General features: G+C 62.2%; 111 protein-coding genes, 9 pseudogenes and 1 riboswitch (2 of these 121 only partly in view). Of the genes and pseudogenes, 75 read left to right on the forward strand and 45 right to left on the reverse strand.

Annotated elements, in window-relative coordinates:
• The 4 genes from QQK63_RS03085 to QQK63_RS03100 form a co-directional block, all read left to right on the forward strand.
• Positions 1-965, forward strand: partial view of a glycosyltransferase gene (locus tag QQK63_RS03085; RefSeq protein ID WP_277827652.1) — the 3' portion only. The gene continues 175 nt to the left of window position 1, outside the view; only the last 965 of its 1,140 coding nucleotides appear in the window; the start codon falls outside the window, past its left edge; it ends in the stop codon at positions 963-965.
• A complete protein-coding gene (locus QQK63_RS03090) occupies positions 962-2,089 on the forward strand; it encodes an N-acetyl sugar amidotransferase (protein ID WP_277827650.1) in 1,128 nt (375 codons plus the stop codon). Before QQK63_RS03085 ends, QQK63_RS03090 begins: the two co-directional genes overlap by 4 nt.
• A 113-nt stretch (positions 2,090-2,202) precedes the next feature.
• On the forward strand, positions 2,203-2,829 hold the full coding sequence (hisH, locus tag QQK63_RS03095) for an imidazole glycerol phosphate synthase subunit HisH (RefSeq protein ID WP_277827648.1): 627 nt from the start codon (positions 2,203-2,205) through the stop codon (positions 2,827-2,829).
• Positions 2,826-3,590 (forward strand): AglZ/HisF2 family acetamidino modification protein, encoded by a 765-nt coding sequence (locus tag QQK63_RS03100; RefSeq protein WP_277827645.1) that lies wholly within the window; start codon positions 2,826-2,828, stop codon positions 3,588-3,590. Before hisH ends, QQK63_RS03100 begins: the two co-directional genes overlap by 4 nt.
• A 58-nt stretch (positions 3,591-3,648) precedes the next feature.
• On the opposite strand, the gene QQK63_RS03105 is transcribed toward QQK63_RS03100, so the two are convergent.
• The 4 genes from QQK63_RS03105 to QQK63_RS03120 all read right to left on the reverse strand — a co-directional run bounded on the left by QQK63_RS03105 (position 3,649) and on the right by QQK63_RS03120 (position 9,979).
• A complete protein-coding gene (locus QQK63_RS03105) occupies positions 3,649-5,016 on the reverse strand; it encodes an N-acetyl sugar amidotransferase (RefSeq protein WP_277827643.1) in 1,368 nt (455 codons plus the stop codon).
• Between the two features lie 123 nt (positions 5,017-5,139).
• Entirely contained in the window at positions 5,140-6,663 is a 1,524-nt protein-coding gene (locus QQK63_RS03110; RefSeq protein WP_277827641.1) for a glycosyltransferase, read from the reverse strand.
• A 61-nt stretch (positions 6,664-6,724) separates the two neighbouring features.
• Entirely contained in the window at positions 6,725-8,620 is a 1,896-nt protein-coding gene (gene asnB / locus QQK63_RS03115; protein ID WP_277827639.1) for an asparagine synthase (glutamine-hydrolyzing), read from the reverse strand.
• A 15-nt stretch (positions 8,621-8,635) separates the two neighbouring features.
• Positions 8,636-9,979 carry an ABC transporter ATP-binding protein gene (locus tag QQK63_RS03120; protein WP_277827637.1) on the reverse strand — a complete coding sequence of 448 codons (1,344 nt, stop codon included), beginning with the start codon at positions 9,977-9,979 and terminating at the stop codon, positions 8,636-8,638.
• Positions 9,980-10,099: 120 nt separating this feature from the next.
• On the opposite strand from QQK63_RS03120, the pseudogene QQK63_RS03125 reads away from it, so the two are divergent.
• Together QQK63_RS03125 and QQK63_RS03130 are read left to right on the forward strand one after the other, a co-directional pair.
• A pseudogene (locus QQK63_RS03125) lies at positions 10,100-10,304 on the forward strand (ATP-binding protein); the annotation flags it as partial.
• Between the two features lie 64 nt (positions 10,305-10,368).
• Positions 10,369-10,959, forward strand: a pseudogene (locus QQK63_RS03130) (IS5 family transposase); the annotation flags it as partial.
• A gap of 36 nt (positions 10,960-10,995) precedes the next feature.
• Here QQK63_RS03130 and QQK63_RS03135 read toward each other — a convergent pair.
• Positions 10,996-11,289 (reverse strand): annotated as a pseudogene (locus QQK63_RS03135) (integrase core domain-containing protein); the annotation flags it as partial.
• A 136-nt stretch (positions 11,290-11,425) separates the two neighbouring features.
• On the opposite strand from QQK63_RS03135, the gene QQK63_RS03140 reads away from it, so the two are divergent.
• Positions 11,426-12,682 (forward strand): IS110 family RNA-guided transposase, encoded by a 1,257-nt coding sequence (locus QQK63_RS03140; RefSeq protein ID WP_277827635.1) that lies wholly within the window; start codon positions 11,426-11,428, stop codon positions 12,680-12,682.
• A 234-nt stretch (positions 12,683-12,916) separates the two neighbouring features.
• Here the strand turns inward: QQK63_RS03140 and QQK63_RS03145 are convergent.
• Positions 12,917-13,769 (reverse strand): annotated as a pseudogene (locus QQK63_RS03145) (IS3 family transposase); the annotation flags it as partial.
• A gap of 70 nt (positions 13,770-13,839) precedes the next feature.
• Between QQK63_RS03145 and QQK63_RS03150 the strand changes: the two are divergent.
• From QQK63_RS03150 to QQK63_RS03170, 5 genes and pseudogenes are all read left to right on the forward strand, one after another.
• Positions 13,840-14,201: pseudogene (locus tag QQK63_RS03150) on the forward strand (transposase); the annotation flags it as partial.
• Positions 14,202-14,383: 182 nt separating this feature from the next.
• Positions 14,384-15,193, forward strand: a complete 810-nt coding sequence (locus QQK63_RS03155; RefSeq protein WP_277827633.1) for an ABC transporter permease — start codon at positions 14,384-14,386, stop codon at positions 15,191-15,193.
• A gap of 14 nt (positions 15,194-15,207) precedes the next feature.
• Positions 15,208-16,548: an ABC transporter ATP-binding protein gene (locus tag QQK63_RS03160; RefSeq protein ID WP_277827631.1), complete on the forward strand. Its 1,341-nt coding sequence runs from the start codon at positions 15,208-15,210 to the stop codon at positions 16,546-16,548.
• 30 nt (positions 16,549-16,578) lie between these two features.
• Entirely contained in the window at positions 16,579-16,764 is a 186-nt protein-coding gene (locus QQK63_RS03165; RefSeq protein WP_277827629.1) for a hypothetical protein, read from the forward strand.
• A 27-nt stretch (positions 16,765-16,791) separates the two neighbouring features.
• Complete coding sequence (locus QQK63_RS03170) at positions 16,792-17,025, forward strand: hypothetical protein (protein ID WP_277827627.1); 234 nt, start codon at positions 16,792-16,794, stop codon at positions 17,023-17,025.
• A gap of 145 nt (positions 17,026-17,170) precedes the next feature.
• Here QQK63_RS03170 and istB read toward each other — a convergent pair whose 3' ends face one another.
• Both istB and istA read right to left on the reverse strand, forming a co-directional pair.
• Complete coding sequence (gene istB / locus QQK63_RS03175; protein WP_277827625.1) at positions 17,171-17,941, reverse strand: IS21-like element helper ATPase IstB; 771 nt, start codon at positions 17,939-17,941, stop codon at positions 17,171-17,173.
• Positions 17,931-19,466: an IS21 family transposase gene (gene istA, locus QQK63_RS03180; protein WP_277827623.1), complete on the reverse strand. Its 1,536-nt coding sequence runs from the start codon at positions 19,464-19,466 to the stop codon at positions 17,931-17,933. Before istA ends, istB begins: the two co-directional genes overlap by 11 nt.
• A gap of 202 nt (positions 19,467-19,668) precedes the next feature.
• Here istA and QQK63_RS03185 point away from each other — a divergent pair.
• Positions 19,669-19,812: pseudogene (locus QQK63_RS03185) on the forward strand (integrase core domain-containing protein); the annotation flags it as partial.
• A gap of 188 nt (positions 19,813-20,000) precedes the next feature.
• Here the strand turns inward: QQK63_RS03185 and QQK63_RS03190 are convergent.
• A complete protein-coding gene (locus QQK63_RS03190; RefSeq protein ID WP_277827621.1) occupies positions 20,001-20,810 on the reverse strand; it encodes a sulfotransferase domain-containing protein in 810 nt (269 codons plus the stop codon).
• A gap of 66 nt (positions 20,811-20,876) precedes the next feature.
• Positions 20,877-21,794 (reverse strand): methyltransferase domain-containing protein, encoded by a 918-nt coding sequence (locus QQK63_RS03195; protein ID WP_277827619.1) that lies wholly within the window; start codon positions 21,792-21,794, stop codon positions 20,877-20,879.
• Between the two features lie 463 nt (positions 21,795-22,257).
• Here QQK63_RS03195 and QQK63_RS03200 point away from each other — a divergent pair, with 463 nt between their 5' ends.
• Positions 22,258-22,416, forward strand: coding sequence for a hypothetical protein (locus tag QQK63_RS03200; protein ID WP_284283172.1), 159 nt, complete (start codon positions 22,258-22,260; stop codon positions 22,414-22,416).
• Between the two features lie 153 nt (positions 22,417-22,569).
• On the opposite strand, the pseudogene QQK63_RS03205 reads toward QQK63_RS03200, so the two are convergent.
• Positions 22,570-22,779 (reverse strand): annotated as a pseudogene (locus QQK63_RS03205) (IS256 family transposase); the annotation flags it as partial.
• Positions 22,780-22,801: 22 nt separating this feature from the next.
• A protein-coding gene (locus QQK63_RS03210; protein ID WP_277827615.1) for an IS3 family transposase occupies positions 22,802-23,949 on the reverse strand; the annotation gives its coding sequence in 2 pieces (ribosomal slippage) (positions 22,802-23,695 and positions 23,698-23,949; 1,146 coding nt in all).
• A gap of 54 nt (positions 23,950-24,003) precedes the next feature.
• Here QQK63_RS03210 and QQK63_RS03215 point away from each other — a divergent pair.
• The 12 genes and pseudogenes from QQK63_RS03215 to QQK63_RS03270 all read left to right on the forward strand — a co-directional run.
• Positions 24,004-24,892: pseudogene (locus QQK63_RS03215) on the forward strand (IS5 family transposase); the annotation flags it as partial.
• Positions 24,893-25,204: 312 nt separating this feature from the next.
• Complete coding sequence (locus tag QQK63_RS03220; RefSeq protein WP_277827613.1) at positions 25,205-26,500, forward strand: nucleotide sugar dehydrogenase; 1,296 nt, start codon at positions 25,205-25,207, stop codon at positions 26,498-26,500.
• A 15-nt stretch (positions 26,501-26,515) separates the two neighbouring features.
• Complete coding sequence (locus QQK63_RS03225) at positions 26,516-27,463, forward strand: Gfo/Idh/MocA family protein (protein WP_277827611.1); 948 nt, start codon at positions 26,516-26,518, stop codon at positions 27,461-27,463.
• Positions 27,460-28,050: an acyltransferase gene (locus QQK63_RS03230; RefSeq protein WP_277827609.1), complete on the forward strand. Its 591-nt coding sequence runs from the start codon at positions 27,460-27,462 to the stop codon at positions 28,048-28,050. Before QQK63_RS03225 ends, QQK63_RS03230 begins: the two co-directional genes overlap by 4 nt.
• Positions 28,051-28,054: 4 nt before the next feature.
• Positions 28,055-29,176, forward strand: coding sequence for a DegT/DnrJ/EryC1/StrS family aminotransferase (locus QQK63_RS03235; protein ID WP_277827607.1), 1,122 nt, complete (start codon positions 28,055-28,057; stop codon positions 29,174-29,176).
• Between the two features lie 87 nt (positions 29,177-29,263).
• Positions 29,264-30,442, forward strand: a complete 1,179-nt coding sequence (locus QQK63_RS03240) for a glycosyltransferase (protein WP_277827605.1) — start codon at positions 29,264-29,266, stop codon at positions 30,440-30,442.
• Complete coding sequence (locus QQK63_RS03245; RefSeq protein ID WP_277827602.1) at positions 30,439-31,029, forward strand: sugar transferase; 591 nt, start codon at positions 30,439-30,441, stop codon at positions 31,027-31,029. The genes QQK63_RS03240 and QQK63_RS03245 overlap by 4 nt, the downstream gene beginning before the upstream one ends.
• Positions 31,026-31,619, forward strand: coding sequence for an acetyltransferase (locus tag QQK63_RS03250; protein WP_277827600.1), 594 nt, complete (start codon positions 31,026-31,028; stop codon positions 31,617-31,619). The genes QQK63_RS03245 and QQK63_RS03250 overlap by 4 nt, the downstream gene beginning before the upstream one ends.
• Before the next feature lie 80 nt (positions 31,620-31,699).
• A complete protein-coding gene (locus QQK63_RS03255) occupies positions 31,700-32,854 on the forward strand; it encodes a DegT/DnrJ/EryC1/StrS family aminotransferase (RefSeq protein WP_277827598.1) in 1,155 nt (384 codons plus the stop codon).
• Between the two features lie 199 nt (positions 32,855-33,053).
• A complete protein-coding gene (locus tag QQK63_RS03260) occupies positions 33,054-34,715 on the forward strand; it encodes a hypothetical protein (protein ID WP_277827596.1) in 1,662 nt (553 codons plus the stop codon).
• 333 nt (positions 34,716-35,048) lie between these two features.
• A complete protein-coding gene (locus QQK63_RS03265) occupies positions 35,049-36,410 on the forward strand; it encodes an IS5 family transposase (RefSeq protein WP_277827594.1) in 1,362 nt (453 codons plus the stop codon).
• Positions 36,411-36,424: 14 nt separating this feature from the next.
• A pseudogene (locus QQK63_RS03270) lies at positions 36,425-36,906 on the forward strand (transposase); the annotation flags it as partial.
• 188 nt (positions 36,907-37,094) lie between these two features.
• Here QQK63_RS03270 and QQK63_RS17725 read toward each other — a convergent pair.
• A complete protein-coding gene (locus QQK63_RS17725) occupies positions 37,095-38,027 on the reverse strand; it encodes a tyrosine-type recombinase/integrase (protein WP_377134212.1) in 933 nt (310 codons plus the stop codon).
• Positions 38,028-38,047: 20 nt separating this feature from the next.
• On the opposite strand from QQK63_RS17725, the gene QQK63_RS17730 reads away from it, so the two are divergent.
• From QQK63_RS17730 to QQK63_RS03280, 3 genes are all read left to right on the forward strand, one after another.
• Complete coding sequence (locus tag QQK63_RS17730; RefSeq protein ID WP_377134215.1) at positions 38,048-38,308, forward strand: helix-turn-helix domain-containing protein; 261 nt, start codon at positions 38,048-38,050, stop codon at positions 38,306-38,308.
• 303 nt (positions 38,309-38,611) lie between these two features.
• On the forward strand, positions 38,612-39,112 hold the full coding sequence (locus tag QQK63_RS03275; RefSeq protein ID WP_277827592.1) for a hypothetical protein: 501 nt from the start codon (positions 38,612-38,614) through the stop codon (positions 39,110-39,112).
• A gap of 840 nt (positions 39,113-39,952) precedes the next feature.
• The gene (locus QQK63_RS03280; protein ID WP_277827590.1) at positions 39,953-40,690 is read left to right on the forward strand and encodes a YdcF family protein; all 738 of its coding nucleotides are present in this window, start codon (positions 39,953-39,955) and stop codon (positions 40,688-40,690) included.
• Between the two features lie 9 nt (positions 40,691-40,699).
• Here QQK63_RS03280 and nusG read toward each other — a convergent pair whose 3' ends face one another.
• The 5 genes from nusG to QQK63_RS03305 are packed head-to-tail and all read right to left on the reverse strand — an operon-like array spanning position 40,700 to position 44,936.
• Complete coding sequence (nusG, locus tag QQK63_RS03285; RefSeq protein ID WP_277827588.1) at positions 40,700-41,212, reverse strand: transcription termination/antitermination protein NusG; 513 nt, start codon at positions 41,210-41,212, stop codon at positions 40,700-40,702.
• 55 nt (positions 41,213-41,267) lie between these two features.
• On the reverse strand, positions 41,268-42,101 hold the full coding sequence (locus QQK63_RS03290) for a glycosyltransferase family 25 protein (RefSeq protein WP_277827586.1): 834 nt from the start codon (positions 42,099-42,101) through the stop codon (positions 41,268-41,270).
• A complete protein-coding gene (locus QQK63_RS03295; RefSeq protein WP_277827584.1) occupies positions 42,088-43,119 on the reverse strand; it encodes a glycosyltransferase in 1,032 nt (343 codons plus the stop codon). Before QQK63_RS03295 ends, QQK63_RS03290 begins: the two co-directional genes overlap by 14 nt.
• Positions 43,116-44,171: a glycosyltransferase gene (locus QQK63_RS03300; RefSeq protein ID WP_277827582.1), complete on the reverse strand. Its 1,056-nt coding sequence runs from the start codon at positions 44,169-44,171 to the stop codon at positions 43,116-43,118. Before QQK63_RS03300 ends, QQK63_RS03295 begins: the two co-directional genes overlap by 4 nt.
• A gap of 6 nt (positions 44,172-44,177) precedes the next feature.
• Positions 44,178-44,936 carry a glycosyltransferase family 25 protein gene (locus tag QQK63_RS03305; RefSeq protein ID WP_277827580.1) on the reverse strand — a complete coding sequence of 253 codons (759 nt, stop codon included), beginning with the start codon at positions 44,934-44,936 and terminating at the stop codon, positions 44,178-44,180.
• Between the two features lie 108 nt (positions 44,937-45,044).
• Here QQK63_RS03305 and QQK63_RS03310 point away from each other — a divergent pair, with 108 nt between their 5' ends.
• Positions 45,045-45,860, forward strand: a complete 816-nt coding sequence (locus QQK63_RS03310; protein ID WP_277827578.1) for a glycosyltransferase family 25 protein — start codon at positions 45,045-45,047, stop codon at positions 45,858-45,860.
• A gap of 4 nt (positions 45,861-45,864) precedes the next feature.
• Here QQK63_RS03310 and QQK63_RS03315 read toward each other — a convergent pair whose 3' ends face one another.
• Together QQK63_RS03315 and acnA are read right to left on the reverse strand one after the other, a co-directional pair.
• Entirely contained in the window at positions 45,865-46,800 is a 936-nt protein-coding gene (locus tag QQK63_RS03315) for a Hint domain-containing protein (protein ID WP_277827576.1), read from the reverse strand.
• Positions 46,801-46,986: 186 nt separating this feature from the next.
• Positions 46,987-49,686, reverse strand: coding sequence for an aconitate hydratase AcnA (gene acnA / locus QQK63_RS03320; protein ID WP_277827574.1), 2,700 nt, complete (start codon positions 49,684-49,686; stop codon positions 46,987-46,989).
• A gap of 301 nt (positions 49,687-49,987) precedes the next feature.
• Between acnA and QQK63_RS03325 the strand changes: the two genes are divergently transcribed.
• Both QQK63_RS03325 and QQK63_RS03330 read left to right on the forward strand, forming a co-directional pair.
• Positions 49,988-50,242 (forward strand): ribbon-helix-helix domain-containing protein, encoded by a 255-nt coding sequence (locus QQK63_RS03325; RefSeq protein ID WP_277827572.1) that lies wholly within the window; start codon positions 49,988-49,990, stop codon positions 50,240-50,242.
• A 4-nt stretch (positions 50,243-50,246) separates the two neighbouring features.
• On the forward strand, positions 50,247-50,558 hold the full coding sequence (locus tag QQK63_RS03330; RefSeq protein ID WP_277827570.1) for a type II toxin-antitoxin system RelE/ParE family toxin: 312 nt from the start codon (positions 50,247-50,249) through the stop codon (positions 50,556-50,558).
• A 173-nt stretch (positions 50,559-50,731) separates the two neighbouring features.
• On the opposite strand, the gene QQK63_RS03335 is transcribed toward QQK63_RS03330, so the two are convergent.
• Complete coding sequence (locus QQK63_RS03335) at positions 50,732-51,493, reverse strand: YebC/PmpR family DNA-binding transcriptional regulator (RefSeq protein WP_277827568.1); 762 nt, start codon at positions 51,491-51,493, stop codon at positions 50,732-50,734.
• 153 nt (positions 51,494-51,646) lie between these two features.
• On the opposite strand from QQK63_RS03335, the gene ccmA reads away from it, so the two are divergent.
• The 6 genes from ccmA to QQK63_RS03365 all read left to right on the forward strand — a co-directional run bounded on the left by ccmA (position 51,647) and on the right by QQK63_RS03365 (position 57,015).
• Entirely contained in the window at positions 51,647-52,267 is a 621-nt protein-coding gene (gene ccmA / locus QQK63_RS03340; RefSeq protein WP_277827839.1) for a heme ABC exporter ATP-binding protein CcmA, read from the forward strand.
• A complete protein-coding gene (gene ccmB, locus QQK63_RS03345) occupies positions 52,264-52,920 on the forward strand; it encodes a heme exporter protein CcmB (protein ID WP_277827566.1) in 657 nt (218 codons plus the stop codon). The genes ccmA and ccmB overlap by 4 nt, the downstream gene beginning before the upstream one ends.
• A gap of 56 nt (positions 52,921-52,976) precedes the next feature.
• Positions 52,977-53,708, forward strand: coding sequence for a heme ABC transporter permease (locus QQK63_RS03350; protein ID WP_277827564.1), 732 nt, complete (start codon positions 52,977-52,979; stop codon positions 53,706-53,708).
• A gap of 2 nt (positions 53,709-53,710) precedes the next feature.
• Entirely contained in the window at positions 53,711-53,866 is a 156-nt protein-coding gene (gene ccmD / locus QQK63_RS03355) for a heme exporter protein CcmD (RefSeq protein ID WP_277827562.1), read from the forward strand.
• Complete coding sequence (locus QQK63_RS03360; protein WP_277827560.1) at positions 53,863-54,459, forward strand: DsbE family thiol:disulfide interchange protein; 597 nt, start codon at positions 53,863-53,865, stop codon at positions 54,457-54,459. The genes ccmD and QQK63_RS03360 overlap by 4 nt, the downstream gene beginning before the upstream one ends.
• Positions 54,460-54,648: 189 nt before the next feature.
• A complete protein-coding gene (locus tag QQK63_RS03365) occupies positions 54,649-57,015 on the forward strand; it encodes an LPS-assembly protein LptD (RefSeq protein ID WP_284283173.1) in 2,367 nt (788 codons plus the stop codon).
• Positions 57,016-57,102: 87 nt separating this feature from the next.
• Here the strand turns inward: QQK63_RS03365 and QQK63_RS03370 are convergent, their stop codons facing one another.
• The 3 genes from QQK63_RS03370 to QQK63_RS03380 form a co-directional block, all read right to left on the reverse strand.
• Complete coding sequence (locus QQK63_RS03370) at positions 57,103-57,597, reverse strand: winged helix DNA-binding protein (protein ID WP_277827837.1); 495 nt, start codon at positions 57,595-57,597, stop codon at positions 57,103-57,105.
• Between the two features lie 74 nt (positions 57,598-57,671).
• The gene (locus QQK63_RS03375; protein ID WP_277827556.1) at positions 57,672-57,935 is read right to left on the reverse strand and encodes an FAD assembly factor SdhE; all 264 of its coding nucleotides are present in this window, start codon (positions 57,933-57,935) and stop codon (positions 57,672-57,674) included.
• Between the two features lie 3 nt (positions 57,936-57,938).
• On the reverse strand, positions 57,939-58,343 hold the full coding sequence (locus QQK63_RS03380; RefSeq protein WP_277827554.1) for a helix-turn-helix domain-containing protein: 405 nt from the start codon (positions 58,341-58,343) through the stop codon (positions 57,939-57,941).
• A gap of 127 nt (positions 58,344-58,470) precedes the next feature.
• Between QQK63_RS03380 and QQK63_RS03385 the strand changes: the two genes are divergently transcribed.
• Positions 58,471-59,673 carry a pyridoxal phosphate-dependent aminotransferase gene (locus tag QQK63_RS03385; RefSeq protein WP_277827552.1) on the forward strand — a complete coding sequence of 401 codons (1,203 nt, stop codon included), beginning with the start codon at positions 58,471-58,473 and terminating at the stop codon, positions 59,671-59,673.
• Between the two features lie 28 nt (positions 59,674-59,701).
• Here the strand turns inward: QQK63_RS03385 and QQK63_RS03390 are convergent, their stop codons facing one another.
• On the reverse strand, positions 59,702-60,214 hold the full coding sequence (locus QQK63_RS03390; RefSeq protein WP_277827550.1) for a hypothetical protein: 513 nt from the start codon (positions 60,212-60,214) through the stop codon (positions 59,702-59,704).
• Between the two features lie 804 nt (positions 60,215-61,018).
• Between QQK63_RS03390 and QQK63_RS03395 the strand changes: the two genes are divergently transcribed.
• The 10 genes from QQK63_RS03395 to QQK63_RS03440 all read left to right on the forward strand — a co-directional run bounded on the left by QQK63_RS03395 (position 61,019) and on the right by QQK63_RS03440 (position 69,134).
• Positions 61,019-62,194 carry an AAA family ATPase gene (locus QQK63_RS03395; RefSeq protein ID WP_277827548.1) on the forward strand — a complete coding sequence of 392 codons (1,176 nt, stop codon included), beginning with the start codon at positions 61,019-61,021 and terminating at the stop codon, positions 62,192-62,194.
• A gap of 10 nt (positions 62,195-62,204) precedes the next feature.
• On the forward strand, positions 62,205-62,618 hold the full coding sequence (locus tag QQK63_RS03400; RefSeq protein WP_277827546.1) for a hypothetical protein: 414 nt from the start codon (positions 62,205-62,207) through the stop codon (positions 62,616-62,618).
• Positions 62,615-62,998, forward strand: coding sequence for a DUF6634 family protein (locus QQK63_RS03405; protein ID WP_277827544.1), 384 nt, complete (start codon positions 62,615-62,617; stop codon positions 62,996-62,998). The genes QQK63_RS03400 and QQK63_RS03405 overlap by 4 nt, the downstream gene beginning before the upstream one ends.
• Positions 62,998-63,555: a metallophosphoesterase gene (locus QQK63_RS03410; protein ID WP_277827542.1), complete on the forward strand. Its 558-nt coding sequence runs from the start codon at positions 62,998-63,000 to the stop codon at positions 63,553-63,555. The genes QQK63_RS03405 and QQK63_RS03410 overlap by 1 nt, the downstream gene beginning before the upstream one ends.
• The gene (locus QQK63_RS03415) at positions 63,552-64,094 is read left to right on the forward strand and encodes a metallophosphoesterase (RefSeq protein ID WP_277827540.1); all 543 of its coding nucleotides are present in this window, start codon (positions 63,552-63,554) and stop codon (positions 64,092-64,094) included. The genes QQK63_RS03410 and QQK63_RS03415 overlap by 4 nt, the downstream gene beginning before the upstream one ends.
• A gap of 717 nt (positions 64,095-64,811) precedes the next feature.
• A complete protein-coding gene (locus QQK63_RS03420; RefSeq protein WP_277827538.1) occupies positions 64,812-65,825 on the forward strand; it encodes a ligase-associated DNA damage response exonuclease in 1,014 nt (337 codons plus the stop codon).
• Positions 65,822-66,709, forward strand: a complete 888-nt coding sequence (locus QQK63_RS03425) for an alpha/beta hydrolase (protein WP_277827536.1) — start codon at positions 65,822-65,824, stop codon at positions 66,707-66,709. The genes QQK63_RS03420 and QQK63_RS03425 overlap by 4 nt, the downstream gene beginning before the upstream one ends.
• Positions 66,706-68,304: an ATP-dependent DNA ligase gene (locus tag QQK63_RS03430; protein ID WP_277827534.1), complete on the forward strand. Its 1,599-nt coding sequence runs from the start codon at positions 66,706-66,708 to the stop codon at positions 68,302-68,304. Before QQK63_RS03425 ends, QQK63_RS03430 begins: the two co-directional genes overlap by 4 nt.
• A 152-nt stretch (positions 68,305-68,456) precedes the next feature.
• Entirely contained in the window at positions 68,457-68,639 is a 183-nt protein-coding gene (locus tag QQK63_RS03435; RefSeq protein ID WP_277827532.1) for a hypothetical protein, read from the forward strand.
• A 105-nt stretch (positions 68,640-68,744) separates the two neighbouring features.
• Positions 68,745-69,134 (forward strand): DUF4149 domain-containing protein, encoded by a 390-nt coding sequence (locus QQK63_RS03440; protein ID WP_277827530.1) that lies wholly within the window; start codon positions 68,745-68,747, stop codon positions 69,132-69,134.
• A gap of 7 nt (positions 69,135-69,141) precedes the next feature.
• Here the strand turns inward: QQK63_RS03440 and QQK63_RS03445 are convergent, their stop codons facing one another.
• From QQK63_RS03445 to QQK63_RS03490, 10 genes are all read right to left on the reverse strand, one after another.
• Complete coding sequence (locus QQK63_RS03445; RefSeq protein ID WP_277827528.1) at positions 69,142-69,921, reverse strand: gamma-glutamyl-gamma-aminobutyrate hydrolase family protein; 780 nt, start codon at positions 69,919-69,921, stop codon at positions 69,142-69,144.
• A gap of 133 nt (positions 69,922-70,054) precedes the next feature.
• Positions 70,055-70,468, reverse strand: coding sequence for a RidA family protein (locus QQK63_RS03450; protein ID WP_277827526.1), 414 nt, complete (start codon positions 70,466-70,468; stop codon positions 70,055-70,057).
• Positions 70,465-70,884: a GlcG/HbpS family heme-binding protein gene (locus QQK63_RS03455; protein WP_277827524.1), complete on the reverse strand. Its 420-nt coding sequence runs from the start codon at positions 70,882-70,884 to the stop codon at positions 70,465-70,467. The genes QQK63_RS03450 and QQK63_RS03455 overlap by 4 nt, the downstream gene beginning before the upstream one ends.
• Positions 70,885-71,026: 142 nt before the next feature.
• The gene (locus QQK63_RS03460) at positions 71,027-73,171 is read right to left on the reverse strand and encodes a malate synthase G (protein ID WP_277827522.1); all 2,145 of its coding nucleotides are present in this window, start codon (positions 73,169-73,171) and stop codon (positions 71,027-71,029) included.
• A gap of 111 nt (positions 73,172-73,282) precedes the next feature.
• A complete protein-coding gene (locus tag QQK63_RS03465) occupies positions 73,283-74,140 on the reverse strand; it encodes a Hint domain-containing protein (RefSeq protein WP_277827520.1) in 858 nt (285 codons plus the stop codon).
• Positions 74,141-74,184: 44 nt separating this feature from the next.
• Positions 74,185-74,370, reverse strand: a complete 186-nt coding sequence (locus tag QQK63_RS03470) for a DUF2256 domain-containing protein (protein ID WP_277827518.1) — start codon at positions 74,368-74,370, stop codon at positions 74,185-74,187.
• A 42-nt stretch (positions 74,371-74,412) separates the two neighbouring features.
• Entirely contained in the window at positions 74,413-75,948 is a 1,536-nt protein-coding gene (locus QQK63_RS03475) for an FAD-binding domain-containing protein (protein ID WP_277827516.1), read from the reverse strand.
• Positions 75,949-76,003: 55 nt separating this feature from the next.
• On the reverse strand, positions 76,004-76,183 hold the full coding sequence (locus QQK63_RS03480; protein WP_277827514.1) for a hypothetical protein: 180 nt from the start codon (positions 76,181-76,183) through the stop codon (positions 76,004-76,006).
• 200 nt (positions 76,184-76,383) lie between these two features.
• A complete protein-coding gene (locus QQK63_RS03485; protein WP_277827512.1) occupies positions 76,384-77,103 on the reverse strand; it encodes a helix-turn-helix transcriptional regulator in 720 nt (239 codons plus the stop codon).
• Positions 77,103-77,486 (reverse strand): VOC family protein, encoded by a 384-nt coding sequence (locus tag QQK63_RS03490; RefSeq protein ID WP_277827510.1) that lies wholly within the window; start codon positions 77,484-77,486, stop codon positions 77,103-77,105. Before QQK63_RS03490 ends, QQK63_RS03485 begins: the two co-directional genes overlap by 1 nt.
• 148 nt (positions 77,487-77,634) lie before the next feature.
• On the opposite strand from QQK63_RS03490, the gene pepN reads away from it, so the two are divergent.
• Positions 77,635-80,235: an aminopeptidase N gene (gene pepN, locus QQK63_RS03495; protein ID WP_277827508.1), complete on the forward strand. Its 2,601-nt coding sequence runs from the start codon at positions 77,635-77,637 to the stop codon at positions 80,233-80,235.
• A 61-nt stretch (positions 80,236-80,296) separates the two neighbouring features.
• On the opposite strand, the gene QQK63_RS03500 is transcribed toward pepN, so the two are convergent.
• A complete protein-coding gene (locus QQK63_RS03500; protein ID WP_277827506.1) occupies positions 80,297-81,064 on the reverse strand; it encodes an acetyltransferase domain-containing protein in 768 nt (255 codons plus the stop codon).
• A gap of 85 nt (positions 81,065-81,149) precedes the next feature.
• Positions 81,150-81,228, forward strand: a riboswitch (SAM riboswitch).
• Positions 81,229-81,297: 69 nt separating this feature from the next.
• Here QQK63_RS03500 and metZ point away from each other — a divergent pair.
• The 3 genes from metZ to folE2 all read left to right on the forward strand — a co-directional run bounded on the left by metZ (position 81,298) and on the right by folE2 (position 84,233).
• On the forward strand, positions 81,298-82,503 hold the full coding sequence (gene metZ, locus QQK63_RS03505; RefSeq protein WP_277827504.1) for an O-succinylhomoserine sulfhydrylase: 1,206 nt from the start codon (positions 81,298-81,300) through the stop codon (positions 82,501-82,503).
• Positions 82,500-82,997 (forward strand): GNAT family N-acetyltransferase, encoded by a 498-nt coding sequence (locus tag QQK63_RS03510; RefSeq protein WP_277827502.1) that lies wholly within the window; start codon positions 82,500-82,502, stop codon positions 82,995-82,997. The genes metZ and QQK63_RS03510 overlap by 4 nt, the downstream gene beginning before the upstream one ends.
• Before the next feature lie 144 nt (positions 82,998-83,141).
• Entirely contained in the window at positions 83,142-84,233 is a 1,092-nt protein-coding gene (gene folE2, locus QQK63_RS03515; RefSeq protein WP_277827500.1) for a GTP cyclohydrolase FolE2, read from the forward strand.
• A 62-nt stretch (positions 84,234-84,295) separates the two neighbouring features.
• Here folE2 and QQK63_RS03520 read toward each other — a convergent pair whose 3' ends face one another.
• Positions 84,296-84,646 carry a hypothetical protein gene (locus QQK63_RS03520; RefSeq protein ID WP_277827498.1) on the reverse strand — a complete coding sequence of 117 codons (351 nt, stop codon included), beginning with the start codon at positions 84,644-84,646 and terminating at the stop codon, positions 84,296-84,298.
• A 42-nt stretch (positions 84,647-84,688) separates the two neighbouring features.
• Positions 84,689-84,874 carry a hypothetical protein gene (locus QQK63_RS03525; protein ID WP_277827496.1) on the reverse strand — a complete coding sequence of 62 codons (186 nt, stop codon included), beginning with the start codon at positions 84,872-84,874 and terminating at the stop codon, positions 84,689-84,691.
• Positions 84,875-85,077: 203 nt separating this feature from the next.
• On the opposite strand from QQK63_RS03525, the gene QQK63_RS03530 reads away from it, so the two are divergent.
• A complete protein-coding gene (locus QQK63_RS03530) occupies positions 85,078-86,526 on the forward strand; it encodes a TrkH family potassium uptake protein (RefSeq protein WP_277827494.1) in 1,449 nt (482 codons plus the stop codon).
• 7 nt (positions 86,527-86,533) lie between these two features.
• On the opposite strand, the gene QQK63_RS03535 is transcribed toward QQK63_RS03530, so the two are convergent.
• Positions 86,534-87,730, reverse strand: a complete 1,197-nt coding sequence (locus QQK63_RS03535) for a BaiN/RdsA family NAD(P)/FAD-dependent oxidoreductase (RefSeq protein ID WP_277827492.1) — start codon at positions 87,728-87,730, stop codon at positions 86,534-86,536.
• A gap of 157 nt (positions 87,731-87,887) precedes the next feature.
• The gene (locus QQK63_RS03540; protein ID WP_277827490.1) at positions 87,888-88,517 is read right to left on the reverse strand and encodes a DnaJ domain-containing protein; all 630 of its coding nucleotides are present in this window, start codon (positions 88,515-88,517) and stop codon (positions 87,888-87,890) included.
• 85 nt (positions 88,518-88,602) lie between these two features.
• On the opposite strand from QQK63_RS03540, the gene QQK63_RS03545 reads away from it, so the two are divergent.
• Positions 88,603-88,860 (forward strand): BolA family protein, encoded by a 258-nt coding sequence (locus QQK63_RS03545; RefSeq protein ID WP_277827488.1) that lies wholly within the window; start codon positions 88,603-88,605, stop codon positions 88,858-88,860.
• Here QQK63_RS03545 and QQK63_RS03550 read toward each other — a convergent pair.
• The 3 genes from QQK63_RS03550 to QQK63_RS03560 form a co-directional block, all read right to left on the reverse strand.
• Complete coding sequence (locus QQK63_RS03550; protein WP_277827486.1) at positions 88,850-89,245, reverse strand: DUF4177 domain-containing protein; 396 nt, start codon at positions 89,243-89,245, stop codon at positions 88,850-88,852. The two genes, QQK63_RS03545 and QQK63_RS03550, sit on opposite strands and share 11 nt — an antisense overlap.
• A 127-nt stretch (positions 89,246-89,372) precedes the next feature.
• Positions 89,373-90,107: a transglycosylase SLT domain-containing protein gene (locus QQK63_RS03555; RefSeq protein WP_284283174.1), complete on the reverse strand. Its 735-nt coding sequence runs from the start codon at positions 90,105-90,107 to the stop codon at positions 89,373-89,375.
• Between the two features lie 216 nt (positions 90,108-90,323).
• Positions 90,324-90,914 carry a transglycosylase SLT domain-containing protein gene (locus QQK63_RS03560; RefSeq protein ID WP_277827482.1) on the reverse strand — a complete coding sequence of 197 codons (591 nt, stop codon included), beginning with the start codon at positions 90,912-90,914 and terminating at the stop codon, positions 90,324-90,326.
• Here QQK63_RS03560 and QQK63_RS03565 point away from each other — a divergent pair.
• From QQK63_RS03565 to QQK63_RS03630, 14 genes are all read left to right on the forward strand, one after another.
• The gene (locus QQK63_RS03565) at positions 90,913-91,065 is read left to right on the forward strand and encodes a hypothetical protein (RefSeq protein WP_277827480.1); all 153 of its coding nucleotides are present in this window, start codon (positions 90,913-90,915) and stop codon (positions 91,063-91,065) included. The genes QQK63_RS03560 and QQK63_RS03565 overlap by 2 nt on opposite strands.
• A 30-nt stretch (positions 91,066-91,095) precedes the next feature.
• Positions 91,096-92,610, forward strand: coding sequence for an Asp-tRNA(Asn)/Glu-tRNA(Gln) amidotransferase subunit GatB (gene gatB, locus QQK63_RS03570; protein WP_277827477.1), 1,515 nt, complete (start codon positions 91,096-91,098; stop codon positions 92,608-92,610).
• 136 nt (positions 92,611-92,746) lie between these two features.
• A complete protein-coding gene (locus QQK63_RS03575) occupies positions 92,747-93,652 on the forward strand; it encodes a hypothetical protein (RefSeq protein WP_277827475.1) in 906 nt (301 codons plus the stop codon).
• A 220-nt stretch (positions 93,653-93,872) separates the two neighbouring features.
• On the forward strand, positions 93,873-94,787 hold the full coding sequence (locus tag QQK63_RS03580; protein ID WP_277827473.1) for a 5-bromo-4-chloroindolyl phosphate hydrolysis family protein: 915 nt from the start codon (positions 93,873-93,875) through the stop codon (positions 94,785-94,787).
• An 11-nt stretch (positions 94,788-94,798) separates the two neighbouring features.
• The gene (locus QQK63_RS03585) at positions 94,799-96,007 is read left to right on the forward strand and encodes a toxic anion resistance protein (protein WP_277827471.1); all 1,209 of its coding nucleotides are present in this window, start codon (positions 94,799-94,801) and stop codon (positions 96,005-96,007) included.
• An 8-nt stretch (positions 96,008-96,015) separates the two neighbouring features.
• Complete coding sequence (locus tag QQK63_RS03590) at positions 96,016-96,951, forward strand: DUF2927 domain-containing protein (RefSeq protein WP_277827469.1); 936 nt, start codon at positions 96,016-96,018, stop codon at positions 96,949-96,951.
• A gap of 124 nt (positions 96,952-97,075) precedes the next feature.
• Complete coding sequence (locus tag QQK63_RS03595) at positions 97,076-98,182, forward strand: SPFH domain-containing protein (protein WP_277827467.1); 1,107 nt, start codon at positions 97,076-97,078, stop codon at positions 98,180-98,182.
• 92 nt (positions 98,183-98,274) lie between these two features.
• Positions 98,275-99,429 carry a TFIIB-type zinc finger domain-containing protein gene (locus tag QQK63_RS03600; RefSeq protein ID WP_277827465.1) on the forward strand — a complete coding sequence of 385 codons (1,155 nt, stop codon included), beginning with the start codon at positions 98,275-98,277 and terminating at the stop codon, positions 99,427-99,429.
• A 79-nt stretch (positions 99,430-99,508) separates the two neighbouring features.
• A complete protein-coding gene (locus QQK63_RS03605) occupies positions 99,509-100,435 on the forward strand; it encodes a carbohydrate kinase family protein (RefSeq protein WP_277827463.1) in 927 nt (308 codons plus the stop codon).
• Positions 100,432-100,869, forward strand: coding sequence for a D-aminoacyl-tRNA deacylase (gene dtd, locus QQK63_RS03610; protein WP_277827460.1), 438 nt, complete (start codon positions 100,432-100,434; stop codon positions 100,867-100,869). Before QQK63_RS03605 ends, dtd begins: the two co-directional genes overlap by 4 nt.
• A 115-nt stretch (positions 100,870-100,984) precedes the next feature.
• A complete protein-coding gene (locus QQK63_RS03615) occupies positions 100,985-102,412 on the forward strand; it encodes a circularly permuted type 2 ATP-grasp protein (RefSeq protein WP_277827458.1) in 1,428 nt (475 codons plus the stop codon).
• Between the two features lie 4 nt (positions 102,413-102,416).
• Entirely contained in the window at positions 102,417-103,358 is a 942-nt protein-coding gene (locus QQK63_RS03620; RefSeq protein ID WP_277827456.1) for an alpha-E domain-containing protein, read from the forward strand.
• Positions 103,359-103,362: 4 nt separating this feature from the next.
• Positions 103,363-104,166, forward strand: coding sequence for a transglutaminase family protein (locus tag QQK63_RS03625; RefSeq protein WP_277827453.1), 804 nt, complete (start codon positions 103,363-103,365; stop codon positions 104,164-104,166).
• A gap of 46 nt (positions 104,167-104,212) precedes the next feature.
• The gene (locus QQK63_RS03630) at positions 104,213-104,953 is read left to right on the forward strand and encodes a proteasome-type protease (RefSeq protein ID WP_277827451.1); all 741 of its coding nucleotides are present in this window, start codon (positions 104,213-104,215) and stop codon (positions 104,951-104,953) included.
• Positions 104,954-105,060: 107 nt separating this feature from the next.
• Here the strand turns inward: QQK63_RS03630 and QQK63_RS03635 are convergent, their stop codons facing one another.
• Both QQK63_RS03635 and dksA read right to left on the reverse strand, forming a co-directional pair.
• Positions 105,061-106,224, reverse strand: a complete 1,164-nt coding sequence (locus QQK63_RS03635) for an FAD-dependent monooxygenase (RefSeq protein ID WP_277827449.1) — start codon at positions 106,222-106,224, stop codon at positions 105,061-105,063.
• A 78-nt stretch (positions 106,225-106,302) separates the two neighbouring features.
• The gene (gene dksA, locus QQK63_RS03640) at positions 106,303-106,725 is read right to left on the reverse strand and encodes an RNA polymerase-binding protein DksA (protein ID WP_277827835.1); all 423 of its coding nucleotides are present in this window, start codon (positions 106,723-106,725) and stop codon (positions 106,303-106,305) included.
• A 273-nt stretch (positions 106,726-106,998) separates the two neighbouring features.
• Between dksA and QQK63_RS03645 the strand changes: the two genes are divergently transcribed.
• From QQK63_RS03645 to QQK63_RS03670, 6 genes are all read left to right on the forward strand, one after another.
• Positions 106,999-107,844, forward strand: a complete 846-nt coding sequence (locus tag QQK63_RS03645; protein WP_277827447.1) for an AAA family ATPase — start codon at positions 106,999-107,001, stop codon at positions 107,842-107,844.
• A 234-nt stretch (positions 107,845-108,078) separates the two neighbouring features.
• Positions 108,079-109,449 carry a DUF2927 domain-containing protein gene (locus QQK63_RS03650; RefSeq protein ID WP_336618805.1) on the forward strand — a complete coding sequence of 457 codons (1,371 nt, stop codon included), beginning with the start codon at positions 108,079-108,081 and terminating at the stop codon, positions 109,447-109,449.
• A 24-nt stretch (positions 109,450-109,473) separates the two neighbouring features.
• Positions 109,474-109,638 carry a hypothetical protein gene (locus QQK63_RS03655; protein WP_277827445.1) on the forward strand — a complete coding sequence of 55 codons (165 nt, stop codon included), beginning with the start codon at positions 109,474-109,476 and terminating at the stop codon, positions 109,636-109,638.
• A 16-nt stretch (positions 109,639-109,654) separates the two neighbouring features.
• Positions 109,655-110,839: a vWA domain-containing protein gene (locus QQK63_RS03660; RefSeq protein ID WP_277827443.1), complete on the forward strand. Its 1,185-nt coding sequence runs from the start codon at positions 109,655-109,657 to the stop codon at positions 110,837-110,839.
• Positions 110,836-111,186 (forward strand): hypothetical protein, encoded by a 351-nt coding sequence (locus tag QQK63_RS03665; protein ID WP_277827441.1) that lies wholly within the window; start codon positions 110,836-110,838, stop codon positions 111,184-111,186. The genes QQK63_RS03660 and QQK63_RS03665 overlap by 4 nt, the downstream gene beginning before the upstream one ends.
• Positions 111,183-111,337, forward strand: partial view of a DedA family protein gene (locus QQK63_RS03670; protein ID WP_277827439.1) — the 5' portion only. The gene runs 472 nt beyond the window's last position; the window shows 155 of its 627 coding nt (coding positions 1-155); its start codon is at positions 111,183-111,185; the stop codon falls past the right edge of the window. The genes QQK63_RS03665 and QQK63_RS03670 overlap by 4 nt, the downstream gene beginning before the upstream one ends.

A 111,337-nucleotide genomic window follows, 5' to 3' on the forward strand; every position in this document is an offset into this window, starting at 1 on the left:
TCGGGCCGCGAAAGGAGCGTTTCCGTTCAGCGCCTGCGCGGATGATCTGGCTGGTATGCTGGATGGGTGCAGTTCTATGGTTTTGCCTGCGTCATCCACTGGCTTGTGTGAACGCGCATAGCCTGCCGGTGCTGCCACTTGCGGCGCTAATCAAGGGACTCAAATCTTGCTATTTGGTTTATGATACCCATGAGCTGGAAACCGAGACCGGGTATTCGCGCGGGCTGCGCAAACGTCTGGCCAGCTTCATCGAACGCCGCTTCATTCGTGTATGTGACCGGCATGTTTTTGTCGGTCAGGCGATCGCTGACTGGTATCAGGAACGCTACGGGCTGACCGACCCCATGGTGGTCTATAACGTACCATGCCTGAGCGGACAGATCCCCTCCGATCCGCAGGGCGGCCTACGCAACAGGCTCGGTATTGCGCAAAATCAACCGATTGCGCTGTATCAGGGACTTCTGGGGCAGGGGCGCGGCGTCAATGTCTTGCTTGAGGTTGCGGCTTTGGTGCCTGAGATGGCGATTGTTTTTCTTGGTTTCGGCCCGCTAGAAGAACAGGTGCGCAACGCGGCTGCGGAGCAGGCCAATATTTACTTTCATCCACGCGTGCCCCCCGAAGAGCTGTTGCCGATCACCAAGAGTGCCGATTTCGGCCTGTCATTCATCGAGCCGGTCAGTTTGAGTTATGAGCTGTGCATGCCCAATAAGATGTTCGAATATATGCACGCAGATATCCCGGTATTGGTTTCGCCAACCACCGAGCAGAAACGGTTGATCGAAAGATTTGGTGCCGGTTTGGTGGCGTGCTCGGTTTCCGTTTCTGATATTGCCGATTGCCTGCGACTGGCGCTGCGCGCGGATCGGACCGCCTTGCAGCAAGGTTGCAGGGCCGCAACAGTGCATTACGCATGGGAAAATCAGGTAGACATCTTGCGCCGCGTACACCAAGTGCTGAAGAGATGACCGAACGAGCAAGCTGTCGCCGTTGTATTATGAACCGCGTGGTTGATCCGCTCATCACCTTCGATAGAAGCGGGCTGTGCAACCATTGTTCGCGTTATGATGCTTTGATCAGTTCCCGTGTGTTCACCGGACAAGAGGGTAAAGATAAGATTGCTGCCTTGGTTGCGACAATCAAGGCGGCGGGGAAGGGGCGCGACTATGATTGCCTCATCGGGGTGAGCGGCGGGGTCGACAGCACCTATGTTGCCTATTTGGCCAAAAAACTTGGGCTGCGCCCGCTGGCTGTGCATTTAGACAATGGCTGGAATTCAGAATTGGCGGTGATGAATATCGAACGCGTTCTGAAGAAGCTCGATATCGATCTGATGACCTATGTGATCGACTGGGAAGAATTCCGCGATCTGCAAATGGCCTTCCTGAAAGCCTCCACCCCAGATGGGGAGATCCCCACAGATCATGCAATCAATGCGCTGCTTTGGCAGCAGGCGCTCAAGCACCGGATCAAATACATCATCTCGGGAATGAACTTCGCCACCGAAGCGCTCAGCGTGCCGCATTGGGCCTACGGTCATTCCGACTGGCGCTATATCCGCGATGTGCATCGCCGCTTTGGCACACGAAAGCTGAAGACCTATCCGCATTTCGGCCTGCCGTATCTGGGTTATCTGAATTTCCTGCGCGGGGTCCGCACGGTCTCAATCCTGAATTATGTAGACTATAACAAGCAGGAGGTGATGCAAACAATCCAGGATGATCTTGGATGGGTCTATTATGGCGGCAAGCATTACGAGTCAATCTACACCCGCTTTTTCCAAGGCTATATCCTGCCGCGTAAATTCAGCATCGATAAACGTTACGGCCATCTATCGGATCTGATCAATTCCGGTCAGCTTAGCCGTGAGGCCGCGCTGCGCGAGATCCAGCAGCCCCCCTATCCTGAAGCGCTGCTGGCCCAAGACATGGATTTCGTGCTGAAGAAATTCCAGATCAGCCAGGCCGAGTTTGACGCACTCATGGCGCTGCCGACGCGCAGTTTTCGTGATTTCAAAAATCAGTATAACCGGATCGAGTTGCTCAAGAAGCTGGTTACAAAGCTGCGCGCGCGAGGGCTCTATCCAAAATAACATTTTGCCGCTGAGAGCAAACGAGTGGCTTGAAGCATGGTACGAAAGCAGCCTAAGTCTGAGCCTAGAACTGGCCGTTGCCAGCGTACAGCCTGAATCCGGAGTTCGAAGAGATGATCGTGATTGTGGATTACGGGGTCGGCAACCTGATGTCGGTGCGCAATATGGCGCGCAAGGTCGGGGCTCAGGCGACCATTTCAGGCGATGCAGATGAAATCGCCGCCGCCGACCGGATCATCCTGCCCGGCGTTGGCCATTTCAATTACGGCATGGAGAGGCTGCGTGCCTCGGGTCTGGTTGATGTGCTGAATAAAGCTGCTTTGGAAGACAAAAAACCCTTCCTTGGCATCTGCTTGGGCGCGCAGATCCTGGGCAAGGGCAGCGAAGAAGGTGACGCGCCTGGTCTTGGCTGGATTGACATGGAATGCACGCGCTTTCCCCGCGCTGATCATCTGCCGGTGCCGCATATGATGTGGAACGAGTTGGAGATCAAACAGCCCGGCACGATGCTCGACAGCGCCTCGGATCAGGCGCGCTACTATTTCGTACACTCCTATTACATGAATTGCGCCGCCCCTGAAAACGTGGTCGCCACCACGCGCTACGGGGTGGAATTTACCTCTGTGGTCAAGCAAGGCAATATCATGGGCATGCAGTTCCATCCTGAGAAATCCCTAAAATACGGGATGGAGATCATACGCGCCTTCAACGAATTCGGCACGGCAGGACCCGCTCAATGATTATCAAGACACGCGTTATTCCGGTTCTTTTGCTGCGCGGTGGCGGGCTGGTGAAAACGGTCAAGTTCAAGAACCCGACCTATGTGGGTGATCCGATCAATTCAGTGCGCATCTTCAACGAGAAAGAAGTCGATGAGCTGGCCTTTCTCGACATTTCCGCCACGCCGGAGAAACGCGGCCCCAACTTCGATCTGCTGCAGGATATTGCCAGTGAGGCGTTCATGCCCATGGCTTATGGCGGCGGCATCCGTTCCTTTGAGGATGCCAAGCGAATCCTCTCGATCGGCTTCGAAAAGGTGATCGTGAACACCCTGGCTCATAGTGATCCCGATGCGGTGCGCAAGATCGTCTCGGTTTACGGCGCGCAAAGCGTTGTGGCATGTCTGGATGTGAAGAAATCCCTGCTCGGTAAGGCGGCCTTGTTCACCCATTCCGGCGCGATGGCAATCAAGACCAGCATCGACCAGCACCTTAAAAATCTCGAAGCGATGAATGTGGGCGAGATCCTGATCAACTCGATTGACCGCGATGGCACCCAGTCAGGCTACGATCTGAAGATGCTGAAATCGATCACCGAGAAGGTGGATGTGCCCACCGTGGCCTGCGGCGGTGCCTACAGTATGGAGTGCTTCGTGCAAGCGGTGAAGGAGGCGGGCTGCTCGGCAGTGGCCGCCGGGTCGATGTTCGTCTTTCACGGCAAGCACCGCGCAGTGCTGATCAGCTACCCCAAGCGCGTCGATCTGGAAGCAAATCTGCCCTGAAACCCGCCCACTAGTACAATTTTGTCGAGCGATTGGCTTCTACAGTTTTCAGGTCGCCCTAGCGTCCCAGCATCTTCCGCGCGGCCGCTTTGCCATAGTTGCGCATACGAACGGCTTGCCGCAGCACCTTGTTGCCTAAGGCTTTGCCATACGCTCCGCCGCGGCGACCGGTTGCCAGCACCTTGTTTCCCATTACCTTCGGCAGTCCGCTAATTTGCTTAGCCTTGCTGCGCAGCGCCAGTGCTTTCTGATAGCGCCCATGCCAGAGCTCGAACTGGCCCTCATTATGCGGAAACTCGCTGTAATGGCGGCAGGGCTCGTGGATCAGCTTTTCCAGTTCTTCTTCGGAAATTCCCAGTTTCTTGGATACAAAAGCTTTGTCCTCGGCAAGCATATTGCCGGTATAGAGCGGCTTTTCCAGCTCTTTGAGAGCCTGCTCGCGGGTCATCTGACCCGCCACTACAAGGCTTGCTAGATGCGCCTTGCGTTTGTCGTAGCCGAATTTGTAGGGCAGGTAGTAGCCTTGGAAGAAGCGGGTCCAGCGGCTCTCGTAATGCTTGCCGCCATAGTAGCGCCAGCCCCAGTCGCGCTCGAGGATGCGCATCGCTTCTTCCTTGTCATATTCAATGAAGTTGAGCGGTGCGAGCACCTTCATCCCTTTGACCATCGGGAAGCGGAAATAGAAATCCCAGAACCCGACCCGCGGGAAGCTCTTGAGCTTGCGGGTGCCGAATTCTTTGTGAATGGACTCCAGATGTTTGATGTCCATCGCATTGTAACCCCAAGCTTGGGGAAGAATACTCTCGGTGGCGAAATTGCTACCGGAAATCACATATTTGATGTCCGATTTGATCGCGTAGGAATAGAGCGCCGCGAAAAAGGCGTGATCCTGGGGCACATCCTGATTGGCCACGTTGGAGCGCATGAAGGCCAGTTGCACATCCTTCATTTCTTCCCAATCAACCACATGAGTGACCAGATCAATCCCCAAGCGGCGGGTGATTTCTTCGATATTCTGGACCGCCAGCTCCGAATTCCAGCCGGCATCCACATGCACTACCAGCGGACGCAAGCCCCATTCGACGACCTTAACCGCAATGTATGAGCTGTCGATCCCCCCTGACATGCCGATGATGCAGTCATATTCCTTGCCTTTGCCATAGGCTTTGACCTCTGCGAGCATGGCAGCGAGCTTACGAGCGCCTTCCTCATTGGGGAACCAGGCTGGGGTGATGTTGTTCTCGAAATACTTGCAGTGATTGCACACACCGTCTTCGTCAAATTCGATCAGCGGATCGGTGGTATCCATAATACAGCGGGTGCAAACCTGATAAAGACTATCCTTAGACACGAATGCAGCTTCGGTGATTGGTGAGCCATCCAGAGGGGCGCAGGCCGGCAAGGCATTGGTCAAATCAATAGTCATGTCATCAGTGTCCGAATGTGGCGAGATTGCAAGAAAGATGCTTCAGGTTGGAGTAGGTAGCTTCTTTTGCCTGCCTGCGCAACGATGAGCGTGTTCGAAGCAATGTCGCATAAATGGACCACCTCACAAAAGAGTGTTGTAATGGGCAAGAAGTTTTTCCTTTTCCACATCCCAGTTCAACTCCTTCGCCGCGTTCAGGGCATTGCGCTTGAATCTCATAATTGAAGCTCGGTCAAATGCGTTGATACTCGCAGCAATCTGCTGCTCATCATAATCAGACACCAGATGACCCATGTCATATTGCCGGGTCAAACTTGCCATCTCTGGCAGGTCGCTGACACATAAAGCAAGGCCCGCTGCAACATATTCGAAGAATTTATTTGGCAGCACGAAGCGCTTTTGCGGCGAGGCATCGTAATGGACAAAATAGCCGATATCGGCCTCATTGGCACGTGGAATGATCTGATCGAAGGGCACTGGACCCTCGATACGCACCCTGTGCCCTAGGCCCAGACCTTCTGCCTGGGTGCGCAGATGTTCGATATAAACGGGATCACCATTACCCCGTAGAAGTAGATCGAATTCGTCACGCCATAGCGGCATGGATGCGATGGCCATATGCAGTCCACGCACATGGCTGATATCACCGTGATAGAGCACGGTCAGTCGATCTCTTGGCTCCTGTGCTTCGAATGGGCGGTAGAACGGCGTGGAGCGGATCAGCTGCACGGGTCGCTTGAGCCGTTCTTCGCGGTTCATCAACTTCGCAATTCCGGCACTGACGGTTGTGACACTGTCAGCGCGCGGCAGATAGTAATCATGCATACCGGAAACATAAGGCAGGGTATATTTCACCCATGCCGGATCATGGGCATACTGCCCACGTGCATATTCGTGACAGTCGACAGAAATCTTGGCTTTGAACTGATCCCGCACAGCAAAGGCAACTTCACAGGAATGAAAGTCATGTGCCAGAACCAAATCGGCCTTCAGCTCTGGGTGCGCTTTCGCGAAGTCACGGACTGTCTTTGTATGATAGCGCCAGAGCGGAATATGGGCATGATGCATCCGCGCCATGCCCATGCGCCAGATGCGGCCAAGGGGTAAACGGCACAACACTTTTGCCGCGCGGCGTAGGAATTCATGGAAGTGGATTTCGTCTGAAGAGTAGGGATGGCTCGCGGACATTTTCACAAAATGCCAATTCGGATTTGTCTCTGTATGTCCCTGATAGCCGACCACGACAACGCTCCATCCAGCGTCCATCAAGGCCTGGCTTTGCCGGAGCACACGAGGTTCGTTGGACACGCCGGTGAACGAGACGATCCATGCGATTTTCTCCTGTAGTGGCGCGCCAACCTGATAGGCAATGCGCGTCTCATCAGAACGGCGCTGCTCCATGTTCCGAAATTTCTGGAACGGAGGCGCGATCCTAAACGGCATCAGAATGAATCCAGCCAAGCTGGCGCATATTCGGGCAGGCCATAACAAAAATAGCCTGTAAGCGACGACCAGAACACGCTTTATGTAAATGCGTGCCCAACGGGATGCCGTGATCATCAACCCGACCAAACCAATGAGCCAAGGTGCATGATTACGGGCCATGCGTTTATAGCTTTCCGGAATCAGGTTCAGTAATCTGCGCATGACTTGCTCTTTTTGTGAAACGTGATGATGCGCCTCTTGAGGTTCTTAAGCAGGAGAACTCTCATTCGGCACCGCTCCAACACCCGGATCGCTGCATGTCAATCACCTCACCAGCGCTCGCCCAAGCCCAAAGGAAAGATGAGTAATCGCCTTCGCCGGATTGCTGCTTGGTCCAGTAATCTTCGATACGCGTCATGTCGACATCCTCAAGCTCGGTCAGCAAGCCAGAGAAAATGCGCTGTTCAACCCAGTCCCGAATTGCGGGCGCATCAATCCAGGTGTCCTGGGGCGCGGCAAATCCGACTTTGTCCACGCGCCACAAAATGGACTTGGGCAGGTAGTTTTTCATTGCGTCACGCATGATCTTCTTTTGCCAGCCATCATCGATTAATGCGCTTGCAGGAAGCTGGGTGCAAAAGTCCACAAGCTGGTAGTCGAGAAATGGATATCGGGCCTCGATACTATGGGCCATTGCGTTACGGTCACCCGAGAAAACGTTGGACGGCAGTGAAGAATACAGCAAATTGAAAGCAAGTTCTCGGTGCAGCATGCTGCTGCCAATGCCTGGCATCAATTCTTCGGTGTCATACTTGAAATAGTTGTTGAGCAGGCCGAGGGTCGTGGATTCAACCTTGTCCTCGGGAATACTGTCGCGCGGTGCAAAACGTCTGCATGCTTGATCATAGCGCATTGCCTCACGCATCAACAGCTTGTCACGTTTGCGCGTCATCTTGCCGGTCTGATAGCGCCCAAGCTGATAAAGTTGATCAATTTGATGCGCCCAGAAATGGACTTGGTAACCGGCCAAAAGTTCATCTGCCCCTTGGCCATCTAGCAACACCTTGTAACCCAGCTCTGCTGCCCGCTGCATCACGCACCATTCCAGATACATGGACATGCCCGCAACAACCGTTTCCTGATGCCAATGCATGGTGCGCAAATCACGCGCCAATTCATCCGCATTTGGTGTTACGCAGCGCCCGGTCAGCCTGACCTTTGCCAGCACCGCATCGATATGCGCTCCCTCCGAAATGGTTGGATCATCCGGGAAACGGGCCGAAATGGTTTCCTTAATATCTGCCTTGCCTCGGCGGGTCAGATCGGACAGGATCGCAACAATTGAAGATGAGTCCAGCCCTCCTGACAGGCTTGCTGTCACCGGAACATCTGATCGCGTGCGCATCGACACCGATCGGAAAAGATGGTCCCGAAGCATCTGTTGCAATTCGCGTTTCGGTCGTCCCGCCAACTCCATACCGTAGTTTGGCACCCAATAGCGCCAACGCCTTTGTATATCACCGTTCAAGGTGATCCGCATTGCATGTGCAGAGGGAAATTGTTGAACTCCGCTAAATACGGTCTCCGATAGCCCGTAGATCAGATGGCCACCCACCACTTTTGAAAGGGTGCGCAGGTCAAGGGCACTGTCAATCTCCGGACAGGCCAGCAAGGCCTTGATCTCGGAAGCAAAAGCTAGCCCCCCTGTACGTGTTCGCGCCATGTAGAGCGGCTTTTCCCCGAACCTGTCACGCCCCACAAGAGCACTGCCCCGTTCCGCATCCCAAATCACAAATGCGAACATGCCGTTGAGCTTGCTCAATACCTCGTCACCCCAGTGCTCGTAGGCTTTCAAAAGTACTTCGGTGTCGCCGGTCGTGCGAAAACTGCAGCCCTTGGCCTCCAGCTCGGTTCGCAGCTCCAGATAGTTGTAGATCTCGCCATTATACACCATTGCCAGAGCACCATCACGCAGCACCATTGGTTGGTTGGAGGCATCACTGACATCCAAAATGGACAGGCGGCGAAAACCCAGATTGACGGATCCTTGTTCACCGATCTGTTGCTGCCAAAGGCCTGCATCATCAGGGCCGCGATGCGAGAGCCGATCGCGCATTCGCTCCAGAACCGTTGAATCCAGAACTTTTTGCCCATGCAAAAGCGCTACAAATCCACACATTGTCGCGCCCCTTGCCTAGACCCAGGCATCAATTCGGGCCGGCTCTGGCGGCATGCCCTTATGAACCCACTCCCCCTCAAGGTGAACATAAGGAGGGTCGCTATAGTTGGTGGGAGGAACCCTTAACTTGCATGTGTCCTCCGCGATGGCCAGAACCGCACCAGTATCAGGACAGATCAGACCAAAGAACATCAGGTACTCTCCGATCCCGACATTGAGCTTTGCCTTGGTCAATACCAAGGGTAACCGTTCGTTCCCAGATATGTAGAATTCTGGGCCAAGGGCACGAAAAAGATAAGACCCAAGAATTGAAAAACCCCAGGCACAAAGTTGCGCGCGCCTTGCAGGAGCCGCAACGCTCTGTTCAGCCTCCAAGTCGAGCTGCAATTTTCCGCCCACCTGGCACAAGACATATTGCGCTGTTTTTGAGCGGCGGATGCGCAGACTCAGGCCATCCTGAAGGCTCGACGACACGGTCTCAATCATCTGGTGAAATTTATCGATCACTACTTCACTGTTCTGAAAGAGATCTTCCTCCGCATCATCTGCGCCGCGCGCGACAGACAGCTCGTTTGTTTGTGCAACCGCAACACCACGCGCTGCATTATATTCGGCCATGAAGACCTCATAGCGCTCGATCACTTCTTGTGCCTCGCCATCCGCCATCAAGACACCATCATTGATCCAGAGCACGCGATCACAGAACTCATTCACCTGTGCCAGCGAATGCGAGACGAGCAAAAGTGTGGAATTCTCAACCAGATTGCGCATACGCTCTGCGCTTTTGCGTGCGAAATAACCATCACCAGCGCCCATCACTTCATCGACGACAAGAACATCAGGTCGGATCGCGGTCGCGGTCGCAAATTCGAGCCGGGCGTGCATGCCAAGCGAATATGTTTTAAGCGGATAGTGAATGAATTTGCCCAGCTCGACAAAATCAAGGATGTCCTCAATGAACCGATCATGCTCTGCGGGATCAAGCCCATTATACAGAAGCGAATTGCGAATATTTTCAAGCCCGGTCAATTCGGGACTGAAGCCAAAACCGGTTTGCATCAGAGCCTGACACTGACCATTCAGTGTAATAGTGCCTGAGGAGGGGCTAGTTTGGCCGATCACCAGCCGCAGCAGGGTCGTTTTGCCAGAGCCGTTGCGGCCGATAACTCCAATCTTTTCGCTCGGTTGAATTGAAAAGGAGACTTCCTTGAGAGCCGTTTTAACTTCGCGCGGAGCCTGATCCGATTTTCTCAATCGCTTGAACAGCGGCAAGTTCGCCCAGAAAGCGGCACTAGCATTGTGATGCAGCTCAAATACTTTGGAGACATTTTCAAAGACGACGACAGGCGTATTGCTCATCTTGCAATCCTCGGTCAGGACGAGGCGATCCATAAGTGCTTACCTGGATAGTTGCAACGCGCAATTCGGCGCGGCCAAGCAGTGATACCTCTGGATACGCTGACCTATGAGAGCATACAGTCCTTCTCGACCGTTGAGCTGGTCAACGCGCTGGAACAAGAAAAGGCCCAAGGAAAGGCTGGCAAAATCGCCGAGACGTTGGAAAACCGACCTAGTGATCTTGGAAGATTCGGGATATCTGCCGTTCAGCACCTCAGGTGGGGCCTTGCTGTTCCACCTGCTGAGCAAGCTCAAAGAGCGCACCAGCATCGTCATCACAACCAACCGGCTCTGTTGCACAAATCGCGTGAGGGATTCATCTCGTGAATCCAGCGTGGTAGCTGGTCTGCATGAGCAGACCCACACGCCCGACCTACAGGACCAGGAACTGGCCAGCCTATAACGAAGCGCTCAAGCGCCGGGGCTCGCTGACGATCTGGTTAGACCCCGATATTAGCTGGGATGGCGTGCCGACGGGCAGGCGTGGCCGCCAGCAGACCTACAGCGATACTGCCATTCAGACCTGCCTGACGATGAAGGTGCTGTTCGGCATGGCACTCCGGCAGACGACCGGGTTCGTTGAGAGCCTGCTGCGGCTGGTTGGCCTCGACTGGACGGTGCCCGACTTCAGCACGCTGTCTCGTCGTCAGAAGACCTTGGCTGTCAACATCCCCTACCCGGGCTCAAATGGGCCGCTGCACCTGCTGATCGACGGCACTGGTATCAAGGTCTAGGGCGAAGGCGAATGGCACGCCCGCAAGCATGGCGGCCCCAAGCGGCGAGTCTGGCGCAAGATCCATCTCAGGATTGATGAGGAAGCACTGGAGATCCGCGCTGTCGAGATCACCGGGAGCCACGTCGGTGATGCGCCGGTGCTGCCCGATCTTCTCAGTCAGATCCCAGCGGACCAGGAGATCGGCAGCGTCACGGCCGAGGGCGCCAATGGAGTGCCCCCACTGAGTGGTCCGGTTTCATTGTTAGTGCATAGTGGGTCTCCAATCCATCGGGATGATGCTTTCCGGGGCTGGCGGGCGATAGCCGAGGGCGCTGTGCGGACGGACGGTGTTGTAGTGGACACGCCACTGCTCGATGACGATCCTGGCCTCGCGGACGGAGTAGAAGATCTCGCCGTTGAGCAATTCGTCCCTGAGCCGCGCGTTGAAGCTCTCGACGTAGCCATTCTCCCAGGGTGAGCCCGGCTCGATGTAGGCTGTCCTGGCGCCGACCGCGGCGATCCAATCCCGGACGGCTGTGGCGACGAACTCAGGACCATAGCACGTCGGGAAGAAGCGCTGTCGACAGGTTATGGCCGCGCGCGCAGCCCTCAGTTAGCGCAGCGTGTGGCCATAACCGGGTCTCAGGTCTCAACAGTGGTTTTGCACAACCACACCGCTGAGGAGACCGGCTATGACCACCACCCATTCTATCGCGCCGACCTTGCTGGTCGCCATCGACATTTCCAAGCATCGCCATGAAGTGCTGATCGGCATCCCGGGCAAAACACGCCGCCGACGCTTGACGGTCACGAACACTCTACCAGACTTCGAGCGGCTGTGCTTAGCCCTCGCGAGTTACGATCTGCCTGTTCGGATCGGGTTCGAGGCAACCGGCAACTATCACCGGCCGCTCGCCCATCATCTCGGCCGGGCAGGGTTCGAGCTGAAGCTCGTCTCCTCTGTCGGATTGGCGCGGACACGGGAGGCCCTGCACAATAGCTGGGACAAGAACGACCCGAAGGACGCCCAAGTCATCCTGCACATGCTGGAGATCGGCGCCGTGCAGTTCTTTCACGATCCGATGGTGGTCGGGACATCCGACATCCAGGAGCTGTCGAAGACCCATGAGATTGTGTCGCGATCGAAGACCGAGCTCTGGCACCGCATCCTAACCCACTACCTGCCGCTCTACTTTCCCGAGGCTGAGCGGTTTCATCGAAGCTCACGGACGGATTGGTTCCTTGCGTTCCTCGAGAAGTATCCATCGCCACATATGATCTCCGCCATGGACCGGGACGCCTTCATTGCTGATGCTTGGGATGTCGTCGGCCGGAAGGTCTCTAAAGAACGATTGCTTTCAGATATTTACGCAACAGCCGTTGGTTCGGTCGGGCTTCCCGTCCACCCGGACTCAGATGCGGTGCGCATGTTCCGCCTCGTTCTCGCAGAGGGCCGCAGCCTGGTCCGGCAGCGGGATCAGATTGAAGCGCGGGCGGTTGAGTTGCTGTCGGACATACCCGACTACCAGTTGCTGACGACCATCCCAGGCATCGGCCCGATCAACGCCATGACCATCCTCGCTGAGGCTGGCGATCTGCGCCGTTTCCGCCATCACCGCCAGTTCCTGAAGTTCTGCGGCATGGATCTCGCAACCGTCCAGTCCGGCATGTTCCGCGGGCAGAGCCGCATCTCGAAGTACGGCAATGCCCGGCTGCGGCGCACGCTCTGGATGGCCGGCCAGACCGCCGTTCTCAAGCGGACCAATAGCTTCCGCGACAAGTTCGAACGCTACATCTCTAAGGACCGAGACAATGCCCATCTGCGCCGCAAGGCCTATACCGCGATCGCGGCCAAGATGGCGCGCACCGTACACGCCGTGGTCAATCATGGCGAACCCTATCGCCCCTTCTTCGAAGGGGTGAGCCCAGGCGGAAGGACCTCTCTCTGACGAGCCGTGGAGGCAGCTAACTGACCTCGTAGATAATGTTCGGGCCTTCTGCTTGGGATTTGGGATCTCGTATTAAGGACGGTGACGGCCGCCGCCGCGCGTACCCTGTGTTTGCTATGGAAGAGACCATTTCTTGACGGCAGAGCCCGTCTGGGCAACCTTAATAGGGCATCCGGGACACCGGATGTCCCATGACCTGCTGACCTAAGCAGCCAGATCTTCCCGACATAGGACGTTGTCGGACCTGATGTGGTCGGGGACGCCACGCAGGATGAACTGATCCGACAGAACGTCGATCACATCAGTGGACCGTAGCCTTCGATCGATCCTGATCGCCAGGCATTCCCGGGTGAACTCGTCGAGTATGACAAGGATGCTATACGGTCGCCCGTCATGGGTTCGGTCCTGAACGAAGTCGTAGGACCAGACATGGTTCGGCCGCTCCGGCCTGAGCCGGATGCAGGAGCCATCGTTCAGCCAGAGCCGGCTCCGCTTCTTCTGTTTTGGTGGGACCTTCAGCCCTTTGCGCTGCCAGATACGCTCGACCCTCTTGTGGTTCACGTGCCAGCCCGCCTGGTTCAGCAGCGCCGTCACCGGCCTGTAGCCGTAACGGCCATATTGCGTCGCCAGTTCGATGATGTCTGCCGTCAGACGATCTTCATCCGGGCGGCCTCGCGGAACTTTGCGCTGTGTCGAGCGGTGCTGCCCGAGCGTGCGGCAGGCGCGGCGCTCCGATATGCCAAGCGTCTGCCGCACGCGGTCGATGCACTGCCTGCGGCGCGAAGGGCTCAGAAGTTTCGCTGCGCGGACCTGCGGTTCCCCGCGCTGCCTCGGTCAGGATCAGCTTGTCGAGCGTCAGGTCCGAGACGGCACGCCTCAGTCGGGCATTCTCCTTCTCCAGCTCTTTTAGCCGCTTCAGCTGATCCCGGCTCATGCCGCCGTACTGGCGACGCAACCGATAGTACGTCTGCTGAGTCATACCGACCTGGCGCACCGCCTCCGCAACGCTCATGCCCTGACCCTGCAGCACTTCAACCTGCCTCAGCTTCATCACAATGTCTTCAGGCTTCTCTCGCTTCCCAGCCATCTCCTGGTCCTCCAATCTGAGGGGCAAATCTACCCCAGTTGGTGGACCACTTCAGTGGGGGCAATCCACCTACGACACTCGCAAATGCTACGATGCCATCGCTGACCGCGGCGCCCATGCCGTCATCCCGCCCCGCAAAAACGCCAAACCGTGGAAGACTGGCACCGCAGGAGCCATGGCCCGAAACGAGGCCCTGCGCGCAGCGAAATACCTTGGCGAGGCCCTCTGGCGACGATGGAGCGGATACCACCGCCGAAGCTGCGTCGAGACGAAAATGCACTGCGTGAACCGAAGGTCCGCCAAGCGAAACTTCTGGGCCAGCAGCTCATGGCGCGAGACTTTGATCGCCAGGTCGCCGAGCTTCATGTCCGTGTCGCCGTACTGAACGGCTACACCGCGCTCGGCATACCTGTCACAGAGGCCGCAGGATAAGTCTGTCCGGGGAAAGGGTAGCCCCGGCCGTCAGCCGATTTTTGCAACAGAGCCCTACGTCACTATCCGATTTTCCGGGAGCAGCTCATATTGCTTTGCACAGGGGAGATTAGTCCGTTAGAGCATCGACAACACATAAGGCCGAGCCGGTCGATCCAACACATATTGTGAACGAGCCACCCATGAGTGATAAAATCAGCCGTGACATTTCCAGCGCCTTGCGGACGATCTGGAGGCAACGACGCCTTTTGATCAACACCACACGTGCAGACATTCAGAACCAGTTTGCAGGAACAGCGCTGGGATTGCTCTGGGTCGTCCTAGGTCCAATGACGCTGCTGGCGCTTTATACGATTATCTATGCCTTTATCTTCAGAGTGCGGGTACCAGACTACACGGTGCAGGAATATATCCTGAACGTTTTCTCCGGCCTTGTTCCATTCCTTGCTTTCAGCCAGGCACTTGCAATGTCCGCGACAGTCATGAGGCGCGATCAGAAACTGCTCTTCAGCAGCTATCCGAACATTTTTATTCCCATCAAGGCGGTGCTGACCTCTTATGTAATCGTTGGCGTAGGCACGCTGTTGATTTTTTTGGGCGATCTGGCGGTCTCTGAAGTCACCTGGACCTTGCTCTTGGTTCCGATCGTAATGCTGCTGCAAATGATCTTCTCAATCGGCATCGGGATGATCATCGCGCTGTTCTCGGTTGTGCTGAAAGACATCGAAGTGATGATACAGTACATCACCATTGCGTTGCTTGTGATCACGCCAATCGCTTACACGCCGGAAATGATCCCCAGCGGGTTGAAACCGCTGCTCTATGTCAACCCGCTTTTCTATTTCACCTATTCCAACCAGTATCTGATCTTAGTAAACGAGCTGCCGCCTATCCATATCATGGTGATTGCAACCTTCCTTTCCGCATCTGCATTTTTCACCGGATTGTGGTTCTTTACACGAGCGCGGCAGGCGCTCAATGATCTTCTATGATCAGGACGTGGTCGATGCTGTATGCTCCAGAGCACAATGAACCAAGTGACGACGTCGCAATTCAGATAACCGGCTTGCACAAGTTCTATCCGGTTTTTCCTTCGGCCAGGCATCGCCTGCGCTATCTGAACTCTGCCATTTTTGGCGGTATGGAGCGTGCCATTGAACATGCTGAGAAGGTGCGGGCCATCAACGGGCTCTCCCTGACGATCCGGCGCGGCGAACGCGTTGGGATCATCGGGCGCAATGGCGCCGGAAAAAGTACCCTCCTGAAGCTGCTTGCCGGCGGCTTCAAGCCAAATAAGGGCACAATAGAGATCAATGGTGAAATCTATTCTCTAATGCCCGGAAATGTCTCGTTTTCCGCAGAGATGTCCGCACATGACAATGCCCGCAACTATCTGGCGCAATTCGGATTTGATAATGAGACCATCACCGAGAAAACCCGTGAGATCGAGGAATTTGTCGAGCTTGGTAACTATTTCTATCAGCCTTTGAAGAACTATTCTCTGGGCATGCGCGTGCGCACGGAGTTTGCCGCAGCCACATGTCTGAACGCTGAGATCTTGATTATCGACGAGGTTCTTGGCGCAGGCGATGCGTATTGGACCGCAAAATGCGCACGCCGCATGGAAGAGCTGTGCCGACAGGGGCGCACCTTGCTCTTTGTGTCTCACGCGCTCGATCAGGTGATGAAATTCTGTGAACGCTGCATTTGGATCGATCAGGGCAATGTGGTCATGGAAGGCTCCAGCTTTGAAGTCAGCCGCCGCTATGAGGGCTTTCTAGAGCGGTTGAGCTGGCATACAGGCGATGTGGAAGACAAACAGGCTGTCCTAGAAGAGATCGTACCTAATCTGGGCGATGTGACCCTGCCTGCCAGCGGTCAGGACGTAGTGCGCTGGCCTGGTCTGGGTGAGGTGGAATTCACCGGCATCTGGATCAATGATCAGGGGGTGAGCGCTGCCGAGATGACTGTGAATGACATACTGGAGCTGCGCCTCGGGCTGGCTGTAAAAACAGAAGCCTCCCGTGTGCTGCGTATCGTGGTGACCTTCTGGGACGGCCATGGCAAGCGGGTGGCTATTTTGGAAAACACCGCCCTCACCTTGCAGGGCGCGGGTGAGATCACAGCAAGCCTCAGCCGGGGGCAATTGGGGGCGGGCAGCTATATGCTGACCTTCTCGCTTTTTTCGCTTGATGCCGGGGGCAGCACGGCAAGAGAAAGCGCATCACGCCAAGATGTGATTTACAAATCTGTCGCCTTGACAGTGCTGCCATCTTCCCGGACGTCTGAAACTTGCTTGGACGGCTACAGATTTGGCGTGCATCTGTCCGGCGCGCCTTGCACATGACAGGGTTTTGAAGAACGTGGCAAGAGATCGATGAAATTTCTGAAGCGCCGCAAGGCGGACCCCAAGGACAGCGCCGGGCAACGTGCCGAGCCCGCTTTGCCGCTTCTGAACTGCCGAGAAAACTTTGATCCAGAGGCGCTTGCCGGCAATCTGCCCGCCCTGGCGGGCCAGATCAGCGAGGCAGCGACCGCGCTGCAAGGGCGCGCGCAGAACTAGCTCTACGAGATTGCCTATAAGGCGCAGATGCTTGCCACCTATTTTGCCCATATCTCGCTGGGCGCCCGCAACGAAATCTACAGCGACACGATCAGCCATAGTGCGCAGCGCCTGCAGATGTTCACTCAGATTCATAATCTACTCATGAAGCAACTTGCCTCCGATATCCCCTATGTCTACGAGACCGGCTATCTACATCAGGGAAACGACGGGCTGGTGCTGATGGGATCGCGCGATGCCGAGCATCGCTATCATAATTAGCCCGGCCTGAAGAAGTCACAACGCATTGATTTTGTTTTATGATGTGCAGTGTTGATTTCCACGCAGAACTGAGCCGGGTTTTCCGTCGAGAAGTGAGCCACCTCTGATTATGGATTTTGGGTCAGTCGTGGGTCAAGGACGGGTTTCACTCCTTCTTTTTGGTGGCTGCGGCGGCTGAGCTTGCCTTGAACCGGAAGCTGTCGTTTCCGGTTTCAAGGATGTGACAGCGGTGGGTGAGGCGGTCGAGCAGCGCGGTGGTCATCTTGGCATCGCCGAAGACTGTGGCCCATTCGCTGAAGCTCAGGTTCGTCGTGATGACGACGCTGGTTCGCTCGTAGAGTTTGCTGAGCAGATGGAACAGCAGCGCCCCGCCTGATGCACTGAACGGCAGGTATCCGAGCTCGTCCAGGATGACGAGGTCGAGCTTGGTCAGGCTCTCGGCGATATGCCCGGCCTTTCCTTTGGCCTTTTCCTGCTCGAGGGTATTGACCAACTCGATGGTCGAGAAGAAGCGCACCTTGCGACGATGGTGCTCCACGGCCTGGATGCCAAGGGCGGTTGCGACGTGCGTCTTGCCGGTGCCCGGGCCTCCGATCAGGACGATGTTCTGGGCAGCATCCATGAACTCGCAGCGATGGAGGGTTCGTACGGTGGCCTCGTTGATCTCGCTGGCCGCAAAGTCAAAGCCGGATAGGTCTTTGTAGGCCGGGAAGCGTGCCGCCTTCATGTGATACGCGATGGAACGGACCTCGCGTTCGGCCAGTTCGGCCTTCAGCAGTTGCGACAGGATCGGTATGGCCGCCTCGAAGGCAGGGGCCCCCTGTTCGATGAGATCCTCAACGGCTTGGGCCATGCCATACATCTTCAAGCTACGCAGCATGATGACGATGGCTGCGGCGGCAGGGTCATGACGCATGGTGACCTCCCGCAGCGATCTGGCTGCGCAGGACATCATAGCGCTCGACATTGGCCTTGGGCTCACGCCGTAGGGTCAGCGCTTGTGGGGTATCCAGCGGTGGGCCATCGATGACCTTGGCGTCGACCAGGCGGTGCAGGATGTTCAGCACATGCGTCTTGGTCGGCACGCCCTCGGCCAAGGCCAATTCCACGGCAGTCAGCACGGCCTGCTCATCGTGGTGCAGCACCAAGGCAAGGATGTCGACCATCTCGCGATCGCCGCCGGGCTTGCGGAGCATTTGGTCCTGCAACTGCCTGAAGGCCGCCGGCAACTCCAGGAATGGCGCCCCATTCCGAAGTGCCCCAGGCTTGCGCTGCACCACTGCCAGGTAATGTCGCCAGTCGTAGATTGTCTTCGCAGGGTGCTTGTGACTGCGCTCGATCACCCGCGTATGTTCGCACAGGACATTGCCCTCGGCCGCCACGATCAGCCGGTCGGGATAGACCCGAAGACTGACGGGCCGGTTCGCAAAAGATGCCGGAACGCTGTAACGGTTACGCTCGAAGCTGATCAGACAGGTGGGCGAGACGCGCTTGCTTACCTCGACGAAGCCGTCAAAGGCGACCGGCAGGGGCATCAGGGCGGCCCGTTCCTCAGCCCAGACATCCGCGATTGTTCCGGGCAATGTGCCATGGGCAGTCTCGCGCCAGAGCGCGATGCACCGCTGTTCGAGCCACATGTTCAATGCAGTCAGGTCGGGGAAGTCCGGCATGGATTGAAGCATTTGATGACGAGAGTCGCGGACGTTCTTCTCGACCTGCCCCTTCTCCCACCCCGCCGCTGGATTGCAAAACTCGGGCTCGAAGACGTAGTGGTTCGCCATCGCCAAGAAGCGGATGTTGACCTTCCGCTCCTTGCCGCGACCGACACGATCCACCGCCGTCCGCATGTTGTCGTAAATGCCGCGCTCAGGCACACCGCCAAAGACCCTGAACGCGTGCCAGTGGGCATCAAACAGCATCTCGTGGGTCTGCAAGGGATAGGCCCGCACAAGGAAGGCCCGGCTGTGCGACAGCTTGATGTGGGCGACCTGGAGCTTCATGCGATCGCCGCCGACAACCGCATGGTCCTCACTCCAGTCAAACTGGAACGCCTCGCCAGGGCGGAAAGCCAAGGGCACGAAGGTCCCACGGCCCGTGGTTTGTTGCTCGCGATGCCGCTCGGCGCGCCATTGCCGCGCAAAGGCCGCTACACGATTGTAGGAGCCCGTGAAGCCCAGTGTCACCAAATCGGCATGCATATTCTTCAGCGTCTGCCGTTCCTTGCGTGGCCTGCCGGCATTGGTCTTCAGCCAGCCCGCAAGCTTTTCGGCAAAGGGATCAAGCTTGCTCGGCCGATCCGGCGTCGCAAACTTGGGCTCGATCGTATCCGCCGCCAGGTGTTTGGCCACGGTGTTGCGCGACAGGCCCGTGCGGCGCGAAATCTCCCGGATCGAAAGCTTCTGCCGCAAGTGCATCCGGCGGATGATGTTCAAAAGTCCCATGTGGATCACTCCGTTGCCCCCGATGCTCGTCGCGTTCGGGGGAAGGTTCACATGGCTCAATTCTCAGTGGAAATTATGCGCCTACCCGGCTCAGTTCTGGGTGGAAATCAACACCACGGTGGCTGGGTTCGTGGGAATGCTCCTTCTGCAAACTAGGACCAGTATACGGTCCCTTCTCAGGAGCGGGGCCGTCTTCCCCATCAACGCACGGCTCCGTAACGAATGCCTGAACGAGCACCTCTTCGTCGGGCTGCGCCATGCCCGCCAATTGATTGCGGCATGGCGCAACGACTACAATCACCACCGCCCGCACACGAGCCTCGATGGGCTCACGCAACGGGAATAATTCAACCGGTCAGAGAAGGACCAAACACGGAACCGACTTAACTTCTGATCGAGGACAATCCGGGGATCAGGTCAGCTTCTCCAGCTTCCCAGCCATCTCCTGGTCCTCCAATTTGAGGAGCAAATCTACCCCGGTTGGTGGACCACTTCAGTGGGGGCACTCCAGTCAATCCATTTTTTATCTTAACATTATTCATCCAGTCCAGATAGCTTAAATAGGCGATGCCGATAATCGGCGACGATTGCCTCAGATAGATCAAGCGGATAACCCCATCTTTCTAAATAACCTGAAAACCGCCTATTAACATCTGCCAAGATGTGACTGGGCATCTCTTCAAGGAAATTTCCCCAGCCGCCTGTTCTAAAATGAGACGTTTCAACTCTGTACCGGATATCCAGTCCCTCCTTTTTGAGTTTACTTAATTGATGTTGCTCAACACAGTAGTGTAAATGTTTGTGATCAACATCATACCCCAAACGCCGCAATAATCGGCTGAACTCATGCTGTGGGCTGGCGTTCAAACGCTCATAGCGAACAATTGGAACACCACGTGCTGCAAATTCCTCTGCGAATGTATGAAGGCGATGGGCCGGTACACAGCGTGACAAAAACCACTCATAGTAAAACGCATCAAAGTCATCGTAATAGCTTCGCGTCATCGAGCGCCGCCACTGATCCGTGTTGGCATAGTGAAAATAAGACACGATTATGTCCCGAATATCACGAATCAAGCAAATACCGCTTACGAAATCAGTTCGCTCTCTCATATATGATTCGAAGGGGTCATGAATTGACAGGACGCCACCGATATTGAACTCATCAACTGTCAATACAGGACTTACATCAAAATATTTGCAAAGAAGGGATTGCACCCAAGTATTACCGCACTTAGGGATGCCAAAAATAACGAGCTTCCCGTTTTGTACTTCACGAAAATCAGGAGGAAATACATCATAGTTAATTGATTGCGGATCAAGCATCATTTCATTTACAGTCATCTAACACCCCCCATCGGTATCGATTAAAAAATATGTAACCCCAACGCAGATCATTACACTAAATTCTCAAATTGGCGCACGAAAGAAAAACGTCGTTCGGCGCCTATCGCGTGCAGGAAGGTTAAAGACACGCCGCCCATCCAATGCCTGCAACCCTTTGATCTCGTAAATATAGTGGATCCACTTCCAATGCGGCAATAGATCATGGTCGTATACGTAAAGGCTTGGATCCGTTTCATCATGTCGAGCCATGACATCAAAGCCGGCATCTCTGAAAGCCTGCTCAACAGTATTCGGCTGCCGCAAGATATGATAGCTAAACTCATCAAGCTGAACACGCACAAGCGTTCCTAGCGTTGGCTCCGTTGACCTGTCAATTATTACTAAACCACCAGGATTTGTTATCTCGAGGAGCTGACGTGCGAAAGCACTTAACTCGTCGCAAAACATGATACACGCTCTCCCCATGACAACGTCGAATTTTCGTCCAACTTTGTCAAACAAATTGTCTTTGTTTAAGTCATAGTGTTCTACACGATCAAATCCATGATGTTTGCGCGCATAGTCCAACGCAGATTGATTGATTTCGGTGAACGAAGTTGACATCGAAAAAGAGTCGGCATACCATTTTGCAAAATGCCCATTGCCACCCGAGATGTCTAGCAAACTCTTACCTTTTAACGGCAAACCCTTTGGAGAAACGAAGCGCTCGTGGAACTCTTGCGCCTCCTCAATGGCCAATTTGACATGTATGTCCGTTGTGAAGTAATCATACATCTTGGCTTCATCGAGGTGGATCTGCTTTTTTAGGTCGTCGTATGGCAACCAACGTAGGGGATATCGCTCTCTTTGAATTGGCCTTGCATCACCACATGCGATACAGACATGCCAAAAACGTTTGTAAGTGGAGATTGAGATAAAAGATTGCCCATCGCAATTTTTACATGAATTGTACTTCGCAAGCCCTGCTTTATTATTTCGCATGCGTGGAACCCTTTGCGAGCGGTTGTCCAATATGCCCAACCTCCGAAATAAGATCGAGCATAGCGCTATGCTATGCCCTGCTGGACTTGCAAGGTCAAGGACATGCACGCTACTCATAAGTCGATCTGCGGCGTTCGTTCGCATTTTTTGGCATTTATCGATATCTCTAAGTAGGCCCTTCTTCCGCATGAGCACAATTCAGTGGACAGCTTGCCATGGGAAATGTCCCAGTCGATGTCGAACTTCTCAGATTGAAGGGTGGCGTTACTGTCCCTGAGCCGTAGGCTCGGGGTGTTCAATCCAACGGAGAGATGCAGTAACAGGGTGCGTCCAAGGAATTACCGTAGCGCATTAATCGAGCAGGTTTGGTGAGGTGTCGTTGCCCTTGGCACGCTGTTCGACCTGTCGCGGGGTCGTGCGATGAGGCGCGTCAAACGATTTATGGAAACGAAAGGGCAACAATGTGGATGTGTATATCGGACTAGACGTCTCGCTGGCAACCACGGCGATCTGCGCGGTGTCTGCGCAGGGCAGGATCGTCAGGGATATGACAGCGGCGAGCGAAACGCAGCTGCTGGTGGCGGCATTGAAGCAGATGCCTCGGGTGAAGTGGTCGCTGTGACCCTCGAGGCCGGCCCTTTGTCTCAGTGGCTTTTCAAATTCCTGACTGAGGCCGGCTTTGCAGCCGATGTGATGGAAACGCGTCACGAGGTTGTGTCTCGAAAGCTGTGGAGCTTCCCCGTGGCACGCTCCGGACACATGATGGATCGGTGTTTCAGGCTGCGAGGTCAAGGGGCATGGGTTCGAGGGGCTGAGATAGGGTTTCCCAGCCGTCGACCTTGCGCATCTGGATTTCGCCGGATGCGAGCAGCGCCCAGAGGAGCATCGGCACGGTCTCGGCGCAGGGCAGTACGGTCTGGCTCTTGATGCGGCGGCGGAACTCCTCATTAATGCGCTCGCTTCCGTTGGTGGTCCGGGTGGACTTGCCCGACTTTTGTGGAGAGCGTTTAGCTCACTTCCCTTGCCTTTCGCTCGAAGGCGATGGGGCTCTGGAAGCCGAGCGATGAATGTCGCCTGACGGGGTTATAGAACCCGTCGATGTATCTGGCGACGGCGTTTTCGGCCTGCTGACGGGATTGCCATGCTACAGGCCAGATTAGCTCCGACTTGATGGTCTTGAAGAAGGTTTCGACCATCGAGTTGTCGTAGCAGTTTCCGCGCCCGCTCATTGAGATCAGGATACCGCGTTTGCGGAGCAGCGCCTGATAGTCGACCGAGCAGTATTGCGATCCGCGGTCGGAATGGTGAACCAGCCCCGGCGCGGGGTTGCGAGCCACGAGAGCACGACGCAGGGCTTCGACGGCGAGGTCGCGCTTCAGGCGGTCACTCGTGGCCCAGCCGACGACGCGGCGCGAGAAGAGGTCCAGCACGACGGCGAGGTAGAGCCAGCCTTCTGCCGTCCAGATGTAGGAGATGTCCGCCCCCCACTTCCTGTCCGGGCCGTCCGTTGTGAAGTTCTGCGCCAAAAGATTGGGCGCAACGGGCCAGGCATGTTCGCTGTCCGTCGTACGCTTGAACCGTCGCTTTTGCCGCGCGATCAACTGGTTCTCGCGCATCAGTCGTGCCGCGCGATGCCGTCCGATCTCATGGCCCTCGTCGACGAGATCGCGGTGCATGCGCGGGCTACCGTAGGTGCCGTTCGATAGCGCGAAGGCCGTACGGATATGCGCCAGATAGACCATGTCCTGCTGCTGGCGGCGACAAGCCGGGCGGTCCTGCCAGGCGAAGAAGCCGCTCTGGCTGACGCCCAGGACACGGCACATCCGGCTGATCGGGAAGCTAGCCTTCTCCGCCTCGATGAAGCCGAAGGTCATCGACTTCCCTCTTTCGCGAAAAGGGCCACGGCTTTTTTTAGGATGTCGCGCGCCTGCTTCAGGACCGCATTCTCCCGCCGCAGCCGCTTCAGCTCGGCATGCACATCAACCGGCGCCTCGCTCGGCTCGCTGGCGTCGCGCTCCAAGCTCAGCCACCGCGTCAACGTCGACAGGCCAATGCCGAGATCCTCTGCGATCTCCCGACGCGTCCGGCCGCTGGTCAGTGCCAGACGCACCGCTTCACGCCGAAACTCCGGCGTCGGTCTGTTCCCGTTTCCCATAGAACACCTCCTGGTTCCTCAGTTGGTGCTCTCCACTTTTTCCGGGCAAGTCCACGCTGGCGCAAGCGGATCGGCGAGGAGTGTGTGGAATGGCTGCTGACTAAGACGATCGAGGCAGGCCGCGACGCCGGGGTGATCTCGGAGCAGAGCGTCGAGGCGGTGATCGTGGACACCACGGTGATGGAAAAGGCGATTGCCCACCCGACGGACGCGCGGCTTTACGAGAAGGCGCGTACGCGCCTAGTGGCGCTCGTGCAGAAGGCCGGGCTGTCCTTGCGGCAGAGCTATGCGCGGCTCGCGCCGCGGCTGTCGGGCCAGGTCGGACGCTATGCCCATGACCGCCAGCTCAAGCGGATGCGCAAGGCGCTGCGGCGACTGAAGGGCTATACCGGCCGTGTCATGCGGGACATCCAGCGCCAGCTGGACGGCATCGCGGACGTGGCCCTGCGGCAATGGCTTGAGGCGGAGATCGCCCTCGTGGACCGGCTGCTGCGGCAGAAACCGAAGGACAGCGGCAAACTCTATGCACCGCACGAGCCGGAGGTCGACTGCGTCTTCAAGGGCAAGGCGCGGGTGCGCTAAGAGTTCGGGACCTAGGTATCGGTTGCGACGACGGACAAGGAGGGGTTGATCGTTGGGATGGGCTCGATGCTGGGTAACCCCTATGACGGGCATACGCTGCGAGAGGCGCTGGAGCAGGTGGAGATTCTGACCGAAACACGCACCCAAGCAGGCCTTCGTGGATCGCGGCTATCCGAGCCACGGCGTACAGGCCATGGCGGTCTACATCGCAGGGCAGAAACACGGGATGATCCCGGCGCTCAGGCGCGACCTGCGTCGACGCAACGCCATCGAACCAGCTATTGGGCACATGAAGACGGATGGCCGCCTCTCCCGCTGTGCCCTGAAGGGCACGCTCGGTGACGCGCTCCAAGCGGTCCTGTGAGGCTTTTACCATATCATACGCATGATACTGGCCCACCTCAAGGCTCTTTAGGCCGAATTCCTAGCGTTGCTGATGGCGATCTTCTCCGCGACCGGCGCGCCAGCGGTGCGAAATCTGGCTTCAGGGCGTTCGCGACGTGATGTTCAGCGTCGACTAAACTAAATTACCCGAAAAGCTGTCCAAGAGTTGGGGAGTAGCTCAACGAAACCGGCAGCAAGCCACCTGACCCTAGGTATAATCGAGATTGTACTCACCCCGATCTATAGAATATGAGAGCGTCGACCATCAGAGTTTTATTGGGATGTCTGGATGAATTTTCCTGAAAAAGTCTCCGCGAAAACCGCCAAAATCGGTGTCCTCGGTCTAGGGTACGTAGGCATTCCCCTTGCAATGCGTGTCCATGAAGTAGGTCTACCCGTGCTCGGCTTTGACATCGACACTCGCCGTGTTGATCAGCTCAACTCCGGTCAATCCCCGATCAAGCATCTGTCTGGCGACGACATTAAAGCCATGGTCGACGGCCGCTTCGAAGCAACCACAGACTTCTCGCGCGCCGCTGAATGCGATGCGCTGCTGATCTGCGTGCCGACACCGCTCGACAAGACCCGCGAACCGGATCTAAGCTTTGTCACCGCCACGATGGATATGATCGCGCCGTACTTGCGCAAAGGTCAGATGATCTCGCTGGAGAGCACAACATGGCCCGGCACCACGCGCGAAGTGCTGCTGCCCTATCTGGAAAAGGCCGGCCTGACCGCTGGCACAGACGCTTATCTCGTTTACTCGCCCGAACGCGAAGACCCCGGCAACCCGAATTTCAACACCCAGACCATCCCGAAGGTCGTTGGCGGTCATACGCCTGCCTGTCTTGAGGCTGGCACCGCGCTTTATGGCGCATTTATCGACCATGTGGTGCCTGTGTCCTCGACCGCTGCTGCCGAGATGGTCAAGCTGCTGGAAAACATCCACCGCTCAATCAATATTGGCCTCGTAAATGAGCTGAAGATCGTCACGGACGCGATGGGTCTCGATATTTTCGAGATCGTGGATGCCGCCAAGACCAAGCCCTTCGGCTTTACCGCCTATTACCCCGGCCCGGGCATTGGCGGGCACTGTATCCCGATCGATCCGTTCTATCTGACATGGAAAGCGCGCGAATTTGGCCTGCATACCCGCTTCATCGAGCTGGCAGGCGAGATAAACGCCTCCATGCCGCAATACGTAGTCGACAAGACCGTTCGTGCACTCAACGAGGCGGGCAAATCGCTAAAGGGCGCAAAGATCTTGGCACTTGGTATAGCCTATAAGCGCGACGTAGATGACATGCGTGAAAGCCCCAGCGTTTTCGTGATGGAGCTGCTGCGCGACTGGGGTGCGGATGTGGCATATTCGGACCCGAATGTACCGGTTTTCCCGGAGATGCGTGAGCATGATTTCGATTTGTCCTCCGTGGACCTGACGCCCGAAAGCCTTTCCAGTTATGACGCTGTGATCCTCCTCACTGACCACACGGATTTCGACTACGACATGATCCGCGAACATGCGCCCATTCTTGTCGATACACGTGGCAAGTTCCGCAGCGATACTCGCGTTGTGCGCGCGTGAAGAAAAGAGACCGACATGACCAATTATGCTCTGATCGGCGCAGCCGGTTACATCGCTCCGCGCCACCTGAAAGCGATGAAGGAAACCGGCGGCATCCTGCAGGCGGCCTATGACATCAATGACAGCGTCGGCATCATGGACAGCCATTTCCCCGATGCCGCCTTCTTCACCGAGTTCGAACGCTTCGACGCCCATGTGCATGATCTGAAGACACGCGGCACGGGCATCGACTATGTTGGCATCTGTAGCCCCAACTACCTCCACAAATCACATATAGGTTTCGCCCTGCGCGCGGGCGCGGATGCGATCTGCGAAAAGCCGCTGGTACTGAATCCGTCTGATATCGACGATCTGGAAAAGCTGGAGACCGAGACCGGGCAGCGCATTAACTCGATCCTTCAACTTCGTCTGCACCACGCGATCATCGCGCTGAAAGAGAAAATCGCCAATGGCCCAAAGGACAAGATCTACGATGTGGATCTGGGCTACTTCACCTCGCGCGGCGCGTGGTATCACGCCTCCTGGAAGGGCTTCGATCAAAAGTCCGGCGGCATCGCCACGAATATCGGCGTGCATTTCTACGACATGCTGAGCTTTGTCTTCGGCCCGATCAAAGAAAATATCGTGCATCACCGCGGCGCGGATGCGGCGGCGGGCTATCTGGAGTTCGCGCACGCACGCGTGCGCTGGGTGTTATCCATTAACCGTGATCACCTGCCTGCGCATACACCTGCGGGCCAGACGACGCATCGCTCCATCACTGTCGAGGGCGAAGAGATGGAATTCTCCGGCGGCTTCACCGATTTGCATACGGCGTCCTACCAGAACGTGCTTGACGGCAATGGCTACGGTTTGGATGTGGTGCGCCCCTCCATCGAGATAGTCTCCCATATCCGTACAGCGCCCATCGAGCCCTCCAGAGGCGAGCAGCACCCAGACATCAAGAAGGTTCTCGCCGGATGATTGCGGACGGCGCAAAGGTTCACGCAGACGCCTTCGTCCACGAAAGCGCCTATGTGGATGCGCCCTCCTATATCGGTGCAGGCAGCAAGCTTTGGCATTTCGTCCATGTGCTGGGCCACACCCATATCGGAGCCAATTGCTCGCTCGGGCAAAATGTTATGGCAGGTCCACATGTAACCATCGGCAATGGGTGTAAAATCCAGAACAACGTCGCGCTCTATAAAGGTGTGACATTGGAGGATGACGTCTTTTGCGGGCCGTCTTGCGTCTTCACCAATGTGCTGACCCCTCGCGCTCATGTGCAGCGTAAGGACGAGTTTGGCGAAACGCTGGTCAAACGTGGGGCGACGATCGGTGCCAATGCCACCATCGTTTGCGGTAATACGCTGGGTGCATATTGCATGATCGCGGCTGGCGCGGTTGTGACAAAGGATGTTCCCGATCATGCGCTGATGGCAGGTGTTCCGGCCAAGCGCATCGGCTGGGTCAGCCGTACGGGCGAGCGTCTGGGCGATGACTTGACCTGCCCGCGCACCGGCGAACGCTATGCCGAAGAAAACGGCACACTCATGCTCATCTCGGAGTAATCCCATGCAGTTCATCGATCTTGCCGCCCAGCAGGCCCGTATCCGCGAAAAAATCGACACGCGCATTGCAGCTGTGCTGGATCACGGCGCCTACATCCTCGGCCCGGAAGTGGATGAGCTGGAGGAAAAGCTGGCGGCGTTCTGTGGTGCGAAACATGCGATCACCTGCGCCAATGGCACCGATGCACTGCAACTCGCGCTGATGGCGCTGGGTGTGCGGACAGGGGATGCGGTGTTTGTGCCGTCCTTCACTTTTGCCGCCACCGCCGAAGTGGTGCCGTGCATGGGTGCGACGCCCGTTTTCGTCGAGGTCGATCCGGTCTCTTTCAACATGGACGCAGGCAGCCTCAAACGCTGTATCACCCATGCCAAAGAGCAGGGTCTGACGCCCAAACTGGTAATCCCCGTCGATCTCTTCGGTCTGCCTGCCGATTACGACGCGCTAACCGAGCTCGCTGAGGCCGAAGGTCTCAAGATGATCGGCGACAGCGCGCAGGGTTGGGGTGGCACCTATCGTGGCCGCATGACGGGCACGTTCGGCGATCTGACGACCACATCCTTTTTTCCGGCCAAACCACTGGGCTGCTATGGCGATGGCGGCGCGATGTTCACCAATGATGATGATCTGGCAGAACTGCTGGTCTCGCTGCGCTTTCATGGCAAGGGCGACTATAAATACAACAATGTGCGCATCGGCATGAACTCGCGCCTCGACACGATTCAGGCGGCGATCCTGCTCGAAAAACTGGCGATCTACGCCGATGAGCTAGACGCGCGCCAGCGCATTGCTGACCGGTACACGGATGCGCTTCAGGATGTAATCGACACGCCTGTGGTGGGCAATGAATGCCGTTCGATCTGGGCACAATACACGCTGAAGACCCGCGATGGTCAGGACCGTGAGGCGATCATGGAGCGTCTTAAGGAGGCGGGTATTCCGAGCACCGTCTACTACCCGATGCCGCTCCATATGCAGAAGGCCTATGATCGCTTTCCGACCGATCCCGAGGGCTTGGCCACATCCGAAGCCATTGCCAAACAGGTCTTCTCCCTGCCCATGCATCCCTATTTAGAGCCTGATGCGCAGGAACAGGTCATCTCCGCACTGCGCGACGCGCTGGGATAACGCATGCGGGCATGGGTGATCAAAACAGGCGAGCCTGTTCCCTACCTGCCCGCAGAGTCCGGCGACCGTCTGTTTCGCACAGGTCTGATGGCGCAAACGCTTATGGATGCAGGCCATGAGGTGACGTGGTGGACTGGGCAGTTCCACCATCAGCTCAAGCATCACCGCGATGTGCAGCCCGATCGCGTGCTCAGACCATCGGAGGCAGGCCCTGACATGGTCTTTCTGTCCTCGCGCGGATACCGCTCGCATATCACGCCTGCGCGGTTTCTGGACCATGCGCAGGTACGGCGAGGTTTTCTGCGCCTTGCCTCGGACTTGCCTCGCCCGGATGTGATGATCTGTGCATGGCCGACGATTGATCTGGCCTATGCCGCCACCACGTTCGGCCGGGCGCATGGCATTCCGGTCGTGCTCGATATCCGCGATCTGTGGCCGGATATTTTCTACGAGCGCATCACTGCAAAAACAGGCCTGCCCTTTAAAGGGTATTTCTGGCCGTGGGAGCGGATGGGCAAGCGGGCCATGCAAAATGCCAATGCGGTGATTTCGATCACGCAAGGCATGCTGGACTGGGCGCACACACGTTTCGCGCGCGAAACAACGAACCTCGACAGGGTGTTCTACCAAAGCCAGAGCGCCACGCCAGCCGTGCCCGATGCTGAGTTCTGGCAAGCGCGCGGTGTCGATCTGGCCGCGCCCAAGACACGGTTGGTCTGGTCCGGCACGCTGATATCGCATCTCGATATCCAGACATTGCTCGCCGCCATCGAAACCCTGCCCCAGAGCGCCGCGGACAAGCTGGAATTCGTCTTTTGCGGCTCAGGCGACCTGACCCCGCGTATCGAAGAGATGGCCGCGCGCCTGCCACATGTGATCTACGGTGGATGGGTCAGCCAAAACGCGCTGAGCGCCCTTTACGAGGCCAGTCACATCGGCATGATCTGTTATCTCGACCGGTTCGATTTCCAACTGTCCATTCCCAACAAGGTGGCCGATTTCACTCGGTCGGGCCTGCGCACACTGACCAATCTCGATGGCGAATTGGACCGTGTGCTTGGACCCCATGATCTTCTGATCCGGTACAAAACCGGCGATGCGGATGATCTTGGGGCCGTGTTGCGCCGGATCGCGGACGAGCCGGAGCGGTATCGGGGAAAGACGGATGCGGGTCCCAGGCTCTTTTCCGAGTTGTTTGACGCCAAGGTCGTGATGGCCGAATTTGTGCGCTATGTGGAAGGCATTGCCGATCAGGGGGCCACATGAAGCGCGTCATTGACATTGCCGGGGCGGGGATAGGGCTGATCCTGTTTGCGCCTGTGCTCATTTTGCTCGCCGTGATGATCCGGCGCAATCTGGGATGGCCGGTGCTTTTTAGTCAGACGCGTCTGGGCCTGCATGGCAAACCCTTCGAGATGATCAAATTCCGCACCATGCGCGATGCCCTGAGCGCCGATGGCAGCCCATTACCCGATGCCGAGCGGATGACGCCTTTGGGGGCCAAGCTGCGCGCCTATTCGCTTGATGAACTGCCCGAGCTTTGGAATGTACTGAAAGGCGAGATGAGCCTTGTGGGTCCGCGGCCTTTGCTGATGGAATACCTCCCGCTCTATTCGCCGCGTCAGATGCGCCGTCATGAGGTCCGCCCCGGCGTGACCGGCTGGGCGCAGATCAACGGGCGCAATGCGGTCAGCTGGCCGGAGAAATTAGAAATGGATGTGTGGTATGTGGAAAACCGCTCGCTCTGGCTCGATCTGAAAATCATCGCGCTCACAATCCGCAAAGTGATAAAGCAGGACGGGATTTCCGCAGATGGCGAGGCGACCATGCCAAAGTTCAAGGGTGAGAGATGAACGCCCTGCGCATCATAGGTGCCGGCGGCCATGGACGGGTACTGGCCGATATCGCCGAAGGGATGGGCTATCGGGAAATCAGCTTTCTGGATGCCGGATATCCAAAGCTGCACGAAAGTGGCGCGTGGCCCGTCACTGGCAGACCAGAGGCACAGGACGAAGCCGATGTCGCGCTGGGGATCGGAGATAACGCGACGAGGCTGTCTTTTTTTGAGACCCTAACCCAGACGCCTGTGACGCTGATTCACCCTTCCGCAGTGGTGTCGCCTCATGCCGAGATCGGGGCGGGCAGTGTCATTTGTGCCGGCGCGGTCGTTGCCCCTTTCGCCAAACTGGGACAGGGATGTATCATCAACACCTGCGCCAGCGTCGATCATGATTGTGTGCTCAGCGACGGGGTGCATATCTCGCCTGGCGCGCGGCTTGGCGGCGGCGTGTTTGTTGGCGCGCGTACGTGGATCGGAATTGGCGCCGTGGTGCGCGAGTATAAATCCATCGGGAGTGATGTTATGGTCGGTGCGGGTGCGGCGGTGACACGCAATGTAGGGGATGGCGCGCGCATTGGCGGTGTGCCCGCCAAGGAATTTTAACGCATGGGCGACGAAATCCGTGACGGATTTCAGACAGCTTTCACCTGGTGAAAGCGCTCGGCCGAACGAAAGGACCAAGAATGCTCAACGGACCCTTCTCTCCCTGGCCTTCCTTCACCGAGGAAGAAGCCGATGCCGTCCGTGACGTGATCCTCTCGGGCAAGGTCAATTACTGGACCGGCACGATCGGGCGAGATTTTGAAAAGGACTTTGCCGCCTTCGTCGGCGCGTCCCATGCCATCGCGCTGGCCAACGGCACGGTTGCGCTGGATCTGGCGCTGCAGGGGCTAGGAATCGGGCACGCCTTTGGCGGCGGCGAGCGGGACGAAGTGATCGTCACCCCGCGCAGCTTCATCGCGTCAGCTTCTGCCGTGGTCAACGCAGGCGCACGCGCCGTCTTTGCCGATGTGGATCGCGACAGCCAGACCATCACGCCTGCCACTGTGGAGCCGCTGATCACCCGAAATACCCGCGCGATCATCTGCGTGCATCTCGCGGGCTGGCCTTGCGATATGGACGGGCTGCGCGCGCTGGCAGAGCCGCGCGGCATCAAGCTGATCGAGGATTGCGCGCAGGCCCATGGCGCGGCGCTGAATGGCAGGCCAGTGGGCGGATTGGGCGATGTAGCCGCGTGGTCTTTTTGTCAGGACAAGATCATGACCACGGGCGGTGAAGGCGGGATGGTCACCTGCAATGACGAGACGCTCTGGCGGCGCATGTGGGCCTACAAGGATCACGGCAAAAACTGGGAGGCGGTTTATGAGCGCGACCACGCGCCGGGCTTTCGCTGGCTGCATGAGAGCATCGGCACCAACTGGCGCCTGACCGAGGCGCAATCGGTGATTGGCCGCATTCAGCTCAGGCGCATGGACGAATGGCAATCCGCCCGTAGCCGCAACGCGGAGGCAATCATGGAGGCTGCGCGCGCCAACCCGCTGTTCCGCGTACCGGATATCCCCGAGAGCGTGACCCATGCCTGGTACAAAGCCTATATCTTTGTGAGGGGCGACGCCGCACTGCGCGACCGCATTATGAACCAGATCACCGCGCAGGGAGTGCCTTGCTTTTCCGGCTCATGTTCGGAGATATACCGCGAGAAGGCCTTTGGCGGCCTGCCAGAGCGCCTACCCGTCGCGCAAGAACTGGGTGAGACGAGCCTAATGTTTCTGGTGCATCCGACGCTGACGGAGGCGGAAATGGACAAGACCGCCGAGGTTATCCGAGCAATTCGCTAGACAGGCGCATGGCGCACAGAGAGCCACGTCTGTCTGACATCAGACGCCGATCGCGGCGGAAAACGTTTGATCAGCTGGAGCAGTTAGTCGATCTTGACGTCGAAAGGCAGGCTGCTTGGGGAATGTCGGTTGAGATGATCAAATTAGAAATGTTGGAGTTTAAACGCATGAAGATTTTTACCCTGTCGCCTCGTAGAGTATGGCATTGAAAACTTTCTTTTTTTGCCTCTTTGTCGCCCTTATAGGTTTTGTTGCCTTCAAAGGCGCCAAAGATGTTTTGTTATCTGATGCGGACAGCAATGTGGTCTTAGACCTTTTGGTAGAGATTAATGGAATTCCGCCATCAAATCCAGCGCTTGGGTCAATTTTTTCCATTGATTTTAGCGACGTTGATTTAGCGTGTGGCGCTGGTTTCGTCTCAAGTGTTGGCACTAGAATTTATCAAAACCAAAATGATATTGAATTTTGGTGTAGGCGTCCAGATGATACTCTCATCGACTGGCAATCTCTGGGCCGCCCGCTGCAAGATTTTCCATCTTCAATGGTTGGAAATGTGGGTGGCGATCTTTACGAATATATTGCTCGAACAATGTATGATTTTGAAGCGCAACAATGGATACCACTCATTGATCTTGGGGGAATAGACACTGCCGGAATGGGCTCGTACGTGTTTCGCACTGCAGATGTTCCATGGTCAATTGTTTATAATTACCAGAATTGTCAGGGTTTGTCTGCTGTGAGTGCAGACGGTTATTTTGGCACGCTACCATTGGAATCTGGCGAAAGTTTTTCAGCGGCGACGATTTGGCGTGGATATTTTTATGCAAATATTGGAAATGAAGTTGTACGTGCACCACTTAACGAAGTGCGAGAAGCCTGTTTTTATTTGGCTGAGCAGGCCATCATTCCAGATAATAACTATATTTACGCGATGTACCCAATTGCGGACCGTCTTTTAATAGGTGGCGGTGGCTGGCCATTTTTAGAGAGCTCGCAGCAAAACTGCCCACTGATCTACAGCGTCGACCCCAATGGCTCAGTGGATCAAATTTCACTGCGGAATTGCGAGCGCGATCATATCACGGAGATTTATGGGTTTTCTTTAGCTGATGATGCAGTCGTGGCGGGCACTTATCCAATGGGCGAACTATACGCGGTGGAAAGTGGCTCTTCGTTTGCCAACCGTACAGGCTTACCTAGATTTCAAGTAGAGCCTTGGGAAAGAGATGATGGTACACGTAACTTAGAATCCCAGGCTCTAGTGTCATCCTACGGGATGCTATTTGTAGGCATGTTTCCATGGGGCGAGCTTTATTATTCTGATGCGATTTGGATGACTAATGGAGGCTCACATCGCGTATTTTCATATCCAACAAGATCTAGCAGCAAGGAGCCATACTTTGTGCCGGCGTTGCGCGCTTATTGCCCAGGCGATCTTGTCGAGGTGCCAAATTGTATCGAAGGCGCACGTCTAGACCTTTGGGGCCAACGCGTCACTTCCATTGCGGTGTTGGATGGAAAAATATGCGTTGGCACAGGCAACACCTTTGCTACGGTATTTGATGAAGATGAGCATACCTTTGTGCCGCCGCATTCTGAATCCGAATACGGCGCGGTTCATTGCGCACTATTAAAAAATCAAACACTAGCACCGTTTGTTCCGGAGGAAGAAGTGGTTCTTAATTTCCGCATTACCGTCGCGGAGTTAATTGTTGAACGAGATGGTGAAATTCTTGCTCGGCAGCCGCATGATCTAGACGAAGTGGAATTAGCAGCTTTGACCGGGGGCAGGTACTCAATCGATTTGGGAGTGGGCGCATATGGCGAAACGCCTGCAGATGTATCGATATTAACAGATTGATGTGAGGCGGATATCTTTCAGGATGCCGTTATAGTTAAGTTGGCTCCACACTCGTTGATTATCAGAGCCAGAAGATGACGGTGCGGGGTGAAATCGGGTCGGGTGTCTCCAAGTGGCAAAGTCAGCAAGCGTTATCTCGACGATCTCCCTGCGAGCTATTTATCAAACCTTTGGATAGACACCGCGACCGGTAGCGGCATGGGTAAAGTCTAACTAATCCGGTCTGAACAAGTCGCAACGCTATGATTTTTTTGTGAAGTTATGTTTTCTGTGTCTTCGAGTTGCAGGATTTGGTCGGTTTTGGACCAGAACCCTGCAATTTCGGATTGAGCGATGAAGCCTAAATCCCGTGGCCTCGAACAGGATGATCTCTTGCGTCCGCGCCTGACCAATATGATCGACATGCGTCACGCGCTGGTGAAGTTGGCTGCGCTGATCGACTGGGATTTCTTTGAGACCGAATGGGCCGGGTTCTTCCCGTCGCATATGGGACGCCCTGCGACGTCGCCGCGTCTGGTGGCGGGGCTGCTTTACCTGCAGCACACCTACCGGCTGTCGGACGAGGCCGTGGTCGCGCGTTGGGTGGAGAACCCATACTACCAGCACTTTTGTGGCGAGACGTTCTTTCAGCACCGCTTCCCGCTCGACCCCTCGTCGCTAACGCAGTGGCGTAGAGGGATTGGTGAGGAGGGCGTCGAGTGGCTGCTAACCGAGACGATCGAGGCGGGTCGCGGGGCCGGGGTGATTTCGGAACGCAGCGTCGAGGCAGTGATCGTGGACACCAAGGTAATGGAAAAGGCAATCGCCCATCCCACGGATGCGCGGCTTTACGAGAAAGCCCGTCGGCGTCTGGTGGTGCTCGCTCAAGAAGCAGACCTGTCTGTTCGCCAGAGTTACAAGCGGCTCGCGCCGCGTCTGTCGGGCCAGGTCGGGCGCTATGCCCATGCGCGGCAGTTCAAGCGGATGCGCAAGGCGCTGCGGCGACTGGAGGGCTATACTGGCAGCGTGATGCGGGACATCCAGCGCCAACTGGGCCGAGTGACCGACAACAGCCTTCGGCAGCGGATCGAGGTGGAGGTCGCGCTTGTGGACCGGCGGCTGCGCCAGAAGCCGAAGGACAATGGCAAGCTCTACGCGCTGCATGAGCCGAAGGTGGATTGCATCTCCAAGGGCATGGCGCGGGTGCACTACGAGTTCGGAACGAAGGTGTTGGTGACGACAACCCACAAGGAGGGCTTTGTTGTCGGCATTCGATCGATGCCCGGGAACCCTTATGATGGGCACACGCTGCGCGAGGCGCTGGAGCAGTTGGAAATCCTGACGGACACCCGCCCGAAGCGGGCCTTCGTGGATCGCGGCTATCGCGGCCACGGGGTCCAGACCACGGCGGTTTACATCGCCGGCTCGAGACGCGGGATGACCCCGGCGCTTCAGCGAGACCTTCGCCGACGCAGCGCGATCGAGCCAACGATCGGACACATGAAAACGGATGGGCGTCTCGCGCGCTGCGCTCTCACGGGCACGCTTGGTGACGCGCTTCATGCCGTCCTGTGCGGGTGCGGGCACAACATACGCATGATCCTGGCCCACCTCAGGGCTCTTTGGGTCCAAATCCTGGCGGCGCTGCTCGACGCATTCGGGGCAAGGGGCAGCGCTGAACGATCTGATTGCGGTCTGAAGGGGCTCGCCGCATGATGTTCAGGGCGGACTACATCATCGCCTGGAAGCTTTGCACGACGATGAAGGCCGAGGACGTGACCGCTACGCTTGATCTGGCGCAGGAAGCCTCCGGCTGCGACCGCGCAGCCGTGGTCGCCAAGCCTGGACTGCTCAGTGACAACGGCTCGTCTTACATTGCAGGTGACCTGGCGGATTACATCGACGACAAGGGATGCAGCATGTCCGCGGCGCGCCCTACCACCCCCAGACCCAGGGCAAGATCGAGCGATGGCATCAGACCATGAAGAACCGCGTTCTGCTTGAGCATTAGTTCCTACCCAGTGACCTGAAGCTGCAGATTGCGGCCTCCGTCGACTACTACAACAACGAGCGCTGCCACGAGAGCCTCGGCAACCTGACACCCGCCGATGTGTAATTCGGGCGCGCCGAGCAGATCCTGAAACAGCGAGAGGAGATCAAACGCAAAACCATGCTCAAGCGGCGCTTGCGCCACCAAACTGAAAACGCATAACCTCAATCAAGGATGAGCCAGAGCCTCCAAACGAAAGCTCGCTCAACTGTCCCAAATTATCTGACGACGGACAGCAGCTACCGCACACGGCCTCAAAGCGCAGAGCCGATTTTGAAGTCAGGTAGAGGAGACACCAGTACTGTGGGCGAATGATCACACGTGAGCAGCACTCACCGAGCCAGTCACGTTCAAGGCCTCATTGAGAGCCTAGGCGGATAAGCCTCATGCTCCCAGACATTGTGCTCCGCGTATTCCAAGTATCTTGCCAAGGTTGCAACAGACTTCCAACCCCCAGCGCGCATGATCGCAACTGTGTCATGGCCCGCACACAGCAGCTCCTGAGCAGCGCCTACTCTTAGCGAGTGCCCCCTGAACTCGCCGCTAAACTCAAGGCCTGCCCTTGCCGCGCCCTTTTGGATAGCGCGGCGAACGGTGACTGAATTCAAGTCACGACGGACTGCTTGTCCCTGATAGATCGGGCAGAAGAGGAACTCGAAGTCCGCCCCCCTCCAATCAACCCAACAACGCACAACGCGCGCTGTATCCCTTGATGTGAAGACGTAACGACCCAGACCGGCCTGATCCGTCTTGCTACGACGGATCGTTAAGCGCAGCGTACCGTCCGGTCGCCAGTCCAAGTCGTCGTCCCGCAAGGCCACCAACTCCGACCTCCTCGCAAGCATCTCGAAACCCAGCGCGAGGATGGCGCTGTCACGGATGCCCCAAGGCGTGTCGGGCTGCGCAGCTAGAACGTCGCGCAACTGCGCCCGCGAAATCCCTCTCGCCTGCTGAGGTGGCTTCTTTCGAGACCGAATGACCCGGCGCAAGGATAGCCTCACCTCCTCGTCGCGCGTCGGATCAAACATGCCCATGAGGCGGTGCACCTTGCCGATGGCAACAAGGCGGCGGCGCACTGTCGTTGGAACGAGGCGGAGCCCTTGCTCCTCGACGAACCGGCAGACTGTTTCGACTTTGGATGGAAAGCTCTCAAGACCTTGGGCGGCACACCAATCGACAAAACACTTCACATCGTCATAATACCCTCGGATCGTCGATGGGGCGTAGGCACCTTCGAGGCGGAGAAGGTGGACTTTCCAAGGGTGATCAATTTCACATCTCATGTGACACAAATTATGACACTATGACAAAGATTGCAACCTCTTCTCAACTGCGCGCAGCGCGTAATGCGATCGGATGGTCGTTGGAAAAACTTGCTCAAGAAAGTGGCATCTCACTTCGGACCCTCATTCGATATGAAGATCAAATAGGTGTGCCTGCGAGCCGCAGCGGGAATTTGGAGTGCGTGATTGTAACGCTCGAGACCGCTGGCATTGAGTTCATCGGCTCGCCCGACGACCGGCCAGGCATTCGCATCGGCCCACCCAAATCGCCGACAGTCTGACCGTGGGTCAAACCGCGGCAGCCACCCCTCCGCCCAAAGTCCTGCAAACTGGTCCGGCGCCACAAATTCACGCGACGACTGCCCTTAACGATAGGCCGCCCGACATCCCGCCCTGTGACGGCATGCGAGAACGGCCCATTGCCATCATGACATAGGCAAAACCCGAGCGGCGCCCCAGCTTCCGCGCTCCAGGTATGATTTGGAGAACTGCCCGCCGATGGTGTACACATAACAGAGGCGCAATGAATCCGAACGACCAGAGCTGCCTCTACATGTTGTCATCTTACGTGCGGAGGCCACACGATGTCGGAAAAATTGCCTAAGCCGAACTTCAGATCCTTTATCGCCCCCGACGAAGACCTGGCGCATGTAAAGTCGATCTACGCGGCCCTCGTCGCAGAGCTGAAGCCGTCGACTTATCTAGAGGCGCGGCAGATCGAGCTGATCGTGCTTTGCGATTTGGAAATGTCCCGCCACAGGCGGCTGAGCGTCAGCCACCTCGCATCGTCCTCCCGCACCTTCGAAGAGAGGGCAGTGCAAAAAAGGTTGCAAGCCCAAGAGGAGGACGCAGACGGCCAGGACCTCCCGCCAATCGACCCCCAGGAGATGCACCAGATCGTCGCAAGGGCGTATGCCCTCAACATCGAAACGCACGCCTACCACGACGCGAGTGTCGCAAAACTGGAGGCGCGGCGGCGATCTCTTCTGCGCGACTATGACGCCCTGAAACAGCGCGCCGCGCGCCGCCCCATCGAGGATGCGGAAGTCATCGATGCTGCCTCCGTCGATCTTGGGGAGGCATAGTGTGCCATCCCTTCAGCCTCGGGCGCCGACATCGTCAAGGAAAGCGATTTCCAACCTGAAAAATGCGCAGAAAAGCACTGGCCCAAAGACGGCAGCAGGCAAGCGCCGTTCGAGGGACAACGCACTGCGTCACGGCTACAACACGGCCCCTTGCCCATCCGCGACGCTGGAACACCTCAGGCGCATCCTCTCTGATCCCGATGCAGACGTCGTATCATCACTGCAAACGGAAGTCGGGAGGGCGGCAGTTGCCTTGGCTGTCGCTGAGGCACGGCTAGACCGGATCCTTGAGGATCGGTCGACGCTTCAGGTCATCGACAGGGACCACGCATCGGAAGCTGAACGCATGGCCGAAGCGATGCCGCGACACCGCAGCAGAAACAAGGAGGAGGCCTGGATGAAGGAGGCCCTAACCTTCCTTCTGAAATGCAACCATCGATCCAGACGGATGTTCAAACTACAATTCAACCAGCAGACGCGGTACCTTGCTCAGGCACATGCAACCAGACGCAAGGCTCTCCTTCACTTCCTGGCTGCGTCAGATCAAAAATTTTAGAACGAAGCCAATTTATAAATTCAAATCATATATTTAAGCTTTTACACATCGAGTTTCTGCCTAAATTTTCAGATGTAGCGGCCCCATTCCACCAAACTGTTTCCCCTTCCGCCCACCTGCGCGACAAACCGAAGACGTTCAGCAAACATCAGTAGTTTGCTGAACAATCCGCGCCGCTTTTGGCAAATGTCCAGAAGCACCAGCTATCCACCCACCCCCACATCGACAAAACCGCCAACCCAAGACATACCCCCCTAGACGCCCCCTCCCCCGGACCCCCGCCCATGATCTACCTGCACAAACTCCTACCCGCGCTCGCCAGCCCGATCATGGCGCTCATGCTCCTCACACTTCTCTCCCTCCTCACCCGCTCCCGCGCGGTGAAACTTCTCACCTTCTTCCTCTTCCTCATGACGACGAACCCCATCCTCGCCAACCGAGCGATCGCCTATCTCGAACGCGATTTTCCGCCGAAACCGCTCGCCACAATCGAACCTCTCGATCATGTGGTCGTGCTCAGCGGGATGATCCGCGCAGTCGTGACCGAGGATGGCACCCTGATCTATGAATTCGGCGAGGCCGTGGACCGGTTCGCGGCCGGGCTAAACCTGCTCGCATCAGGCCAAGCAGACACCCTCATCCTCACCCGTGGCCAGCTTCCTTGGTCCACCGGCCGCCCCGAGGGGGAGGTACTGCGCGACATCGCCCTTGCCCACGGCATCGACCCCGAAAACATCCTCCTCACCACCCCGGCCCAAAACACGGCCGAGGAGGCGCAGGCCATCGCCGAAATGCTACACAACGGCGCGCGGATCGGCCTTGTGACCTCGGCCTTCCACATGCCCCGCGCGCTGCAGGTTTTTCGCAGCCAAGGCCTTGATCCCCGCCCCATCGCCGTCGACTACCGACAAGACTATGACGCCATGACTTTCATGGATGTCATCCCCAGCGCTGCGGCCCTTGACGACATCTCCCTCTTCACCCGGGAAATGATCGGCCGCGCCTATTACGCGATCCGCTGAACTTCGCCCTCAGCCCTTGGCAAGCTTCTCTGCACTCACCTCGATGCGCGACTGGCGGCCCATGAAATCGATCAACAGATGCACCCGGTGCTGCGGATCGACCGCCTCCACCTTGGCCAGGAAATCGACGAAAGGCCCCTCGCGCAGGATCACCTCCTCGCCCACGTCAAAGGGTGGCGGGGCCTCGCCCGTCAGGGCGTAGCGCTTGGCCATTTCCTCGACCAAACCCTTGGGCAAGGGCACGGGCCGCCCCCCGAAACTGACGATCCTTGCCACGCCATAGGTCGAATTGATCACCCGCCAGCCGCGATCCTCTGGGTTAAGCGCGGCAAAGACATAACCGGGAAAAACCGGCGCATCGACGGTCACGAACTTGCCTGCCCGCCGCACCGACCGCCGCTCGCGGGGGACAAAGGGCATAAAACCCTGCCGCTCCAGATTGATCACCGCCCGGTTCAAGCCGTTGGGCTTGAGCTGAACGAGATACCAATCCGCCGTTATGCTGTCTTGCCTGTCGGACAAGATGCCAGTCTCCGCTTTCCGTCGCGCATCCCCGGCATGGCGAACCCGTTAGCTACTAGCCACGCCCCACAGCTTCAAGCCCACGGGGCTCGACCCAAGCCTCGGCCACACCAACAGACCGCCGCTCGGCTACGAGCGCGAACTGGATCTGCCGCCACCCCATGCGCAGCTGCGCCATGACCCGCCGCGCCCGGTAGCCAAACCGCGCGCCTGCCGATCGCGCCGCAAGGGGCGGCTTTTTCACCACGTCGATCAGGGATTTCGTCGGGATCGCCTGCGGCACGCCATAAACCTCGCAGTGATCCAGCTGCACCGACAACGCCGGATCGGCCTGCCAGCTCGCCATCCCATAGGTCGAGGAGATCAGCGCATCCGACGGTGCCCCCGCACGGCGTGCATGCTCCAATAGCTTCGCCGCCCCCGCGGGCCAGACCACATAGGCCGCCGATCCCGTCCGATCCTGGTAAAGCCTCCGGATCGGTGCCCCATCATGCAGCCGCCGTCCCATCAACTTCTTGCGCCCCCGCGCCTCGAGGCTGATGTGCTCGACCCCTGCCAATCCCACCACCGCCTCCAGAAAGGCCGGTAAGCTCGCTGCCAGAACCGCATCATCCTCCAGCACCAGACAGGGCGCGCCCAAGGACGCGACCCGCTCCCATGCCACCATATGCGAGGCGCAGAGCGCCATTTCCGTCACCCGCATCGGCCGCTGCCAACGGTGCCAGACCGGATCACCCTCGGACGGTTGCAAGGTGGCAGGCGTCACCGCCTCGACCCGCTCCCACTCCATGCCCAGCGCCGCCATCTGCGCTTCCATGAACCCCATCCGCTCCGTGGCAGAGGCCATGTTGATGATCAGCGCCCGCATCCCGCCCTCAGAATTCGCCATCGAAAATCCGCATGTATTGCGCGAGCACCTGCGGTTTGGTGAATTTCGCCTCCAGCGTCTCGGCCCCGCCCGCGACCAGCAGTTCCGCCAATCCCGCCTCCTCGCGCACCCGCGTGATCGCCGCAGCCATTCCCGCCGCATCGTCGATCTCGACCAAAAGCGCGTCCTGCCCCTCGGTCGCGAACCAGCTCGGCCCCTCCGACCGGGTCGAGACGACCGGCACCCGCGCGTGCCACGCCTCCAAGATCACGTTGCCCAAAGGCTCATGGCGCGACGGCATGACATAGACATCGGCCGAGGCCACGATATGCGTCGGCTCCTCCACCCAGCCGAAAAACCTCGTCCGCTCGGCGATCCCCAATTCTGCGGCCAGCGCGCGCAATTCCGCCTCCCGCTCGCCCGCACCGGCAAGCCAGAGCCAGGCACCGGGCACCAGGGCCGCGGCCCGGATCAACGTGTCAAAGCCCTTGCGCCCCACGAACCGCCCCGATCCCGCGATGACAAAGGCATCCTCCGGCGTGCCGTGATCGGCGCGGCGCACGGGCTCGATCTCCACCTGGCGGGCGAAATTCGACACGACCGGCACGGGCTTTTGCCATCCCAGATCACGGCACGCCTGCGCGATGCCCGGCGTATTGGCCACGATCAGGTCGTTGTTGCGGAAATTCTTCAGATGGCGGGGATAATCCCCCAGCCGCGTCAGCTTCACCGCCCCCGGCGCATCGGGAACAAGGCGCGATGACCGCGACATCCACGCCATGATCACATCGGGTTTCCAGTCGCGCACCATCCGCCGCACCCGCCACGTCAACAGGAGGCTCATGGGCGAAATGCGCCGGTAATTGCTTTCAAGGATCGGGCCCAGCTCCGCGATCTCGGCATGCCACATCCGCCCGGGTCGCGTGACGAACCGCTGCTCCATCCCCGCCTCGCCAAAGGCCTGGACAAGGTTGACGAAAAACCGCTCGGCCCCGCCATCCTTGCCGAAATGCATGTGCAAGATGCGTTTCGCGCTCATCCCCTGCCCCCGCTCTTGTCCTTGGCGATCTCGTCGAAAAGGCTCAGGTAACGCGCCAATACCGCCTCCTTGGAAAACCGCTCCGTCAACGTCCGCGCCCCGGCCTCGGCCAGCCGCGCGCGCAATCCCGGATCAGCCCCCAGCCGCGCGATGGCTGCCCCCATGGCGGGCGCATCCTCGATATCGACAAGCATCATGTTGCCCCCGTCCACGCCATACCACATCGGCCCCTGGCTCCGCGTGGCGACAACTGGCAACCCCGCCGCCCAGGCCTCGAGTATGACATTGCCCAGCGCCTCGTCCCGGCTCGGCATCGCCAGCATGTCACAGGCCTGCAAGACGGGGATGATATCGGTCTGCCATCCGGCAAAGACGACACGCCCGGCCACGCCCAGATCCTCGGCCAACTGGCGCAACTCCGCCTCTTTCGGCCCATCCCCGATGAGCCACAATTCGGCCTCCGGCGCATCGACCATGGCGCGGATCAGCGTGTCGAACCCCTTGATCCAGACGAACCGCCCCACGGCGGCAACGCGCCCGCCCTTAGGCCTCGGCCTGTCGCGGATCGCGGGCGGCGCTTGCCCGCCGGTCTTGGGCGGCGGCGGAAAATTCGAAATCACCTCCGCCCGCCCCTGCCAGCCCTGGCCCCGGATGTGATCGACGATATCGGGCGTATTGGCCACCACCGTGTCCAGATGCCCGAAATGCCGGACGTGAAACGGGAAATCCCCCAGCCGCACCAATTTGACCCGCCCCCATGCGGGGATCAGCCGTGCGGTCGGCCCGCGCCAGCCCATGATCACATCGGGATCGAACTGCGCCATCCGCCGCCGCAGCGCCCAAAGCCGGATCAACGACACCGGATCGCGCCGCAGATAGGTGCCCTGATGCACCCTGCCCCGCTGCTCCAGTTCCGGCAACCAGACCTGCCCGGGTCTCACCGCGAATTCCTGCGCAATTCCCGCCTCGTGAAACCCTTGGGTGAGCCGCAGGAAAAACCGCTCCGTGCCACCGTCGCGTCCCATCATGACGTGAAAGATGCGGCTCACCATCCCCGATCACCGCCCCCTCGACAGCGCCAGCCGCAGCCGGTAATTCGCCTGATAGCGTATCGTCCGCCAGACACGGCGCAGCGCCCCGTCGCGCTTGCCCATCTTCTTCCGGCTCTCGCCCACCGTGCCCTCGGGCGTTTCCTGTTCGCCAATGGCTATGGGCTGGGGCGCGATCATCGCGACCTTCAGACCAAATTCCCAGAAATGCTTGTGATCCTCGTCCACGGGCCGAAAGATCGGCGGCACGCGCGCCAATATCTTCTCCGCCCCCGCTCGCGTCAGCACATAGCCCAGCGTCGTCGACGGCACCCGGTCGGGCCGCCCCACCGATACCCCCAGCCCGATCTCATGCACAGCACTCAAGGCCACGGGCTTGAAGGAGAAAAGCTTCACCAGATCCCACGCCCCCGGCCGCGCCGCCAGATCGGCTTGCAACCCCGCGATCACGCCGGCCAGATCGCCCGTGACCCGCATGTCATCCTCAAGGATCACCGCCGCCTCGGCCCCGCCATCGCGCAGCCATTCCGCCGCCCGCACATGGCTCAGGTAACACCCGATCTCGGGCGCAACCAGATCATGCCGCGCGCGCCGCGCATTGGCCGCCGCGTCGTAAACCCGCGCGGTTTCCTCGGCACTCAGGGCCCGGCCATTCACCGCTGGCAACCGTTCCCACGCGACGCCCGCGCGGCCCAGTTCCTCGGCCACGCGCGCCAACCGGGTCTGGTTGGCATCCATGTTGATCACGTAGACAGGCCAGTCCGCCAATTCGCCCGCTCCCTTGCTTCCCTGTCCGGCTACCTCGTGCCTTGTGGCGCTGCAAGCTTTCGTGACAAGTATCCCGGACCCGGCACCTTGGCGATGGCTGACCCGCGCATGACCGCACAGATCCCCGTTTACGTGATCAACCTCGACCGCCGCCCCGACCGGCTGGCGCGGATCGCGGCACATCTGGCGGATCGCGGCGTCAACTTCATTCGCCAATCCGCCTGTGACGCCGCCTCCGTCCCCGAGGCCGAGATCGCACGAGTTATCCACGCCCACGGTCCGCTCGGCCAACTGGGCCTTGGCGACCGCGCCTGCACGATCAGCCATACGATGGCTTGGGCCACCTTCCTCGGCACCGATGCCTGCCACGCCCTGTTTCTGGAAGACGACATCTTTCTGTCGCAAGATATCGCTGCAACGCTGGCCTCGGACGACTGGATCCCGCCCAACTGCAACGCCGTCAAGCTCGAGAAATTCAACGCAGGCACCTCGCGCCTCCTGCTCGCCCCCGAAATCGGCCAGACGCCGTCGGGCCGCGCGCTCCACCCGATGCGCTCGCGCCATGTCGGCGGCGGCGCCTACATCCTCAGCCGGGAGGGCGCGCGGCTCGCCCTGTCGCACCGGGGCCGCTACCGCGTGCCGATCGACCATTTCCTCTTCAACGACACGGTCTCCCCCATCCGCCGCGCGCTGGCGCCCGCCATCGTGGTGCCCGCCATGGCCACCCAACGCGCCTATGCCTACGAGAGCGACATCGCCCCGCTGGGCAAGGCGATCCGCCCCAAGGGTTGGAAAAAACGCCTCCGCACGCTCCGGCGCGGGTTGAACGAGGTGAACCAGGCCCCCCGCCAGCTCTGGCAATGGGCGACGGGTCAGGCGCGCATCGTCGATGTCGCCTTCGCGGAAGACCCGCCGCAGCCCTGAGCGATCACGCTGCCCGCACGATCCCCAACCGCGCCCGGATCGCAGGCGGCAACATCCTGGCCGAGGTCACGCGGGGCGCGGGATTCTCGATGATCTCCCGCTCCTCCCCCAAAAGCGCGACATATTCCGCGTAATTGTCGAACACCCGCCGCCCGGCATAATCGATATAGGTCTCGGCCGGCACGCCCTCGGCGAGGATGATGTCATGGCCCTCGGTCTCGATGTGATGCACGACATAGGTCGCGCCCAGTTCGGCCACGGGAACCCGGTCGATCCCTGCCCCGTTCACCAGCGCACCGGCATTCACCAAAACGCCCGCGACCATCAGCGCATGATCGGCCGTCACCACCAGATCGCGGTCAGGCACCCCCTGACCCAACGCGCCTGCGCGCACCCTGATCGGGCTGACACGTTCCGCCGGACCGAACAGGGTGGATACGATCTGGCGCAAATTGAAGCGCACGGCGACGACACGGCCATCCGCTGTCAGGACGGGGTCGCCCGGCCTCAGGCTTTCAACCGCCCGCACTCCGCCGGGCACGCCAATCGCTGTCCCCGACAGAAAACAGGCCGGAGCGTCTGACAAAGTTCGCGAATCCGTGTCATTTGCGAACGCCTTCAGTTCTCGTTCCGCCGTGGAATAGCTCACGTCATTGGCCAAGCCGAGGAGCGTATCGGGATTGGTCAAAAGCCCGTCCACCGTGAAAATGTAACAGGGCAAGCCCGCAAAGGTTGTCATGCCGACGTAGGTGGCCGTTCCCCCGTTCGGAATGCCGCTGACAGAACTCACGTTCGAGTTCAATCCGCTGATCGTGACCTGATCACCCGGCGAAATCGTGACGTCATCCACCACGGCCGTTATGGTCAAACTGCTTAATGCGCCTGCCGAGGTTTCACCGGAAGCACCGACTTGGACGTTGAAACGATAGGTCGTGGGCATGGTAACTCATCACTCGTTAATCTTGGGAACGGAAACCTTAGACAAGGACCGCCGCACCTGCAAACCCTGATCCCCTCGGGCGTGGGCGATCATGGGATACCGGGCGTCGGCGCGACCACCACGGAGCAAGCCCCCAAATGAAAAGGGCGCCCGAAGGCGCCCTTTCCCATCCCAATCGTCTCGGCCTCACTCCGCCGCGACAGGTGCCTTGGCCAGATCGCGCAGCACGTAGTGCAGCACGCCGCCATGCTCGATGTATTCGATCTCGATGGCCGTATCGATCCGGCACTTGAGCGTGATCTCCTTCGTCGTGCCATCGCCATAGGTGATCGTGGCCTTCGTCTCCATCAGCGGCGTGACGGCATCCAGCCCGTGGATATCGACCGTCTCGTCCCCCTTCAGGCCCAGCGACTTGCGCGTATCGCCCCCGGTGAACTCGAAGGGAATGACCCCCATGCCCACAAGGTTCGACCGGTGGATGCGCTCGAAGCTCTCGGCGATCACCGCCTTGACCCCCAACAGCGCCGTGCCCTTGGCCGCCCAGTCGCGGCTCGACCCCGCGCCATATTGCTCACCGCCGAAGATCACCAGCGGCACGCCCTGTTCCTGCCACGCCATCGCCGCGTCGAAGATCGAGGTCTGCTGCCCGTCCGGCCCAAGGGTGTAGCCCCCCTCGACCCCGTCCAGCATCTCGTTCTTGATGCGGATATTGGCGAAGGTGCCGCGCATCATCACCTCGTGATTGCCGCGCCGCGCCCCGTAGCTGTTGAACTCGCGCGGCGACACCTGCCGCTCGGTCAGGTATTTGCCCGCGGGCGTCGTCTCCTTGAACGAACCCGCCGGGCTGATGTGGTCGGTGGTGATCATGTCGCCCAGGATCGCCAGCACCTTGGCCCCCTCGATGTTCGAGATCGTGCCCGGCTGCGCGCCCATCCCCCGGAAATAGGGCGGGTTCTGGATGTAGGTCGAGGTGGCCGGCCAGTTGTAGACTTCCTGCTGGGGAACCTCCACGTCCTGCCACTTCTCGTCGCCCTTGAAGACATCGGCGTATTTGGTCTGGAACGCCTCGCGCGTCACGGTGCGCTCGACCGTCTCGGCCACTTCCGCCGTGGTGGGCCAGATGTCCTTCAGGTAGACATCCTTGCCATCCGGCGTCTGCGCGATCGGATCATTGACGATGTCGATGTCCATCGTGCCGGCGATCGCATAGGCCACGACCAAGGGCGGGCTTGCCAGATAGTTGGCGCGCACGTCGGGGCTGATCCGGCCCTCGAAGTTGCGGTTGCCCGACAGGACGGCGGTGGCGACCAGATCGCCCTCGGTGATGGCCTTGGAAATCTCGGGCTGAAGCGGGCCCGAATTGCCGATGCAGGTGGTGCAGCCATAGCCGACAAGGTTGAAGCCCAGCGCATCCAGATCATCCTGAAGGCCAGCCGCCTCCAGATAGGCGGACACGACCTGAGACCCCGGCGCGAGCGATGTCTTGACCCAGGGCTTGCGCGTCAGACCCAGCGCATTGGCTTTCTGCGCGACCAGACCCGCGCCGATCATCACGTAAGGATTCGAGGTATTGGTGCAGGACGTGATCGCCGCGATCACGACCTTGCCCGATTCCAAGGTGTAATCTTCGCCCTCGACCGGAACCTCTTTGTTCATCGGACGCTTGAAGGTCTCGGCCATTTCCTTGGCAAAGGCCGTCTTGGCATTGGACAGCGGCACGTAATCCTGCGGACGCTTGGGGCCCGAGATCGCGGGCACGATGCTCGTCATGTCCAGATGCAGAGTGTCGGTATAGACCGGCGCGTAATCCGCACCACGCCAGAAGCCGTTTTCCTTGGCATAGGCTTCGACCAGTGCGAGCGTATCCTCGTCGCGGCCCGTGTTGCGCAGGTAGCGCAGCGTCTCGTTGTCGATCGGGAAGAAGCCGCAGGTGGCACCATATTCGGGCGCCATGTTGGCGATGGTCGCGCGGTCGGCCAGCGGCAGACGGTCCAGACCCTCGCCGTAGAATTCCACGAATTTGTTCACCACGCCCTTCTGGCGCAGCATTTCCACGACCTTCAGCACCAGATCGGTGCCCGTCGTGCCCTCGACCATCTGGCCGGTCAGCTCGAAACCGATCACCTCGGGGATCAGCATGGAAATCGGCTGGCCCAGCATCGCGGCCTCGGCCTCGATACCGCCCACGCCCCAGCCCAGAACGGCCGCGCCATTGACCATGGTGGTGTGGCTGTCGGTGCCGACCAGCGTGTCGGGGTATGCGACCAGCTCACCCGACTGATCCTTGTCCGACCAGACGGTCTTGGACAGGTATTCGAGGTTCACCTGGTGGCAGATGCCGGTGCCGGGGGGCACGACGCGGAAATTGTCGAAGGCCGACTGACCCCATTTCAGGAAGGTGTAGCGCTCCATGTTGCGCTCGTATTCCCGGTCGACGTTGGCCTGAAACGCCCGCGCATTGCCGAATTCGTCGATCATGACCGAATGGTCGATCACCAGATCGACGGGGGCCAGCGGGTTGATGCGCTGCGGATCGCCGCCCAGCGCCTTGATCCCGTCGCGCATCGCGGCAAGGTCCACGACCGCCGGAACGCCGGTGAAATCCTGCATCAAAACGCGCGCGGGTCGATAGGCGATCTCGCGCGGGTTCTGCCCGCCCTTTTGCGCCCATTCGGCAAAGGCCTTGATGTCATCGACACTGACCGTCTTGCCATCCTCGTAGCGCAGCATGTTTTCCAGCACGACCTTGAGCGCGGCAGGCAGGCGCGAGAAATCGCCCAAACCGGCCTCCGAGGCGGCGGAAATCGAGTAATAGGCATAGCTCTTGGAGCCAGCCTTGAGCGTGCGGCGCGTCTTGGCGGTATCGTGGCCGACGGTAATGGGCATGGAAGCCTCCCTTCATCCGGACATGTGGGGGTCGTCTGTCTGGCGTGGCGATGCCACCGGATCGCCTGTCGATCAAGGGCAAAGCAGCTGGCTGCGACATTATTGTATGCGATTGCATACCGCAAGGGGGCAGATGGGGACTTTCGGGCAGAGCCGCGCAGACAACCCGACAGTCTCCGTCCTCGCCGGAAAGATCAACAAGGCAAGCATGGACAGATCATCGCGGCGGCACGCAGAGCACCACGCGCCTTGCCTGCGTCTTCAATTTTCCTTATCTTGAAGACATCCATCGGAGGTCCCCATGTCCCAGACCACCACCATGACCGTGCGCATCAGCGGCGCGCTCAGCGATTTCGTCGCCTCGAACGTGGGCGAGAACGGGTCTTACGAGAATATCAGCGAATACATCCGCGACCTGATCCGCCGCGACAAGGAACGCGTGGAGCAAGAAGCCTTCGACCGCCTAAAGGCCGAACTCACCCGCGCCTTCGCGGCCCCCGAGGACAGCTATCGCCCCCTTACCGCCGCCGAGGTGATCGCGCGCAACCGCGGCTGACGCCATGGCCATCCGCATCCAGGAGGCTGCCTCGCTCCGCCTCGACGAGATCTACCGCTACACGCGCGACCGCTGGGGCGTCGAACAGGCTGACCGCTACATCACCGATCTTTTCGCCGCTTTCGACCGCATCGAAACCAGCTCGATCCTGTCACGACCCATCCCTGCCGATTTCGGGGTCACGGGTTTCTATGTCCGCCACGCACAGCATGTCATCTATTGGCGGCGGCTTGCGAATGGCGACATCGGGATCTTCACGATCCTGCACGCGCGGATGCACCAGATGGACCGCTTCCGCGACGACTTGGGTGCGTGAGACATCGGGGCGATACCGTTAACACTCCGCCAACATACACCCTCGCCCCGGAAAGCTTTCGTCAACAAACCTCAACACGCCACGCCCGTGTAGGATGCGCCTTCAGGCGCAATACCCCCGCACCCTCCAGCCCCATATGTCGGATGCGCCCGTCACGGCGCACCAAGCACCCCTCAGAGCTGCGCCATCACCTCGTCGGAGATCTCGAAATTCGCCGTGACATTCTGCACGTCATCGTCGTCTTCCAGCGCCTCGATCAGCTTCATCAGCTTTTGCGCATCCTCCAGCCCCAGATCGGTCGTGGTGCTGGGCCGCCAGACGAACTTGGCCGAAAGGCTCTCGCCCAGCGCCTCTTCCAGCGCGTTGGACACCTCGCTCAGATCGGTATCGGCGCACCAGATGATGTGGGAACCGGGATCTTCGTCGCCATCCCCTTGATTTGTCTCGACATCTTCAGCGCCCGCCTCGATGGCAGCCATCATGATGGTGTCGGCATCACCGGCCGACAACGGATAGCTCACCTGGCCCTTGCGCTCGAACATGAAGGCGACCGATCCGGTCTCGCCCAAATTCCCGCCATGCTTGGCAAAGAGCGACCGCACGCTCGATGCGGTGCGGTTGCGGTTGTCGGTCATCGCTTCCACGATCACCGCCACGCCGTTCGGGCCATAGCCCTCGTAGCGGATTTCTTCATAGTTTTCGGCGTCCCCGCCGACCGCCTTCTTGATCGCGCGCTCGATCACGTCCTTGGGAACCGAGTTCGATTTCGCTTCCTTCACGGCCAGACGCAGGCGCGGGTTCTTGTCGGGATCGGGGTCGCCCATCTTGGCCGCGACCGTGATTTCCTTGGACAATTTGGAGAAAACCTTGGCGCGGATCTTGTCCTGCTTGCCCTTGCGGTGCTGGATATTCGCCCATTTGGAATGGCCTGCCATGGCGTCCTCTAGATGCTTTGTGATGCTGATCGCGCGCTCCTTACTCCATCGCGCGCGTCATGGGCAATGCCCCGCCGCGCGCGTTCCTGCCGCCGCATCCGTCCCGACACCGCTTCCCCTTGCGCCACCAATCCTTTACCGCTGCTGGCCATGATCACCCTGCGCGTCACCGACCTTGCCTGCGCCCGTGGCCCCGCCCAGATCCTCGCGGGCGTCACCTTCGCGGTGGCTTCTGGGCAGGCGCTGATCCTGCGCGGCCCGAATGGGGCTGGGAAAACCACGCTATTGCGCACACTTGCGGGCCTCACCCCGCCCTTGGTCGGACGGATCGACGCCGACCCCGACGCCATCGCCTATGCCTCCCACGCCGATGGGCTCAAGGCGCAAATGACAGTCCTTGAGAACCTGCAATTCTGGGCTTCCGTCTTCGGCACGAACGACCCCGCACCGGCCATCGCGGCCTTTCACCTCGGCCCCCTGCTCGACCGCCGCGCGGGCGAAATGTCGGCGGGTCAGAAACGCCGCCTGTCTCTCGCCCGCCTTCTGGTCACGGGCCGCCCGGTCTGGTGCCTGGACGAGCCAACCGTTTCGCTCGATGCCGAGAACGTCGCCCGTTTCGCCACAGCCGTCACAGCCCATCTGGAACAGGGCGGCAGCGCGATCATCGCCACCCATATCGACCTTGGCCTGCCACAGGCCGAAACGCTCGACATCACGCCCTTCGTAGCCAAACGCATCCGCACCGACGACCCGTTTGCGGAGCGTCTGGCATGATCGGCCTTCTGAAACGCGACCTCGCCCTGGCGATCCGTGCCGGCGGCGGCTTCGGCCTGTCCTTGGCGTTTTTCCTGATCTTCACGACACTTGTCCCCTTCGGCGTCGGGCCGCAGACGCAAGTGCTGGCCGAGATCGCGCCGGGCATCCTCTGGCTCGGCGCGCTTTTGGCCTGCCTCCTGTCGCTCGACCGCATCTTTCAACTCGATTGGGAGGACGGCACCCTCGACCTCATCGCCACCAGCCCGGTGCCACTCGAGGGGCTGGCCGCGATGAAGGCGCTGGCGCATTGGATCACGACCGGCCTTCCCCTCGTCGCCGCCGCCCCCATGCTCGGCCTTTTGCTCAATCTGCCCGGCCCCGCCTATCCGTGGCTTGTCGCGGCGCTGGCGCTCGGCACACCCGCGCTCTCGGCCATCGGCACATTCGGCGCGGCGCTGACCGTGGGGATCAAGCGCGGCGGACTTCTCCTCTCGCTCCTCGTCTTGCCGCTCTATATGCCCACGCTGATCTTCGGCGCGCTTTGCGTGACGCGCGGGGCCGATGGGCTCGACGCGCTCACGCCGCTGATCTTGATGGGCGGCATCACCTTGGGCAGCCTTGCCATTCTGCCCTTTGCCGCTGCCGCAGCCCTCCGCGTCAATCTGCGCTAGGCCCGCGCGATGTTGCCCCATTGTGAGCGCAACCAGCCCTGACTAAGTTCCGCGCCATGGCATCGATCTGGGAATACGCGAACCCGCGCAAGTTCATGGCGACCTCCGCCGCTCTCCTGCCGTGGACGGCGGGCGTCGCGGCGCTTTGCCTTGTCACGGGCCTTGTCTGGGGCTTTTTCTTCACCCCCGACGACTTCCGGCAGGGATCGACGGTCAAGATCATCTATGTCCACGTCCCCTCTGCCATCATGGCTATCAATGCGTGGCTGATGATGTTGGTCGCCTCGCTCATCTGGGTCATCCGCCGCCATCACGTCAGCGCGCTCGCGGCCAAGGCCGCAGCTCCCGTGGGCATGGTCTTCACCCTGATCGCGCTAGCCACCGGCGCGCTCTGGGGGCAGCCGATGTGGGGCACGTGGTGGGAATGGGACCCGCGCCTGACCTCCTTCCTGATCCTGTTCCTCTTCTACCTCGGCTACATGGCTCTTTGGGAAGCCATCGACAATCCCGACAGCGCGGCGGACCTGACCGCTGTCCTCTGCCTCGTGGGCTCGGTCTTCGCCGTGATCTCGCGCTATGCGCTCCTGTTCTGGAACCAGGGCCTGCACCAGGGCGCGACGCTCTCGCTCGACCGGGAACAGAACATCGCCAACGTCTTCTGGTATCCGCTGGTCATCACGCTCGCGGGCTTCGGCTTTCTCTTCATCGCGCTCGTGCTCTACCGCACCCAGACAGAGATTCGCGCCCGCCGCCTCAAGGCGCTGATCGCGCAGGAAAGGATGGCCTGAAAATGCCCGATCTCGGCACCTACGCACTGCCCGTCCTGTCCTCCTATGCCGTGTCGCTGGGCCTTCTGATCGCCGTCATCATCGCCTCGGTGTGGAAGGCGCGGCGGGTGCGCGCCCAGCTTGAAAACGTCGAAAACCGCCGGGGCCGCAGCGCATGAAACTGAATTGGCTGATGGTCTTGCCCGTGGTGCTGACCATGGGGTTCTTCGGCGTCGCGGGCTACCAGCTGATGAACAACCAAAACGCCCTGCAACAAGGCGTCGACACGCAGGCCCTGCCTTCGGCACAACAGGGCCGCGCAGCCCCCGGCCTGAACCTCCAGCCACTGGGCCAGACGCCGCTCCTCACGCGCGACGCGCTCGAGGGCAATGGCCTTGTCATGGTGAATTTCTTCGCTTCATGGTGCCCGCCCTGCCGGGCCGAGCATCCCGTTCTGACCGCGCTGGCCGAGGCGGGCGTGCCGCTTTACGGTGTGAATTACCGCGACCGGATCGACCAGGCGCTCGGGTTCCTCGACGAGCTGGGCAATCCCTATGACGCGATCGGCCGCGACGATCAGGCCCGCAACGGCGCCGATTGGGGTGTTGTCGCCATGCCCGAAACCTTCTTCATCGACGACACGGGCACGGTCGTCCTGCATTTCCGCGGCCCCGTCACAGAACGCGCGATCCGCACCCAGATCCGCCCCGCGCTCGAGGCGGCGGGCCACGACCTGCCGCGCCTGCCCGGCGAGGATGCGGCCGAAGGCTGAGGCCCGGGCCGCCGCCCCAAAGATCATGCAACACCCTGCACCCGCGCGGACCTTGGCACTGGCCAAGCCACGGAATATTCCCTAGGCTCCCCCCGTGGTCGCGAGACCACCCGCAAGCCGTCTTGGGGAAGTCGGCGGCGGACGAATAAAGAGCTGCCAGTGCTGGATTTCAGACGGTCTTCAAAACAGGTGCGCGACCGCCGTCGCAGGCGGGCCATCGGCCTCGCCAAATCGACCGTTTGGGCGGCCGCATTGGGCGTTTGCGTCGCCAGTTCGACCGGCATCGCCGAAACCCCGACCGAGTTTCAGGGCAGCTTCATGGTTGCCGACGAGATGCAATACGACCCCGCGACCGAAACCTTGGAAGCGCGCGGCAACATCGAAATCTACAACGAAGGGCGGCGTCTTACGGCCTCCTCCGTCGTCTATCAGGGGGCAGAAGGCCGGGTGTCTGTGGTCGGTCCGCTGACCATTCAGGACACGACCAACGGCACACGCACCTTCGCCGATTTCGCCGATCTGTCCACCGACATGCAGGATTTCGTCCTGATCTCGGCACGTCACCTGATGCAGGACCAGCTGCAACTCGCCTCAGCCGAGATGGAGCGGACCGAGGGCCGCTTTACCGAATGGCGTCTGGTCACCGCCTCCTATTGCCAGGTCTGCGAGAATCGCCCGACGCCGCTGTGGGAAATCCGCGCCCAGCGCGCGACCCATGACCAGCAGGAGCGGATGATCTACCTGCGCAACGCGCAATTCCGCGTCGCGGGCGTACCCGTGGGCTACCTCCCCTACCTGCGGATGCCTGACCCGACGGTGGAACGCGCGAACGGCTTTTTGCGCGCCTCGATCCGGTCCAGCAGCGTCTCGGGCACGACGCTCCGCCTGCCCTATTTCATCACGCTTGGCGATCATGCCGATGTGACGCTGGCCCCCAACATCTCGCTTGGCGGCAGCACCAGCACGCTCAACACGCTCGAAGCGCGCTACCGCCAGTCCTTTGCCTATGGCGATATCGAGTTCAACGGCGCCATCAGCCGGCAGGGGCTGAATTCGCGCGGGGCGCAGGCCTATGTCTTCGGCAACGGCGCCTTTTCGTTCCCCTCGGGGTTCGACGTCTCCTTTCAGGTGCAGGATTCCAGTCACCGCACTTATCTGGCCGATCAGAATTTCCTCGGCGGCAGAACCGAGACTTTCACTGGCATTCCGCTCAGTTTCGACGTGTCGACCTTGATCTCGTCGCTGTCTGTCAACCGGTCGCGACCGGGCGAAATCGTCTCATTCAACGGTCGTATCCTCGAAAGCCTGCAACCATCCGACGTGACGACCGACCATCCTTCGTCCGATCTGAACGCGGAATATTCGCGCTGGTTCGAGATTGACGGATTGCCGGGCGAATTCCTGTTCAGCACGGTGGCGCAGGCGGAATACAACGAATTCGCCCCCGCCAGCACGCGCCGGCGCGACATCGAACGCGTCTTCGCAGGCCTGCGCTGGCGCGAAAGCTGGGACATCGGCGCAGGCTTCGTCCTCGACGGGGAACTCGCCACGTTTTCCGACAATTACGACATCAGCGACGATCCCGCCGCCATAGCCCGGCAACGCACCACCCAGAATCTGGCCGTTGTGGCACTCCGCTGGCCGTGGGAGCGCACCTTGGCGAATGGCACCCGCCACAGTTTCGAACCCTTCCTGCGCCAGATCGCCTTTCGTGGTACTGCACCCGTCGTGCCCAGCATCGATGGCACGATCGACGACTTCGACCCCTACAACCGCTTTGCGCTCGACCGTTTCCGACGGCTTGACCGTCCGAGGGATGTCGATTCAACCGAGATCGGCTTCGACTACGATGTCTTCCTGAGCAGTGGCTGGTCCTTCGGCACACGGATCGAGCGGGATTTCCTGTGGAACATTCCTGCCGGGGGCTATGATGGCGGTCCGCTTTACACCGCACGGCTTGGTTACAGCGCCGCAGGCCTGACCGTGACGGGCAGCCAAGTCCACAATGGCGATTTTGACCCGGTGCGCCGGACGGCAGCCTTGTCCTATGCGTGGGACCGCGGGCAACTTGGGGCGGCCTATGCACGGTCCGAGATCGATCAGAATCTCGGCACCAGCGCCATTACCGAGCTTGTGTCCGCCAACCTGTCTTGGACGGTTCTCGACGGGCTGACGCTCCTGTCCAACCTCACCCGCGACCGGAGCAGCACCGACACCTCCTTCGCCGCCGGGGGCTTCACCTTCGACGATGGGGAGCTCTGGTCCTCCAGCCTACTCACGAATTACAGCATCGACGATGCCGAGGTCGACACCCACGCCTTTTCGCTCGCGCGCGAACTGGATTGGGGCGGCACGGCGCGCGTCACCTATGATTTCGACCGCGACACACAACGCGCGATCGGGCTCGGCCTCGATTACGTCAATGAATGCGTCAGCCTGCAAAGCGAGCTGTTGCGCCGGCAATCGGTGATCGCCGATGCGCAACCGGCCCTGGAACTGACGATCTCGGTCGAATTCGGCGGCTTCTCCCCCAGACAGGGTCGCCGCTGCGGCTGAAACGGGTCTCCGCACTGACCAAAGCTTTACCCGTCTTGGTCCCCTGAATATCCCTCTGCCTTGCCTGCCCGATCCTGTCCCCAGACCCTAATAAATATACCGGATCTGGTCCGTCCAATACCGCTCGATCCGTTTCAGCGAATGGTTCACCCGGTCGATCCCGTCAGTCGCCAGAACGCCATGGCGTTCCAGCCCATCGGCATGGCGCGCGAACAAAAGCGCCACCACCTCCCGGACATGGCGCCCCCGATCCGTCAGCCGCACCCGCACCGACCTTCGGTCGATCTCGCAGCGCTGGCGGTGCATGTAACCCATGTCGACCAGCTTCTTCAGGTTGTAGCTGACGTTCGAGCCTTGGTAATAGCCGCGGCTTTTCAATTCCCCCGCTGTCACCTCGTGTTCACCAATGTTGAACAAGAGCAGGGCTTGCACCGCATTGATGTCCACAATGCCAAGCCGCTCGAACTCATCCTTGATGACATCGAGCAAAAGCCGGTGCAGCCGTTCGACCATCGCCAGCGACTCGAGATAAGCGGACATGAAACCTGTCCGGGTCACCGCGGGGGGGGCATGCATGCTCATCATGGGCCTCGCATCATCTGCTTCGACCCCAGACCTCGCATGAGATTCGGAAAGATCGGGTTAACACCCCCGCCTCAGCGCGCCGCGCCGACCTCGGCAGCCAAGCGGTCTAGGAACGGCCTGAGCGCCACCGGCGCCTCCGCCTGGCCCGACACCCATTGGTATAGGTCGTGATCGGCCTCGGACATCACCGCCTCGAACGCATCAAGCGTCGCATCATCCGCCCCCGACAGGTTGCGGTCCGCCCAACCGCCCAAGATCAGGTCCATCTCCTTGATCCCGCGATGCCAGGCCCGCATCCGCAGCCGCTTGATCCGGATTTCGCGCGTCTCGTCCATCGCTCACACCCTGTTCGACATTGCCAGCCGCAGCCGCTTTTCCAACCGCCCCATCCGTTCGGCCAACCGCGCCTGCTCCACCTTCATCGACCGCAATTCGCCCAGAATCGCAAGCAGGTCGTCGGACAAGGGCTCGGGCGTCTCCGGGCCGTCCAGCCCGTCGCCCTGCCCCGTCAACAGCCACATGATCGACACGCCCAACATGCCCGCCAGCATCTGCAACTTGTTGGCCCGCGGTTCGGACTGGTCGTTTTCCCAGGCCCGCACCGTCTTGACCTTCACGCCCATGCGCCGCGCCAGTTCCGTCTGGCTCAAGCCCGCGGCCTCGCGCGCCCCGGTCATCCGGTCGCCGAAGGTCGCGGTGTCGCCGTCATACCAGCCCGGACCTTCCTGTATTTCCCTTGTCATCGCTGACCCCTTTCCCGATTGGCCCTTCCCGGCTTGATCGTGACAAGCCGGCACCCTAATGGTGTGGCCGACGAATTGCCACCCGGCAGCCCCGAAACCCATGCCTGCCCAACAAGGACGCACTCCCATGCCCTTCCTTTCCGACACGCTGTCGCGCGTGAAACCCTCGCCGACCATCGCCGTCTCGAACCTCGCGGCCGAGCTCAAGGCGCAAGGCAAGGACGTGATCGGGCTGGGTGCGGGCGAACCCGATTTCGATACGCCCCAGAACATCAAGGATGCGGCCATTGCGGCCATCGTGGCGGGCAAGACGAAATACACCGCCGTCGACGGCATCCCCGAGCTGAAAAAGGCGATCTGCGCCAAGTTCAAACGCGACAACGATCTCGACTACACGCCCGCGCAGGTGACCGTCGGCACCGGCGGCAAGCAGATCCTCTACAATGCGCTGATGGCCACCCTTAACCCCGGCGACGAGGTGATTATCCCCGCTCCCTACTGGGTCAGCTATCCCGACATGGTGCTGCTCGCGGGCGGCACCCCCGTTTTCGTCGAAGGGCCAAGCCAGAATGGCTACAAGATCACGCCCGAGGATCTGGAGGCCGCGATCACCCCCAAGACCAAGTGGTTCATCTTCAACTCGCCCTCGAACCCGACGGGCGCGGGCTATACGGCGGCCGAGCTCAAGGGCCTGACCGATGTGCTGATGCGCCATCCCCATGTCTGGGTCATGACCGACGACATGTACGAACACCTCGTCTACGACGATTACGAATTCGCCACGCCTGCGCAGGTCGAACCGGGCCTCTATGACCGCACGCTCACCTGCAACGGCGTATCCAAGGCCTATGCCATGACCGGCTGGCGCATCGGCTACGCAGCAGGCCCGGTCGAGATCATCAAGGCCATGGGCAAGGTCCAGTCGCAATCGACCTCCAACCCCTGTTCGGTCAGCCAATGGGCCGCGGTCGAGGCGCTGAACGGCCTGCAAGACTACATCGCGACCAACAACGAGATGTTCAAACGCCGCCGCGATCTGGTGGTCTCGATGCTGTCCGAGATCGAGGGGATGGAATGCCCCGTCCCCGAAGGCGCCTTCTACGTCTATCCCTCCATCGCGGGCCTCATCGGCAAGATGAGTGAGGCCGGCACCCTGATCGACACCGACGAAACCTTCGCCAAGGCGCTCTTGGAGGAAACCGGCGTCGCGGTCGTCTTCGGCGGGGCCTTCGGCCTCTCGCCCGCCTTCCGCATCAGCTATGCGACGGCGGACGAAACCCTGCGCGAGGCCTGCACCCGGATCCAGCGCTTCTGCGCGGCGCTGCGCTGACCCTAGCGGGATCGGGGGCGCCTCAGGCCTAGCTCAGGCTCAGCGCCCCCATCCAGACCAGCACCGCGATCCGGGCAAGATCCGCCTGGATCCGCGGTCCGTCATGGCGCGCCGCCGCACGCCAGACGCCCATCGTGGCCACCAGATTGAAGGGCAGCGACAGCCCGTAGCCCACCACCAGCGCCAACAGCGGCTGGTCGATGGTGATCAGCCACAAAAAACCAAGGCTCGTCGACACATTGACCACGAGCCCGCCCAGAACCGCCCAGTTCCAGAAGGCATCGCCCAAAGGCAGGTTCCCCCGCCAAAGATCTCCGATGACGCGCATGACGTTACGATCGCAGAGCCTATGGTCACACGCCAGCCCCGCTTGCATTACCGACGCCGCGTTCGACCCACCTTTGCCACCTGCGCCTCGTCTCGGATCGACTTGCCCGACGACGCGGTTGAGCACGTCCTTGGCCAATCGGTTAAAGCTCTCGCCGGCCAATTCCGCTGCCATCACCGCCTTGCGGTAAACTTCGGGACTGTCCCGGAACATCACTTGGTCGGAGAAGGCGTTTTGCGGGCCCTTACCGATGCAAGCTCAGGTCTCGCTGAAACCCTCGCCTGCCTCATGAAACGCCGCGCGTTAACCTTCCACGGGCTCGGTATGGAACCCAACCCTATCTTAGATCCCAGCAATCAGAACTGTGAAAACGCGATCGTCGTTGTCATGCCCGACCCGAGCGGCATAGCCCATTTGGGCCATCGCATAAGTCATGGTCGCACTCCGATCCTGATCAGGAAATCGCATACATTTCGGGCCTGATATCTTTTTGCTTCCGCGACAGGGTGGAGCTGCTGAAACGTCACCACCTCCCCATCCTTGTCAAACCGTTCCCACGAAACCCGGCCCTAGATGAGCTGCGCGCCCGCGACCAGCTGCCTCCGCTCGATGGCCGCCCATTAGACCGTCCCGGAGACCAGGTCGGCAACGACACCGGCAAGCTTCTGAATTCATAAAAATAAGAAACCTCACCGATCTTATTCAAATGCGCCGTTTATCCCAATGCGCTCTCAGCCGCTTCTGCGACTTGTCGTACCTCGCTCAGTAGAAATCAATCCGACAATACCCCGACATCTCCATACTGGCCCTATGGGCGCTAGCGACCGAGCCGCCGATGATCGGCCTTGACGCAAGCGGACCGGGGCGCCATGCTCGCTGCATGGTTAAGCAGCGCACCATTACCATACGGATCTGACCCGGCTTCTCCGCCGGGATCGGTCCACGCGTATCTGACCCGTTTTCCCAAACACACTCGCGTCCGATCCCCTACGACCTCTGTATGTTCGGATCGTGCGCATGTCCCGTACTTCATCTACCCTCTACCCGTTCCTGCTCGTCCCACCCCAGCCCAAGGTCCACAATGCGAACAAGCTTGTGGAGCGCTTCAAGGCGCATCTGCGCGACCTGCGATATGATCCACCCACGACGGAGCGGATCGCCGAGGTCGTTGCCAAACGGCAGGCCATCATGGCGGAGGCCCAAGACCCCGCCATGGGCGAGTGGCAGGCTGACACCTTCTATCCTTGGCCGCCGCTCCACCCGGACGGGGTCATGCTCAGTGCTGAGGATCATGCGAAGATCCAGCGTCGCGCGCGCTGTCTTGCCGGTGATGGGAAGACCGCTGCCAATCCCTACGCTGCGCTGAAGAAGGAAGAAATCGACCGCATCAAACCCGTAGAAGCCGGCGTGCCCGCTGTTATGACCGGCAGCCTCGACTGGGCCGACCAGATCGCAGCTGATCTGCACGACCGGATGCCTTGGATGGCCCCCGCCACCACGCATGCGTGGCATGCCCTGCGGGCTGCTGCGCGGGACGGCGGGCCGATCGTTTTGCGCCCCTTCCTCCTGAACGGGCCCTGGGGCATCGGCAAGTCAGTCTGGGCACGGGCGCTTGCCGATCACCTCGCGCTGCCCTGGGCCGAGCTGGATGCGTCGAAGGGCGGCGTCGGTTTCGCCTTGGCGGGTCTCGAGCGCGGTTGGAGCGGCCAGCAGCCCGGCAAGCCGGTTGAGACGATCCTCGAGCGACGGATCATCAACCCGGTGATCATCGTCGACGAGCTTTGCAAGGCCAAGAATGCGACGAGCAGCAAGGGCAGCCATTTCAGCTTCTTCGACGCGCTCCTAGGGCTTTTGGAACCTGCTACGGCGGCGCGGTGGGAATGCCATGCGCTGCGTTTGCCCTTCGACATGTCGCGCATCTCTTGGGTCATGACCTCGAACACGACCCAGACGATCCCGCAGGCGGTTCTGAGCCGCTGCGCGATCATCGATCTACCCGACGTCACGCTGGAGCAGCTGGTCACCTTTGCCCGGCGTGAGGCGGAGGAGAAGGGTCTGTCCGAAGCGTCTGTGGACGCCCTGCTTATGACCATCGAGGAAGCCTATCGGCTGCATGGTCGCGTCAGCCTGCGCGACGTCAACCGGATGCTCGAACGGGCCCAGGTGCTCGAGAACCGCCCCACCCTGCATTGAGGAGACCAACATGCCCCACAATTTCCAGCTCCCGCCCGAACAGATGGACATTCTCGAGCGCTATCCGGCCCTGTTTGGGCTGGCCCCGGGAGGCAAGGGCCTGACCCTGCTCGGCGACGGCTTTGCCTGCGGTGCGGGCTGGTATCCGATCCTCGACCGCCTTTTCGCGGATCTCGCCGTGATCCGGCGGGAAGATGTCCTGACCCGGCTTCGGGTCGTGCAGGTCAAGGAGAAGTTCGGTGGCCTCCGGGTCTATGTCGACGGCGGCAACGAGCGCATCCAGGCGCGGATCGCCGATGCCGAGACCGAGGCTGCGGCGACCTGCGAGCATTGCGGCGGCCCCAGCCCCGGGCGGCGCAGCCACGACGGTTGGTACGGGAATATCTGCGACAGCTGCGCTCAAAAGAGGAGATCGGAACCATGACCTTCAACAAGAAGATGTCCGATGCCGCTGCTGCCGTGCTGGCGGGACCGTCGGCCGACGAGGTCGCAGCCAGCCCAATCCTCCTGAACTGGTCCTTCACGATCCAGTGGAGCGGTAGCCTCGCCTTGGCGGGTCGGGTGCAAGACAGCCCCGACTTCGCCGACAATGAGGCAATCGTGACGAGCCCGCTTGTCTTCCTCGATCAGCAGCGTGGCATCGCTCGTACCCGGTCCCGCTGGTATCGCCTTGGCGCGATGCAGCCTGACCCGGAGCGCATGCGCGGTGCCTTCAGGCCCGACCCGGCTGCGGTCGATGCCTTCCTGCGAGCGCAACTCGTGTTGCTGATCGAAGCACAGCACCTGTTCGAGGGGACCTGGTGATGGCCCATCTCTTCACCGCCGACCTGCATTTCGGGCACCGGCGCATCATCGACTTCTGCCACCGTCCCTTCGCGTCGGCTGCGGAGATGGACAGCCAAATCCTCACCCGAATGCAGACCGCCATGTCGTCGGAAGATGATCTGTGGGTCGTGGGTGACTTTGCCTTCGGTGGGTCGGATCAGGCGAGGAAGCTTGAAGCCTATCTGGCGTCCATCCCGGGCCGCAAGCATCTGGTCCGCGGCAACCACGACAAGTCATGGATGACGAAACTGGCGGGATGGACCAGCGTCCACGACCTCGTGGAGCTCGTGATCGAAGAGACGCGGCTGACCTTGTGTCACTACCCGATGATCACCTTTCCCGGCGCGCGGCACGGAGCGCTGCAGCTGTTCGGTCATGTCCATGACAACTGGCGTGGCAGCCGTAACAGCGTGAACGTCGGGGTCGATGTCTGGGACTTTCGGCCTGTCGGCCTCGCCGAGATCAAGCGCCGCGCAGCGACCCTGCCGGTCAATCCGTTCTGGTCAGAGGTCGAACCAAGGAGTATCCTGCAATGACCAATCAGGTCGCGGGCCGCCAGCCCCGTATCCTTGTTCTTGGCGACCTGCATGCCGACAGCTGGTGGCATGTCGGCGACCGAGTGCTGCAGGTGACTGGCCTCGGGCGGTGGATTCTCGACAGCGCGCCGGATCTTCTGATCGTTGCAGGCGACATCGCCGATAACCCGAGGCAAAACTGGATCGGAGCCCTGCGGGAGATCGAGGAGTATATCTTGCCGCAAGATGTCATCATCTTGCCCGGCAACCATGATTATTATCGTTTCAGCCTCGACGGAGACGACGAGCTGCGCCGTCTCGCGGAGCGGGCTGGGATGCGCTTTGCGCAAAAGGAGGAGATCCGCATCGGCACGGTCCGGATCCTCTGCTGCACGCTCTGGACGGATTTCGCGTTCAACGGCGATGCCGAATGGGGAGCGCTCGCCGCGCGGCCCAGGCTCAACGATTACCACCAGATCACGACAGATCCGTCCATTGGCACGATCGCAAGCCACATCCGGTCTGCCGCGATAGAGTTCACCTATGACCGCACGACATAGGAAAGTCCGAAGATCGATCCCTTGTGGTCCGAACTGGACGACAGACGGCCTGAACCTCGGTCAGCATGGTGGGGTGCTCCTTCGCTGCTTAGCGTTATAACTGCACAGTGGGATTTAGCACTCCATACGGCTCTGATTGCTCTGCTGCATAAAGCCGAATTTCCAGGTAGATGTTTTATCCTAGGACAAGTTCCTCTCAGCCATTTATTTCTCTCTCCTTCTCCCTCTTTCTCTTTCTCTTTCTCTTTCTCTTTCTCTTTCTCTTTCTCTTTCTCTTTCTCTTTCTCTTTCGAGAAGAACTTGAAAAATCCCTTATCTCCCATTTCTTACTTTTTAAAGTGATAAGTTCCAAGGTCTCCCAATTCTTAGAATTATTGAATTCACAAAAAGGGGTATAATCTTTCCTCTTCACCTTCTACATTAATTGCCGAGTGAAGGCCCTTCCATAAGCTGCTTTCAGAGATGCTCAGTGACTTTGGCTTAAATGGTTTTTCCAGAGGCTATCGTGCTCCCATTTAACCACCTCTCAACCCATCCGCCCACCCTCACGCTTGCTCGTCGGCCGAAAAGCCTGATCCCCTTCATCTTGGCGGAAAAACGCCAAGAGAGTCGCCAAAGGCGGCGGGAGCAGAGCCCCCTACTTTGGTCTCGTCGTCTCTGGCGACCGGGGCAGAGCCCCCACCTTGCGCCGCCCTCACAGGCCGCTACCTTCCCACCATGGTCCTGACCTTCACCGAAGCCGGCATCTATTGCCCGGCGGCAGATGCCCATATCGACCCTTGGCGCCCCGTGGACCGGGCGCTGATCACCCATGGCCATTCGGACCACGCCCGCTGGGGCCACCGCCGCTACCTCGCGACCGAGGCGGCGGCGCCGGTGATCCGCCACCGCTTGGGCGACATCACGCTCCAGACCATTCGCTACGGCGAGCGTCTCAAGATGGGTGACGCCACGATCAGCTACCACCCCGCAGGCCATGTGCCGGGCTCGGCCCAGATTCGGGTCGAGGTGGGCGGCGAGGTCTGGGTGGTGTCGGGCGATTACAAGACAACACCCGACGGGCTTTCCGAACCTTTCGAGCCTCTCCGCTGCCACGCCTTCATCTCCGAATGCACCTTCGGCCTGCCGATCTACCGCTGGCCCGACGAGGCGACACTGGCGCGCGAGATCAACGGCTGGTGGCTCGAGACGCGCGCCAAGGGCCAGACGGCCATCCTCGGCGTCTATGCGCTGGGCAAGGCGCAGCGCGTGCTGCGCCTTCTCGACCCCTCGATCGGCCCGATCCTGACCCATGGCGCGGTCGAGGCCACGACCGAGGTCCTGCGCGCCCAGGGCATCGCGCTTCCCGCGACGATCCCCGTTACCCAGGCTCTCGACCTCAAGACGCATCGCGGGGCGATGGTGCTGGCCCCACCCTCCGCGCTCGGCTCGGCCTGGATGCGGAAATTCGGGCCCGTCTCGACCGGCTTTGCCTCGGGCTGGATGCGGCTTCGCGGCGTGCGCCGCAGACGCGCGGCCGACCGGGGGTTCGTCGTCTCCGACCATGCCGATTGGGCGGGCCTGAACAGCGCCATCGCCGAAACCGGCGCCGAAAAGATCTTCGTCACCCATGGCTACACCGCCCAATTCGCCCAGTGGCTCCGCGCGCAGGGCTATGACGCAGGCATTGTGCAGACCGAGTTTGGCGGCGAGACGCTCGACGATACGCCGGAAACCGAGGTGCCGGAATGACCGACCTCACCGCCCTTGACCGGTTCTGGCGCGGCACCGCGCGCTGGCTCGATCGCCCGGTCCTGACCGCGCTCCCCTCCCAACGGCTCCTGCGCGGCCTCTTCGCGCTGTCGTCCCGCTTGGGCAGCGCGCTCCCCCCGGGCACCGCGCAACGGCAAGACGCCACAGGCGCGCTCTGGCTGACGCCGCCCGGTGTCGCCCCAGACGCGCCCCTCCTGATGTACCTGCACGGCGGCGGCTTCACCATCGGCAGCCCGCGCACCCACGCGGCCCTTGCCGCCCATCTCGCCGCCCATGCGGGCCTGCGCGTGGTCATGCCCCGCTACAGGCTCGCCCCCGAACATCCCGCGCCCGCCGCCCGCGAGGATGCCATCGCCGCCTACCGCCACCTGGTCGAGGCCGGAACGCCCCCCGCGGCGCTGGCGGGCGACAGCGCGGGCGGCAACCTTGCGCTCCTCATCGCGCAGCACGCCCGCGATACGGGCCTCCCCCTGCCGCGCGCCATGGCGCTCATCGCGCCTGCCGCCGACCTCAGTGGCGACATCGCCGCCCGCTTCGCCGCCGCCCCGGGCGAGATCCTCATCCCGCCCGCTTGGGCGCGCCGCATCCGCCGTGCCTACCTGCCCGGCGTAGATCCGACCGATCCTGCTATATCCCCCCTCCACGGCGACCTGACTGGCCTGCCCCCTACGCGCCTGCACGCCGGGGCCGAAGAGGCCTTGGCCGATGAGGCGCGCCGCCTTGCCGCCGCCATGGATCACGCCGAGCTGTCGCTCTGGCCGGTCCTGCCCCATGTCTGGCACCTCCACGCTGGCCGCGCCCCCGCCGCCGACCGCGCGCTGGCCGACCTTGGCACTTTCCTCGCCGCCCATATCCCCCGATGAAGGATTTCGCCGCCCTTTTCACCACGCTGGACCAGACCACCAAGACCAGCGTCAAGACCGCAGCGCTGGCGGAATATTTCCGCACCGCCCCCGAGGATGACCGCCTCTGGACCGTGGCGCTTCTCTCGGGGCGCCGCCCGCGCCGCTCCATCACCTCGACACGCCTGCGCGAATGGGCGGCCGAACGGGCAGGCATCTCCCTGTGGCTGTTCGAGGCCTGCTACCCGGTCGTGGGCGACCTCTCGGAAACCATCGCCCTCGTCCTGCCCCCGCCCGCCACGCAGATCGAGAAATCCCTCACCGGCTGGATCACCGCCCTGCGTGCGCTGGACAAGGCCGACGACCCCACCCGCAAGGACTTCGTCTTCACCGCTTGGGACGGGCTCGCCCCCACCGAACGCTTCGTCTTCAACAAGCTCATCACCGGCGGCTGGCGCATGGGCGTGAGCCAGAAATTGATGACCCGCGCGCTCGCCCAGGCAACCGGCATCGACGAGGCCGAACTGACCCACCGCCTGATGGGCGATTGGTCCCCCGACCGCATCACCTGGGATGGCCTTATCACCGCCCCCGATCCCGCCGCCGACCTCTCCCGCCCCTATCCCTTCAGCCTCGCCCATCCGCTGGAGGACGCGCCCGAAACGCTCGGGCCTGTCACCGACTGGATCGCCGAACACAAATGGGACGGCATCCGTGGCCAGCTGATCTTGCGCGGCGGCGACCACCACCTGTGGTCCCGCGGCGAAGAGTTGATGACCGACCGCTTTCCCGAACTGGCGCAACTGACCGATTTCCTGCCCCACGGCACCGTCATCGACGGCGAGGTTCTCGCCTGGAACAATGCCGCCGATACGCCCCTCGGTTTCTCCAGCCTGCAACCCCGGATCGGCCGCAAGACCGTGCCGAAAAAACTCCTGACCGACGCCCCGGTCATCGTGATGGCCTATGACCTCCTCGAATGGCAGGGCGCCGATATCCGCGACTGGCCGCTGTCGCGCCGCCGCGCCACCTTGGCCACGGCGCTCTTTGACCTCCCCCTCGGCCTGCCGCTGCGCCTCTCCCCGCCCGTGCCCGCGCAGGACTGGACCGACCTCGCCCAAGCCCGCGCGACAGCACGCGACATCGGGGCCGAGGGGCTGATGCTCAAACGCGCCGCCTCCCCCTACCTGCCGGGCCGCCGCCGCGGCGATTGGTGGAAATGGAAACTCGATCCCCTGACCATCGACGCCGTGATGATCTATGCGCAGGCAGGCTCCGGGCGGCGCGCCACGCTCTACACCGATTTCACCTTCGCCGTGCGCGACGGCGAGGCGCTCGTCCCCTTCACCAAGGCCTATTCGGGTCTCACCGACGCGGAATTCCGCGAAATCACCGCTTGGGTGCGCAAGAACACCACCGACCGTTTCGGCCCGGTGCGCGCCGTCAGGCCCGAACATGTCTTCGAAATCGCCTTCGAAGGGATACAGGCCAGCCCCCGCCACAAATCCGGCGTGGCGCTCCGCTTTCCCCGGATGGCGCGCTGGCGGCGCGACAAACCCGTGGCCGAGGCCAATACGCTCGACGATCTCAAGGCAATGCTGGCGCAATACGGCTGACACGCCGCCCATGCGCCCATTCCTTGGGCGGCCGCCCGGTTTCCGGGCAGAACACGGGATAGACCGGTGCCCCCCTTCCGCGCTATCCTGCCCCTCCACCGGAACCGGGCCCGCGCCCGCGCGTCGGCCCCCAAGGAACGGGAGATCGACCGATGGACCACAAGGATCTCGTGCAATACGCGCGCAGCCTCTACGACGCCCACGGCGACAAGGCCGAGGCCGAGGCGGCTCAAAAAGCCCTCGCCGCGCGCGAAGCCGGACATGCGAAAGACGCAGACAAATGGGGCAAGATCCGCACCCATATCCGCGAATTGCGCGGTCCCCGCGCGACCTGAGCGCGATCTGACAGCGATCTGACAGCGATCTAAGGCGACCCTGCGACAAGCCACCGCGCCGCGTCCCGGCTGGTCCTGCGCGTGCGGGCCGCTAGTTGGCCCACCATGAGCATGATCGCCCTTCTTCTCGCCGCCACCCTGCTTGGGGGCATGGTGTTTTTCAGCTTCGGCTTCGCGCCGGTCTTGTTCGCCCAATTGCCGATGGACAAGGTGCGCCCGCTCCTGCGCGGAACGTTCCCCTACTATTACCTGGCCGTGATCGCGCTGTCGGGCGTGGCGGCGCTGGCGACGATCCCGGTGTCGGGCATGGCCTCGGCGCTTTTGGGGGTGATCTGCCTCACCACGATCTATGCACGGCAGGACCTGATGGGCCGGATCAATGCCGCCACCGACCGGGGCGACAGCGCCGCGTTCAAACGGCTTCACGGACTGTCGGTCGTGGTCCAACTGATCCAGATCGGCCTTGCCGGTTGGGCGGTCGTTTTGCTCGGCTGATCGTCGTTCAGGCGACGGCAGCCACAGGCATCGGACGCCGGCTTTCCGCCCAGGCCCGCGCCGCCCGGCCGAAGGCCTCGAACAGCGGCCGGCTCACCGGATCCTGCGCCGCGCGATATTCCGGATGCCATTGCACCGACAGCGTGAACCCCGGCGCGCCCTCGATATAGATCGCCTCGGGTGTGCCGTCGGGCGCATGCCCGTCGATCACCACGCGCCCGCCCGGCCGCTTGATCCCCTGCCCGTGCAACGTGTTGGTCATCACCTCGGTCGCGCCGAGAATGCGGTGAAACGGCCCGCCCTCGGTCAGGGTCACGACATGGCGCAGCGCGAATTTCTCTTCGATCGTGCCATCGGGCGGCATCCGGTGGTTCATCCGTCCCGGCAGATCGCGGATCTCGGGATAAAGCGAGCCGCCCATGGCGACATTCACCTCTTGAAAGCCCCGGCACACGCCCAGAAACGGCTGCCCCCGTTCCACGCAGGCCCGGATCAGCGGCAGGGCCACCGCGTCGCGCGCCCGGTCGAATGCGCCATGCGCCTCGGTCTCGGCCTCGCCATATTCCTCGGGATGCACGTTCGGACGCCCGCCGGTGAACAGGAACCCGTCGCAGACTTCGACCAGTTCGGCCACGCTCACAAACCTTGGATCGGCCGGGATCACCAGCGGCAGACCGCCCGAAACATCGGCCACCGCTTCGGCGTTCATCGCGCCGCCCGCATAGGTGCGGTACTGCTCGTTCACGAGATGCTGGTTTCCGATGATGCCGATGACGGGCCGCGCCATGTGGTCTCCCCTGTGCTTGGCCACCAGATCTAGCGCGATTTCCTGCAAACGAAAAGACCGCGCCGGAACCAGATGCCCCGCAGCACCGCATCTGCCTGCAAAACAGGCACTGGCAGGGCCCCTCTGCCCCGGCTCAGACCGGGGCGGCCACGCCCCCCTGCCCCGCACCCGGCAGACGGGCCGTCACCTCGATCTCGATCAGCATCCGCGGATCCTGCAACCCCGCCACGATCATCGTCGCCGCAGGCCGGACCTCCCCCAGCCACGCGCGTGTGACAGGCCAGCAATCAGGCCAGAGCGAGGCATCGGGCAAGATGTAATGCACCCGCACGACATCGGCCATGGAAGCCCCCGCCTGCCGCAGCGCCGCGTCGATATTGGCGAAGGTCTGCTCGGCCTGCGCCGCGACCTCGGAGGAAATCTCCATCTTCGCGTAATCGAACCCCGTCGTCCCCGCGACGAAGACCCAGCCGTCCTGCACCACGGCGCGGGAATAGCCGATCTCTGCCTCGAAGGGCGACCCCGAAGAGATCAGTCGCCGGCTCACGCCAGCGCCTCGAACCCCGCCGCCGTGATCCCGGCCACAGCCACGGCCGCATCATTGTCCGACGTGTCGCCTGTCACGCCGACAGCCCCCACAACCGCGCCATCGCGCAAGACCAGCACACCGCCCGGCACCGGCACGACCTTCCCCTCGAAGGCCCCGTTCACAGCCGCCATGAAATAGGCCTGCGCCTCGGCGCGGGCCATCTGCGCGCTGCCGGGCATCCCCAGCATGACCGCGCCATAGGCCTTGGCCCGCGCGATCTCGAACCGGCCCGGGCTTGCCCCGTCCTCCCGCTCGAAGGCCAGAAGATGTCCGCCCGCATCCAGAACGCAGACCGACAGCGGCTTCAGCCCCATCTCGCGCCCCGTCGCGCGCGCCACCGCGATCATCTCGCGCGCCGCTCCCAGAGTAATCATCTCTTAACACTCCCTGTGATGTCTTAACCTGCCGTTAAGGCGCTTAACCCCCTGTCAAGGTTAACGCGCCCCCCGGCACCCCTTCATCTTGGCCCGAAAACTCCGGGGGAGCCCGGAACGGGCGGGGGCAGAGCCCCCAGCCTCAGGCCGCCTTCAGCTCCAGCCGCCGGGCATGAAGCACCGGCTCGGTATAACCCGAAGGCTGCTCGCGGCCCTTGAAAACAAGGTCGCAAGCGGCGGCAAAGGCGATGCCGTTGAACCCCGGCGCCATCGGCGTATAGCCCGGATCGCCGGCATTCTGCCGGTCCACCACCGCCGCCATCCGGCGCAGGATCTCCATCACCTGCGCCTCGCTGATCACGCCGTGATGCAGCCAGTTGGCGATGTGCTGGGCAGAAATCCGGCAGGTCGCACGATCCTCCATCAAGGCTACATCGTTGATATCAGGCACTTTCGAACAGCCCACGCCCGCATCGATCCAGCGCACCACATAGCCCAGGATCCCTTGGGCATTGTTCTCGACCTCGCGGGTGATCTGCGCCTCGGTCCAGCGCTGGTAGGAGGCCAGCGGGATGTCGAGAAGCGCATTCACATAGGCTCGCCGCCCGCCCGCCTCCAGCTTTTGCTGGACGGCCGCGACATTGACCTGGTGGTAATGCAGCGCATGAAGCGTGGCCGCCGTCGGGCTCGGAACCCAGGCGCAATTGGCACCCGCGCGCGGATGCTCGATCTTGACCTCAAGCATCTCGGCCATGGCATCGGGCTTGGCCCACATGCCCTTGCCGATCTGCGCGCGCCCGCGCAGCCCGCATTCCAGGCCGATATCGACATTCTGGTTCTCGTAGGCCGCGATCCAGCTCTTGCGCTTGATGAAATCCTTGCGGCTGAAGGGACCGGCCTCCATCGAGGTATGGATCTCGTCGCCCGTCCGATCGAGGAACCCGGTGTTGATGAAGGCTACGCGATGCTTGGCCGCGCGGATGCATTCCTTGAGGTTGACGCTGGTGCGCCGCTCCTCGTCCATCACGCCCAGCTTGACGGTATAGCGCGGCAGGCCCAGCAATTCCTCGACCTTGGTGAAGGTCTCGTCGGCGAAGGCCACTTCCTCCGGCCCATGCATCTTGGGTTTGACGACATAGACCGAACCCGCATGGCTGTTGCGCAGGCCCTTGTCCTTTTTCAGGTCGTGCAGCGCGATCAGCACCGTGATCATCGCATCCATCAGACCCTCGTAGGCCTCGGATCCGTCCTCGAGCAAGATCGCCGGATTGGTCATCAGGTGGCCGACATTGCGCACCAGCATCAAGGCGCGGCCCTTGACCTCAAGCGCCGTGCCATCGGGCGCGACATAGTCGAGGTCGGGGGACAGCTTGCGGGTCATCATCTGCCCGCCCTTCTCGAAGGTCTCCGACAGATCGCCCTGCATCAGGCCCAGCCAGTTGCCATAGGCCTGCACCTTGTCCTCGGCATCGACGCAGGCGACCGAATCCTCGCAATCCATGATCGCGCTGACCGCCGCCTCCATCCGCACATCGGCAAGCCCCGCCTGATCGCGCGACCCGATGGGATGGGTGCGGTCGAAAACCAGTTCGACATGCAAACCGTTGTTGACCAGCAGCACCCGCTCGGGCGCCTTGGGATGGCCACGGTAGCCCGCGAATTTGGCGGGCTGCTCCAGCGGCTTGTCGTCGATCAGCAGCTGGCCCTTGTCGACGTGGTAACGCCGCGCGTCGGCGTGGCTGTGACCGACGATCGGGAAGGCGCTGTCGAGAAACACCCGCGCCCGCGCCACAACCCGCGCGCCACGCCCCCGGTCATAGCCACCGGCTTTGGGCAAGCTGCCCATCGCGTCGGTGCCGTAGAAGGCATCGTAAAGGCTGCCCCAACGGGCATTGGCCGCGTTCAACGCGAACCGCGCATTGGTGATCGGCACCACCAGCTGCGGGCCCGCGACGGTCGCGATCTCGGGGTCGATGCGATCGGTCTCAAGGGAAAACGCCTCGCCCTCGGGCATGAGGTAACCGATCTCGCGCAAGAAAGCCTCGTAGGCGTCGGCATCATGGGGTTTGCCCCGACGCGCGATGTGCCACGCGTCGATCTTTGCCTGAAGATCCTGACGCTTGTCCAAAAGCGCCCTGTTCTTGCCGGCCGACCCATGCAGCAGGTCCGAAAACCCGGTCCAGAACGCCTCTGTCGCCACGCCGGTTCCGGGCAGAGCCCGCTGTTCCAGAAAGTCCGCCAGAACCGCCGCCACCTGCAGCCGTCCGCGTGTCACATACTCAGCCATGTTCACCCCTTCGATGCAATGTCGCCGGTATCCCGCAGCATACCGGCCCCTCGCGGAGCGGATTACGGAAAAAGTTTCCGATCGGCAACAGCCTGACCGCGACAAGTCGGCTCAGCGCAGACGCGCAATCGCCTCGGCTTCGGTCAGGCGCGGCAGGATCGGGGTCATGTCGACCTCACGCGATCCGACAGCCTCCGCGCGCCACCAGCTTTCGCAGGAAAGACCTTGGGCCAAGATCAGGCTATGACGCGGCAACAGGATCTGGTGCCATGTCACACTCGCCCCGAACTCGGCGCGCCCATGGCCCAACTCTGTCAGCGCCGAGGCCGGAACCAGCACCGCCTCGCCCTGAAGCTCGGCACGGAGCGCGTGGTTGCCCGAAATCAGAAGATCCTCGCTCAGCCCCCAAAACCCCCGCCGAAAGCGGATCGGCGCGGCGACGCCGCGGGCCACCACCGTCCGGATCTCGATCCGGACGATCGGCTCGAACTTGTCCGCACCGGTCCAGACCAGATCACCGTGCGACAGCGTTTCCACCGGACGCTTGCCTTGGGCGGTCATGATGCGCGTGCCGCTGACGAAACCGCCGTGAAAGGCGGCATCGCCCCCCTCGCCCGTGACCGGCAGGGACAGCAGGTAATCGCGCCCCGCCCGCAGCGGCAGAGAGGTCGCGATGGCGGTGACCGCCCCGCCCTCCGCATCGATCCGGTAGCCGACAAGGCGGACGTTCTTGGCGGTATCGACAAGAGTCCAAAGCGGTGTGGCCGTGTCACCCAAGGCAAGCTCGATCCCGTCGATCCTTGCGGGCGCGGCCAGCCGCCCCCCGTCCAGCTCCAGCGAAACGGGCACGGCATGGCGCGACAGGCTGACGGTCAGTTGCCGTCCGGTCTGGGCGGCGAGATGCGGATCGGGCGGCAGCGTGGTGCCGAAATCGGACGGCAGATAGGCATAAAGTGCGACCCGTGGCATCGTTACCCCTTATCCGCGCCACACCTGCACGGGGCGCGAAACCCTCACCCCGAGCGCCGCCCGGTCGGACCCGGCGCCTGCGCCTGCTTTGGCCGCGTGTCGCGGCACCGATCCGAACAATACCGGACCTCGTCCCAGACCTTTTCCCACTTCTTGCGCCAGGTAAAGGGCCGGCCACAGGTGACGCAGGTCTTTTGGGGAAGGTCGGATTTCTTGCGCATCTTGGCCATGAGGGCGGAGCTATGCCGCCCCGCGCACCCGGCAAGGGCGCGCTAGAGATCGAGGCTCAATTGCCCCACCGCCGCAGTGCGCCGCCCGCGTCGGGGCGCACGATCATTGACGAAATGCCGCCCCGCGCCGCCATCCTTGCGGCTGGCGTGTTTCTCGACGATCTGGGCCGCCTCCGACCGGAAGGCATCACCGTGGCGCACGGCCCACACTTTCTCGCGGGCGGTCCGGCCAGCTTGGGCCAGATCGATCAGGGGCACGGGGTAGCGCTTGCCAAGCACGCGGCCCGCACCGTCCCAGCGCCACGGTTCTTGCAAAAACGCGTCGGGCACATCGCGCAATTCGGGGCACCAGTGCCGGGTGAACGCACCGGTCGGATCCTGTTCCAACCCCTGCTTGACGGGATTGTACATGCGCACGGTGTTCATGCCCGTCGTGCCCGATTGCATCTGCATCTGCGGCCAGTGGATACCGGGTTCGTAATCGGTGAACATCCGCGCCAGATGTGGCCCCGTGCTGCGCCAATCGAGCCAAAGGTGATAGCTGGCAAAGGACACAAGCATCGCGCGCATCCGGAAATTGAGCCAACCGGTTGCGATCAGCGACCGCATACAGGCATCGACAAAGGGAAATCCGGTCTCCCCCGCCTCCCAGGCCGCGCGGCGGGTCGCGTCGTCGCCGCGCAAACCCTCGTAGGCGGAATGCAGGCAACGATGTTCGAGCGCCGGCTCATCCTCCAGCTTCTGCATGAAATGGTCGCGCCAGGCGAGCCGCGCCTCGAAACTCTGCATCGCGCCCGCCCATCCCTCGCGCGTGCCCTTGGCCTCACGCTTGCGCAGCGCAGCGGCCTCGGCCGCCTCGCGGGGGGAAATCGTGCCCCATGCCAAATGCGGGCTGAGGCGCGAACAGGCGGTTGCCCCCTCAAGCGGCGATGACATGGCGCGGCGATACTGTCGGCCCCGGCTGTCGAGGAAGGAGGACAAAAGCGTCAGCGCCTCGGGCCTGCCACCCTTTTGCCGACCGGGACAGGGGTCGAAGCCAAGACCCAGATCACGCGCCTCGGGCATCGGCCCGGGCTCGATGGGAAAGCCCCTCAGCGCCTTGGGCGTGGCAACCTGCCCCGCCCGGATCACGCGGTCGCGCCGCGCCGCCCAGCCGTCCCGCCCATCAAGCCGCCGCACGACCCCCATTTGCGGAATCTCGCGCCACGTGACACCAGCCGCGCGCAGTACAGCCGCGACAGCGCGGTCGCGCGCATAGCTCCAGCCGTTTCCGGTTTCCTCAAGGCTCAGAACCTCGCGGATACCGGTCGCGACCAAAACCTCCTGCAGTATAGGGATGGCCGCGCCTGTCCGAACGACCAGCGGCGCGCCGATCTGCGCAAGATCGCCCCGCAGTATCGCAAGACTTTCGGAGACAAAGCGCCACTGGCGGGCAGAGGCGTCGGGTTGCGCCCAAGCCTCAGGTTCCACGATGAACAGCGGCAGAATTCGACTGCCCCGCGCGGCCGCCTCGGCCAACACGGGGTTGTCCTGCACGCGCAGATCGCGCTTGAACCAAACAAGAACATCCGTACCCATGGCGGGTCAGATAGCAGGTGGGCAGGGCCTGTCAAAGGCCCTGCGCGCGATGGGATCAGTTCGAGGGGGCGGGTGCGATCACACCATCTTCAGCAGCGTCGTCGCTGCCTGCGACCTGCAGAGCGATGAAGCCCAAAAGGATCACGACAGCCAGAACGATGAGACCGCGCAGGATCGTCAGGACGGGCTTGTGGCGGCGTTCCTGTTTCTCGACATTGGTTCCGGGTGCGGACATGACAGTCTCCTTTCGTCTTTGGTGTCGATAACGTCACTCGACCGGGCTGACCGATGACACACCAAAGTTCACCTATGGTCTTTCGCCGGGGCTTCAACCCTTGACAGACCTGACCGACGCCGGGGCCGTCGCGACCTACACCCCTTCAAGCACCTGATTTACAACAGGATAAAAGAGGAAAAAAGGTGTCCGTCTCGCCCTTAAGGGCGGCGGAACGGCAAGGGCCCGTGGTCTGCTGCCCGGGGCTCGGCCTCGACACGGGCGTAAAAGTCGACAAGCCGCTTGCCGCGCTCGGATCGGAACCTGTCGCCGGGCGTCATGTCCGCGATGCGGTCGGCGCGGAACATGCGGAAATCCTCGCGCAGTTCGCACCACGCGATCAGGGTCCAGACCTTGCCCCAGAAAAGCTGGCCCAAGGGGCGGACGCTGCGCGCGGTCAGCACGCCCGCCTCGTCACGGTAGGAAAGATGCAGTCTGAACGCGCCGTCGATGGCCGATTGCAGCACGTCGAGCCGGTCGCGCAGGGGCGCGTCGAAACCGATGCCGATGGCCGCCAGCGCCACGTCGCGCGCGGGGCCCTGTTCGGCCTCGGGAAGGACGGCGCGGATCTTGACCAGCGCCTCCTCGGCGGCGCGGCCCATCTCGGCCCCGCCAAAGGCTTGCAACAGACGCGCGCCCGCCACCAGCGCCGTCACCTCGTCGCGGGTGAACATCAGCGGCGGCAGGTCGAACCCCGCCGCCATGACGTAACCCACGCCCGCCTCACCCTCGATCGGCACGCCCGTGCCCTGAAGATCGGCAATGTCGCGGTAGATGGTGCGGGTGCTGACCTCCAGCCGTTCGGCCAGCCCTTGCGCGGTGACAAGCCGACCGCCGCGCAGATATTGCACGATCTGGAACAGACGGTCGGCCCGGCGCATCAGGCGCGCTTCGCCTCGAAAAGCCCGATGGAATTGCCGTCAGGATCGGTGATGTAGGCAAAGCGGCCCGCCGGGATCTCGATGGGGGGCGAGATCACGGTGCCACCTGCGGGCGCGACGCGGGCCAATGCCGCCTCCAGCGCATCCGCGATGGCCAGATGCACGGTCGGTCCCACGCCGCCCCGCGCGGGCGTGCCGGGGTAAAGATGGACGCCGCCACCCGAATGTGGCGGGTCGGACCGGCAGGTTGCGGTCTCGTTGGGACCCATCAGTTCTTTCTCGTAAAGCGCGCCGGTGACGGTCTGGTAAAAGGCGATCCCGGCATCGAGATCGGCGACGGGGATCTCCGTCCAGGCGACGGGAAGGGCGGGGGTAAAGGTCATGTCGGGATACTCCATTTGACGTGACTGGCCCTGGCGTCATGACATACCCCTGCTGACAGCCTGCTGTCAGCAGTGTTTCGGGCGGTCCGCTTGCGGCGGGCGCGCCTGCGGCCTAGCTTGGCCCACGTCCGATCCCCGAGAGGTCCCGATGAAAGACGCCGCACCCCAGCCCATTCACCTGGCCGATTACCACCCGCCCTCGCATCTGGTCGAGGCGGTGGAACTGACCTTTCGGCTGGCCCCCAAGGGAACCCGCGTCCTGTCGAAAATCCGGTTCCGCGCCAATCCCCTTGGGTTGGAAAACGGCAACCTGCGCCTCGATGGCGAAAACCTGCGCCTTCTGTCCTGCGCGATCGACGGGGCCCCGCTGACGGCGCTCGATTACCTGCTGACGCCAGAGGGGCTGACCGTGCCCGCCGAACGCCTGCCCGGTCGCGCCTTCACATGGGAGGCGGAAGTCGAGATCGACCCGGCTGACAACACAGCACTCGAAGGGCTCTACACCTCCGGCGGCATGTTCTGCACCCAATGCGAAGCCGAAGGGTTCCGCAAGATCACCTTCTACCCCGACCGCCCCGACGTGATGGCCCCCTTCACCGTGCGGATCGAGAGCGATCTGCCAGTGCTTCTGTCCAACGGCAATCCCGGCGCCTCGGGCCCCGGATGGGCCGAATGGCACGATCCCTGGCCCAAACCCGCCTATCTGTTCGCGCTGGTCGCGGGCGATCTGGTGGCGCACAGCGACAATTTCACCACGATGTCGGGCCGCAGTGTCGATCTCAACATCTGGGTCCGCCCCGGCGACGAGGGCAAATGCGCCTATGCGATGGACGCGCTCAAACGATCCATGCGCTGGGACGAAGAGGTCTATGGCCGGGAATACGATCTCGATGTGTTCAACATCGTCGCCGTCGACGATTTCAACATGGGCGCGATGGAGAACAAGGGGCTGAACATCTTCAACTCCAAATATGTCCTCGCCAGCCCAGAAACCGCGACCGACCGCGACTACGATTTCATCGAAAGCATCGTCGCGCATGAGTATTTCCACAACTGGACCGGCAACCGCATCACCTGCCGCGACTGGTTCCAGCTCTGCCTCAAGGAGGGGCTGACGGTCTTCCGCGACCAGCAGTTCAGCGCCGACACCCGCAGCGCAGCGGTTCAGCGGATCGAGGATGTGTTGCAACTCCGCGCCCGCCAGTTCCGCGAGGATGCGGGGCCCCTGGCGCATAACGTGCGACCCGACAGCTATGTCGAGATCAACAATTTCTACACCGCCACCGTCTACGAAAAGGGCGCCGAACTGATCGGGATGCTGCGGCGGATCGTGGGCGCGCAGGAATACCGCGCCGCCTTGGACGAATATTTCCGCCGCCATGACGGACAGGCCTGCACGATCGAGGATTGGCTGGCCGTGTTCGAGGATGTGACCGGCCGCGACCTGTCGCAGTTCAAGCGCTGGTACACGCAGGCCGGAACGCCGCGTGTCGCCGCGCACTGGCAGGTGGCCGACGGGCGGCTGCATCTGCGGCTGTCCCAAACGGTCCCGCCGACACCGGGCCAGCCCTTGAAGGAACATGTGGTGATCCCGGTCGCGCTGGGTCTTCTGTCGCCCGAGGGGGCGGAGCTTTTGCCCGAGACCACCGTGATCCTCGACGGACCGGAACTGACCTTGGATTTCGATTTGGACGAGATGTCCCGGCGGGCGGGTGTCGCACGACCCGACCGCGTGATCCCGTCTCTGCTCAGGGGGTTTTCCGCCCCCGTCATCCTCGATGCATCCCTGTCGCGCGCGGACCGGCTGGTGCTGCTCGCCCATGACCCCGACCCCTTCAACCGGTGGGAGGCCGGGCGCAGCCTGATGCGCGAGACCCTGATGGGGATGCTCACGGGCGCGGAGGCAGATCCGGCGCTTTTCGACGCGCTCGATCGGCTCTTGAACGACGACAGCCTCGATCCGGCCTTCCGCGCGCTCTGCCTTGCCCTGCCGTCCGAGGATGACATGGCGCAGGCGGCCCATGACGCGGGCCTCGTGCCCGATCCAACCGCGATCCACGCGACCCGCCGCGCCATGCAAACGGCCATGGCGACCGCATTGGCAGACACCCTGTCGGCGCTTTACGACGCGATGGACCCCGGCCCCGCCTACAGCCCCGATGCCGATCAGGCGGCCAGACGGTCGCTCAGGAACGCGGCGCTGACGCTGCTGGGCCGTATCGAGGGGTCGGCGCGCGCCAAGGCGCATTACGAGGCCGCCAGCAACATGACGGACGAGATCGCGGCCTTCACCACGCTGTTGGAGGCAGGCGATACGGAGGTGGCCGGACACTTCCACGACCGGTGGAAAGCGGACCGGTTGGTGATGGACAAATGGTTCATGGCGCAGGTCGCCCATGCCGCCCCGGATCGGGCCGTCGCCATGGCGGAAGAACTGACCAACCATCCGCTCTTCGACTGGACGAACCCCAACCGGTTCCGGTCGGTGATCGGGGGGCTGACGGCAGGCAACCCGGCGGGCTTTCACGATCCGACGGGCGCGGGCTACCGGTTCTTGGCCGATTGGCTGATCCGGGTCGACGCCAAGAACCCGCAGACGGCGGCGCGCCTGTCGACGGCCTTCGAGACATGGAAACGGTATGACGCGGACCGTCAGGCGCTGATCACGGGCGAGTTGGACCGGATCGCGGGCACCGAAGGTCTGAGCCGCGACCTGTCGGAAATGGTGGCGCGGATGCGGGGGGCCTGATCCCCGCGCGTGGCGCGAGACGCCCCGTCGGTTTTTCCCGTATTTGGGGGAAGATGAAGGATCAGCCGCGCAGTTGGGCGGCAAGCCAGACAAGCGAGATCAGAACCGGCTGGTGGACCAGGTAGACCGCAAGGCTGTATCGCCCGGGAAGGGCGAGGGCCCGGGCCATGGGTCCTGCCTGCCAGCGCGCGAGCCTCTCCCAAACTCCCGCCTTCTGCATCAGCCGGGCCGCGGCGATGCCCAAAAGCACCGGGGCGAACCACGGAAAGATCGGCACGTAATCCACCGACCGGATCCCCACCGCCTGCAATCCCGTCCACCAGAACCACGGCGCGTCGAAGGCCGGAAAGCGCATGGCATTCGGCAGCCACAAGACCACGGCCCCAATCGCCAGAAGCACCGGCGCGGGCAGACGCAAGAACGCGAGGCCGAGCAGGCTTGAGGCGGCGATGCAATGCAAGATGCCGAAGAAGATGAAGGCCTCTGGCATGGCGATCCAAGTCGCCAGCGTGATGACGGCGGCGGCAGCGGCGATCTTGAGGAGACGCCAGCCAAAGCCGCGCCAGCGGATGCCCTGCCCGTGCCCAAGAACAAGGCCCATGCCCACAAGAAACAGGAAAGAGCCCGCCGTTAGATAGGCCAGCCAACGCCATCCGGGCAGCATCGTCGTGCCCGGCGCTGCGAAGCCGAAGAGTTCGAGATCGAAGGCGAAATGGAACACCGCCATCGCCAGAAGCGCCGCACTGCGCGCGAGATCGAGCGCCACCAGCCTGCCCGCCGCGATCCCCGCGCCCTGCCCCATCTTTGATGTTTCCGTCACGCTTGTCATGCCGCCAAGCCTAGCAGGCCCGCCGCGCCCTGCCCATCGCCAACAGCGCCCTTCAGCCGCTTGACGGAACGCCCGGGGCGGCGTAGCCAGCGCGCGTGGAGATTTGTGAACCGGATTGCGGGCCACGTTAAACAAGCCGCTAAAGAGGTCGAGGACGTCCAGCCTGACCGCTCGCCCCCGACCATGTCCGCCCCGGCGTATCACCCGGGGCATGAGATGAGAGGAATGGGGCCATGACGGACCAGAACCACCTGAAATCCTTGCGCAAACGCACGCGCGCCGTCCATGCGGGCACGCGCCGCAGCCAATATGGCGAGGTGAGCGAGGCGATCTTCCTGACACAAGGCTTCGTCTATGACAGCGCCGAGGCCGCCGAGGCGCGGTTCATCGAAACCGGGCCCGACGAATTCATCTATGGCCGCTACGGCAACCCGACGGTTGCCATGTTCGAGGATCGCATCGCCTCGCTCGAAGGGGCGGAGGATGCCTTTGCCACGGCAAGTGGCATGGCGGCGGTCAACGCGGCGCTTGTGTCGATGCTGCGCGCGGGCGATCACGTGGTGGCGGCGCGCGCGCTCTTCGGCTCCTGCCTCTACATCCTCGAAGAGGTGCTGACCCGCTACGGCGTCGAGGTCAGTTTCGTCGACGGCACCGATCTGTCGCAATGGGAGGCGGCCATCCGCCCCGGCACCAAGGCGGTGTTCTTCGAATCGATTTCGAACCCCACGCTCGAGGTGATCGACATCGCCGCCGTCTCGCGGCTGGCCCATGCGGTCGGCGCGCTTGTGATCGTGGACAATGTCTTTGCCACGCCCGTCTTTCAGGACACCTTGGGTCTTGGCGCGGATGTCGTGGTCTATTCGGCCACCAAGCATATCGACGGTCAGGGCCGCTGCCTTGGCGGCGTGATCCTTGGGTCCAAGCAGTATATCCGCAAGGTCGTGGAACCCTATCTCAAGCATACCGGCGGGGCGATGTCGCCCTTCAACGCCTGGGTCATGCTGAAGTCGCTCGAAACGGTGGACTTGCGCTGCCGCGCACAGGCCCAAAGCGCGCAGCGCATCGCCGAAGCGCTCGAGGGGATGCCGGGCCTCTCGCGCGTGATCTTTCCGGGCCTGCCCAGCCATCCCCATCATGCGCTGGCCCGTGCGCAGATGGAAACCGGCGGCACGGTCATCGCGCTGGAGATCGCGGGCGGACAGGCGGCGGCGTTCCGTTTTCTGAACGCGCTCAAGATCGTGGCCATCTCGAACAACCTCGGCGATGCGAAATCGATCATCACCCATCCCGCCACCACGACCCACCAGCGCCTGACCGAGGAACAGCGTCAGGGCCTCGGAATCACGCGGGGGCTGGTGCGGCTGTCGGTGGGGCTCGAGGATGCCGAGGATCTGATCGCGGATCTGTCCACGGCGCTCGACGCGGCGCGGGGCGCATGAACGGGCTGATCATCCGGCCCTGTCGCGTGACCGACGCGCCGGAACTGGCCGAGCTGTATCACCGGGCCGTGCGCGAGGGGGCGGCCGCCCATTACGATGCCGCGCAACGGGCCGCATGGTCGCCCGCGCCCCCCAAGGGCGAGGCGTGGCGCCGGCGCCTGATCGAGGCGCAGACCGTGGTGGCCGAACGGGCGGAGCGGCTGCTCGGGTTCATGACGCTCGACATGTCGACGGGCTGGATCGATTTTGCCTATGTCGCGCCCGAGGCGATGGGCCAAGGCGTGGCCGAAACGCTCTATGCCGTGCTGGAGGGGCGCGCGCGGGCCGCGGGCCTCACCCGGCTCGAGACCGGGGCGAGCCTGTTGGCGGAGCGGTTCTTTGCCCGGCGCGGCTGGCATGTCGTGGCGCGGCAGACCGTGGAACGGGACGGGCAGCTTCTGGCCAACGCCACCATGGCCAAGGACCTGCACCAAGCCAGCCGCCGCGTGGCGTGACGCCACTCTCCCCGGCCGGTCGATGACCAAATCTTGATCCGAAGCCGCGGTCTTAGCGTAAAAAAAACCCCGGACAAGATTTGGAACCTCCGTTGGGGCACCTATCTTGCAGCTTCGTGCCCGGACGGAAGAGGAACGACGAAGATGAACATCCATGTGACCGAGCTGACCGAAACGCCGAGCCGCGCCGAGCTTGAGACCGCGCTGGCGCGCCTCAAGGCATGGGCGGCCAACGCCACGCCAGAGGATATCGCGGCGCTGGATCCTGCCGTGGCGCGGATGGTCGGTCACGGTTACCCGGTGTTCGAACGCCGGTATCCGACCGAGTTCAAGGTCGATGACGCCTACAAGGACGGCTTGCCCGACCTGCAAAACGGCCCCTCTTCGTTGATCAAGGGCGCGAACCGGCAGATCCAGCATGTCGGCATCTCGAATTTCCGCCTGCCCATCCGCTACCATACCCGCGACAACGGGGACCTGACGCTGGAAACCAGCGTCACGGGGACCGTCAGCCTCGAGGCGGACAAGAAGGGCATCAACATGAGCCGCATCATGCGGTCCTTCTATGCCCATGCCGAAAAGACCTTCAGCTTCGAGGTGATCGAGGCGGCGCTCGACGATTACAAGACCGACCTCGAAAGCTTCGATGCCCGCATCCAGATGCGCCTGTCCTTCCCGGCCAAGGTCAAAAGCCTGCGCTCGGGGCTCTCGGGCTACCAGTATTACGACATCGCGCTGGAATTGGTGGAACGGAACGGCGTCCGCCAGAAACTCGTGCATCTCGACTACGTCTATTCCTCGACCTGCCCCTGCTCGCTGGAATTGAGCGAACATGCGCGCGCGACGCGCAACCAGCTGGCGACGCCCCATTCGCAGCGGTCAGTGGCGCGGATCTCGGTCGAATTGGCCGAAGGCCAGGATTGCCTGTGGTTCGAGGACCTGATCGAGATGGCGCGCGCCGCCGTCCCGACCGAAACGCAGGTGATGGTCAAGCGCGAGGATGAACAGGCATTCGCCGAACTGAACGCCGCCAACCCGATCTTCGTCGAGGATGCGGCGCGCCTCTATGCCGAACGTCTCCATGCCGACGCGCGGGTGCGGGATTTCCGCGTGGTGGCCAGCCATCAGGAAAGCCTGCACAGCCACGACGCCGTCAGCGTCCTGACCGAGGGGGAGACGTTTGCGCAGGCAAGCCTCGATCCGCACCTCTTTTCCAGCCTGATCCATCGCGGCTGAAGTCGCAGGGCGATACGGAAACTGAAAAGGGCGCCCCCGGCAACGGAGGGCGCCCTTTGTGATCAGCGCTGCGGGCCGCGCCCCTGTCCGCCTGCATCCACAATCGGACCATTGTCGCGGTCGGTCCAGCCGGTGTAGCGCCCGTGCCGCGGGCCGCGCCCGTTTCCGCCCGCATCAAGGATCGGGCCGTTGTCGCTATCGGTCCATCCCGAGCGGGAGGTGATCACCGTGGTCGTCGTGGTGGTCGGCACGCATCCCGCCACCCCGGCCATGCCAAGACCCAGCGTCCCGATGCCGAACCCGCGCAGCATCATGCGGCGGTCCATGCCGTGCCGGGTCTTGATGTTGTCATCCGTCAGCGTCGCCTTGTCCGGCCCTTGGCCGTCGTCCCTGTCGTCGGTTCCGTCATTCATTCCACTGTCCTCCGTCATGAATACTTGGTCTTTGTTATCGGCTCAGGCGTCACGATCCGTTGCGGGGCTCGCGTCGCTCTCGCTGGAACGCGCGGGGGCCGCATCCGCATCGGTGTGGACATGCGCGTCGGCATCGGTGCCCGGTGGCCCGCCCGCGGGGCCGCCGCGGCGCTGGTATGTGGCAATGTCGCTGTCGGACAAGGTCTTCTTCGGCTTGGTATCGCCCATGCACGTGTTCCTGTCTGGCTGTGCCGACCGACCGGCCGCCACTGGCTTGATCGGGCTTCACCAAAGCGCCCGGGGACTCTCTTTTGTCTACGGCGAACGTTGCACAAGCCACGGCGGTGTTTCAACGATTTCCTTCTCGGCTCGGCAAGATAGCAGGGCGCTTTGCTTGACAGCACAAGTCGGGCGCGCCAACGCTCCGCCTCATGCTCGACCTGCGCCCCGTCGGATATGTGCTTGGCCTCCTGACCATCGTGATGGGGGTGGCGATGCTGTTCCCGATGGCGCTGGACCTGGCCGATGGCAACCGCAACTGGCAGGCCTTCGCGGTGTCGGCGGCCGTGGCCATCGCGCTTGGGGGCAGCGTCGCGCTGGCTTCGGCCAATTTCGACCTGCGCCAGATGAGCGTGCGCGAGGCCTTCCTCTTGACCACCTCGACATGGGTGGTGTTGCCCATGGTGGGCGCCATCCCGCTGATGCTGGGCGAACCCGACGTTTCGCTCACCGATGCCTATTTCGAGGCGGTGTCGGGCATGACCACGACCGGGGCCACGGTCTTTCCCGGCCTCGATGACCTGCCGCGCGGCGTGAATCTCTGGCGTGGCATCCTGCAATGGCTGGGCGGCCTCGGGATCGTGATCGTGGCGCTATTGTTCCTGCCCGTCATGCGGGTCGGCGGGATGCAATTCTTCCGCTCCGAAGGCTTCGATACGCTGGGCAAGGTGCTGCCGCGCACCATCGACATCTCGCGCGGGCTGATCCAGGCCTATGTCGTGCTGACCTTGGCCTGTGCGCTGACCTATGGCGCGCTCGGGATGACCTGGTACGAGGCGACGGTCCATTCGCTCACCACGTTGTCGACCGGCGGGTTTTCCACCACGGACGGAAGCTTTGCGACCTTCGCGGGCCCCCTCGAATATGCCGCCGTCGTCTTCATGATCTTGGCCTCGGTGCCCTTCATCCGCTTCATCCAGTTCGCGAACGGCAACCGGAGAGCGCTCTTTCGCGACGTGCAGGTGCGGGCCTTCCTGCGCTGGATGGCCTATGCGATCGTCACGCTGACGCTCTGGCAGATCGTGGTGTTGGACTATCCGGTGGAACCGGCCCTGCGGGAAAGCACCTTCAATCTCGTCACGATCTGGTCCGGGACGGGCTATTCCAGCACCGATGTCACCGCATGGGGCAGCTTTGCCTTCGGGATCCTGTTCATCGCCGGGCTGATCGGGGGATGCACCGCCTCGACCGGCTGTTCGGTCAAGGTGTTCCGCTACCTCGTGCTGAAGGAGGCGCTGGTCAGCCAGCTGCGCCTCCTCGTCAGCCCGCGCACGGTGACGGTGCCGCGTCTGGACGGGCGTCCGATCGAACGGGACGTGATCGATTCGGTCATGACCTTTACCGTCTTGTTCTTCCTCACGATGGGCATTGTCGCCGTGGCGCTGTCACTGACCGGGATGGCGACGCAGACGGCGATCACGGCAGCCTGGACTTCGGTTGCGAATATCGGCCCCGCCTTCGGGCCCGAGGTCGGCCCCACAGGGGCGATGAACGCGTTCCCGACCTCGGCCAAATGGATCATGATCTTCGCGATGCTGATCGGGCGGTTGGAGCTTCTGGCGGTCTTCGTGCTGTTCACCGCCGCCTTCTGGCGCGGGTGATGCGCGCTCAGGCGGCCGCGATGGCGCGTCCCGCCGCCACGCCCGAGGCCCAAGCCCATTGGAAATTGTAGCCGCCCAGCCAGCCGGTCACATCCAACGCCTCACCGATGATGTAGAGCCGCGGGGCAAGACGGGATTCGAGCGTGCCCGAACTGATCTTGTCGGTCGCAACCCCCCCGAGCGTCACCTCTGCCGTCCGGTATCCTTCGGAAGAGGTCGGGGCGAGGGTCCAGGTCTCCAGCCTTTCGGCCAACTGACGCAGCGCGGTATCGGATTGATCGGCCAGATTGCCCGAAAGCCCCCATGCCTCGACAATATGGCGCGCCAGCGCCTTGGGCAGAGTCTCGGACAGGATCGTGCCCAGCGCCCTGCCCCCGGCTTCGGCACGACGGGCGCGCAGGTGATCGAACACGTCGAGATCCGGGCACAGGCGCAACGCGATCCGGTCGCCCTCTCGCCAATAGCTTGAAATCTGCAAGATCGCAGGCCCCGACAAGCCGCGATGGGTGAACAGCACCGCCTCCTCGAAGGCCGCGCCATTGCAGCTGACGGCCGCCTCGACCGAACTGCCCGAAAGCCCCGCGAAAACCGTCTTCTGGGCCTCGTCGAAGGTCAGCGGCACAAGCGCGGGCCGCGTTTCGGTGATCTTGTGACCAAAGCTTTCGGCGATCCGGTAGGCCAGACCAGTCGCCCCCATCTTGGGGATCGACTTGCCGCCCGTGGCCAGTACGAGATGCTCCGCACTGACCCGGCACGCCCGCCCCTCCCGCGTCAGGTCGACATGAAAACGCCCGTCGCGCTGCGCGACATCCCCGATCTCCGTCTGGAGCCATAGATCGGCCCCCGCCCGGTCCATCTCCGCGCGGAGCATGGCGATGATGTCCTTGGCGGACCGATCGCAAAACAATTGCCCCAGCGTCTTTTCATGCCACGCGATGCCATGCCGCGTGACCAGATCGAGAAAGTCGAAAGGGCTGTAGCGGCTGAGGGCGGATTTGCAGAAATGGGGATTTTCCGACAGGAAATTCGCAGGTTCGGTGTTGAGATTGGTGAAATTGCAGCGCCCGCCGCCGGAGATGCGGATCTTTTCGCCCGGCGCCCTTGCGTGGTCGACGACAAGCGTTCCGGGACCCGAATGAGCCGCGCACATCATCCCCGCCGCACCCGCGCCGAGGATCAGGGTTCTGACGTGATGGACGGACATCGGGACCGATCAGGAGTTGCACAGGGCCCACCGCCGCCCGGGCGCGCGCCGCGCAGCGCCCATGGCGGGGTTCGACCCGGCTGGATTGCGGGGTGCCGGTGGCGCCTGCGGGAGCCTCCGGCGGGAGTTTTCGGGCCAAGATGAAGCCGGGCAGCGGTCAATCGGGGAAGTTCCGGCTGTCCTTGATCTGGTCCCACGCCCAGACGACCTCTTGCAGACGTTCTTCATCGGAGCGGTCGCCGCCGTTCATGTCGGGATGAAGGATCTTGATCAGGGCCTTGTAGCTCTTGCGGATCTCGGCCTTGGTCCAGTTGTCGCGGGCCTCGAGGATCTCGATCGCCTTGCGTTCGGTGGGCGGCAGCTTGCGTCCCGCGCCATTGCCGCGGCCGGGATTGCGCGTGGCGTTGCCGCCCAGCACCTGGTGGGCATCATCAACCCCAAGCCGGGCCCAGGCGCGTTCCTCGACCGTTTTCTTGAAGGGTTTCGTGGGCCGGTCCCAGACGCGGTCGCGGTCGAGCTGGGCTTCCATCTCGGCCTCGGTCGTGCCTTCGAAGAAGTTCCACTTGAGATTGTACTCGCGCACATGCTCGCGGCAAAACCACTTGTATTCCTCGAGATTGTCCGGGCTCTTGGGCGCGCGGTACTGGCCGACCTCCTCGCAACCCTCGACCTCGCAGACGCGCTGCGAGGTTTCGAAGGCCCCCGACATGCCGCGCCGACCCGAGCGGCGCTTCTTCTTGTCGGTGGACACGCGGAGGTCGAAATTGAACGGGTCCTTGTCGGGCATCGCGCTCCCCTTTTCGACTCGGAAGCGGGAGTTTAGGGTTTTGGACGGCAAGGTGAAGGGCCCCGGGCGGGAAAAGGCGAAAAACATGACACGGACCGAACGGATCGAGGCGCGATTGCGCGAAAGCTTCCAGCCCCGCGTGCTGGAGGTGATCGACGAAAGCGAGCGTCACCGGGGCCACGCGGGCTATCAGGATGGCGGGGAGAGCCATTTCAAGGTGACGATCGCCGCCGATGCCTTTGCCGGCATGAGCCGGATCGCGCGGCACCGGGCCGTCCACGCGGCACTGGGGCACGACCTCGTGTCCGAGATCCACGCCCTCGGCCTGACGATCAGCGACTAGTCTTGGGGTCGCGCTCCGCGCGATCCTCCTCGTCGGCGAGCGCGAAGAGATTGGCCAGATCGGCCTCTTCCGCGTCATCGGCCTCCTCCGCCACGGGCGGCGGCACGGGCGTGTTGCGCGCAGCGACCTCGGCCGCGGGCATGACCGCCTCCTCGGGCAAGGCGCGCTGGAACACCAGCAGCGTGCGATAGGTCGTCGCGCGGGAGGTCAGGCCGCGGCGCACTTCTTCGGGCAAGATGTCGGCGCGCAGATAGGTCCATCCCTCGGCGCCCATCGCGTTCAGCACATCCTCCAGCGTGGCGGCGAAATTCTCGGGTCCCTTGAGACCCTTGTGCTTCGTGGCACGATGCGGGGCGGGAACGAGCCTGTATTCGTAACGGGGCATGGCGGATCCTTGCTGGCGTGATGCGGTGTAACGCCGGGAGCGGCGGACGGGCAAGGCTGCAATCGACCGACTTAAGCTGGGGAAAGCCCGCCACCGCACCCGGGCACCGCCGTTGCGGCGCTCATCGTCAGCGCGACGCGGCCACCTGTGTGGCAGGCCGGACCGGGCGCGGCTGCGGGCGCAGCGCCATTCGCTCGGTCGGGTCCAACCGGGGCTCCGGGCGCAGGACGGGCCGAACCTGCGCGCGGCAATACTCCTGAATCCGCACCCAGTTGCGCATATCCTCCCGCTTGCGCGTCGAATGGAAGGGACCCCAATCCGCCGCGACGCCGCGCATGCCTTCGGCGATCACACCGTCGCGGGGCACGGTGGCCGCCATGATCCGGATGCCGCAACGCAGGTTCGCGGGCCCGTCCAGCAGGGCTTCGCCCGTGCCAACCTGACAGTTGCGCCATTGCGCGGTCCCGGGCGCGATCTGCACCAGTCCGAACCAGCGCCCGTCACCGCCCACCGCGTCCGGGTCATGGGTGCTCTCATGCCAGGCCAGCGTCGAGACGAGGCCCGCCCAAAAGGCGGCCCGCTGTTCTGCATCGGCGGTCGGATAGGCCGGGCACCACTGCGCGATATCGCGCGGGACCACATCCAACAAAGGCGCGCCCGGTCCGCGCAAGGCGGCCATGACAGCCGCGCTCCAGCGGGGACCGCGCGGATGCGTGTCCCAGCGCAGGCGCGGCACGTCCCACGTGTCACGCAGCCGCGGGCGCAGGCTGCGGTCGGGGGCAAGGGCGCTGGGGCCAAGCGGCGTTTCGATCGGGCGCGGACGGGGCATCGTGCGGGGCAGATCCGAGGGCTGAAACTGCATCTGCGCCAGGGTCGGCGGCCGGCCGCTACCGGGGGATGACGCTGCGCCCTGTGCCGCGACCGGAGCCGCGCACCAAAGGCCGAACAAGGCCAATCCGGCACCGAACAAGACGCCCAACCGCGTCATGCGTCTCCTCCCCAGGCAGCGCATCGCCGCAGATTGCCTGCGCGCGCTGCGTCTTGCAAGGGAAACGGTGGGGCCGTCGACGCAGAGCTGTCAGCCTTGGCAATAGGCCTGTTGGCTGACCCAGTTCCGGATCTCTTCGCGCTTGGACGCCTGGCTGGGATGGAAGGGGCCCCAATCGGCGGCAACACCGCGGGTGCCTTCCGAGATCACGCCATCGCGGGGAACGGTCGTGGCCCAGATCCGGAGCGCGCAGCTCACGTTCGCGCCACCATCGAGCAGGGCGTCGCCGCTGGTCGCGTTGCAGCCATAGTGCCGCGCAGTCGCCGGGCTGATCTGCACCAGGCCGAACCAACGCCCGCCGCCGCCTACGGCAACCTCGTTCCAAGTGCTTTCGTATCGCGCCAGCGCCGAGAGCAGGCCAAGCCAGAAGGCGGCGCGCTCTTCCTCGGTCGCGTCGGGATAGCCGGGGCACCAGGTCTCGACATCGGCCGGAACGATATGGGGCAGGATCGATGCGTGGCTGTCCAGAGCGGCGAAGCCTTCCGCCTCCCATGCCTGCGATTGCGGGACGTGGTCCCACGCCATCACGGTGGTCTCGAGCGGGCGATCCGACGAAATCGCCCCGCAAGACGACATCAGGAGACCAAGACCGGCAAGGGCGGCGAAGCGGAAGGGGGTCATGCTGGGCAAACTTGTGCTGTTGAAGATGGCGCTCTGTGGCGGCGATCCTCCTCCGCTGGCAAGCGTCCCGTCCCGGCAGCGGCGATTTCGGCGGTCAACCGCCGATGATCGCACGGCGGCGGGCCTTGCCCCGCTGCCCGGGCTGACCTAAACGCAAAGCGCACGGCTGACGGAGGCGCAGATGCTCGACCTGACCTATCAGACCCCGAAACCCAAGGTGATCGCGGGCGCGAAACACGATTGGGAACTGGTGATCGGCATGGAGGTTCATGCCCAGGTCGCGTCGAAATCCAAGCTCTTTTCCGGGGCCTCGACGCTCTTCGGGGCGGAGCCCAATTCCAACGTGGCCTTCGTCGACGCGGGAATGCCCGGCATGTTGCCCGTCATCAACGATTTCTGCGTTGCACAGGCCGTGCGGACCGGATTGGGGCTGAAGGCGGCGATCAACCTGCGCTCGGCCTTCGACCGCAAGAATTATTTCTACCCCGACCTGCCGCAGGGCTACCAGATTTCGCAGCTCTACCACCCGATCGTGGGCGAAGGTGAAGTGCTGGTCGAGATGGGCGATGGCACCGCGCGGATCGTGCGGATCGAGCGCATCCATCTCGAACAAGATGCCGGCAAGTCGATCCATGACATGGACCCGGCGCTGTCCTTCGTCGATCTGAACCGCACGGGCGTGGCGCTGATGGAGATCGTCAGCCGCCCCGACATCCGCGGCCCCGAGGAAGCGGCGGCTTACGTCGCGAAGCTCCGTCAGATCATGCTTTATCTCGGCACCTGCGACGGCAACATGCAAAACGGCAACCTGCGCGCGGATGTGAACGTTTCGGTCTGTCGCCCCGGCGCCTACGAGCGCTATCAGGAAACGCAGGATTTCAGCCATCTTGGCACGCGCTGCGAGATCAAGAACATGAACTCGCTGCGCTTCATCCAGGCCGCCATCGATTACGAGGCGCGGCGTCAGATCGCCATCCTCGAGGCGGGCGGCACGATCGATCAAGAAACCCGGCTCTACGATCCCGACAAGGGTGAAACGCGGTCGATGCGTTCCAAGGAAGAGGCGCATGATTACCGCTATTTCCCCGACCCCGACCTGTTGCCGCTCGAGATCGAGCAGGCCTGGGTCGACGAGATCGCGGCCAATCTGCCCGAATTGCCCGACGCGAAAAAAGCGCGCTTCATCGGCGACTACGGCCTTTCGGATTACGACGCGAGCGTGTTGACCGCCGATCTGGACGCGGCGCAGTATTTCGAGGTCGTGGTGGCCGAAGCCGGCGACGGCAAGATGGCGGCGAACTGGGTCATAAACGAATTGTTCGGCCGCCTGAAAAAGGACGAGGCCGACATCACCGCCAGCCCCGTCAGCCCCGCACAGCTTGCCGGGGTCATCCGCCTGATCAAATCCGGCGATATTTCGGGCAAAATCGCCAAGGACCTGTTCGAGATCGTCTATACCGAAGGCGGCGATCCGGCGCAGATCGTCGAGGCGCGCGGGATGAAGCAGGTGACCGACACCGGCGCGATCGAAGCCGCCGTTGACCAGATCATCGCCGAGAACCCGGCGCATGTAGAAAAGGCCAAACAGAACCCCAAGCTGGCGGGCTGGTTCGTGGGCCAGGTGATGAAGGCCACGGGCGGCAAGGCGAACCCCGCCACCGTCAACGAATTGGTAACGGCCAAGCTCGGTCTGTAAACCTTTCGGTAACGGGTGAGGCCGTTCTGTTAACTCCGTGGCAAGCTTTGGCCTGTCACGGAGCTGTCGCAGCGCCTTAACCCGGATGTCGCGGGACCTGCGTAAAACACCCCCAGATGTGGCAGGGGTGATCGGCATGGCGCTGGTGTCCGTGAACGCGACGGAAACGGGATGGACGGACCGGCCTCACCTGCTTGCCGTCCTGAAAAACCTGCCCCGTGACGCGCCCGTGGTCATCATGATCCATGGCTACCGCTTCTCGCCTTGGGTCGCGGACGAAGACCCTCACCGCCACATCCTGTCGGCCAAGCCCTGCAAGTCGTGCTGGAAAGCCGTCAGCTGGCCACGTCACCTGCGGCTCGACCAAGATGATGGGGCGCTCGGCATCGGATTTGGCTGGCACGCCCGCGGCCCGCTCCCGCGCGTGGCGCGAAGCGCCTTTCGCATCGGCAAGACGCTGGCCGGTTTGATCCATGAAATCAACCACCTGCGCGACGATCTGCGGGTTCACATCCTGGCCCATTCGCTGGGCGCGCGGGTGGCGCTGGCCGCGTTGGCCGACGTGCCGCCCGGTGCGCTGCGCCGGATCATCCTCCTGTCAGGTGCGGAATACGGGGCCAATGCCTGGGCGGCCATGACCAAGGCCGGGGGGAACCACCCCGACATCATCAATGTCACAAGCGGCGAGAACGCGCTTTTCGACGCGCTGTTTCGGCTCGGGGTGCCCCCGCCAATGCGGGGCGACCGACCAATCTCTGCGGGGTTCGGTGATCTGGCTGGCTGGACCGACCTGCGCATCGATTGCCGCGCGACCCGGGGTCTGCTGCGGGACGCAGGCTATCCGACCCGCCCGCCCCGGACGCGCATCTGTCATTGGTCGACCTATCTGCGGCCAGGCCTGTTCCGGCTGTATCGCGACCTGTGCGATCCCTTGGGCAGCGACCCCCTTCCCCGTCTTGCGGCGCACATGTCCAACCGGCTCGAACAGCCATCGCGCACCGGCGCGACCGGGGGACGAACCGCCCTCCTTTCCCCCTTGTGACCCGCCGGAACCGGCCCGATCTGCTTAGAACGGGCGGGAAACCACCACCCGTCGTTGCATTGTCTGGTTTTTCAAGGAAAACCTTTCTAACGTGACGATCACGACCGAAAGACTACCAACGGGGATGGCATGAGTTCGAGTTTCCTGCAGGGCGTGGCGTTCTTTGCCCTTGTCGTCGTCACCGTGATGGCCAGTTTCGGCGGCTTCGGGGTTCTCTGACATGTCCAAGCGCTATGGCGGAGAATTCAGCCCCAGCGGACGGCGCGATGCCAGCGCACCGCGCGAGACGGTGTCCGCCGAACGGCTGGAAGTGCCCAGCTTCAAGGGCCGCAAGCCGATGCGGCACGGGGCCAAGCTCAACATCCTGTTCCTGCTGCCGCTGATCGCGGCGGCGGCCGCGCTGTTTCAGCCGGTCGCAGGCCTTGCGGTCGATCTGGCCGGTGCGGCGGCCCTGATGCTCTCGGCTTGGCTGACGCGCGATGGGGTTCGGGCCGAGGATGCCTTTGACGAACGCACGGTTGCCCGCCGCCCGGCCATCCCGCGCAAGATCTTCGGCTCGGTCCTCATGGGGGCTGGCGTTGGTCTTCTGGTGTTCGGTGGCCAATGGAACCTTGCCGCCGCGATCATCATGGGCGCGGTCGCCGGGGGCTTGCATCTGGCGTCCTTCGGGCTCGACCCGTTGGCCGACAAGGGGCTGGAAGGGCTCGACCGCCGCGAGACCGACCGCATCGCGCGCAAGATCGAAGAAGCCGAGGCGGTACTGGCGCAGATGACGGATGCGATCAAGCGCGCCCGCGACAGGCAGCTCGAGGCCCGCGTTGAGGCGTTCGAGGATACCGTGCGCCAGATGTTCCGGCAGGTGGAGGCCGATCCGCGCGACCTGACCGCGGCCCGCCGCTACCTTGGCGTCTACCTTCAGGGCGCACGGGATGCGACGGTGCAATTCGTCGATCTTTACGCCCGCAACCGCGACCCGCAGGTACGCGCTGATTACGAGGCGTTCCTGACCGACATGGACACCAATTTCGCCAAGCGGACAACGGCCATGCTCACCGATGACCGCACGAATTTCGACGTGGAGATCGAGGTCTTGCGGGACCGATTGACCCGCGAAAACCTGCGTATCGAGGGATAAGGACCAAAACCATGACCACGAACATCCGCCAACAAGCCGAAGACGCGACAAAGCTCGTCGAGGAAATCAACGCCGTGGTTCTGCTGGAACCTGCCGCCGATCTGGTGCCCCTGCCCGAGGCCGACGCGCCCACCGCCGAGGAAATCCGCAAGCGCGTGGCCGAGATCGACATGACCGACACGAATTCCATCGTGACCTTCGGCTCGGCTGCTCAGGCCGAATTGCAGCAGATCAGTCAGGCGATGCTGCAAGGCGTCAAGAACAAGGATGTGGGCCCCGCAGGTGACAGCCTGCGCGAGATCGTGGGCACGATCCGGGGTTTTTCGGTCGACGAACTGGACCCCAACCGCAAGCGCAGCTGGTGGGAGCGCCTGTTCGGCAAGGCCAAGCCGATCCATAATTTCATGGCGCGCTACGAACAGGTGCAGGACCAGATCGACCGGATCACCGAGAACCTCTTGAGCCACGAGCACACGCTGATGAAGGACATCAAGTCGCTCGACAAACTTTACGAGAAGACGCTCGATTTCTACGACGAGCTGGCCCTCTATATCGCCGCGGGCGAGGAAAAGCTGCGCGAGCTCGATCAGGACACGATCCCCGCGAAGGAAGCGGAGGTGCAGGCCGCCCCCGAGAACGATCAGGTCATCAAGGCGCAGGAATTGCGCGACCTGCGCGCGGCCCGCGACGATCTGGAACGCCGCGTCCATGACCTGAAACTGACGCGGCAGGTGACCATGCAGTCGCTGCCCTCGATCCGGCTGGTGCAGGAGAACGACAAAAGCCTTGTCACCAAGATCAACTCGACCCTCGTGAACACCGTGCCGCTGTGGGAAACCCAGCTCGCGCAGGCGGTCACGATCCAGCGCTCGACCGAAGCCGCCCGCGCGGTGCGCGAGGCCACCGACCTGACCAACGAGTTGCTGCAGCAGAATGCGACAAACCTGCGCGAAAGCAACAAGATGGTCCGCGAGGAAATGGAGCGCGGCGTCTTCGACATCGAGGCTGTCAAGGCCGCCAATGCCGAACTGATCGCCACGATCGAGGACAGTCTCCAGATTGCCGACGAGGGAAAGCGCCGCCGCGCCGCGGCCGAAGTCGAGATGCAGCGGATGGAGGCCGAATTGCGCGATACTCTGGCGGCCGCTTCCTCGCGGGCGACGCAAGCTGCATCCGGCGCGACCGGTTCGGGCGCCACCCCGCCGCCGCCGGCCCGCTGATCGTGCCCATGCCGCTGCGCCTGACCTGTCTGTCCCTTTGCGCGGCGGCCCTTGCCCTGTCTGCCTGCATGCCCAGCATGCAACAGGTGAACGTGTCGCCCCGGCCCGAGCAGCGGGCCGAGGCACCCGAACCCTCGCCCGAGAGCCTCGCGCTGGCGCGCTACTACCGCGGCATCGAGGAACGGCTCACCGCCGACGGGCTATTGCGCACCGACACCGGGCAACGCGACGCGCCCTTCAGCGCGCAGGTTCTGGCCGCGAATTTCGAACGGATCGCGCTTTACGACGAATACGTCCTCATGGGCGGGCGTTTCGTGCAGCAGCAAACCCCCGCACGGTTGCGCCGCTGGGAACAACCGGTTCGCATCCAGCCGCATTTCGGGGCCTTTGTGGATTCGGCCCAACAGGCCGAAGACCGCGCCATCCTTTCGACCTATGCCACGAGGCTTGCGCGGGCCACGGGGCATCCCGTCTCGACCGTGCGGACCGGGGGCAATTTCCACGTGCTCTACCTTGGTCGTGACGATCTGCGGGACGTGGGTGATCTAGTGCGCAGCCTTGTACCCGGCATCGGAGACGCGGTGGTAACCGAAATCGAAACCTTGCCGCGCTCGACCTTCTGCTCGGTCTATGCCTTTTCCGAGAGCGGCGGGCGGTCCGTCTATGTCGCGGCCATCGCCATCATCCGCGACGAGCATCCCGGTCTCTTGCGGCGCTCCTGTGTCCACGAGGAGGTGGCGCAGGGTCTGGGCCTGCCCAATGACAGCCCCGCGGCACGACCCTCGATCTTCAACGATGACGAGGAATTCGCGCTTCTGACACGGCACGACGAATTGCTCCTGCGGATGCTCTACGATCCACGCCTCACCCCCGGCCTCCGACCCGAGGAGGCACGCCCGACCGTGCGCCTGATCGCCGAGGAACTGCTGGGCGGATCAAGTTGACCCCTCAGCCTGCGCGCGGTGAAAAATCCATGGAAATTCCCGCCCCGCATTCCCTGTAGCGACACGGAGCGGCAGCCTATATCATCTTTCGCGACAAACAGACTTTTCGACAGGGGATTGCCAGATGCCGATCATGGATTTTCTCAGGGGCCAGTTCATCGATGTCATCGAATGGACCGACGACACCCGCGACACGATGGTCTACCGGTTCGAGCGTTACGGCAATGAAATCAAGTACGGTGCCAAGCTGACCGTGCGCGAGGGGCAGACGGCCGTCTTTGTCCACGAGGGACAACTGGCCGATGTCTTCACCCCGGGTCTCTACATGCTGGAGACCAACAACATGCCGATCATGACGAACCTGCAGCATTGGGATCACGGGTTCGCCTCGCCGTTCAAATCCGAGATCTACTTCGTCTCGACCGCGCGGTTCACCGATCTGAAATGGGGCACCAAGAACCCGATCATGCTGCGCGACCCGGAATTCGGGCCGACGCGCATCCGCGCCTTCGGCACCTATACCGTGCGCGTCGCAGATGCCGCGCGCTTCATGACCGAGATCGTGGGCACCGACGGAGAATTCACCACCGACGAGATCACCAGCCAGATCCGCAACATCATCGTGCAGCAGTTCAGCCAGGTCGTGGCGGGATCGGGCATCCCGGTGCTCGACATGGCGGCCAATACCGGTGACTTCGGCAAGATCGTGGCGGACCGGATCTCGGCCACGTTGACGGACTACGGTCTGACCCTGCCCGAGCTTTACATCGAGAATATCTCGCTGCCCCCCGCGGTCGAAGAGGCGCTGGACAAGCGGACTTCGATGGGCGTGGTCGGAGATCTCAACAAATACACGCAGTTTCAGACCGCCGAAGCGATGCGCGCGGCCGCCGAAAACCCCGGCGGCGGTGGCATGGGCGAGGGTCTCGGGATGGGGATGGGCATGGCCATGGCGCAGGGCCTGACACAGGCGATGGGCGGCGGCCGGGCTGCGGCACCCGCCGCCCCGCCGCCCCCGCCCGTCGAACATGTCTGGCACATCGCCGAGAATGGCCAGACGCGGGGCCCGTTCTCGCGCGCCGATCTGGGGCGCATGGCCAGCGCAGGCGAATTGACCCGGCAGACCCATGTCTGGACGCAAGGGCAGGATGGCTGGAAGCGCGCCGAGGAGGTGACGGAGCTTGCCCAGCTTTTCACCGTGATGCCGCCGCCGCCCCCGCCGGGCGTGTGAGACCCGACGCATGACGGTCGGCCCGCGGATGCGGGCCGTCCCCGCCCGCGCCCCATCCGGGGCCAAAGCCCATTCGCGACGCGAAAGCCAAGATGTCCGACAGTTTCGACAGCACCAAAGAAGCGGCCCGCCCCGAGGATGAACACCGCTTTCCCTGTCCGCAATGCGGCTCGGATCTCCGCTTTGCTCCAACCGAGGGAAAGCTGGTCTGCGACCATTGCGGGCATGAGGAACCGATCGAGGATGACCGCGCGGCAGGCCCTTGGGGCGGGGAGGCCCCCGCGCTCGTCGAACTGGATTACGAGACCGCAATCGCCGCCCAACTCCCCGCGCAGGAGATGGAGGAAACCCGCGTCAGCCAATGCCCGTCTTGCGGCGCACAGGTCAGTTTCGAAGGGGCGACCCATTCCGCCGAATGCCCGTTTTGCGCAACACCCGTCGTGGCCGACACCGGCACCCATCGCCATATCAAGCCCAAGGGCGTCCTGCCCTTCAAACTGACCGAGAAGCAGGCTCATGACGCGATGAACGGCTGGCTGGGGCGGCTGTGGTTCGCGCCGAACGGCCTGCAGGACTACGCCAAGAAGGGCCGCAAGATGGACGGCATCTATGTCCCCTACTGGACCTATGATGCCGATACGGCCACCAATTATCAGGGCCAGCGGGGCGACGCCTATTACGTCACCGTGCGCGGGCCCGATGGCAAGTCCCGACAGGAACGCCGCGTCCGCTGGAGCCGCCGCTCGGGCCGCGTGGCGCGGTTCTTCGACGATATCCTGATCCTCGCCTCGCGATCGCTGCCCAAACGCTTCACCGACCGGCTTGCGCCGTGGGACCTGCGGGACCTTGACGCATATCGGCCGGAATTCCTGTCCGGTTTCCGGGCCGAGGGCTATCAGGTCGAGCTTGCCGAAGGTTTCGAGGAAGCCAAGCAGGTGATGGAGGCACAGATCCGGCAAGACATCCGCCGCGACATCGGCGGCGATGAACAGCGCATCGACCACATGCAGATCCGCATCGACGACGTGACCTTCAAGCATGTCCTGCTGCCGGTCTGGCTGGCCGCCTACAAGTATCGTGGGCAGACCTACCGCTTCGTCGTGAACGGACAGACCGGCAAGGTGCAGGGCGAACGCCCATGGTCGTGGATCAAGATCGCGATCGCCGTGATCTTGGCGGCAATCGTGATCGGGGCGGGCCTTTATGTTTATGGAATGGTCGAGGGTGGCGGAACGGCCCTCAAATAGCCAACACCCCAAGAAGGGACTGGCCTGCGCGCCTGTCCCGTCTTAGTCAGACGCTCAGGAAATACAGCGGAGACATTCCATGTTGCTATGCGCGGGCGAGGCCCTGATCGACATGCTGCCGCGCCAGACCGAGGCGGGCGAGGCGGGCTTTGCCCCCTATCCCGGAGGCTCCGTCTTCAACACCGCGGTCGCCGCCGCGCGTCTGGGTCTTGGCACGCGGTTTTTCAGCGGCATCTCCACCGATCTCTTCGGGGAACGTCTGGCCGCGGTCCTGAAGGCGTCGGGTGTCGATCACGGGCTTGCGTCACGGTCCGATCGGCCCACCACGCTGGCCTTCGTTACCCTGACCGGCGGTCAGGCGCGCTATGCGTTCTATGACGAGAACACGGCGGGCCGAATGCTGACGGATGCCGACCTGCCCGCGCTGCCGCCCGAGGTCAGGGCCGTCTTTTTCGGCGGGATCAGCCTTGCCGTCGAACCCTGCGCCGAGGCCTATGCGACGCTGGCCACGCGGACAAGCGCCGACCGGTTGGTGATGCTCGACCCCAACATCCGCCCCGGCTTCATCGCCGACGAGGCGCGCTTCCGCGCCCGGATGGACCGGATGTTGGCCGCCGCTGATGTGGTCAAGATCTCGGACGAGGACATGGAATGGCTGATGGGCGCAGGCCCCCTGCCCGACCTGGCCGCGGCCTTGCTGGCCAAGGGCCCGGCATTGGTTCTGGTGACCCAAGGTGCCGACGGTGTCACCGCTTATGGGGCGGGCACACCCCGCCATGCCGCCGCCCCCAAGGTCGAAGTGGTCGATACCGTGGGCGCGGGCGATACGTTCAACGCGGGCTTTCTGGCCGGGCTGGCCGATGCGGATGCGCTCGACAAGACGCGAGTTCGCGCCGGTCTGCCGCCCGAGATCCTGCGCGCGGCGCTGGATCTGGGCGTGCGCGCCGCGGCCGTCACTGTGGCCCGCGCCGGGGCCAACCCGCCGCATCGGTCCGACCTCGCATGAGGGCATTGGTCCAAAGGGTCACCGAAGCCCGGGTCGAGGTGCAAGGCACGCTGATCGGGCAGACGGGGCCGGGCCTCCTGATCCTCGTCTGCGCCATGCAGGACGACACCGAGGCACAGGCCGATGCGCTGGCCGCCAAGGTGGCCAAGCTGCGCATCTTCAAGGACGAGGCGGGCAAGATGAACCGCTCGCTTCTGGACACGGGCGGGGGCGCGCTGGTCGTCAGCCAGTTCACGCTGGCCGCCGATACGCGCAGCGGCAACCGTCCCGGGTTTTCGACGGCAGCCGCGCCAGAGCTTGGCGAAGCGCTCTACCGGCGCTTCGCCGCGGCGCTCGCGTCGCTTGGCCCCAAGGTCGAAACCGGACGCTTCGGGGCGGACATGGCGGTGACGCTGACAAACGACGGGCCGGTTACCATTTGGCTTGAAACTTAGGCAAATTGTCTAAAGGCTAGGCAAATACAGAAGCGGGCTCCTTAATCGCCGCCGATCCACTGGCGCTTGCCTCCGGGCTTTGCGCCTATGAGGACAGGGTTTTCGACAGGATGACATGACCGATACACCGCGCTTTTTCGACGAGATGCACCACGGGGACGGATCGCCCCGCCCGCCCTATGACACCTATTGCGGTTGGTTCGGCTCCGAGGATCTGCGCGACCTGCGCAAGAAATCCACGGATGCCGAACAGTTCTTTCGCCGCACCGGCATCACCTTCAACGTCTATGGTCAGGCCGAGGCCGATGAACGGCTGATCCCCTTCGACATCGTGCCGCGCATCATCTCCGCACGGGAATGGGCGCGGCTGACGCGCGGCATCGAACAACGCGTGCGCGCCATCAATGCCTTTTTGCACGACATCTACCACCGGCAGGAAATCCTGCGCGCGGGTCGTGTTCCCGTGGACCTGATCGCGCGCAACGAGGCGTTCCTGCCGCAGATGATCGGCATGTCCCCGCCCGGCAATGTCTACACCCATATCGTCGGCGTCGATCTGGTGCGGACCGGGGAAGATGAATTCTACGTTCTCGAGGACAATGCCCGGACGCCGTCGGGTGTCAGCTACATGCTGGAAAACCGGGAAACGATGCTGCAGATGTTCCCCGAGCTGTTCACCCGCATCAAGGTGCAGCCCGTGTCCGACTATCCGCGCGACCTGCGCCGCTCGCTCGCGGCAAGCGCGCCGCCCAATTGTTCGTCCGACTGCACGGTCGCGGTGCTAACCCCGGGCATCCACAACTCGGCCTATTTCGAACATGCGTTTCTGGCCGACCAGATGGGCGTAGAACTGGTCGAGGGGCACGATATCCGCATCACCGGTGGCAAGGTGCAGATGCGCACGACCCAAGGGTACAAGCCCATCGACGTGTTGTACCGCCGCGTCGACGACGATTTCCTCGACCCGCTGAACTTTCGCCCCGACAGCATGCTGGGCGTACCGGGGGTCATGGATGTCTACCGCGCGGGCGGCATCACCATCGCCAACGCGCCGGGGACGGGCATCGCCGACGACAAGGCGATCTACAGCTATATGCCCGACATCGTGGAATTCTACACCGGCGAGAAAGCGATCTTGCAAAACGTGCCGACGTGGCGCTGCGGCGACGCAGACTCGCTTGCCTATGTCCTCGATCACCTGCCCGAATTGGTGGTGAAGGAAGTGCATGGCTCTGGCGGCTACGGGATGCTGGTGGGTCCCGCCGCCTCGAAAAAGGAGCTGGCGGCGTTCCGGGCCAAGTTGACGGCCAAACCGGGCAATTACATCGCGCAGCCGACGCTGGCGCTGTCGACCGTGCCGATCCTGACCAAGGCGGGGCTGGCCCCGCGCCATGTCGACCTACGCCCCTTCGTTCTGGTCGCGCCGGACAAGATCTCGATCACGCCGGGGGGGCTGACACGCGTGGCGATCAAGAAAGGGTCTTTGGTCGTGAACTCGTCGCAGGGTGGCGGCACGAAAGACACCTGGGTGTTGGAGGAATAGGGCGATGCTGGGCAAGACCGCTGGCGGCCTGTTCTGGATGTTCCGCTATCTTGAACGCTCCGAAAATACCGCGCGCCTGATCGAGGCAGGGTTCCGCATCGCATTGACGCGGGCCGATGGCGATGACGACGAATGGACGAGCGTCCTGCAAACGGCCGCCGTCTCGCATCTGTATTTCCAGAAGCATGAGCAGATAGACGCTGCGAAGGCGATCGACTTCATGCTGCGCGATATGTCGAACCCGTCGTCGGTGTTGTCGGCCATCGCCGCGGCCCGGATGAACGCGCGCCTTGTGCGCACCGCCATCACCCGCGAGGTCTGGGAGGCGGTGAACGACACCTACATGATCCTTAAGCGCGAACTGGCCCGCCCGGTCAGCGCGCGGGATCTGCCCGAGGTTCTGGCCCTGATCCGTCAGCAATCGGCCTTGGTGCGGGGGGCGATGCACGGCACGATGCTCCGCAACGACATCTTCGATTTCTGCCGGCTCGGCACGTTCCTGGAACGCGCCGACAACACCGCCCGTATTCTGGACGTGAAATATTACGTCCTTCTCCCGTCGATCAGCCAGATCGGGTCGAGCCTCGACAATGTGCAATGGGAAACCATCCTGCGCTCTGTCGCGGGGATGCGCGCCTATCGTTGGATCACCCAAGGCGAGACCAGCCCCATCGGCATCGCGGATTTCCTGATCTTCGACACGCGGATGCCCCGCAGCCTTGCGTTTTCGGCAGGCAAGATCGCGACGAACCTCGCCTATCTCGAAAAGGCCTACGGGCTCCGCCACCCCAGCCACGACCAGATCGACGTGATCTCGGCCCGGCTTACCCATGGCACCATCGACCGCGTCTTCGAAGACGGGCTGCATGAATTCATCACCGATTTCCTGACCGATATCGCCCGTCTTGGGCAGCAGATCGAAACCGATTACCGGTTCTTGGGATAAATACATGCGGCTCAAGATCCTTCACACCACGACCTACCATTTCGACATGCCCGTGTCCTATGGCCTGCAACAATTGCGTCTCGTGCCCAAAAGCCGAGCGGGTCAGGCGATCTTGCACTGGAAGATGGAGATCGAGGGCGGCACGCTGGAAACCGAATTCACCGATCACCACCAGAACCGGGTATCGCTGATTTCCTTCGACCCGCAGGCCAATTCGATCGTCGTGCATTGCGAGGGAGAGGTGGAGACTTCGGATGTCGCAGGCGTCACGGGGCGGCACGCGGGCTTTGCGCCCCTGTGGTTCTTTCGCGGCGCCACCGATCTGACGCGGGCCGGGCAAAAGGTCCGGGCCCTGACCCGCGGCCTGAAGGAAGAAGAGAGCGGCGATATCCCCCGGCTTCACGCGCTGTCCGCAAGGGTTCTTGCCGCCGTTCCCTACGAGATCGGGGTGACCCAATCCAACACCTCCGCCGAGGAAGCGATCGACCTTGGCGGTGGCGTGTGCCAGGACCATGCCCATATCTTCATCGCCGCGGCTCGGTACATGGGCTACCCGGCACGCTATGTGTCGGGCTACCTGATGATGAACGACCGCGTGCATCAGGATGCCAGCCATGCCTGGGCCGAGGTCTTTGTCGAACCGCTGGGCTGGGTCGGCTTCGACATCTCGAACGCGATCTCACCCGACACGCGGTATGTCCGTGTCGCGACCGGCCTCGACTACCGCGATGCGGCCCCGGTCAGCGGTTTGCGCTTTGGCCGATCGGGCGAAGCGATGTCCATCGACATCCAGGTTCAGCAGCAGTAATCCTGACCGTGACAGGCGGGGGCAGGCAGGGGATGGTGGCAGGCGCATGACATATTGCGTGGGGCTCAAGCTCGACCGGGGGCTGGTGTTCATGTCGGACACCCGCACCAATGCAGGCGTCGACAACATCAGCGTGTTTCGAAAGATGTTCCTTTGGGAACGAGCCGGCGAACGCTCGGTGACGCTGATGACGGCAGGCAACCTTGCGACCACGCAAGCCGTGGTGTCCTTGCTGAACGAGCGTGCGAAACCGGCCGACGAACGCGGCGCGCCCTCGATCCTCGAGGCGCAGTCTATGTTCCAGGTGGCCAAACTGGTCGGAGAGACCCTGCGCGAGGTCATCTTCGAGCAATCGGGCCGGGCCGGGCCCGTGGCCGACAGCCCGTTTTCCGCGACCCTTATCCTCGGCGGTCAGGTTCAGGGCGGGGAGCCGCGCCTGTTCATGATCTACCCCGAGGGGAATTTCGTGGAAGCCAGCGCCGACACGCCCTTTTTCCAGATCGGCGAGACGAAATACGGCAAACCGATTCTCGTACGCGCCTATGATCCGGGCATGAGTTTCGAGGATGCCGTGAAGCTCCTGATGCTGAGCTTCGATTCGACGATCAAGGCGAACCTGTCGGTCAGCCTGCCGCTGGACCTGCATCTCTACGATGCGGACAGCCTGCGGACAGGTCGCGTCCACCGGATCGAGCGTGACGATCCCTTTTACGAAATGATTTCCTCGGGTTGGGGCGAAGCCTTGCGCGCGGCCTTCGACAAATTGCCGGCCTATCGGTTGGAGTGATCGCGGCCGCGCCCTGCGCGGCATCTGAAGGCGCCGCCTGCCCCGCTTAATGGTTCGCCGCAGAACGGCGTACCGGGTACAATTTCAAAAGCCGCAACCTTGAGCAGTTACGCTGTCACGTCGAACCGATGCACCCAATCGAACTTTCCCGTCACCACATGTGGCGCGAAGCGTTGCGCGGCGCGCAATGCCGTATGGGCGGCGAACCGAAGCGGTCCCGGCCTCAGATGGTAATTCCCGGCATTATCATTGGCCGCCTGCACGACGCGCGCGCAGCGCGGGCGGCGCAGCGCCTCGTAGCGCGCCAAAGCGGAACGTGTCTCGGGCTCTTCGGACAGGCAGCGCGCCAGCACATAGGCATCTTCCAGCGCCATGTTGGCACCTTGCGCCAGAAAGGGCAGCGTAGGATGTGCCGCATCGCCCAAGAGCGCCAGCCGATGGTCTTGCCAGACCTGCGCCACCGGATGGCGAAACAGGCCCCAAAGAAACACATCCTCCGCCCGGTCGAGCATGTCCCGCAATTCCGGGCAGAAATCGGTGAAGGCGCGCGATAGCCGCGCGGGGTCATCCCGGTGCTGCCAGCCTTCGGCGGCCCATCCATCGCGCTCTTCGACCGCCACGATATTCACCAGCCGCCGGTCGCGCAGCGGGTAGCGCACCACGTGCCGCCCGGGCCCCATGAAGACATGCGCCTCGGGCGCCATGGGCTCGGCCACGGGAATGATGCAGCGCCACGCCACCTGCCCGGTGAAGAAGGGCCGCGATTTGGGGTTGAGGGCCAGCCGCGCGGGCGAATGCAACCCGTCGGCGGCGATGGTCAGGCCATGGCGCTCGACCCGTCCATCCGCCAGCGTCAGTTCGGTCGCCATCGGCCCCGGTGTGATGGCGGCAACCCGCGCGCCCAGCCGGATCGTGACGCCGCGCGCCTCTGCCTCCTGCGCCAGAAGCTCGACAAGATCGGCCCGATGCACCAGATGCCACGGCTGGTCTTGCCGCGTGAGCGGCATGGTGAACACCTCGGCCCCACGCCGGAAATCGCGCAACCGCACCGCCTGTGACCGGGGGCTGAGCGCGGCCAACTGATCCGCCACGCCAAGGGCCTGCAACACGCGCCAGCCATTGGGACTGATCTGGATGCCGGCACCGACCTCGGTGATCCGGGGGGCCTGTTCCAGCACGGTCACGACCGCCCCGCGCGCGGCCAAGGCCAGCGCGGCCGCAAGACCGCCGATCCCGCCGCCGACGATCGTCACCTCCTGCCCGATCAGCATGTCATCCCCCGATATGAAAAGGGCACCCCGAAGGATGCCCCTGATGTGTTCCAGCCAAACCGCCGAAAGGCAGCGCGGTCAGTCGTCGCGATGCACCTTTTCGCGGCGTTCGTGACGTTCCTGCGCCTCGAGGCTCATGGTGGCGATGGGGCGCGCATCCAGCCGCTTGAGGCTGATGGGTTCGCCGGTCACCTCGCAATAGCCGTATTCGCCCTCCTCGATGCGGCGCAGCGCGCTGTCGATTTTGGCGATCAGCTTGCGCTGGCGGTCGCGCGTGCGCAGCTCCAGCGCGCGATCGGTTTCCTCGCTCGCCCGGTCGGCGATGTCGGGAATATTGCGCGTGCCGTCCTGAAGCGCCTCGACCGTGGTCCGGCTCTCGTCCAGCAACTCGTTCTTCCAACTGATCAGCTTACGCCGAAAATATTCGAGCTGACGCTCGTTCATGAATGGTTCGTCCTCGGCGGGACGGTAATCCTCGGGCAGAAAATTCTCGGCCTTCATGTCGCTCCCCTCAGCGGAGCCGGCGTGGTCTTGTCGGTCTGGCATGACACCCTCCCGGCCCCTCGCCGCCCGATTACTAGACGACGCGCGGCTTGTCGACACTCTATTGCGTGACCCCGATCAATCCCGCCGGACGACGGCTTGCGTTTCCTTATGAGGCAGGTTTTTTGCCTTATGCCCGCTGTTTGGGCGTTTTTCCGGCGGAGCCGGAGCCGGCCCTTTCCCCGCAGGGCCCAAGCCGCTACGACTGATCCAAGCAAGGAGAGCACCGCCATGACCACCCGCTTCGAAGGCAGCGACAGCTATGTGGCGACCGAGGATCTGACCGTTGCGGTCAATGCCGCGGTCACGCTGGAACGTCCGCTTTTGGTCAAGGGCGAACCGGGCACAGGCAAAACCGAATTGGCCCGGCAGGTCGCGGCCTCGCTCGGGCTTCCGATCCTCGAGTGGCACATCAAATCCACCACCCGTGCCCAGCAGGGCCTTTATGAATACGATGCGGTCAGCCGTTTGCGCGACAGCCAGCTGGGGGATGAGCGGGTCAACGACGTGCGCAACTACATCCGCAAGGGCAAGCTGTGGCAAGCCTTTGAACAGGAGGGGAAATGCGTCCTCCTGATCGACGAGATCGACAAGGCGGACATCGAATTTCCCAACGATCTTTTGCAAGAATTGGACCGGATGGAGTTCTTCGTCTACGAGACCGGAGAAACGATCCGCGCCCGGACGCGACCCATCGTCATCATCACGTCCAACAACGAAAAGGAACTGCCCGACGCGTTCCTCAGGCGCTGTTTCTTTCACTACATCCGCTTTCCCGACATGGAGGTGATGAAGCAGATCGTCGAGGTGCATTTCCCGGGCATCAAGGCGCAGCTTCTGACCACGGCGCTTACGCAATTCTACGAGATTCGCGAGCAGCAGGGGCTCAAGAAAAAGCCCTCCACCTCCGAGGTGCTGGATTGGCTGAAGCTGCTTCTGGCTGAAGATCTGTCGCCCGAGGATCTGCGCCGTGACGGCGCCTCGGCGCTGCCCAAGCTGCATGGCGCGCTGTTGAAGAACGAACAAGACGTGGCCCTGTTCGAGCGCCTCGCCTTTCTGGCACGGCGGCAAAGGTAAAGGCCCGGTAAACAAATCGCCCCAATCGTTTTCAAAGTATGAAACGATGGCGAAACAAAGTCCGCGGGGCGGGAGACTTCGGATGGTTCACCGAATTGATGCCACAATCGGTCCGCATCGTGCGATGGAGAAAGCCCACGTTCCGATTCCCGCCGGGATTGTCATGACCTTGCCGTTCGCCAGCCTCTCACCGCGCCGTGCTGCGCCGACCGGGTCCGCCCGCGGATGAAAGCCGTGCGTCACCTGGGCCTCGCGACAACCTCGGCGCTCGTCTTGTCGGGCTGCGTGGCCTCGACCATGCCCGTCGGAGAGATGCCCGAGCGCCGGATGCCGCCCGCCATCGCGCAGGCCGTGCCGACGATGAGCCAGTTCGGCGCGGCGCAACCGAGCCCCACCACAAGGTCAAATTCCCAGATCGCGGCCGATTTCATGGAGCTGTCGTTCCAGATGGAATCGGGACGCCGGATCGAGCGGCTGTCGCGGTTCGAGGGACCGATCACCATCGCCGTCGCGCCGGGCGCGCCCGCCACGCTGTCGCCGGACCTCGACCGGTTGATCGACCGCCTGCGGACCGAGGCGCGCATCGACATCCGCCGTGTCGCCCATGGGCAGGAGGCGAACATCACCATCGAGACCCTGCCGCGCGCCCGGATGCAGCGCATCGTGCCCGAGGCCGCCTGTTTCGTGGTGCCGCGCGTCACGTCATGGGCAGAATTCCGGCGCGCGCGCAATTCGCGTGACATGGACTGGACCACGCTCGACAGCCGCGAGCGTGTCGCCGTCTTCTTGCCCAACGATGTCGCGCCGCAAGAGGTGCGCGATTGCCTGCATGAAGAGGTGGCGCAGGCGCTGGGGCCGCTCAACGACCTGTATCGCCTGCCCGATTCCATCTTTAACGACGACAATTTCCATGCCGTCCTGACCGGTTTCGACATGCTGATCCTGCGCGCCTATTACGATCCGGCGCTTCGGTCGGGGATGACGCGGGCCGAGGTCGCCGCGGCCTTGCCCGGTATCCTTGCCCGGATCAATCCGCGCGGACAGACGATCGGCGGCGGCGGCGCGACCACGCCGACACCGCGCGCGTGGATCGAGGCGATCGAGACCGCGCTGGGGCCGGGGACGCGCGACGGGCTGCGCGTCGCGGCCGCCGAGCGCGCGGTGTCCATCGCCGTTCAAGAGGGGCTGACGGATGCGCGGCTGGCCTTCAGTTATTTCGCGCTTGGCCGGTTGGCGCTCGGGACCGATGTGGAACGCTCGGTGAGCGCCTTTCTGGCGGCCTCCGACATCTACGACGGGATCGCGCCGGGCGGCATTCATTCGGCCCATATCGACATGCAGCTTGCCGCCTTTGCGCTGAGTTCAGGCCGCGCGGACGAGGCGCTGCGCCTGTCGGGACGTGCGATGCCCGCCGCGACGCAGGCGCAGAATGCATCGCTTCTGTCCACGCTCCTGATGATCCGGGCCGAGGCGCTGGACGCGCTTGGCCGGGCGTCGGAGGCGCGTCAGGTGCGGCTCGACAGCCTCGCCTGGGGTCGCTATGGGTTCGGCAATTCCGCGGCGGTAGGCGCGCGCCTCACAGAGGTCGCTGCGCTTGCGCCGTGACAATGGACCGGGCGGGACGAGAGCATGTTGAACTTGATCGGAGGGGCCTGCGGCATCGCGCTGGGGCTGATCGTGGCACGCCGCAAGGGCGGCAACAGGCTTGACCTGCTGCATTACGCCACGATTTTCGGCATCATCGGCTTTACGATCGGGGCCTTTGCGATGCTTGTGATCCCGGCGCCCGCCTGACATCTTGTCGGGCAAGATGTTCCTGCCCTTTTTCGAAACACTCCGCGCCGCGCGCATTCCCGTCAGCCTCAGGGAATACCTCGCCTTCCTTGAGGGCGTGTCGCGCGGGCTTGTGACCTATGACGTGGACGGGTTCTACTATCTTGCCCGCACCGCCATGGTGAAGGACGAGCGCCATCTCGACCGGTTCGACCAGTGTTTCGCCCATACCTTCGGCGGGTTGGAGCAGATCACGCCCGAACAGGTGCTGGAGGCCGCCGACATCCCGCGCGAATGGCTGGAGAAACTGGCCGAAAAGCACCTGACGCCCGAGGAACGCGAAGAGATCAAGGCGCTTGGCGGGTTCGACAAGCTGATGGAGACGCTGCGCGAGCGGTTGCGCGAGCAGCAAGGCCGCCACCAAGGTGGCAGCAAGTGGATCGGCACGGCGGGCACATCCCCCTTTGGCGCCTATGGCTACAATCCCGAGGGCGTAAGGATCGGCCAGGTTGAGTCCCGCCACCGACGCGCGGTCAAGGTTTGGGATAAGCGGGATTTCAAGGATTTCGCGGGCGACGTGGAATTGGGCACGCGCAACATCAAGGTGGCGCTGAAACGGCTGCGGCAATGGGCGCGGGACGGCGCGGCCGAGGAGCTGGATCTGGATGGCACGATCCGCGCCACCGCCGAACAGGGCTGGCTCGACGTGAAAACGCGGCCGGAACGGCGCAACGCGGTCAAGGTTTTGCTGTTTCTCGACGTGGGCGGGTCGATGGACGATCACATCAAGGTGGTGGAGGAATTGTTTTCCGCCGCGCGCGCCGAGTTCAAACACCTCGAACATTATTATTTCCACAATTGCCTGTATGAAAACGTCTGGCGCGACAACCGCAGGCGATGGACCGAGCAGATCCCGACCCATGAGGTGATGAACACCTACGGGTCTGATTACAAATGTATCTTTGTGGGCGATGCCGCCATGTCGCCCTATGAGATTGCCTCTGCGGGCGGGGCCAACGAACATTGGAACGAGGAGGCCGGACAAGTCTGGCTGGAGCGCGCGCGCACCCAATGGCCCGACCATCTGTGGATCAACCCGACACCCGAGAAGCTGTGGGGCTATACGCAATCCATCGGCATGATCCGCGAGATTTTCGAGGGGCGGATGGTGCCCATGACGCTCGAGGGTCTGGATCGGGGCATGCGGGATCTGGGACGGTGAGCGCGCGCCCGGGCGCGTTTGGCTATCTGTGGCGACACCATCGCGCGGCCCTGATAGCCCTTGGCCTTGCCCTGTGCGTCGCGTTGTTTTTCGTGGTGCGGCTGGCGGTTTTTGCCGTCTATTGGGCAGACCCCGCCCATCGCGACCAGCGGATCGAGGGATGGATGACGCCGGGCTATGTCGCGCGATCATGGGACCTGCCGCGCGAAGCCCTGCAAGATGCCCTGCCCGACCTGCGCCCCGGCGCGCGCGCCACGCTGGCCGAGATCGCGCAGGCGGAGGGTGTGCCCCTGTCCGAGGTGATCGCGCGGATGGAGGCCGCCATCGACGCGGCGCGCGCGCCATGACCGAAACGGTGTTGGCCTTGGTTCCGACCTACGGGCTGGGCCTGATCGCGCTGGCGACCTTTCTGTCCTGTCTTGCGCTGCCGATGCCAGCCTCGCTGGTGATGCTGTCGGCGGGAGGGTTTGCGGCGGCGGGCGACCTGGTGTTGTGGCA

The sequence above is a fragment of the Roseicyclus marinus genome, from assembly GCF_030163795.1.
GTDB lineage: Bacteria > Pseudomonadota > Alphaproteobacteria > Rhodobacterales > Rhodobacteraceae > Roseicyclus > Roseicyclus marinus.

What these genes read in the sequence shown, in the direction of transcription:
- QQK63_RS03090 (WP_277827650.1), top strand. Translation starts at nt 962, where the DNA reads ATGACCGAACGAGCAAGCTGTCGCCGTTGTATTATGAACCGCGTGGTT.
- hisH (WP_277827648.1), top strand. Translation starts at nt 2,203, where the DNA reads ATGATCGTGATTGTGGATTACGGGGTCGGCAACCTGATGTCGGTGCGC.
- QQK63_RS03100 (WP_277827645.1), top strand. Translation starts at nt 2,826, where the DNA reads ATGATTATCAAGACACGCGTTATTCCGGTTCTTTTGCTGCGCGGTGGC.
- QQK63_RS03105 (WP_277827643.1), bottom strand. Translation starts at nt 5,016, where the DNA reads ATGACTATTGATTTGACCAATGCCTTGCCGGCCTGCGCCCCTCTGGAT.
- QQK63_RS03110 (WP_277827641.1), bottom strand. Translation starts at nt 6,663, where the DNA reads ATGCGCAGATTACTGAACCTGATTCCGGAAAGCTATAAACGCATGGCC.
- asnB (WP_277827639.1), bottom strand. Translation starts at nt 8,620, where the DNA reads ATGTGTGGATTTGTAGCGCTTTTGCATGGGCAAAAAGTTCTGGATTCA.
- QQK63_RS03120 (WP_277827637.1), bottom strand. Translation starts at nt 9,979, where the DNA reads ATGAGCAATACGCCTGTCGTCGTCTTTGAAAATGTCTCCAAAGTATTT.
- QQK63_RS03140 (WP_277827635.1), top strand. Translation starts at nt 11,426, where the DNA reads ATGACCACCACCCATTCTATCGCGCCGACCTTGCTGGTCGCCATCGAC.
- QQK63_RS03155 (WP_277827633.1), top strand. Translation starts at nt 14,384, where the DNA reads ATGAGTGATAAAATCAGCCGTGACATTTCCAGCGCCTTGCGGACGATC.
- QQK63_RS03160 (WP_277827631.1), top strand. Translation starts at nt 15,208, where the DNA reads ATGCTGTATGCTCCAGAGCACAATGAACCAAGTGACGACGTCGCAATT.
- QQK63_RS03165 (WP_277827629.1), top strand. Translation starts at nt 16,579, where the DNA reads ATGAAATTTCTGAAGCGCCGCAAGGCGGACCCCAAGGACAGCGCCGGG.
- QQK63_RS03170 (WP_277827627.1), top strand. Translation starts at nt 16,792, where the DNA reads ATGCTTGCCACCTATTTTGCCCATATCTCGCTGGGCGCCCGCAACGAA.
- istB (WP_277827625.1), bottom strand. Translation starts at nt 17,941, where the DNA reads ATGCGTCATGACCCTGCCGCCGCAGCCATCGTCATCATGCTGCGTAGC.
- istA (WP_277827623.1), bottom strand. Translation starts at nt 19,466, where the DNA reads ATGGGACTTTTGAACATCATCCGCCGGATGCACTTGCGGCAGAAGCTT.
- QQK63_RS03190 (WP_277827621.1), bottom strand. Translation starts at nt 20,810, where the DNA reads ATGACTGTAAATGAAATGATGCTTGATCCGCAATCAATTAACTATGAT.
- QQK63_RS03195 (WP_277827619.1), bottom strand. Translation starts at nt 21,794, where the DNA reads ATGCGAAATAATAAAGCAGGGCTTGCGAAGTACAATTCATGTAAAAAT.
- QQK63_RS03220 (WP_277827613.1), top strand. Translation starts at nt 25,205, where the DNA reads ATGAATTTTCCTGAAAAAGTCTCCGCGAAAACCGCCAAAATCGGTGTC.
- QQK63_RS03225 (WP_277827611.1), top strand. Translation starts at nt 26,516, where the DNA reads ATGACCAATTATGCTCTGATCGGCGCAGCCGGTTACATCGCTCCGCGC.
- QQK63_RS03230 (WP_277827609.1), top strand. Translation starts at nt 27,460, where the DNA reads ATGATTGCGGACGGCGCAAAGGTTCACGCAGACGCCTTCGTCCACGAA.
- QQK63_RS03235 (WP_277827607.1), top strand. Translation starts at nt 28,055, where the DNA reads ATGCAGTTCATCGATCTTGCCGCCCAGCAGGCCCGTATCCGCGAAAAA.
- QQK63_RS03240 (WP_277827605.1), top strand. Translation starts at nt 29,264, where the DNA reads ATGGCGCAAACGCTTATGGATGCAGGCCATGAGGTGACGTGGTGGACT.
- QQK63_RS03245 (WP_277827602.1), top strand. Translation starts at nt 30,439, where the DNA reads ATGAAGCGCGTCATTGACATTGCCGGGGCGGGGATAGGGCTGATCCTG.
- QQK63_RS03250 (WP_277827600.1), top strand. Translation starts at nt 31,026, where the DNA reads ATGAACGCCCTGCGCATCATAGGTGCCGGCGGCCATGGACGGGTACTG.
- QQK63_RS03255 (WP_277827598.1), top strand. Translation starts at nt 31,700, where the DNA reads ATGCTCAACGGACCCTTCTCTCCCTGGCCTTCCTTCACCGAGGAAGAA.
- QQK63_RS03260 (WP_277827596.1), top strand. Translation starts at nt 33,054, where the DNA reads ATGGCATTGAAAACTTTCTTTTTTTGCCTCTTTGTCGCCCTTATAGGT.
- QQK63_RS03265 (WP_277827594.1), top strand. Translation starts at nt 35,049, where the DNA reads ATGAAGCCTAAATCCCGTGGCCTCGAACAGGATGATCTCTTGCGTCCG.
- QQK63_RS17725 (WP_377134212.1), bottom strand. Translation starts at nt 38,027, where the DNA reads ATGAGATGTGAAATTGATCACCCTTGGAAAGTCCACCTTCTCCGCCTC.
- QQK63_RS17730 (WP_377134215.1), top strand. Translation starts at nt 38,048, where the DNA reads ATGACAAAGATTGCAACCTCTTCTCAACTGCGCGCAGCGCGTAATGCG.
- QQK63_RS03275 (WP_277827592.1), top strand. Translation starts at nt 38,612, where the DNA reads ATGTCGGAAAAATTGCCTAAGCCGAACTTCAGATCCTTTATCGCCCCC.
- QQK63_RS03280 (WP_277827590.1), top strand. Translation starts at nt 39,953, where the DNA reads ATGATCTACCTGCACAAACTCCTACCCGCGCTCGCCAGCCCGATCATG.
- QQK63_RS03290 (WP_277827586.1), bottom strand. Translation starts at nt 42,101, where the DNA reads ATGGCGAATTCTGAGGGCGGGATGCGGGCGCTGATCATCAACATGGCC.
- QQK63_RS03295 (WP_277827584.1), bottom strand. Translation starts at nt 43,119, where the DNA reads ATGAGCGCGAAACGCATCTTGCACATGCATTTCGGCAAGGATGGCGGG.
- QQK63_RS03300 (WP_277827582.1), bottom strand. Translation starts at nt 44,171, where the DNA reads ATGGTGAGCCGCATCTTTCACGTCATGATGGGACGCGACGGTGGCACG.
- QQK63_RS03310 (WP_277827578.1), top strand. Translation starts at nt 45,045, where the DNA reads ATGACCGCACAGATCCCCGTTTACGTGATCAACCTCGACCGCCGCCCC.
- QQK63_RS03315 (WP_277827576.1), bottom strand. Translation starts at nt 46,800, where the DNA reads ATGCCCACGACCTATCGTTTCAACGTCCAAGTCGGTGCTTCCGGTGAA.
- acnA (WP_277827574.1), bottom strand. Translation starts at nt 49,686, where the DNA reads ATGCCCATTACCGTCGGCCACGATACCGCCAAGACGCGCCGCACGCTC.
- QQK63_RS03325 (WP_277827572.1), top strand. Translation starts at nt 49,988, where the DNA reads ATGTCCCAGACCACCACCATGACCGTGCGCATCAGCGGCGCGCTCAGC.
- QQK63_RS03330 (WP_277827570.1), top strand. Translation starts at nt 50,247, where the DNA reads ATGGCCATCCGCATCCAGGAGGCTGCCTCGCTCCGCCTCGACGAGATC.
- QQK63_RS03335 (WP_277827568.1), bottom strand. Translation starts at nt 51,493, where the DNA reads ATGGCAGGCCATTCCAAATGGGCGAATATCCAGCACCGCAAGGGCAAG.
- ccmB (WP_277827566.1), top strand. Translation starts at nt 52,264, where the DNA reads ATGATCGGCCTTCTGAAACGCGACCTCGCCCTGGCGATCCGTGCCGGC.
- QQK63_RS03350 (WP_277827564.1), top strand. Translation starts at nt 52,977, where the DNA reads ATGGCATCGATCTGGGAATACGCGAACCCGCGCAAGTTCATGGCGACC.
- ccmD (WP_277827562.1), top strand. Translation starts at nt 53,711, where the DNA reads ATGCCCGATCTCGGCACCTACGCACTGCCCGTCCTGTCCTCCTATGCC.
- QQK63_RS03360 (WP_277827560.1), top strand. Translation starts at nt 53,863, where the DNA reads ATGAAACTGAATTGGCTGATGGTCTTGCCCGTGGTGCTGACCATGGGG.
- QQK63_RS03370 (WP_277827837.1), bottom strand. Translation starts at nt 57,597, where the DNA reads ATGAGCATGCATGCCCCCCCCGCGGTGACCCGGACAGGTTTCATGTCC.
- QQK63_RS03375 (WP_277827556.1), bottom strand. Translation starts at nt 57,935, where the DNA reads ATGGACGAGACGCGCGAAATCCGGATCAAGCGGCTGCGGATGCGGGCC.
- QQK63_RS03380 (WP_277827554.1), bottom strand. Translation starts at nt 58,343, where the DNA reads ATGACAAGGGAAATACAGGAAGGTCCGGGCTGGTATGACGGCGACACC.
- QQK63_RS03385 (WP_277827552.1), top strand. Translation starts at nt 58,471, where the DNA reads ATGCCCTTCCTTTCCGACACGCTGTCGCGCGTGAAACCCTCGCCGACC.
- QQK63_RS03390 (WP_277827550.1), bottom strand. Translation starts at nt 60,214, where the DNA reads ATGTTCCGGGACAGTCCCGAAGTTTACCGCAAGGCGGTGATGGCAGCG.
- QQK63_RS03395 (WP_277827548.1), top strand. Translation starts at nt 61,019, where the DNA reads ATGTCCCGTACTTCATCTACCCTCTACCCGTTCCTGCTCGTCCCACCC.
- QQK63_RS03400 (WP_277827546.1), top strand. Translation starts at nt 62,205, where the DNA reads ATGCCCCACAATTTCCAGCTCCCGCCCGAACAGATGGACATTCTCGAG.
- QQK63_RS03405 (WP_277827544.1), top strand. Translation starts at nt 62,615, where the DNA reads ATGACCTTCAACAAGAAGATGTCCGATGCCGCTGCTGCCGTGCTGGCG.
- QQK63_RS03410 (WP_277827542.1), top strand. Translation starts at nt 62,998, where the DNA reads ATGGCCCATCTCTTCACCGCCGACCTGCATTTCGGGCACCGGCGCATC.
- QQK63_RS03415 (WP_277827540.1), top strand. Translation starts at nt 63,552, where the DNA reads ATGACCAATCAGGTCGCGGGCCGCCAGCCCCGTATCCTTGTTCTTGGC.
- QQK63_RS03420 (WP_277827538.1), top strand. Translation starts at nt 64,812, where the DNA reads ATGGTCCTGACCTTCACCGAAGCCGGCATCTATTGCCCGGCGGCAGAT.
- QQK63_RS03425 (WP_277827536.1), top strand. Translation starts at nt 65,822, where the DNA reads ATGACCGACCTCACCGCCCTTGACCGGTTCTGGCGCGGCACCGCGCGC.
- QQK63_RS03430 (WP_277827534.1), top strand. Translation starts at nt 66,706, where the DNA reads ATGAAGGATTTCGCCGCCCTTTTCACCACGCTGGACCAGACCACCAAG.
- QQK63_RS03435 (WP_277827532.1), top strand. Translation starts at nt 68,457, where the DNA reads ATGGACCACAAGGATCTCGTGCAATACGCGCGCAGCCTCTACGACGCC.
- QQK63_RS03440 (WP_277827530.1), top strand. Translation starts at nt 68,745, where the DNA reads ATGAGCATGATCGCCCTTCTTCTCGCCGCCACCCTGCTTGGGGGCATG.
- QQK63_RS03445 (WP_277827528.1), bottom strand. Translation starts at nt 69,921, where the DNA reads ATGGCGCGGCCCGTCATCGGCATCATCGGAAACCAGCATCTCGTGAAC.
- QQK63_RS03455 (WP_277827524.1), bottom strand. Translation starts at nt 70,884, where the DNA reads ATGATTACTCTGGGAGCGGCGCGCGAGATGATCGCGGTGGCGCGCGCG.
- QQK63_RS03460 (WP_277827522.1), bottom strand. Translation starts at nt 73,171, where the DNA reads ATGGCTGAGTATGTGACACGCGGACGGCTGCAGGTGGCGGCGGTTCTG.
- QQK63_RS03465 (WP_277827520.1), bottom strand. Translation starts at nt 74,140, where the DNA reads ATGCCACGGGTCGCACTTTATGCCTATCTGCCGTCCGATTTCGGCACC.
- QQK63_RS03470 (WP_277827518.1), bottom strand. Translation starts at nt 74,370, where the DNA reads ATGGCCAAGATGCGCAAGAAATCCGACCTTCCCCAAAAGACCTGCGTC.
- QQK63_RS03475 (WP_277827516.1), bottom strand. Translation starts at nt 75,948, where the DNA reads ATGGGTACGGATGTTCTTGTTTGGTTCAAGCGCGATCTGCGCGTGCAG.
- QQK63_RS03480 (WP_277827514.1), bottom strand. Translation starts at nt 76,183, where the DNA reads ATGTCCGCACCCGGAACCAATGTCGAGAAACAGGAACGCCGCCACAAG.
- QQK63_RS03485 (WP_277827512.1), bottom strand. Translation starts at nt 77,103, where the DNA reads ATGCGCCGGGCCGACCGTCTGTTCCAGATCGTGCAATATCTGCGCGGC.
- QQK63_RS03490 (WP_277827510.1), bottom strand. Translation starts at nt 77,486, where the DNA reads ATGACCTTTACCCCCGCCCTTCCCGTCGCCTGGACGGAGATCCCCGTC.
- pepN (WP_277827508.1), top strand. Translation starts at nt 77,635, where the DNA reads ATGAAAGACGCCGCACCCCAGCCCATTCACCTGGCCGATTACCACCCG.
- QQK63_RS03500 (WP_277827506.1), bottom strand. Translation starts at nt 81,064, where the DNA reads ATGACAAGCGTGACGGAAACATCAAAGATGGGGCAGGGCGCGGGGATC.
- metZ (WP_277827504.1), top strand. Translation starts at nt 81,298, where the DNA reads ATGACGGACCAGAACCACCTGAAATCCTTGCGCAAACGCACGCGCGCC.
- QQK63_RS03510 (WP_277827502.1), top strand. Translation starts at nt 82,500, where the DNA reads ATGAACGGGCTGATCATCCGGCCCTGTCGCGTGACCGACGCGCCGGAA.
- folE2 (WP_277827500.1), top strand. Translation starts at nt 83,142, where the DNA reads ATGAACATCCATGTGACCGAGCTGACCGAAACGCCGAGCCGCGCCGAG.
- QQK63_RS03520 (WP_277827498.1), bottom strand. Translation starts at nt 84,646, where the DNA reads ATGAATGACGGAACCGACGACAGGGACGACGGCCAAGGGCCGGACAAG.
- QQK63_RS03525 (WP_277827496.1), bottom strand. Translation starts at nt 84,874, where the DNA reads ATGGGCGATACCAAGCCGAAGAAGACCTTGTCCGACAGCGACATTGCC.
- QQK63_RS03530 (WP_277827494.1), top strand. Translation starts at nt 85,078, where the DNA reads ATGCTCGACCTGCGCCCCGTCGGATATGTGCTTGGCCTCCTGACCATC.
- QQK63_RS03535 (WP_277827492.1), bottom strand. Translation starts at nt 87,730, where the DNA reads ATGTCCGTCCATCACGTCAGAACCCTGATCCTCGGCGCGGGTGCGGCG.
- QQK63_RS03540 (WP_277827490.1), bottom strand. Translation starts at nt 88,517, where the DNA reads ATGCCCGACAAGGACCCGTTCAATTTCGACCTCCGCGTGTCCACCGAC.
- QQK63_RS03545 (WP_277827488.1), top strand. Translation starts at nt 88,603, where the DNA reads ATGACACGGACCGAACGGATCGAGGCGCGATTGCGCGAAAGCTTCCAG.
- QQK63_RS03550 (WP_277827486.1), bottom strand. Translation starts at nt 89,245, where the DNA reads ATGCCCCGTTACGAATACAGGCTCGTTCCCGCCCCGCATCGTGCCACG.
- QQK63_RS03555 (WP_284283174.1), bottom strand. Translation starts at nt 90,107, where the DNA reads ATGCAGTTTCAGCCCTCGGATCTGCCCCGCACGATGCCCCGTCCGCGC.
- QQK63_RS03565 (WP_277827480.1), top strand. Translation starts at nt 90,913, where the DNA reads ATGCTGGGCAAACTTGTGCTGTTGAAGATGGCGCTCTGTGGCGGCGAT.
- QQK63_RS03560 (WP_277827482.1), bottom strand. Translation starts at nt 90,914, where the DNA reads ATGACCCCCTTCCGCTTCGCCGCCCTTGCCGGTCTTGGTCTCCTGATG.
- gatB (WP_277827477.1), top strand. Translation starts at nt 91,096, where the DNA reads ATGCTCGACCTGACCTATCAGACCCCGAAACCCAAGGTGATCGCGGGC.
- QQK63_RS03575 (WP_277827475.1), top strand. Translation starts at nt 92,747, where the DNA reads ATGGCGCTGGTGTCCGTGAACGCGACGGAAACGGGATGGACGGACCGG.
- QQK63_RS03580 (WP_277827473.1), top strand. Translation starts at nt 93,873, where the DNA reads ATGTCCAAGCGCTATGGCGGAGAATTCAGCCCCAGCGGACGGCGCGAT.
- QQK63_RS03585 (WP_277827471.1), top strand. Translation starts at nt 94,799, where the DNA reads ATGACCACGAACATCCGCCAACAAGCCGAAGACGCGACAAAGCTCGTC.
- QQK63_RS03590 (WP_277827469.1), top strand. Translation starts at nt 96,016, where the DNA reads ATGCCGCTGCGCCTGACCTGTCTGTCCCTTTGCGCGGCGGCCCTTGCC.
- QQK63_RS03595 (WP_277827467.1), top strand. Translation starts at nt 97,076, where the DNA reads ATGCCGATCATGGATTTTCTCAGGGGCCAGTTCATCGATGTCATCGAA.
- QQK63_RS03600 (WP_277827465.1), top strand. Translation starts at nt 98,275, where the DNA reads ATGTCCGACAGTTTCGACAGCACCAAAGAAGCGGCCCGCCCCGAGGAT.
- QQK63_RS03605 (WP_277827463.1), top strand. Translation starts at nt 99,509, where the DNA reads ATGTTGCTATGCGCGGGCGAGGCCCTGATCGACATGCTGCCGCGCCAG.
- dtd (WP_277827460.1), top strand. Translation starts at nt 100,432, where the DNA reads ATGAGGGCATTGGTCCAAAGGGTCACCGAAGCCCGGGTCGAGGTGCAA.
- QQK63_RS03615 (WP_277827458.1), top strand. Translation starts at nt 100,985, where the DNA reads ATGACCGATACACCGCGCTTTTTCGACGAGATGCACCACGGGGACGGA.
- QQK63_RS03620 (WP_277827456.1), top strand. Translation starts at nt 102,417, where the DNA reads ATGCTGGGCAAGACCGCTGGCGGCCTGTTCTGGATGTTCCGCTATCTT.
- QQK63_RS03625 (WP_277827453.1), top strand. Translation starts at nt 103,363, where the DNA reads ATGCGGCTCAAGATCCTTCACACCACGACCTACCATTTCGACATGCCC.
- QQK63_RS03630 (WP_277827451.1), top strand. Translation starts at nt 104,213, where the DNA reads ATGACATATTGCGTGGGGCTCAAGCTCGACCGGGGGCTGGTGTTCATG.
- QQK63_RS03635 (WP_277827449.1), bottom strand. Translation starts at nt 106,224, where the DNA reads ATGCTGATCGGGCAGGAGGTGACGATCGTCGGCGGCGGGATCGGCGGT.
- dksA (WP_277827835.1), bottom strand. Translation starts at nt 106,725, where the DNA reads ATGAAGGCCGAGAATTTTCTGCCCGAGGATTACCGTCCCGCCGAGGAC.
- QQK63_RS03645 (WP_277827447.1), top strand. Translation starts at nt 106,999, where the DNA reads ATGACCACCCGCTTCGAAGGCAGCGACAGCTATGTGGCGACCGAGGAT.
- QQK63_RS03655 (WP_277827445.1), top strand. Translation starts at nt 109,474, where the DNA reads ATGTTGAACTTGATCGGAGGGGCCTGCGGCATCGCGCTGGGGCTGATC.
- QQK63_RS03660 (WP_277827443.1), top strand. Translation starts at nt 109,655, where the DNA reads ATGTTCCTGCCCTTTTTCGAAACACTCCGCGCCGCGCGCATTCCCGTC.